Source organism: Pantoea sp. MQR6 (assembly GCF_022761075.1).
Lineage (GTDB): Bacteria > Pseudomonadota > Gammaproteobacteria > Enterobacterales > Enterobacteriaceae > Pantoea > Pantoea phytostimulans.
In genome coordinates, this window is record NZ_JAKYXB010000004.1 from 230687 (window position 1) to 344375 (window position 113689).

Annotated in this window: 112 protein-coding genes, 2 pseudogenes and 1 riboswitch (1 of these 115 only partly in view); of the genes and pseudogenes, 58 read left to right on the top strand and 56 right to left on the bottom strand. The window is 50.4% G+C overall.

Annotation, left to right across the window (positions count from 1 at the left end):
* Window positions 1-1288, bottom strand: partial view of a formate dehydrogenase subunit alpha gene (gene fdhF / locus MUG06_RS16245; protein WP_243079246.1) — the 5' end (the start) only. Its footprint begins 1685 nt before the window's first position; the window shows 1288 of its 2973 coding nt (coding positions 1-1288); the start codon lies at window positions 1286-1288; its stop codon lies off the left edge, out of view.
* 438 nt (window positions 1289-1726) lie between these two features.
* Between fdhF and MUG06_RS16250 the strand changes: the two genes are divergently transcribed.
* From MUG06_RS16250 to MUG06_RS16260, 3 genes are all read left to right on the top strand, one after another.
* Complete coding sequence (locus MUG06_RS16250) at window positions 1727-2941, top strand: zinc-dependent alcohol dehydrogenase (protein ID WP_243079247.1); 1215 nt, start codon at window positions 1727-1729, stop codon at window positions 2939-2941.
* A 308-nt stretch (window positions 2942-3249) separates the two neighbouring features.
* Window positions 3250-3423 (top strand): GhoT/OrtT family toxin, encoded by a 174-nt coding sequence (locus tag MUG06_RS16255; protein ID WP_243079431.1) that lies wholly within the window; start codon window positions 3250-3252, stop codon window positions 3421-3423.
* A 112-nt stretch (window positions 3424-3535) separates the two neighbouring features.
* The gene (locus tag MUG06_RS16260) at window positions 3536-3706 is read left to right on the top strand and encodes a hypothetical protein (protein ID WP_215848572.1); all 171 of its coding nucleotides are present in this window, start codon (window positions 3536-3538) and stop codon (window positions 3704-3706) included.
* Here MUG06_RS16260 and MUG06_RS16265 read toward each other — a convergent pair whose 3' ends face one another.
* The 3 genes from MUG06_RS16265 to MUG06_RS16275 form a co-directional block, all read right to left on the bottom strand.
* Window positions 3707-4309, bottom strand: coding sequence for a response regulator (locus MUG06_RS16265; protein ID WP_279234029.1), 603 nt, complete (start codon window positions 4307-4309; stop codon window positions 3707-3709).
* A gap of 3 nt (window positions 4310-4312) precedes the next feature.
* Complete coding sequence (locus MUG06_RS16270; protein WP_243079249.1) at window positions 4313-5608, bottom strand: ATP-binding protein; 1296 nt, start codon at window positions 5606-5608, stop codon at window positions 4313-4315.
* 84 nt (window positions 5609-5692) lie between these two features.
* On the bottom strand, window positions 5693-6178 hold the full coding sequence (locus MUG06_RS16275; protein ID WP_243079250.1) for a heme-binding protein: 486 nt from the start codon (window positions 6176-6178) through the stop codon (window positions 5693-5695).
* A 319-nt stretch (window positions 6179-6497) separates the two neighbouring features.
* Between MUG06_RS16275 and MUG06_RS16280 the strand changes: the two genes are divergently transcribed.
* Window positions 6498-7703: an MFS transporter gene (locus MUG06_RS16280; protein ID WP_243079251.1), complete on the top strand. Its 1206-nt coding sequence runs from the start codon at window positions 6498-6500 to the stop codon at window positions 7701-7703.
* Between the two features lie 25 nt (window positions 7704-7728).
* Here MUG06_RS16280 and MUG06_RS16285 read toward each other — a convergent pair whose 3' ends face one another.
* Both MUG06_RS16285 and MUG06_RS16290 read right to left on the bottom strand, forming a co-directional pair.
* Window positions 7729-8070: a cupin domain-containing protein gene (locus tag MUG06_RS16285; protein WP_243079252.1), complete on the bottom strand. Its 342-nt coding sequence runs from the start codon at window positions 8068-8070 to the stop codon at window positions 7729-7731.
* Window positions 8071-8130: 60 nt separating this feature from the next.
* Window positions 8131-9072: a D-2-hydroxyacid dehydrogenase gene (locus MUG06_RS16290; RefSeq protein WP_243079253.1), complete on the bottom strand. Its 942-nt coding sequence runs from the start codon at window positions 9070-9072 to the stop codon at window positions 8131-8133.
* Between the two features lie 244 nt (window positions 9073-9316).
* Here MUG06_RS16290 and MUG06_RS16295 point away from each other — a divergent pair, with 244 nt between their 5' ends.
* The 3 genes from MUG06_RS16295 to MUG06_RS16305 all read left to right on the top strand — a co-directional run bounded on the left by MUG06_RS16295 (window position 9317) and on the right by MUG06_RS16305 (window position 12347).
* Complete coding sequence (locus MUG06_RS16295; protein ID WP_215848567.1) at window positions 9317-9736, top strand: DUF2946 domain-containing protein; 420 nt, start codon at window positions 9317-9319, stop codon at window positions 9734-9736.
* A 66-nt stretch (window positions 9737-9802) separates the two neighbouring features.
* Window positions 9803-11533, top strand: coding sequence for a DUF2534 family protein (locus MUG06_RS16300; protein WP_243079254.1), 1731 nt, complete (start codon window positions 9803-9805; stop codon window positions 11531-11533).
* A gap of 136 nt (window positions 11534-11669) precedes the next feature.
* The gene (locus MUG06_RS16305) at window positions 11670-12347 is read left to right on the top strand and encodes a pirin family protein (protein WP_243079255.1); all 678 of its coding nucleotides are present in this window, start codon (window positions 11670-11672) and stop codon (window positions 12345-12347) included.
* Between the two features lie 11 nt (window positions 12348-12358).
* Here the strand turns inward: MUG06_RS16305 and MUG06_RS16310 are convergent, their stop codons facing one another.
* Window positions 12359-13309 carry a LysR family transcriptional regulator gene (locus MUG06_RS16310; RefSeq protein WP_243079256.1) on the bottom strand — a complete coding sequence of 317 codons (951 nt, stop codon included), beginning with the start codon at window positions 13307-13309 and terminating at the stop codon, window positions 12359-12361.
* Window positions 13310-13457: 148 nt separating this feature from the next.
* Here MUG06_RS16310 and MUG06_RS16315 point away from each other — a divergent pair, with 148 nt between their 5' ends.
* The 9 genes from MUG06_RS16315 (at window position 13458) to MUG06_RS16355 (ending at window position 22369) form a co-directional block, all read left to right on the top strand.
* Complete coding sequence (locus tag MUG06_RS16315; protein ID WP_243079257.1) at window positions 13458-14417, top strand: PDR/VanB family oxidoreductase; 960 nt, start codon at window positions 13458-13460, stop codon at window positions 14415-14417.
* On the top strand, window positions 14414-15640 hold the full coding sequence (locus MUG06_RS16320) for an amidohydrolase family protein (RefSeq protein ID WP_243079258.1): 1227 nt from the start codon (window positions 14414-14416) through the stop codon (window positions 15638-15640). Before MUG06_RS16315 ends, MUG06_RS16320 begins: the two co-directional genes overlap by 4 nt.
* The gene (locus MUG06_RS16325) at window positions 15630-16082 is read left to right on the top strand and encodes a RidA family protein (RefSeq protein ID WP_215848563.1); all 453 of its coding nucleotides are present in this window, start codon (window positions 15630-15632) and stop codon (window positions 16080-16082) included. The genes MUG06_RS16320 and MUG06_RS16325 overlap by 11 nt, the downstream gene beginning before the upstream one ends.
* A gap of 14 nt (window positions 16083-16096) precedes the next feature.
* Window positions 16097-16972, top strand: a complete 876-nt coding sequence (locus MUG06_RS16330) for a creatininase family protein (protein WP_243079259.1) — start codon at window positions 16097-16099, stop codon at window positions 16970-16972.
* A 13-nt stretch (window positions 16973-16985) separates the two neighbouring features.
* A complete protein-coding gene (locus MUG06_RS16335; RefSeq protein ID WP_243079260.1) occupies window positions 16986-17957 on the top strand; it encodes an ABC transporter substrate-binding protein in 972 nt (323 codons plus the stop codon).
* Complete coding sequence (locus MUG06_RS16340) at window positions 17954-18796, top strand: ABC transporter ATP-binding protein (protein ID WP_243079261.1); 843 nt, start codon at window positions 17954-17956, stop codon at window positions 18794-18796. The genes MUG06_RS16335 and MUG06_RS16340 overlap by 4 nt, the downstream gene beginning before the upstream one ends.
* Window positions 18793-19593: an ABC transporter permease gene (locus tag MUG06_RS16345; RefSeq protein ID WP_243079262.1), complete on the top strand. Its 801-nt coding sequence runs from the start codon at window positions 18793-18795 to the stop codon at window positions 19591-19593. Before MUG06_RS16340 ends, MUG06_RS16345 begins: the two co-directional genes overlap by 4 nt.
* A gap of 23 nt (window positions 19594-19616) precedes the next feature.
* Complete coding sequence (locus MUG06_RS16350) at window positions 19617-21011, top strand: FAD-binding oxidoreductase (protein WP_243079263.1); 1395 nt, start codon at window positions 19617-19619, stop codon at window positions 21009-21011.
* 86 nt (window positions 21012-21097) lie between these two features.
* On the top strand, window positions 21098-22369 hold the full coding sequence (locus tag MUG06_RS16355; RefSeq protein WP_243079264.1) for a TonB-dependent receptor: 1272 nt from the start codon (window positions 21098-21100) through the stop codon (window positions 22367-22369).
* Between the two features lie 39 nt (window positions 22370-22408).
* Here the strand turns inward: MUG06_RS16355 and MUG06_RS16360 are convergent, their stop codons facing one another.
* Window positions 22409-22639 carry a hypothetical protein gene (locus tag MUG06_RS16360; RefSeq protein ID WP_243079265.1) on the bottom strand — a complete coding sequence of 77 codons (231 nt, stop codon included), beginning with the start codon at window positions 22637-22639 and terminating at the stop codon, window positions 22409-22411.
* A gap of 151 nt (window positions 22640-22790) precedes the next feature.
* Here MUG06_RS16360 and MUG06_RS16365 point away from each other — a divergent pair, with 151 nt between their 5' ends.
* The 6 genes from MUG06_RS16365 to crtB all read left to right on the top strand — a co-directional run bounded on the left by MUG06_RS16365 (window position 22791) and on the right by crtB (window position 29344).
* The gene (locus tag MUG06_RS16365; RefSeq protein WP_243079266.1) at window positions 22791-23339 is read left to right on the top strand and encodes a YtfJ family protein; all 549 of its coding nucleotides are present in this window, start codon (window positions 22791-22793) and stop codon (window positions 23337-23339) included.
* Between the two features lie 279 nt (window positions 23340-23618).
* Entirely contained in the window at window positions 23619-24476 is an 858-nt protein-coding gene (locus MUG06_RS16370; protein WP_243079432.1) for a polyprenyl synthetase family protein, read from the top strand.
* A 9-nt stretch (window positions 24477-24485) separates the two neighbouring features.
* Window positions 24486-25793 carry a glycosyltransferase gene (locus tag MUG06_RS16375; RefSeq protein WP_243079267.1) on the top strand — a complete coding sequence of 436 codons (1308 nt, stop codon included), beginning with the start codon at window positions 24486-24488 and terminating at the stop codon, window positions 25791-25793.
* Window positions 25777-26943, top strand: a complete 1167-nt coding sequence (crtY, locus tag MUG06_RS16380) for a lycopene beta-cyclase CrtY (protein WP_243079268.1) — start codon at window positions 25777-25779, stop codon at window positions 26941-26943. The genes MUG06_RS16375 and crtY overlap by 17 nt, the downstream gene beginning before the upstream one ends.
* On the top strand, window positions 26940-28418 hold the full coding sequence (locus tag MUG06_RS16385) for a phytoene desaturase (RefSeq protein WP_243079269.1): 1479 nt from the start codon (window positions 26940-26942) through the stop codon (window positions 28416-28418). The genes crtY and MUG06_RS16385 overlap by 4 nt, the downstream gene beginning before the upstream one ends.
* The gene (gene crtB, locus MUG06_RS16390; protein WP_215848551.1) at window positions 28415-29344 is read left to right on the top strand and encodes a 15-cis-phytoene synthase CrtB; all 930 of its coding nucleotides are present in this window, start codon (window positions 28415-28417) and stop codon (window positions 29342-29344) included. The genes MUG06_RS16385 and crtB overlap by 4 nt, the downstream gene beginning before the upstream one ends.
* Here the strand turns inward: crtB and MUG06_RS16395 are convergent.
* The 4 genes from MUG06_RS16395 to MUG06_RS16410 all read right to left on the bottom strand — a co-directional run bounded on the left by MUG06_RS16395 (window position 29283) and on the right by MUG06_RS16410 (window position 31970).
* A complete protein-coding gene (locus MUG06_RS16395) occupies window positions 29283-29816 on the bottom strand; it encodes a sterol desaturase family protein (RefSeq protein WP_215848550.1) in 534 nt (177 codons plus the stop codon). The two genes, crtB and MUG06_RS16395, sit on opposite strands and share 62 nt — an antisense overlap.
* A 140-nt stretch (window positions 29817-29956) precedes the next feature.
* Window positions 29957-30973: an NAD(P)-dependent alcohol dehydrogenase gene (locus tag MUG06_RS16400; RefSeq protein WP_215848549.1), complete on the bottom strand. Its 1017-nt coding sequence runs from the start codon at window positions 30971-30973 to the stop codon at window positions 29957-29959.
* A gap of 13 nt (window positions 30974-30986) precedes the next feature.
* Window positions 30987-31571, bottom strand: coding sequence for a flavin reductase family protein (locus MUG06_RS16405; RefSeq protein ID WP_243079270.1), 585 nt, complete (start codon window positions 31569-31571; stop codon window positions 30987-30989).
* Window positions 31572-31700: 129 nt separating this feature from the next.
* The gene (locus MUG06_RS16410; RefSeq protein WP_215848547.1) at window positions 31701-31970 is read right to left on the bottom strand and encodes a hypothetical protein; all 270 of its coding nucleotides are present in this window, start codon (window positions 31968-31970) and stop codon (window positions 31701-31703) included.
* Window positions 31971-32294: 324 nt separating this feature from the next.
* On the opposite strand from MUG06_RS16410, the gene MUG06_RS16415 reads away from it, so the two are divergent.
* The gene (locus tag MUG06_RS16415) at window positions 32295-32849 is read left to right on the top strand and encodes a thioredoxin domain-containing protein (protein ID WP_215848546.1); all 555 of its coding nucleotides are present in this window, start codon (window positions 32295-32297) and stop codon (window positions 32847-32849) included.
* Between the two features lie 75 nt (window positions 32850-32924).
* A complete protein-coding gene (locus tag MUG06_RS16420) occupies window positions 32925-33338 on the top strand; it encodes an ASCH domain-containing protein (protein WP_215848545.1) in 414 nt (137 codons plus the stop codon).
* A gap of 419 nt (window positions 33339-33757) precedes the next feature.
* On the opposite strand, the gene MUG06_RS16425 is transcribed toward MUG06_RS16420, so the two are convergent.
* The 17 genes from MUG06_RS16425 to MUG06_RS16505 all read right to left on the bottom strand — a co-directional run bounded on the left by MUG06_RS16425 (window position 33758) and on the right by MUG06_RS16505 (window position 49580).
* A complete protein-coding gene (locus MUG06_RS16425; RefSeq protein WP_243079271.1) occupies window positions 33758-34726 on the bottom strand; it encodes a HesA/MoeB/ThiF family protein in 969 nt (322 codons plus the stop codon).
* Window positions 34727-34735: 9 nt separating this feature from the next.
* Window positions 34736-35494 (bottom strand): thiazole synthase, encoded by a 759-nt coding sequence (locus tag MUG06_RS16430; RefSeq protein ID WP_243079272.1) that lies wholly within the window; start codon window positions 35492-35494, stop codon window positions 34736-34738.
* A gap of 2 nt (window positions 35495-35496) precedes the next feature.
* Window positions 35497-35694 (bottom strand): sulfur carrier protein ThiS, encoded by a 198-nt coding sequence (thiS, locus tag MUG06_RS16435; protein ID WP_215848542.1) that lies wholly within the window; start codon window positions 35692-35694, stop codon window positions 35497-35499.
* On the bottom strand, window positions 35694-36623 hold the full coding sequence (locus MUG06_RS16440) for an FAD-dependent oxidoreductase (RefSeq protein WP_243079273.1): 930 nt from the start codon (window positions 36621-36623) through the stop codon (window positions 35694-35696). Before MUG06_RS16440 ends, thiS begins: the two co-directional genes overlap by 1 nt.
* Before the next feature lie 141 nt (window positions 36624-36764).
* A riboswitch (TPP riboswitch) is annotated at window positions 36765-36884 on the bottom strand.
* 100 nt (window positions 36885-36984) lie between these two features.
* Entirely contained in the window at window positions 36985-37764 is a 780-nt protein-coding gene (locus MUG06_RS16445; protein ID WP_243079274.1) for an ATP-binding cassette domain-containing protein, read from the bottom strand.
* Window positions 37761-38447, bottom strand: a complete 687-nt coding sequence (locus MUG06_RS16450; protein WP_243079275.1) for an ABC transporter permease subunit — start codon at window positions 38445-38447, stop codon at window positions 37761-37763. The genes MUG06_RS16445 and MUG06_RS16450 overlap by 4 nt, the downstream gene beginning before the upstream one ends.
* Window positions 38448-38456: 9 nt before the next feature.
* The gene (locus MUG06_RS16455) at window positions 38457-39182 is read right to left on the bottom strand and encodes an ABC transporter permease subunit (RefSeq protein WP_243079276.1); all 726 of its coding nucleotides are present in this window, start codon (window positions 39180-39182) and stop codon (window positions 38457-38459) included.
* A 6-nt stretch (window positions 39183-39188) separates the two neighbouring features.
* A complete protein-coding gene (locus MUG06_RS16460) occupies window positions 39189-40034 on the bottom strand; it encodes a transporter substrate-binding domain-containing protein (protein WP_332627047.1) in 846 nt (281 codons plus the stop codon).
* A 23-nt stretch (window positions 40035-40057) separates the two neighbouring features.
* Window positions 40058-41245 (bottom strand): M20 family metallopeptidase, encoded by a 1188-nt coding sequence (locus MUG06_RS16465; protein ID WP_243079278.1) that lies wholly within the window; start codon window positions 41243-41245, stop codon window positions 40058-40060.
* 340 nt (window positions 41246-41585) lie between these two features.
* Window positions 41586-42545, bottom strand: coding sequence for a fimbrial protein (locus tag MUG06_RS16470; RefSeq protein WP_243079279.1), 960 nt, complete (start codon window positions 42543-42545; stop codon window positions 41586-41588).
* Window positions 42546-42555: 10 nt separating this feature from the next.
* On the bottom strand, window positions 42556-45021 hold the full coding sequence (locus MUG06_RS16475; RefSeq protein WP_243079433.1) for a fimbria/pilus outer membrane usher protein: 2466 nt from the start codon (window positions 45019-45021) through the stop codon (window positions 42556-42558).
* A 217-nt stretch (window positions 45022-45238) separates the two neighbouring features.
* Window positions 45239-45925 carry a molecular chaperone gene (locus tag MUG06_RS16480; RefSeq protein ID WP_243079280.1) on the bottom strand — a complete coding sequence of 229 codons (687 nt, stop codon included), beginning with the start codon at window positions 45923-45925 and terminating at the stop codon, window positions 45239-45241.
* An 84-nt stretch (window positions 45926-46009) separates the two neighbouring features.
* On the bottom strand, window positions 46010-46531 hold the full coding sequence (locus MUG06_RS16485; protein WP_215848533.1) for a fimbrial protein: 522 nt from the start codon (window positions 46529-46531) through the stop codon (window positions 46010-46012).
* A 355-nt stretch (window positions 46532-46886) separates the two neighbouring features.
* Window positions 46887-47492 carry a TetR/AcrR family transcriptional regulator gene (locus MUG06_RS16490; RefSeq protein WP_243079281.1) on the bottom strand — a complete coding sequence of 202 codons (606 nt, stop codon included), beginning with the start codon at window positions 47490-47492 and terminating at the stop codon, window positions 46887-46889.
* 99 nt (window positions 47493-47591) lie between these two features.
* Window positions 47592-48500 carry an alpha/beta hydrolase gene (locus tag MUG06_RS16495; RefSeq protein WP_243079282.1) on the bottom strand — a complete coding sequence of 303 codons (909 nt, stop codon included), beginning with the start codon at window positions 48498-48500 and terminating at the stop codon, window positions 47592-47594.
* Between the two features lie 94 nt (window positions 48501-48594).
* Window positions 48595-48918, bottom strand: a complete 324-nt coding sequence (locus tag MUG06_RS16500) for an AzlD domain-containing protein (protein WP_243079283.1) — start codon at window positions 48916-48918, stop codon at window positions 48595-48597.
* The gene (locus tag MUG06_RS16505) at window positions 48915-49580 is read right to left on the bottom strand and encodes an AzlC family ABC transporter permease (protein WP_243079284.1); all 666 of its coding nucleotides are present in this window, start codon (window positions 49578-49580) and stop codon (window positions 48915-48917) included. The genes MUG06_RS16500 and MUG06_RS16505 overlap by 4 nt, the downstream gene beginning before the upstream one ends.
* Window positions 49581-49682: 102 nt before the next feature.
* On the opposite strand from MUG06_RS16505, the gene MUG06_RS16510 reads away from it, so the two are divergent.
* Both MUG06_RS16510 and MUG06_RS16515 read left to right on the top strand, forming a co-directional pair.
* Window positions 49683-50231, top strand: a complete 549-nt coding sequence (locus MUG06_RS16510; RefSeq protein ID WP_215848528.1) for an XRE family transcriptional regulator — start codon at window positions 49683-49685, stop codon at window positions 50229-50231.
* A 276-nt stretch (window positions 50232-50507) separates the two neighbouring features.
* Window positions 50508-51689 carry an FAD-binding oxidoreductase gene (locus tag MUG06_RS16515; RefSeq protein WP_243079285.1) on the top strand — a complete coding sequence of 394 codons (1182 nt, stop codon included), beginning with the start codon at window positions 50508-50510 and terminating at the stop codon, window positions 51687-51689.
* A 4-nt stretch (window positions 51690-51693) separates the two neighbouring features.
* Here MUG06_RS16515 and MUG06_RS16520 read toward each other — a convergent pair whose 3' ends face one another.
* Complete coding sequence (locus MUG06_RS16520; RefSeq protein WP_215848527.1) at window positions 51694-53064, bottom strand: aldehyde dehydrogenase family protein; 1371 nt, start codon at window positions 53062-53064, stop codon at window positions 51694-51696.
* A gap of 450 nt (window positions 53065-53514) precedes the next feature.
* Between MUG06_RS16520 and MUG06_RS16525 the strand changes: the two genes are divergently transcribed.
* From MUG06_RS16525 to MUG06_RS16540, 4 genes are all read left to right on the top strand, one after another.
* Window positions 53515-54444, top strand: coding sequence for a RepB family plasmid replication initiator protein (locus MUG06_RS16525; RefSeq protein ID WP_243079286.1), 930 nt, complete (start codon window positions 53515-53517; stop codon window positions 54442-54444).
* 1757 nt (window positions 54445-56201) lie between these two features.
* Entirely contained in the window at window positions 56202-57401 is a 1200-nt protein-coding gene (locus MUG06_RS16530) for an AAA family ATPase (RefSeq protein ID WP_215848524.1), read from the top strand.
* A 7-nt stretch (window positions 57402-57408) separates the two neighbouring features.
* Window positions 57409-58380, top strand: coding sequence for a ParB family protein (locus MUG06_RS16535; protein ID WP_243079287.1), 972 nt, complete (start codon window positions 57409-57411; stop codon window positions 58378-58380).
* A gap of 669 nt (window positions 58381-59049) precedes the next feature.
* Window positions 59050-61098, top strand: coding sequence for an FUSC family protein (locus MUG06_RS16540; protein ID WP_243079288.1), 2049 nt, complete (start codon window positions 59050-59052; stop codon window positions 61096-61098).
* A 102-nt stretch (window positions 61099-61200) separates the two neighbouring features.
* Here the strand turns inward: MUG06_RS16540 and MUG06_RS16545 are convergent, their stop codons facing one another.
* The gene (locus MUG06_RS16545; RefSeq protein WP_243079289.1) at window positions 61201-62502 is read right to left on the bottom strand and encodes an SLC13 family permease; all 1302 of its coding nucleotides are present in this window, start codon (window positions 62500-62502) and stop codon (window positions 61201-61203) included.
* Window positions 62503-62827: 325 nt separating this feature from the next.
* Between MUG06_RS16545 and MUG06_RS16550 the strand changes: the two genes are divergently transcribed.
* The 3 genes from MUG06_RS16550 (at window position 62828) to MUG06_RS16560 (ending at window position 65004) form a co-directional block, all read left to right on the top strand.
* On the top strand, window positions 62828-64279 hold the full coding sequence (locus MUG06_RS16550; RefSeq protein ID WP_215848521.1) for a sugar porter family MFS transporter: 1452 nt from the start codon (window positions 62828-62830) through the stop codon (window positions 64277-64279).
* Window positions 64280-64442: 163 nt separating this feature from the next.
* The gene (locus tag MUG06_RS16555) at window positions 64443-64610 is read left to right on the top strand and encodes a hypothetical protein (RefSeq protein WP_215848520.1); all 168 of its coding nucleotides are present in this window, start codon (window positions 64443-64445) and stop codon (window positions 64608-64610) included.
* Window positions 64611-64656: 46 nt separating this feature from the next.
* Window positions 64657-65004, top strand: coding sequence for a hypothetical protein (locus MUG06_RS16560; RefSeq protein ID WP_215848519.1), 348 nt, complete (start codon window positions 64657-64659; stop codon window positions 65002-65004).
* Between the two features lie 157 nt (window positions 65005-65161).
* Here the strand turns inward: MUG06_RS16560 and MUG06_RS16565 are convergent, their stop codons facing one another.
* Window positions 65162-66025, bottom strand: coding sequence for an oxidoreductase (locus MUG06_RS16565; RefSeq protein WP_243079290.1), 864 nt, complete (start codon window positions 66023-66025; stop codon window positions 65162-65164).
* A gap of 95 nt (window positions 66026-66120) precedes the next feature.
* Between MUG06_RS16565 and MUG06_RS16570 the strand changes: the two genes are divergently transcribed.
* Window positions 66121-67035 carry a LysR family transcriptional regulator gene (locus MUG06_RS16570; RefSeq protein ID WP_243079291.1) on the top strand — a complete coding sequence of 305 codons (915 nt, stop codon included), beginning with the start codon at window positions 66121-66123 and terminating at the stop codon, window positions 67033-67035.
* Here the strand turns inward: MUG06_RS16570 and MUG06_RS16575 are convergent.
* Window positions 67019-71644, bottom strand: a complete 4626-nt coding sequence (locus MUG06_RS16575; protein WP_243079292.1) for an ATP-dependent helicase — start codon at window positions 71642-71644, stop codon at window positions 67019-67021. The two genes, MUG06_RS16570 and MUG06_RS16575, sit on opposite strands and share 17 nt — an antisense overlap.
* Before the next feature lie 207 nt (window positions 71645-71851).
* The gene (locus tag MUG06_RS16580) at window positions 71852-72751 is read right to left on the bottom strand and encodes a LysR substrate-binding domain-containing protein (protein WP_243079293.1); all 900 of its coding nucleotides are present in this window, start codon (window positions 72749-72751) and stop codon (window positions 71852-71854) included.
* A gap of 100 nt (window positions 72752-72851) precedes the next feature.
* Between MUG06_RS16580 and MUG06_RS16585 the strand changes: the two genes are divergently transcribed.
* From MUG06_RS16585 to MUG06_RS16595, 3 genes are read left to right on the top strand one after another with little or no spacing between them, the layout of a single operon-like run.
* The gene (locus MUG06_RS16585; RefSeq protein ID WP_215848516.1) at window positions 72852-73157 is read left to right on the top strand and encodes a carboxymuconolactone decarboxylase family protein; all 306 of its coding nucleotides are present in this window, start codon (window positions 72852-72854) and stop codon (window positions 73155-73157) included.
* Window positions 73157-73546 carry a tautomerase family protein gene (locus tag MUG06_RS16590; protein WP_215848515.1) on the top strand — a complete coding sequence of 130 codons (390 nt, stop codon included), beginning with the start codon at window positions 73157-73159 and terminating at the stop codon, window positions 73544-73546. The genes MUG06_RS16585 and MUG06_RS16590 overlap by 1 nt, the downstream gene beginning before the upstream one ends.
* Window positions 73543-74058 (top strand): DUF4865 family protein, encoded by a 516-nt coding sequence (locus MUG06_RS16595; protein ID WP_243079294.1) that lies wholly within the window; start codon window positions 73543-73545, stop codon window positions 74056-74058. Before MUG06_RS16590 ends, MUG06_RS16595 begins: the two co-directional genes overlap by 4 nt.
* Window positions 74059-74127: 69 nt before the next feature.
* Here the strand turns inward: MUG06_RS16595 and MUG06_RS16600 are convergent, their stop codons facing one another.
* The 3 genes from MUG06_RS16600 to MUG06_RS16610 all read right to left on the bottom strand — a co-directional run bounded on the left by MUG06_RS16600 (window position 74128) and on the right by MUG06_RS16610 (window position 76180).
* Window positions 74128-74454, bottom strand: a complete 327-nt coding sequence (locus MUG06_RS16600) for a hypothetical protein (RefSeq protein WP_243079295.1) — start codon at window positions 74452-74454, stop codon at window positions 74128-74130.
* A 126-nt stretch (window positions 74455-74580) separates the two neighbouring features.
* The gene (locus MUG06_RS16605) at window positions 74581-75471 is read right to left on the bottom strand and encodes a dihydrodipicolinate synthase family protein (protein ID WP_243079296.1); all 891 of its coding nucleotides are present in this window, start codon (window positions 75469-75471) and stop codon (window positions 74581-74583) included.
* Between the two features lie 13 nt (window positions 75472-75484).
* On the bottom strand, window positions 75485-76180 hold the full coding sequence (locus MUG06_RS16610) for a B3/4 domain-containing protein (RefSeq protein WP_243079297.1): 696 nt from the start codon (window positions 76178-76180) through the stop codon (window positions 75485-75487).
* A gap of 43 nt (window positions 76181-76223) precedes the next feature.
* On the opposite strand from MUG06_RS16610, the gene MUG06_RS16615 reads away from it, so the two are divergent.
* The 8 genes and pseudogenes from MUG06_RS16615 to MUG06_RS16650 all read left to right on the top strand — a co-directional run bounded on the left by MUG06_RS16615 (window position 76224) and on the right by MUG06_RS16650 (window position 83508).
* Window positions 76224-76826: a helix-turn-helix transcriptional regulator gene (locus MUG06_RS16615; RefSeq protein WP_243079298.1), complete on the top strand. Its 603-nt coding sequence runs from the start codon at window positions 76224-76226 to the stop codon at window positions 76824-76826.
* 191 nt (window positions 76827-77017) lie between these two features.
* Window positions 77018-79135 carry a TonB-dependent siderophore receptor gene (locus tag MUG06_RS16620; RefSeq protein WP_243079299.1) on the top strand — a complete coding sequence of 706 codons (2118 nt, stop codon included), beginning with the start codon at window positions 77018-77020 and terminating at the stop codon, window positions 79133-79135.
* 10 nt (window positions 79136-79145) lie between these two features.
* A complete protein-coding gene (locus tag MUG06_RS16625; RefSeq protein WP_243079300.1) occupies window positions 79146-80165 on the top strand; it encodes an ABC transporter substrate-binding protein in 1020 nt (339 codons plus the stop codon).
* 34 nt (window positions 80166-80199) lie between these two features.
* Window positions 80200-80430 (top strand): annotated as a pseudogene (locus MUG06_RS16630) (aspartate/glutamate racemase family protein); the annotation flags it as partial.
* A gap of 497 nt (window positions 80431-80927) precedes the next feature.
* Window positions 80928-81401, top strand: coding sequence for a MarR family winged helix-turn-helix transcriptional regulator (locus MUG06_RS16635; protein ID WP_243079301.1), 474 nt, complete (start codon window positions 80928-80930; stop codon window positions 81399-81401).
* 369 nt (window positions 81402-81770) lie between these two features.
* Window positions 81771-82100 carry a DHCW motif cupin fold protein gene (locus MUG06_RS16640; protein WP_243079302.1) on the top strand — a complete coding sequence of 110 codons (330 nt, stop codon included), beginning with the start codon at window positions 81771-81773 and terminating at the stop codon, window positions 82098-82100.
* A 24-nt stretch (window positions 82101-82124) separates the two neighbouring features.
* Window positions 82125-82490, top strand: coding sequence for a LysR substrate-binding domain-containing protein (locus MUG06_RS16645; RefSeq protein ID WP_243079303.1), 366 nt, complete (start codon window positions 82125-82127; stop codon window positions 82488-82490).
* Window positions 82491-82776: 286 nt separating this feature from the next.
* A complete protein-coding gene (locus MUG06_RS16650; protein WP_243079434.1) occupies window positions 82777-83508 on the top strand; it encodes a YoaK family protein in 732 nt (243 codons plus the stop codon).
* A 711-nt stretch (window positions 83509-84219) separates the two neighbouring features.
* Here MUG06_RS16650 and MUG06_RS16655 read toward each other — a convergent pair.
* The 3 genes from MUG06_RS16655 to MUG06_RS16665 form a co-directional block, all read right to left on the bottom strand.
* Window positions 84220-84384 (bottom strand): general stress protein, encoded by a 165-nt coding sequence (locus tag MUG06_RS16655; protein WP_215848509.1) that lies wholly within the window; start codon window positions 84382-84384, stop codon window positions 84220-84222.
* A gap of 344 nt (window positions 84385-84728) precedes the next feature.
* The gene (locus MUG06_RS16660) at window positions 84729-85280 is read right to left on the bottom strand and encodes a GNAT family protein (protein ID WP_243079304.1); all 552 of its coding nucleotides are present in this window, start codon (window positions 85278-85280) and stop codon (window positions 84729-84731) included.
* 55 nt (window positions 85281-85335) lie between these two features.
* Window positions 85336-86127: an MBL fold metallo-hydrolase gene (locus tag MUG06_RS16665; RefSeq protein WP_243079305.1), complete on the bottom strand. Its 792-nt coding sequence runs from the start codon at window positions 86125-86127 to the stop codon at window positions 85336-85338.
* 177 nt (window positions 86128-86304) lie between these two features.
* Here MUG06_RS16665 and MUG06_RS16670 point away from each other — a divergent pair, with 177 nt between their 5' ends.
* Window positions 86305-86781, top strand: coding sequence for a GNAT family N-acetyltransferase (locus MUG06_RS16670; protein WP_215848506.1), 477 nt, complete (start codon window positions 86305-86307; stop codon window positions 86779-86781).
* A gap of 71 nt (window positions 86782-86852) precedes the next feature.
* On the opposite strand, the gene MUG06_RS16675 is transcribed toward MUG06_RS16670, so the two are convergent.
* The 4 genes and pseudogenes from MUG06_RS16675 to MUG06_RS22850 all read right to left on the bottom strand — a co-directional run.
* Complete coding sequence (locus MUG06_RS16675; RefSeq protein WP_243079306.1) at window positions 86853-87539, bottom strand: DJ-1/PfpI family protein; 687 nt, start codon at window positions 87537-87539, stop codon at window positions 86853-86855.
* Window positions 87540-87730: 191 nt separating this feature from the next.
* A complete protein-coding gene (locus tag MUG06_RS16680) occupies window positions 87731-88471 on the bottom strand; it encodes a nitroreductase family protein (RefSeq protein ID WP_243079307.1) in 741 nt (246 codons plus the stop codon).
* 112 nt (window positions 88472-88583) lie between these two features.
* The gene (locus tag MUG06_RS16685; RefSeq protein WP_347568901.1) at window positions 88584-89528 is read right to left on the bottom strand and encodes an EAL domain-containing protein; all 945 of its coding nucleotides are present in this window, start codon (window positions 89526-89528) and stop codon (window positions 88584-88586) included.
* A gap of 57 nt (window positions 89529-89585) precedes the next feature.
* Window positions 89586-89801, bottom strand: a pseudogene (locus MUG06_RS22850) (BLUF domain-containing protein); the annotation flags it as partial.
* 344 nt (window positions 89802-90145) lie between these two features.
* Between MUG06_RS22850 and MUG06_RS16690 the strand changes: the two are divergent.
* Window positions 90146-90541, top strand: coding sequence for a VOC family protein (locus MUG06_RS16690; protein ID WP_215848503.1), 396 nt, complete (start codon window positions 90146-90148; stop codon window positions 90539-90541).
* 78 nt (window positions 90542-90619) lie between these two features.
* Here MUG06_RS16690 and MUG06_RS16695 read toward each other — a convergent pair whose 3' ends face one another.
* On the bottom strand, window positions 90620-91345 hold the full coding sequence (locus tag MUG06_RS16695; RefSeq protein ID WP_215848502.1) for an SDR family oxidoreductase: 726 nt from the start codon (window positions 91343-91345) through the stop codon (window positions 90620-90622).
* A 96-nt stretch (window positions 91346-91441) separates the two neighbouring features.
* On the opposite strand from MUG06_RS16695, the gene MUG06_RS16700 reads away from it, so the two are divergent.
* Entirely contained in the window at window positions 91442-92326 is an 885-nt protein-coding gene (locus MUG06_RS16700; protein ID WP_243079309.1) for a LysR family transcriptional regulator, read from the top strand.
* A gap of 97 nt (window positions 92327-92423) precedes the next feature.
* Here MUG06_RS16700 and MUG06_RS16705 read toward each other — a convergent pair whose 3' ends face one another.
* The 5 genes from MUG06_RS16705 to MUG06_RS16725 form a co-directional block, all read right to left on the bottom strand.
* Window positions 92424-92819, bottom strand: a complete 396-nt coding sequence (locus MUG06_RS16705) for a cupin domain-containing protein (RefSeq protein ID WP_215848501.1) — start codon at window positions 92817-92819, stop codon at window positions 92424-92426.
* A 287-nt stretch (window positions 92820-93106) separates the two neighbouring features.
* The gene (locus tag MUG06_RS16710; protein WP_243079310.1) at window positions 93107-96238 is read right to left on the bottom strand and encodes an efflux RND transporter permease subunit; all 3132 of its coding nucleotides are present in this window, start codon (window positions 96236-96238) and stop codon (window positions 93107-93109) included.
* Between the two features lie 23 nt (window positions 96239-96261).
* A complete protein-coding gene (locus MUG06_RS16715) occupies window positions 96262-97422 on the bottom strand; it encodes an efflux RND transporter periplasmic adaptor subunit (protein ID WP_243079311.1) in 1161 nt (386 codons plus the stop codon).
* 34 nt (window positions 97423-97456) lie between these two features.
* Complete coding sequence (locus MUG06_RS16720; RefSeq protein ID WP_243079312.1) at window positions 97457-97813, bottom strand: helix-turn-helix domain-containing protein; 357 nt, start codon at window positions 97811-97813, stop codon at window positions 97457-97459.
* A 155-nt stretch (window positions 97814-97968) separates the two neighbouring features.
* Complete coding sequence (locus MUG06_RS16725; RefSeq protein ID WP_215848499.1) at window positions 97969-98223, bottom strand: YdgH/BhsA/McbA-like domain containing protein; 255 nt, start codon at window positions 98221-98223, stop codon at window positions 97969-97971.
* Window positions 98224-98499: 276 nt separating this feature from the next.
* On the opposite strand from MUG06_RS16725, the gene MUG06_RS16730 reads away from it, so the two are divergent.
* From MUG06_RS16730 to MUG06_RS16750, 5 genes are all read left to right on the top strand, one after another.
* Window positions 98500-99393 (top strand): LysR family transcriptional regulator, encoded by an 894-nt coding sequence (locus MUG06_RS16730; RefSeq protein ID WP_243079313.1) that lies wholly within the window; start codon window positions 98500-98502, stop codon window positions 99391-99393.
* A 266-nt stretch (window positions 99394-99659) separates the two neighbouring features.
* Entirely contained in the window at window positions 99660-100889 is a 1230-nt protein-coding gene (locus tag MUG06_RS16735; protein WP_215848498.1) for an MFS transporter, read from the top strand.
* A gap of 23 nt (window positions 100890-100912) precedes the next feature.
* The gene (locus MUG06_RS16740) at window positions 100913-101977 is read left to right on the top strand and encodes a sugar phosphate isomerase/epimerase (protein WP_243079314.1); all 1065 of its coding nucleotides are present in this window, start codon (window positions 100913-100915) and stop codon (window positions 101975-101977) included.
* 1 nt (window position 101978) lies between these two features.
* Window positions 101979-103124 carry a Gfo/Idh/MocA family oxidoreductase gene (locus tag MUG06_RS16745; RefSeq protein WP_215848496.1) on the top strand — a complete coding sequence of 382 codons (1146 nt, stop codon included), beginning with the start codon at window positions 101979-101981 and terminating at the stop codon, window positions 103122-103124.
* Window positions 103125-103214: 90 nt separating this feature from the next.
* Window positions 103215-104195, top strand: coding sequence for a LacI family DNA-binding transcriptional regulator (locus tag MUG06_RS16750; protein ID WP_215848495.1), 981 nt, complete (start codon window positions 103215-103217; stop codon window positions 104193-104195).
* 22 nt (window positions 104196-104217) lie between these two features.
* Here the strand turns inward: MUG06_RS16750 and MUG06_RS16755 are convergent, their stop codons facing one another.
* Window positions 104218-104892 carry a TetR/AcrR family transcriptional regulator gene (locus tag MUG06_RS16755; protein ID WP_215848494.1) on the bottom strand — a complete coding sequence of 225 codons (675 nt, stop codon included), beginning with the start codon at window positions 104890-104892 and terminating at the stop codon, window positions 104218-104220.
* Window positions 104893-104969: 77 nt separating this feature from the next.
* Between MUG06_RS16755 and MUG06_RS16760 the strand changes: the two genes are divergently transcribed.
* On the top strand, window positions 104970-106481 hold the full coding sequence (locus tag MUG06_RS16760; protein WP_243079315.1) for an MDR family MFS transporter: 1512 nt from the start codon (window positions 104970-104972) through the stop codon (window positions 106479-106481).
* 59 nt (window positions 106482-106540) lie between these two features.
* Here the strand turns inward: MUG06_RS16760 and MUG06_RS16765 are convergent, their stop codons facing one another.
* A complete protein-coding gene (locus MUG06_RS16765; RefSeq protein ID WP_215848492.1) occupies window positions 106541-107557 on the bottom strand; it encodes a LacI family DNA-binding transcriptional regulator in 1017 nt (338 codons plus the stop codon).
* A gap of 305 nt (window positions 107558-107862) precedes the next feature.
* Between MUG06_RS16765 and MUG06_RS16770 the strand changes: the two genes are divergently transcribed.
* The 3 genes from MUG06_RS16770 to MUG06_RS16780 all read left to right on the top strand — a co-directional run bounded on the left by MUG06_RS16770 (window position 107863) and on the right by MUG06_RS16780 (window position 110664).
* Complete coding sequence (locus MUG06_RS16770; protein WP_243079316.1) at window positions 107863-110016, top strand: glycoside hydrolase family 3 C-terminal domain-containing protein; 2154 nt, start codon at window positions 107863-107865, stop codon at window positions 110014-110016.
* A 166-nt stretch (window positions 110017-110182) separates the two neighbouring features.
* Window positions 110183-110386, top strand: coding sequence for a hypothetical protein (locus MUG06_RS16775; protein ID WP_243079317.1), 204 nt, complete (start codon window positions 110183-110185; stop codon window positions 110384-110386).
* A gap of 140 nt (window positions 110387-110526) precedes the next feature.
* Complete coding sequence (locus MUG06_RS16780) at window positions 110527-110664, top strand: hypothetical protein (RefSeq protein WP_215848488.1); 138 nt, start codon at window positions 110527-110529, stop codon at window positions 110662-110664.
* A 72-nt stretch (window positions 110665-110736) separates the two neighbouring features.
* On the opposite strand, the gene MUG06_RS16785 is transcribed toward MUG06_RS16780, so the two are convergent.
* From MUG06_RS16785 to MUG06_RS16800, 4 genes are all read right to left on the bottom strand, one after another.
* Window positions 110737-110991: a biofilm/acid-resistance regulator YmgB/AriR gene (locus MUG06_RS16785; RefSeq protein WP_215848487.1), complete on the bottom strand. Its 255-nt coding sequence runs from the start codon at window positions 110989-110991 to the stop codon at window positions 110737-110739.
* A 162-nt stretch (window positions 110992-111153) separates the two neighbouring features.
* Complete coding sequence (locus tag MUG06_RS16790; protein WP_243079318.1) at window positions 111154-111447, bottom strand: hypothetical protein; 294 nt, start codon at window positions 111445-111447, stop codon at window positions 111154-111156.
* Window positions 111448-111635: 188 nt separating this feature from the next.
* Window positions 111636-111881, bottom strand: a complete 246-nt coding sequence (gene ycgZ, locus MUG06_RS16795; protein ID WP_215848486.1) for a regulatory protein YcgZ — start codon at window positions 111879-111881, stop codon at window positions 111636-111638.
* Between the two features lie 263 nt (window positions 111882-112144).
* Window positions 112145-112453, bottom strand: coding sequence for a hypothetical protein (locus tag MUG06_RS16800; RefSeq protein ID WP_243079319.1), 309 nt, complete (start codon window positions 112451-112453; stop codon window positions 112145-112147).
* 526 nt (window positions 112454-112979) lie between these two features.
* Between MUG06_RS16800 and MUG06_RS16805 the strand changes: the two genes are divergently transcribed.
* Window positions 112980-113399: a translesion error-prone DNA polymerase V autoproteolytic subunit gene (locus MUG06_RS16805; RefSeq protein ID WP_215848484.1), complete on the top strand. Its 420-nt coding sequence runs from the start codon at window positions 112980-112982 to the stop codon at window positions 113397-113399.
* The last annotated feature ends 290 nt before the right edge of the window (window positions 113400-113689 follow it).

A 113689-nucleotide genomic window follows, 5' to 3' on the forward strand; every position in this document is an offset into this window, starting at 1 on the left:
TACTGCCAACAATCACAATCAATTCAGTAAGCTGTAAATCCTTGATACTGCCCGCATCTCCTCCGTATCCAACCGTCCGAAACAGACCTTGGGTTGCAGGGTTTTGGCAGTAACGTGAAGAGTTATCGACGTTGTTGGTGCCAAAGATCAGGCGGGCAATTTTTTGTGTCAGGTAGGCTTCTTCGTTGCTGGCCTTGCTTGAGCCGATAAACCCAATGGCATCACCGCCGTGCTGGTTGGCAACGGCACGCAATCCTTGCGCCACGCGATCCAGCGCCTCATCCCAACTGGCTGGACGGAAACGCCCTTCTTCACGTATCAGCGGCGTGGTGAGACGCTTCGGACTGTTAACAAAATCCCAGCCAAACTTGCCCTTGATGCAGGTCGAAATGCCATTCGCAGGCGCTTCAGCTACCGGCTGAATTTTTAGGATATGGCGATCGCGCGTCCACATTTCAAAGCTGCATCCAACGCCGCAATAGGTGCAAACGGTTTTGGTTTTCTTGATTTCAGCTTTGCGCAAGGCGGTATCAATCACGGAGATCGCCGTGATCGGTTCCATGCTGATGCTCTTTTCCAGCGCCTTAACGAAATCAATCATCGGGCGTTTTACCTTTTGCGGCATGGCGGTAAAAGGCCCGGCATCAGGCTGCATGGTTTTTTCCAGTAAAGCATTGCAGGGACAAACTGTTACGCAGTGTCCACAGCTAACACAGCTGGAACCCGCAATCTGCGTTCCGCCATCCCACAGCACGCGTGGATGCTCCGCAGTGTAATCGATGGATAAAGTTTCATTCACTTCTACGTTTTGGCAGGCTTCGACGCAGCGCCCACATAAAATGCATTGATCCGGGTCGTAGGTATAAAACGGATTGGAGTGATCTTTCTCGCTGGGTTTGCGTTCATAAGGGTAATACTGAATCGGAATGTGCATATCAGCGACGGCATTGTGTAAGGTGCAGTCGCCGGTGTTGTGTTCACAAACGGTACAATAAAGCTCATGACGATTAAGGATGCGATCCATCCCCTCTTCCTGCGCGGCACGCGAGGTGGCAGTTTGACTGCTGATTTGCATACCGTCTTGCGTGGTTAACGTACAACCGCGCACCTGTTCGCCATCCACGTCAACCCAGCAGACATCGCATGTTTGCAGCGGGGGAAGAGCCGGGTGATAACAAACGTGAGGTAATTTTTTCCCGTGGTCATCAAGAAAATCAATTAAAGGTCGATTCGCGGCTCCGCTTAACGCTTCGCCATTATAAATAATGGTACAAGTCTGCTCACTCATTTTCCGCCTCATTTCCGACATTGCTCCTGGCATCCTGCCAAGGTATACCCTGGGTTATTCGAGCCACAGCTAACCGCTGTATAACTTGAAGCCTGCTGGGTATATTTATTGTAAAGTTATGTCCTTGATGATAGCGGTTATTAACCATTCTGCCATATTGCCGCGCTTCGTTAATTGACCCACTCAGTGAACGGCGCGCCTAATTTCATTTCCGTCTCGCTTAAATGCTATATAATATTTAATCTTAATTTTCAAATAGTTAAATATTAGTAAGTCATAGGGTTAAGAAATTAATATTTATTAACAATAATTGCGCCATTAATAGCCTGATTTTTATTCAGATTTCTCTGCCTCGATAAATAGCATTCAGAATCAGTTCTATAATCTTTACTTGGTATTTTTAATACGTGACGATCCCTTAACGTGATTGGAGGAAATATGCGCGCATTAGTCTGGCATGCGGTAGGTGATATTCGCCTGGATACCGTTCCTGACCCTCAAATTGAGCAGCCCAGTGATGCAGTAATTAAATTAACTGCTTCAGCTATCTGTGGCACTGATTTGCATTTTATTCGTGGCACCTTCAGCAATATGCAGCAGGGAACCATTCTCGGGCATGAAGGCGTAGGTATTGTGGAAAGCGTTGGCGATGAAGTCCGCAATTTCACCCCCGGCGATCGCGTGGTGGTGTGTTCAACGGTGTCGTGTGGCGTTTGCCCGCCCTGTCGTGCTGGCCATACCGCACAGTGTGACAATGCAAATCCCAACGGGCCAGAAGCCGGAACCTGTTTCTTCGGTGGCCCGCAAGCCACAGGCCCAGTAAATGGCTTACAGGCCGAAAAAGCCCGCATTCCTTATGCAGCGAATACGTTGGTAAAAATTCCCGACGGCGTCAGTGACGAGCAAGCGATATTGATCAGTGACATCTTCCCTACTGCCTGGTTTGGTGCGGAGTTAGCAGATATCAGCCGTGGCGATATCGTTGTGGTATTTGGCTGTGGCCCGGTTGGGCAATTCACCATCGCCAGCGCCTTTTTGATGGGAGCCGCACGCGTCATCGCCGTTGATAGTCATGTTGATCGTCTGGCAATGGCGCGTCGTCAGGGGGCCTTCACCGTTAACTTTGAGCGTGAAGATCCGGTTGCCATCATTAAACAGCTGACTGGCGGAACCGGTGCAGACGCTGTTATTGATGCGGTGGGTGTTGATAGCCAACATGCTCATCATGGCCCCGCCAGCGATGAGGCCGAACAAAAAGCCGATAAATTTAAGCAAGAAGTTGAACAGGTCGCACCTGAAACCCATCCGCAGGAGGGCAACTGGGTGCCGGGTGATGCGCCGACGCAAGCGCTGGAATGGGCCATTGCCAGCGTGAAAAAAGCAGGTCGCCTCAGCATTATTGGCGTTTATCCTCCCACGGCGGAAATTTTCCCTATTGGCAAAGCGATGAACAAGAACCTGACAATGAAAATGGGGAACTGTAATCATCACACCATCATCCCACATTTACTGGAACTCACCCGCAGTGGCGTAATCGATCCCGTTGGTGTTCTGACCAATGTTGAACCGCTGAGCAATGTGATTGATGCGTATAAACACTTTGATAAGCGCGAGCCGGGATGGATTAAAACGGAGCTGATGCCTCAAGCCTAGCGAGCTGGCCTGAATGAGCGTCTTGGGGCGCTCTTTTTTTTGCTATCAATGCCCTGACGCGCGAATGTGATATGTCTCTTCGCCGTGCGATTTTTTGTCGATAGCGCTGCGTAGCGCAAGGGTTTTAAGCCGTTTTACCGGGCCGCTTTCAGGCTGAAATCGCCTGAGCGTTGAAATCACAGTTTTCACGGTTCAGGTCGGAGAGAAACAGCGTTTTATGGGGAGAAAAAGCGGCTTTTTACTTGATCTGGATCACGAAAATCAGCATCATGCGCAGCGAAAACCCTTACGATGCTGCGGAGATATTGATGACCCTTTACCAACATATGCTGGTTTTTTACGCCGTGGTGGCCTCTGTCGCAGCGCTTATCACCTTCTTTATCGCTAAAGATAAGTTCAGCATTAAGTTGTTGAGCGCATTTCTGGTCGGCGCAACCTGGCCAATGAGTTTTCCCGTCGCGTTAATGTTTGCCCTGTTTTAATTGACATTATTTGTTCACTGACCACACTTAGGCGATACGCCTCTGGTCTGCTGGACGCTTTATAGACCACCGACGTTTGTTTGCTCTCTCAAAATCCTAACAAGGAGCGGATATGCGTTTATTCACCCTGATTTTCTTCATTACCACGTTAACCGCCTGCAGTTCGCCGTGGGGCCCCGAAAAACCGGTGCCTAAAGGTGAAACGCGTCAACAAACCTGTCAGCCAAATACCAGTCCTAATCAAACCGATTGCGGTCATTTTCCTGAGCCTGAATTCCACTGATCACTGAGTTTGCAACCGCTGATAATCGCGAATTAATTGCGCCAGGCTGTTTGCACCAGACTTGGTTAAAATCGCCGCCCGGTGCGCTTCTACCGTTCGCGGCGATAGGTCCAGTTTTCTTGCGATCGCTTTACTGGTTAATCCTTCTACCAGCAAATTCAACACTTCATTTTCCCGCACGCTGAGTTGGGCATAACGCGTAATCAAGACCTGCTGCTGTTGCCAGTTCTCAGCAAGCCGTTGGCTTTCACTTAGCGCGCGGTTGATCACCTCAATCAGCGCGTCGACATCAATGGGTTTCGTGAAGAAATCAAACGCGCCGTGATGAAAAGCGCGTCGACACGTGTCGATAGTGCCATGCCCGGTCATTACGATGATGGGCAGCAGCGGGAACGGCATTTCACCCTCTTCCAGCCAGGCCAAGCCACTTTTCCCTGGCATACGCACATCAAGCAGCAAACATCCGTGTAAAGCGGTATTTTTTTGCTGCATCAAAGCATCAATACTGGCGAAACTTTGGCAAGCCCAACCCATTGATTGCATCAGGAACATCAGCGATTCACGCACCGATGCGTCATCATCAACAATGTAAATTGTTTCCATCACTCATTTCCTTGCTGCCGGTAGTCGCAACGTAACCCGTGCACCACCGGCGGGATCGTTGCTCAAGGTGATATCTCCATTCATACGTAAGATGAGCGTTTCGGTCAATGTCATGCCTAATCCAATGCCTTCCTGACGCGTGGTGAAGAACGGCATGAAAGCGTGCTGTAACGCTTCATGACTGAATCCCGGCCCGCCGTCATGCAGCACAATTTCTATCTTATTCTGGAGGCGACGACTTTCGATGCGGATCGTTCCTCGCGCGCTATTCTGTTGCGCCTGAATGGCGTTGCTCATGAGATTGTGAAAGATTTGCTCCAGCCACAGCGCATCGGCTAATACCGATGAGGCATCCTGCGCAAACTGGCTGTTGAGTGTAATGTCTGCCGCGCGCATCTCACGCTCAAGCAACGCCGCAACGCGCGCTAGCATGACACTCAGATCAACCGCTTCTAACAAAATCTCTTTTTGGGAGACATTGTCACGAAAACGTTTAAGCAGCTCACTGATACGCTGCGTCTGGCGCAATGAGGCTTCCAGCGCCTGGGGCAGCATGGCATATTCCCCGCGCGCTACCAGCCGCTGTGCACTCTGGACATAGGTTTGAATAGCGGTAAGCGGCTGATTGATCTCATGCACCATCCCAGCCGTGATTTCACCCAGCGCATTGAGGCGGGAATGTTGATAATAGAGCGCGCGCTGCTCTGCTCGCTTCTGCTGCTGACGTTGGCTGAATAAGGCCAGCGTAGCCGCCACAATGATGCCCCACAACATCGTCGCTGAAATCAGCGGCAGCCAGGAAAGCTGTTGCCAGGCTGGATTGGCATCCGCTTCCAGAACAAAGGGTTGCAGCGGATGCGCCAACGCTTGCTGCCAATGCCAAAACGCTTTCGGTTTCGCGCTGCCCTCGATAATCATTGGCTGCTGCTGCCAAAGTAAACGCAGCGAAAGAAAGTCGGTTTTATTGCGCATCAACGGTTCCAGCTCAATTAAAAAGCGGGTTTGTTGATAAGGATTATAAAGCCAGTAACGCCCTGCCTGAGCGGGCTCGACACGCTGACTGTCAAGCGCACGGCCTTGGGTCTTTTCCATCGCCAGCAGTTGAGGGAATTTGTGTTGCAGTGCCGCCAGCGATTCGTTACCGGATAGCAGTGGCAAGAAGGTTTCGTTTTGAGTGAGGATATTGCTCAGTGCACGTTGAATGCGGTAAAACTCAGCATTACGCAGATCGTATTGCTGTTGTATCTGCCACAGACCCGCCAGCCCGGCAGACAAAATGCTTAGAACGAGCCAACTCATTAAAGCGATGTTTCGCAGGCGCAATGCGTAAAATTCCTGATAGAGAAAGGGCGAATGATATCGCCCTAAACCTTAGATGACGTTTTAGGACGCATCAAAGCTTTTCAATGCTTCGAGCGCACAGGTTTCATCAAGATGGCCGCCCGGTGCACCGCCAATTCCGATAGCGCCAATCACCTGGTCGCCGCTCTTCACCGGCACGCCGCCCGCCAGTAGCAGATAACCTGGAATCGCGGTCATATTGGCTGCGCCTGGATTTTTCTGTGCGGCTTCCATTACCTTGCCGCTGCTGTTTTTACTGCTTAACGCGGTGAACGCTTTCATGCGGCTGGCTTCTACCGTATGCGGGCCTGCATTGTCCATGCGCTGTACTGCTTTAACAATACCCGCGCGATCAACAACCGTTACTGCCACGTTATATTGTTGTGCTGCACAAGAGGCGATGGCTGCGCTTGCCAGGCTATTCGCCTGATTTAACGAAATATTTTTTTCAATCAGCGTTGCGTTATTTGAAGCAGCATAGGCCGAACCAGAAGCTAAAAAGGCGAGTGTAATTAAAGCGATTTTCATGTCAGTTCCTGAGTAAAGTAAGCAGGTGATAACTCTACCCACCTTAATCAACGCTGAACATTCGGGTGATTACCCTTAATGCCTGGTAAAACTACCTGGCGGCTATTTTAGGTTGCTGTAATGATGGCTTTTTTATCAAAACAGGTTCACCACAAACGCGTAATAGTGTTAAGTCGCTTTATTCTCTCTGTTTTTTATCAACGCTTTACACCACCTACATCCATCATTAAAGTAGCGCGCAGACATCAAATATGATGCGTAAGCGTTAACGTCAACCAACGCACCACCTGCAGCTTTGCTGCACTTAGTGATGTTTATCATGACGACTGTTCAAACACCGGCTAAAGCCTCCTCCGTTATTTCGAGTTCTGGATTTTTCCTCTTTGTTTTATTGCTTACCGCGGCCAACCTGCGCGCGCCAATTACCGCCGTCGGGCCGGTGTTGGAAGATATTCGTCTGACATTTGGCCTAAGCGCCAGTGCTGCGGGCCTATTCAACTTTATTCCGCTGATCCTGTTTGCTGTGTTAGCGCCCGTAGCGGCGTTTATGAGCCAGCGAATTGGCCTGGAGCGCAGCTTATGGGGGGCGCTCTGCTTAATTACTGCGGGTTCAATCGTTCGCTGGAGCGAAAGTGAAACCGCGCTCTGGTCAGGAACCGTGTTATTAAGCGCAGGGATTGCGGCGGCCAATGTGTTGTTACCGCCCCTGATCAAGCGCGACTTCACCGAACACACCGCCAAGTATATTGGTTTATATGCGGCAACCATGTCGATTACCGCCAGCCTGGCATCGGGTGTTGCGGTGCCGCTTACCGCGCTCTCCGATCTTGGATGGCGCTTGTCGCTGGGCGTGTGGGCGGTGCCGGCAATGATTGCTCTCCTGGTCTGGTTGCCGCTGCTGCGCCATCGTCATCAACAGCCAACATCAACGGCATCCACAGAAAACCTGCCCACTCGCAATCCCTGGCGAACCCTTATCGGCTGGCAAGTCGCGCTGTTTATGGCGCTGCAATCTCTGGCTTTCTACACCTTGATCGACTGGTTTACGCCCTATGCGCAAGCCCACGGTTTTAGCCAGGCGCAAGCCGGATGGCTGCTGTTTTGGTATCAGGCTGTGGCAATTGTGGCCAATTTAGGTTGTATGGTGGCGCTGAAACGCGTGCGCGATGCCAGGTTGCTTGCGTTCATCGCTTCATCTGCGATCTTTTTTGGCATGCTGGGATTACTGCTGTATCCGCAGTTAGCGATAGTTTGGCTGACACTGGCAGGATTAGGCGCGGGCGCATCGCTGGTGCTCTCTCTTTCGCTGTTCAACTTGCGCGCCCGCCATCACCGTCAGGCTTCACAGTTGTCCGGTATGGCGCAATGCGTGGGTTATGGATTGGCGGCGCTGGGACCGCTATTTTTTGGCATACTGCATGAGCACAGCGGTAACTGGACATTGCCGTTTAGCGTGCTGGTGGCGTTGAGTTGCGTGCAAATGTTGCTCGCACCGCTGGCGGGCAGCGCGAAGCAGATTAGCTAAGGCCCAATCCCATCCGGCGGAAATTCTATTCCGCCGGAATCTCGTAATGCACCGCCAGCCACACCGTGAGTTCCTCGCTACTTGTCCAGTTAATGCGATGACGGCACTGCGCCGGAATATTCACGAAATCGCCAGCCCTTAAGACGCGTTCGTTCGGCTCATTTTCCAGTTGCAAACCGGCGGCCCCCTGAATCACCATCACCCATTCTCCTTGCTGTTGGCAATACCAAAAATCAGGCGGGCTGGCTTGCCCACTGGAAACGATACGCTCAATGCACAAGTTGGGTCGGCTGAGGATGGTTTCAAACGTCTCCTCTGCCCCCTTTTTAGCCGCTTCGGGAAACGTGTGTAAAAGATTGGTGAGCATGAGAATGACTCGTTGAAGTAAAAGGGATGAACAGGCGTGAAGCCTGCCCACGTTAACCTCTTAACTGACGACGTTGACCGGCGCGCCCTGCTGGAAACCCGCCAGATTAGCCGCAATACCTTGCAGTAAATTATGAACGCCGCTTTGACTTGCCCAGGCAATATGCGGCGTCAACAGCAGCGTCGGGAGTTCAGCTTGCAACAGCGGGTTGTCACGTCCTGGCGGCTCGCTACTCAGCACATCCAGCGCGGCACCACCAATCGTTGCGTCGCGCAAGGCAGCCGCCAGATCGGCTTCGTTGATCAATCCGCCTCGCGCGGTGTTGATCAGCAGTGCCTGCGGTTTCATTTTGCTCAGGGATTCGCGGTCAATCAGCTGGCGCGTTTGATCGCTCAGCGGGCAATGCAGCGTAATTACATCGCTGCTGGCTAACATCTCCTCGAAGCTGACATAACCTTCGCGTATCGTCTCACTGCCTTTGCGCTCGGCATACAGCACGTTCATACCTAATGCTGTCGCCATACGTCCCACTGCTTTGCCGATATCACCTTTGCCGACAATGCCCAGCGTTGCGCCAGCAATATCCAAAATTGGCTGACGGTGTACACAAAAATGGGGTGAATTGGGCCAGGCCTGATGTGTGCTGTTGACGTAATCCACCAGCTGACGGCGCAATGCGAAGATAAACGCGATGACGCCTTCTGAAACGCTGCGTGTTGAATACCCAGGCACGTTACTGACCACAATACCGCGCTCGCGACAGGCGTTGAGATCGATACAGTCATAACCGGTTGCCGCTACGCAGATGTAGCGAAGGTCGGGAAGTTGCGCCAGCGTTTCCGCTCGCATCGGGACTTTGTTGGTGATGGCGATGGTCGCGCCAGCCAGCGCTGCGACAATACTCTCAGCAGCAGTATTCGCGCGAAATTGCCAGTCGCTACACCATTCAGGTGGCGTTGGGGGAATCGGCAACGTTTCGCCATCGAGGGTAACAATTTTCATTTTTCGTCCTTTTATCGTTATTCATTAACCAACACCAAAAGCCAGCAAAATGGACCCGCATTTTCACACGACAATGTTATTAATATGTATTTCGCGAGTAACCACTAGGTTAATGGAGGCAGCCGCGAAAGTGAATATGTTCAAAAGGTGCGAATTTTTTTGGCAATAGCGCCACTTTTTTTAACCCCTTTAATGATGTCGCGTTACACTGCCGCCTCTAAATTCTGACGTAAAATGCACTCTTATGACCTTTTCTGCGCGGCTGCAACATCAACTCACTGCCTGTATTGCGATACTGGCCGTGCTGCTGTTGTTTGTTGCACCCGTGGTGTCGAAGAACCTTGCAGAACGTCATGACAAAATGGTTATGACGCACGACATGTCAGCCATGCGTGCCGATATGTCGATGATGCATCATCACACCGATATGCCCATGTCCGATCATGCAATGACGATGGATGAAAGCTTCGCCTGCGGTTACTGTGATTTGCTGGTGCATGTCCCGTTGATGTTGTGGGTGTTTGTCACGCTGATCTGGCTGATGCTGGTGATCTCCCGCGCCCCCCCGACGCCTGCCCTTGTTCAGCCGCTGTTGCGACGCGTTACTGGCATCCATCGCCCGCGCGCACCGCCACATTCTGCGTTCAACTTCACTGCTTTTTGACTTGTTCTTCTTGCGCACGTTTGCGCCGGAAGGTGTCTCCTGTCTTTTGAATAGTGTGGAATGGCTATGTCGTCATCACGGGAACTTTCCCCAGCACCCCGCGGCGCGGTGCTTAATCTTTTTCGTCGCCTGCATTTTTATATCGGCTTGTTTATCGCGCCGTTTATCTTCGTTGCGGCCTTAACCGGCACCTTATACGTGCTGACGCCCCAACTGGAAAACGCGCTCTACAGCAATACCTTAACCACTCAGCCACAAGGCATAGCCAAACCTTTGTCTGAGCAAGTTGAGGCTGCACGCCATCGTGCTGGGCAGAATGCGCGGATTTATGCGGTACGCCCGGCGCCGGGTAAAAATGACACGACGCGCGTGCAATTTACCCAAGCCAATCTTGGCCCTTCTGAATCGCGATCCCTCTTTATCGATCCTTATACGCTTAACGTAAAAGGTGACATGACGGTGTTTGGCACCAGCGGTGTATTGCCGCTGCGCACTTTGATTGATCAGATGCACAGCAGCTTGCTGTTGGGCGATTTTGGGCGTAACTACAGTGAACTTGCGGCATCCTGGTTATGGGTAGCGGCGCTTGGCGGCATTGTGTTGTGGCTAGGCACGCGGCCGCGTCGTCAGGTTAAAAAAGCTAAAAGCGGTTTTGCCCTGACGCGTCACTGGCACGTCACGCTGGGCTTGGTGTTGTCTCTTGGCCTGGTGTTTTTCTCTGTAACCGGTTTGACCTGGTCGCAGTGGGCAGGCAACAACATCAACAAAATGCGCAGCGATTTTAACTGGCTAACGCCGCAGGTTATCACCGCGCTGAACAGCAGCGAACCCGCAGCACCGGCCGATCCTCATGCTGAACATCATGGCGCGATGGAAGGCATGGATATGTCCAGCATGAAAATGCCGACAAAAGCGGCCAGCCCGCGCGTAATTAATCAACCGAATATTGACTGGGATCGGGTGCTCGATGCGGCACGTGGCGCAGGCATTAATGCGGCAAAAGTAGAATTACGTCAGCCAAAAAACGCTGAGCAAGCCTGGACAGTGACCGAAATTGATCGCAGCTGGCCAAGCCAGGTCGATTCCGTTTCCGTTAACCCCACCGATTTCAGCATCGTCGATCACGTTGAATTCGCCTCTTTCCCGCTGATTGCCAAGCTGACGCGGTGGGGCGTGGATGCGCATATGGGCGTGCTGTTTGGCTTACCGAATCAGTTGATTCTGGCGCTGTTTGGGTTGGGCCTGTGCAGCATGATTGTGTTGGGTTATCGCATGTGGTGGATACGTCGTCCGGCGGTGCCACAGCTTAATCCAGCACAAACGCTCTCCTCCGCATGGCTGGCGTTGCCGTTGTATACCCGAAGCGCCTCGCTGATTGTGGTTCTCGCATTGGGTTATGCCTTGCCGGTAATGGGCTTTAGCCTGCTGGCTTTTGTCCTGTTGGATATTCAGCGCTGGCGTAAAGCGCAACGTGCAGCACAACCTAAAATCGAAACGCCGCTGGATCAGCAGTCGCCGCTGGCGATCATTCAGTCACGCTTCGCCGTTAAGCGTAAAGAGATGCGCTATTTTTTGCGCAGCGTCACGGTGCTGGCCCTGATTGTGGGCACGGTAATGTCACGCGCCATGATCAGCGGTGTGATTGAGCAGTATCACATTCCGTTCAGCGACTGGTCGCTGACGATGTATCTCACACAGGCGATGATGATTCTGCTCTACTCCACCGTGTTTACCGGTCTGTTCTCCATTCCGCTGTGGTATTTCTTCCTGGGCGAAAGCGACGAGCAAGGTAAATAGCGAGCCTGTCGCCTGCCATATTGGCGGGCGACACCTCATTCAAAAAAGTTGACCGGGCTCAGCAAAACCAACGACTTCTCATTTTCAGCGGATCGTTTATGATCGTTGCCATCGACTCAATCTTTAAGGACAAACCATGAACATCATGCGTGCTAATCCTGAACAACTGTTTGAATACGGCCCTTTTACCGTGCGTCGTCAACGTCCGGGCGAAGCGCTTAGCCCGCTGGTGAGCGTTGATCTCATGACGCTAAAACTCGATGCCCGCATTCCGATGCAGGAACATCGCGATGAAGAGGTTTTCACCTATCTCTGGCGCGGTTCCATGCTGCATCAGGACAGTAACGGCGAGCGCACGCCACTCTCCGCAAAACGCGTGATGCTGGTGAACGCTGGCGAAGGCGTACGTTATGAAGAATCGGTGCCGCTGTTTGAGGCCGAAGTGTTGCAGGCGGTGATTAAACCCGCGCAGCCTGGCGGTGAAGCCATGACGCAGGTACTTGAGCGCGATCAGGGCGTGTTGCCAAATGGCTGGACTGAACTCGCTGGCCCCGAAGCGTCGGATGCTCCGTTGGAATTGCGTCAGAATGCTTATATTTATGATGCGTTGCTGGAGCGCGGGCAGACGCTTGAAGTGCCAAAGCAACCGGGTTTGATCGCCTATATCGTCGTGCTGGAAGGCGTGATCAACATTGGCGATCAGCGTCTGGGACGTGGTGACGCGGCCAGCGACCTTGATGAGATAAACGAGATCACTGGCGAACGCGATGCCACCTTAATCTGCTTCCTGGTGAAGCCAGATACCGCCGCGTAAATCCGGCAGCGTTACGTGATGGCGCGAGACCCTTTCTCTTGCGCCGCTATCGCCTGTTCGTTTTGCATCATGGCAAAGAACGTCTCCAGCTCACGTAACATCATTGACGCAGCAATCGAAAGTTGGCGCTGCGGTGCAACACACAGCGACAGCGTGAACGGCTTCAAAATCGGATCAATCAGCGGAATGAACTTCAGTTCACCGCGCCGATGCTCATCTACAATATCCAGCCAACACATGATGCTGATGCCTACATCATCACGCACCAGCGAACGCAGCATATGAATATTGTTGGTTCGCCCTACTTCGTTCAAGGTAATCCCCGAGGTATTCAGCAGCGCTTCCAGCGGTTCAGCCAGCATAAGCGGTGCTGATGGCACGATAAATGGCCAGGAATCGCAGTGGCTAAAGCGGATCGATTCCAACTCTGCCAACGGATGCTGGCTGTTCACCACAATGCCCAGCCGCAAATCCGCAAAAGATTTAACCAGCAACTCGCGCGAACTTTGTGGATTCAGCATGATGCCAAAGTCCGCATCACCCGCAGTTAGCGCATTGGCGATATGAATATTGCTCATGGTGGTCAGGGTAAAAGAGATGCCCGGATATTCTTGCCGGATACGCTGCAAGATGGACGAAAAAAAGCCGCGGTTAATGGCATCAATCGTCGCAATATGCACATGTCCATGCCGTAGCCCGCGCAGATCATCCAGCTGGGTGCAAACGCGCCCAAACTCTTTTTGCCAACCCTTAGCGGCATTAAGCAAAATTTCACCCGCCGCTGTCATACGTAATCCTGATGGATGACGTTCAAACAGAGGCATTTCCAATTGCTCTTCTACCCGCAAAATCTGCCGATCTATGGATGAAGCCGACACGTGCAACACCTCGGAAGCCTTGCGCAGCGAGCCTTGGCGGGCCACTTCGGTGAAATAAATCAGGAATCGGGAAAACGCGAACATAGGGGTGCTCTCTTTTTTGCAACGCTTCATGCGAATTTAACAGATGGACGCTCACACTACGGCAAAATAATAATCGCAGTCATGATAAAAACAGTGGCGCACACTGCGATATTGCAGGCCGACGCGCCCTATCGCGTACAGGTTTACCATGAAGCAGGCAGAGACTTTCGCCGTCACCGTCATCGCAAAGCAGTTCAACGGTAAAGGCAATCTGTTATTGACCCTCAAACGTGCCGATGCGCTGGCGTTACCCTCTTATACGCCGGGCGCGCACATTGATGTCGCGATCCCGCTCTGCGGCAAGCGCCAGTATTCACTCTGTTCTGCGGCTGAAGCAGAAGATGAATATCAAATATGCGTCCGCCTCGATGCTGCCAGCACCGGCGGTTCGCATTGGCTGCATCATCAGCTGAATCAAGGCGACAGCCTGACCATTTCCGCGCCGCGCAATCATTTTCCGTTACCGACTTCATCGCGCACGCTGCTGTTCGCGGCTGGCATTGGATTAACACCATTACTGGTGATGGCTGAAGCGCTGGCCGCTCGCGCGGCGGATTTCACCTTGCATCTCTACCTGAAAAATCGTGATGAGCTGGCGTTTTCTGCGCGTCTGAAATCGTTGGGCGATCGCGTGGTTTATCACTTCTCCAGTGAAAACGAAAGTTTGCGCCAGCACATCCCCGATGATCTGCTGTTTATTGAAAACAGCGTCATTGTTGCCTGCGGCCCGGAAGGTTTTATGCAAAATTTGCAGCGCCTCAGCCAGCAATATGGCTGGAACAGTGACCAGTTTTATACCGAACGCTTCAAGCCCAGCACGGTCACTCAACCGATTAACACCGACAGCTTTGATGTTGAAATTGCCTCCAGCGGCGCACGGTTCACGATCAAGCAAGAGGAAAGCATTGCCGAGGTGCTTGAGCGTGAAGGCATTGAGATCGATCTCTCCTGTGAGCAAGGCATGTGCGGTACCTGCGTAACGCGGGTAATAGCGGGTCAGCCCGATCATCGCGACGATGTCCTGAATATGAAGCAAAAAGCGGCCAACGACTGCATCGTGCTCTGCTGTTCGCGTTCACATTCTCCCCTGTTGGTGTTGGACTTATGAGCCCGTTCAACGGCGTGACCGGCGCACGTTTGCCCCGCTGGCTGTTACCTGAAAGCTGGCCGATGCAGGGCAATCAGCCGCAGCGTGCAACGCTGCACTTTCAGGATAGCGGCGTAAAAATCACGCCTGATGACACCGTTTCTCGCGACAATTACCTGGCGCTGAATGGCGCGCTGGTGCTGCCGCCGCTGATCGAACCGCACGCGCATCTGGATAAAACTTTTACCGTACAACGCAGCCCGGCGCAGCGTCCCGGCTTGCTGGCAGCGATTGAAGCGATGCACCAGGATCGCGCCAGCTGGACGTCTGAGGATATTCACCTACGAGCGAGTCAGGCGTTGCAGTGGGCAGTTGAAGCGGGTGTAGGTTTACTTCGCACACACATCGATTGGTTTACAACAGATGCTCCGCCTGCCTGGCAAGTGGTTGGCAAGTTGCTGCATCCACTTTGCACCATTGAGCGCGTAGCGTTGGTGCCTCTGCCGCTGTTTGCGCATGCCGAGGATGCCGAGGAAATTGCCCGCCAGGTTGCTGGCAGTAGCGGCGCTTTGCTGGGTGGGTTTATTCATAGTAGCAATTGGGATTCACAGGCTTTCTTGCAGTTGATGCAGGCAGCAGAACGCTGGCAACTCGACATCGATCTGCACATTGATGAGGAGCTAACAGAAGGCGCTCAGGGTTTGCGCTGGCTGGCAGCGTATCTGCAACAACATCCTTTTAGCGGACATATCACCTGTAGCCACGGTTGTGCGTTAACGCATCAGGCCGACGGCGAAGCCACGCTCGATATCCTGAAACACCATAACGTCACGTTGATCGCCCTGCCAGCCACCAATCTGCTATTGCAGGATGCGGTGCCTGACCGCACGCCGCGCCAGCGCGGTTTAACCCTGATTAAAGAGGCGATGACGCGAGACATCCCGCTGCTGCTGGGCGCTGACAATGTGCAGGACGCCTTTTGTCCATTCGGCAGTTACGACCCGCTCGACACGCTGTTCAGCGGATTATTAAGCGCACAACTCAGTGACGCCTTTGATCAGGCTTCCGCGTTGATTTGCCGCCGTACTGCGTTACACGCCAATGCGCCTGTGTTCACGCATGACTTATTGATTTTCCCCGACGCCGACCTCGCGAGCTGGCCACTACGCCAGCGCCAGCGCTACCGACTGGTTAATGGCGTCGTTCATTCCCTTTCCGCTGGAGAACCTGTTGATGGCGCTTGATGAAGGTGCGGGTAAACCGCTGGCCCACTATGCCGCGTGGCGACGCGCGGGTGATTACATCTTTCTCTCCGGCATCATTCCGGTTAATCCGCAACGCGGATTGATTGTTCGCGGCTACGACGACATTCCTGCCGCTGCGCAGCAACGTTTGGGTCGCAGCGGAGAGTTCTCTACCGATGCCAAAGAGGGGCCGATCCTGGCGCAAAGCTGGTACGTGCTGGAGAGCATCCGCACCACCATCGAAAGTGCCGGTGGCCAGATGAGCGACGTTTTCAAGCTGGTGCAATATTTCCGCAATCTCGACCACTTCCCGCATTACAGCCGGGTACGGAAACTGTTTTTTAGTGATGCACCGGTTTCTACCGTAGTGCAGGTCAGTGAAATGCTACCCAGCCCCGATGTGCTGATTGAAGTTGAAGCCACGGCGTGGTTGCCGCAATAACACGAGGATTTGAAATGCTTAATGGTTACATTCCGGCCAACCGCTTTTTGCCGTTTCTCAGCTGGACCGACATCGCAGCACTGCCGAATAAAGAAAACACCGTGATTGTGTTGCCGACCGGTGCCATTGAACAGCACGGGCCGCACCTGCCTTGCGCGGTGGACAGCGTAATTTCGTCTGGTGTGGTGGGTCACGCGTTAGCGCGCTTGCCCACATCGATACCGGCATTTGCCATTCCGCCCATTACTTACGGTAAATCTGACGAACACCTGCATTTTCCCGGCACCTTAACGTTGACCGGCGAAACGTTGCTGCACACTATTTTAGAGATCGGCGAATCGATTTATCGCGCCGGTTTCCGCAAATTTCTGATGGTCAACGGACATGGCGGCCAGCCGCAACCGCTGCAAATGGCGGCGCGCGAACTGCGACTGCGCCATGGCGATATGATCATCATCATGCAAGACACCTTCAAAGTGCCAAACTGCGCCGAAAGTTTTATGGACGATAAAGAGCGTCAAATGGCGATGCACGCCGGCCATGCTGAAACCGCATTGATGCTGGCGCTGGCACCAGAAACGGTACAGATGGAAAAAGCGGTCAGCAATTATCCCCCTGAATTCCCTTGCCCAACGCTTTCCAGCACCAAACCGATGGCGGCTTGGGTTTCTTACGATTTTGGCCCGAGTGGCGTGATTGGCGATCCGCTGCCGTCTACACCCGAACAAGGCGCAGCCATTCTCGATTCGCTGGCTGAGAGCTGGGCCAAAGTGATCACCGAAGTACATGAAATGCAGTGGATAACGCGTGAAGCGCCTGCATGGGGAAAAGCGCACTGGCACGGCAAAGTGTTAGACCATAACGATGCAGCGTCACTGTTAAAACAATAATCGGGGATTGGGTATGAAAAAAACATTGAGCCTTGTCGCAGCACTTTCCGTGGCCCTTTCCGCGCCGGGCATGGCCGCAGAAAAATTCACATTTATGACGAACTGGTATGCACAAGCTGAGCATGGCGGTTTTTATCAGGCGCAGGCGCAGAATCTTTACCGCGATGCCGGATTAGACGTCACCCTGAAAATGGGCGGGCCGCAAGTGCATACCATGCAGTTGATGGCAGCAGGCCAGGCGGACTGCATCATCAGCGATAACATGCAGGCGTTGCAATCCTGGCAATCTGGCGTTGAAGCGATGCCGGTTGCCACCACCTTTCAGCATTCGGCAATTGTATTTATTACCCATCCTGATGTGAAAAGTCAGGCCGATCTGCAAGGCAAAACCTTTTTGCTGGCTTCAGAAGCGTATACCTCTTACTGGCCTTGGGCGCAGAGTGCGCTCAACCTGAAAGCGGCCCGCGCCCGCCCTTATACCTTTAGTATTCAGCCGTTCTTAGCCGATAAAACGCTGGTGCAGCAAGGCTATCTGACCTCAGAGCCTTTTGCAGTACAAAAAGCTGGGGCACAAGCCAACGTTTATCCGATCAGCGAGTGGGGTTATCCGCCGTACGGCAACAGCATTGTTTGTATGAAATCGACAGTGGAAAAGCGTCCGCAGGTGGTAGCGGCCTTTGTTAAAGCCTCGATGCAGGGCTGGAAAAACTACCTGCAAGATCCCAGCGCGGGCAATGCGCTGATCAAGAAAGAGAACCCAAATATGGGTGATGACCAGATCGCTTTCAGTCTCGCGCAGATGAAGAAATATCAGATGCTAACCGGCGGTGATGCGCAAACTCAGGGCATCGGTATCATGACCGAATCGCGTCTGAAACAGACCTATCAGCTGCTGGTTGAGAATAAACTGATCGATCCGGCGAAAGTCCCGTTTGAGGGAAGCTACAACCTGACGTTCATCCAAGATGCCAAGGTCATGCCATGAATAAAGCCAGCCGATTGACCTTGATGAGCAGCGACAACGCGCCGGTAACACTACCCGGTGCAAGCGCGCCGCCGGCGATTGACGTGCTCTCCGCTGAGAAAATTTATCCCAACGGCACGCGTGCATTGCTGCCGGTTGATTTGACCATTCGTCAGGGGGAATTTGTCACGCTGCTCGGGCCATCCGGCTGCGGCAAAAGTACCTTACTGAAAATGATCGCCGGGTTGATTGAACCTAGCGACGGTAAGCTGATGCTTTTTCGCCGCGACCGCCGAGAAAAGCAGCGAGATTTACCGCTCTCTTTCGTGTTTCAGGAAGCGACGCTGATGCCGTGGAATAACGTGCATAAGAATGTGCGTTTGCCGCTGGATTTAGCCGGTGTGCCGCGCCCGGAAGCGGACACGCGAGTGAAAGAGATCCTTGAGTTAGTGGGATTGAGCCAGTTTGGTCACGTTTTGCCGCGTGAGCTTTCCGGCGGCATGCAGATGCGCGTCTCCATTGCGCGCGGTTTAGTGACGCGGCCCAAAGTGTTGCTGATGGATGAACCCTTTGGCGCCTTGGATGAGATCACCCGCAACAAACTTGATAGCGATCTGCTGCAACTGTGGCAAGAGCAAAACTTGACGGTGGTGTTCGTCACCCATTCGATTCAGGAAGCGGTATTTCTGTCGCAGCGAGTCATCATGATGGCAGCGCGACCTGGCCGCGTCGTTGATGACATTGCCATCGATGCGCCCTTCCCCCGTGATGATGAATTCCGGGTCAGCCAGCCATTCACGCTGTATGCCCAACAGCTTCAGCGCGGCTTGTTCAATGCCAGCCAGGAGAGCAAATCATGAAAACCCCGTTTGCTGCACGCCAGTCATTTCAAAAACTGTTTTATCCACTGTTGATGGCGGTGGCAATATTACTGCTATGGCAATGGTTGGTCACCGCTCTGCAAGTACCGGTCTTTTTGGTGCCCTCGCCGCTGGTGGTGGCGCAGAGCCTGATGCAGAATTTCCCTTCGCTGTTTATGTCGCTGCTCTACACCATGAAGATCACAGTGATTTCGTTTGCTGTGGCCATAGTCACTGGCTCGGTGATCGCCTTTTTACTGGTGCAGAACCGTTTTATCGAGACCGCGCTCTTCCCCTACATTGTTTTTTTGCAAGTGACGCCGATTGTGGCGATTGCGCCATTGATCATCATCTGGGTGAAAGACACCACCTTGTCGCTGGTGGTGTGCGCCACCTTGATGGCAGTCTTCCCTATCATCTCCAACACCACGCAAGGCTTGCGTAGCGTTTCGCCTGGGTTGCTGAGCTATTTCCAGCTTAATCACGCTTCGCGTATGCAGATTCTGCTGCGTCTGCGCATCCCTTCCGCGCTGCCCTATTTCTTCGGTGCCTTGCGTATCTCCAGCGGTTTGTCGTTGATTGGTGCGGTTGTGGCTGAATTTGTCGCGGGTACCGGCGGCACCGATACGGGTCTGGCTTATCAGATATTGCAGGCCGGTTATCAACTCAACATTCCGCTGATGTTTGCTGCGCTGTTATTGATTTCACTGGCGGGGTTTTTGTTGTTTGCCGTGATGTCATGGCTTACGCGTCGCGTACTGGCCGCCTGGCATGAGAGCGAGCTCAGCCACAGCTAATTTACTTACCACAGGAATGCATAATGTCTGATTCTATTCGTCAATCCGCGCTGTCTGCGGTGGTCGCGGCGTTACCTGCGCTCGATTGGATTAAAGAGGCCCCCAAGGTAAAACGTCTGTCGCGAGACTTTCATTGGTTCAGCCCAATTCTTAAAAATCAGTTGGACGATAAATTTGCCGAACTGGCGGTGCGTCCGCGTGATGAGGAAGAGCTGGCGGCGGTGGTTGCGGCCTGCGCTGCACAACGTTTGCCTTTAAATATTCGCGGCGGCGGCACGGGCAATTACGGTCAACTGATTCCGCTCCACGGCGGCGTGATGGTTGATATTACGAAACTGAACGCGGTGGTGGAAATGGGTAAAGGCAGCGTGCGGGCGCAAGCGGGTATTCGGCTTGGCGATCTCGAAGCCTATACGCGTCCGTTTGGTTGGGAACTGCGCTGCATGCCATCAACCTGGCGTTTAGCTACGCTTGGCGGTCTGTTTGGCGGCGGCTTTGGCGGCGTCGGCTCCATCAATTACGGTCCGCTGGCCGCACCAGGCAACGTGCTCTCGGTGCGCATTATGACCATGGAAGAGACGCCACGGATTATCACGCTGAAGGCGCCAGAAGCCATGCTGTTGCATCACGCGTACGGCAGCAACGGTATTGTGTTGGAGATTGAACTGGCGCTGGCGCCCTGCCATCACTGGATCGAACGGCTGGATAGTTTCAGCGATTTCGCCAGCGCAATGGCGTTTGCGGATGCGCTCGCCCGCTCACCGGGCTTGGTTAAACGCCAGGTTGCGGTGATGGCGGCACCCATTGCCGATTATTTTACCGATCTCGCGCCTGAGCAAATATCAGGCAAGCATGTGGTGATTTCGGTCGTTGGTAGTGAAAGTGACGCATTGTTGCCCGCTTTATTAACACAGCATGGTGGGCAGTCCGTGCTGCGTTACAGCGATGACCAGCATGAAGGCCATTCACTGATCGAATATTGCTGGAATCACACGACCTTACAGGCATTGAAGATTGATAAAACCCTGACCTATCTGCAAACCGCCTATGCACCAGACAACTATCGGCAACAGGTGCTGGATATGGAGCAGCGCTTAAATGGCGAGGTCATTTCGCATATAGAATTTTTGCGCGACATGAATGGCGCGCTAACGTGCAGCGGCTTACCGTTGGTGCGCTATAGCGATGAACATCGCCTTAACAATATAATGCAAACTTACCGCGATAACGGCGTGAAGATTAATAATCCTCACGTGCTGCATATTGAAGAGGGTAAACAAGGGATGATTCGCCCCGATGTTGTTGCAATGAAATGCGCATTCGATCCGCATAATTTACTTAATCCGGGTAAACTGCGCGGTTGGGACGTTCGTGAGACGCTGCCCGACGTTAAAATAAACGGCGTTACCGCAGTATAATTAATCATAAATAATCTACCGCTTGCTGCATTAATAAGCAGACGGGCGGGCTTTGCTCTATTTTAGACAGGAAAAGGTTCAGGAAAATGCATTTAAAAACGCTTTCATTTGCGGCATTGTTGTTTCCGTTCACCTCCATAGCGATGGCCGCTACGCAAAGTAATATTGACTCAAGTTGCCAATATGGCACCAGCGGTGTTGACAACTTTACCGACATATTTACCTGCGGCACGGTAAGCGGCAGCCTGCGCACGCTTTACTATTCAACCCACAATGCTTATTTCTCTAAAGGTTTTAATCAGGACACTGTGAGTTACGGTGGCAGTTTGAAATATGAAACCGCCCCATTTTATGGTTTCCGGGCGGGCGTTAGCGGAATATTTTTACGCGGAATTGATCATCCAGATGAAGCGCATACCATTAGTGATATTGGCGATAATCAAACCAATGTCGGTGAAGCTTATTTAAGCTGGCAGAAAGATGACTTTAAAATAACCGCGGGCGATCAGCGCATCGATATTCCTTTTGTCGGTGATTATGACTGGCGAATAACGCCGATACTTTTTCGCGGCGTTGATGCGCATTACGGCGACAAGCAAAACTTCCTGCATGCAACCAAAGTCTGGCGTTATAAACCGTGGGGAGACGACCAGTTTCTCGACAGCACCGCATACACCGATGTAGATGAACGCACCAACGGCATGTGGGGCATTGGCGGCGGACGCGCTACGCAATGGGACGATAAAACCTTAAGCGGTCAACTTTGGTATGAAGAGTACGCGGACTATTCTCGCATCGTATTCGGTGAAAGCCATTTACGCTGGCAAGAAGCGACCTTCCAGCCTGATTTTGGCCTGCAAGTTATTCGTGGCACCAGCCAAGGTAAAGCGCTGGCGGGCGAAGTCAACAGCACCTCTTACGGTGCACAGCTGGCGCTGAGCTTTACGCCATCACTGAGCTGGAAATTGGGCTATGACCACATCGCTGCCAGCGGTGACAGCTGGAATAACGGTTCGCTGGTGACACCTTACGCGCACAATACCTCGTCTGGCCCCTACTTCGCACAACCCTTCTTTACCAGTACCCAGGATTTAGGCAGTGGCAATGCGTGGTCAACGGACGTGAACTACGTCATGAATGAAAACCTGTCGATTGGCTCGCGTTATTCCTTTATGGATCTTAAACCGGCTGCGGACTCCTCCAGCATCAATCAGTCAGAATATTTGGTTTATTTCACCTGGAACTTTACCGGCGTATTAAAAGGCTTGAGCCTGACCGATTTTGCCGGAGTACAGACTTCGCCGCTGTATGACTCAGATTTCTGGCAGAATCGCTTGTCACTGCAATACGACTTCTAACACCATCACGGGAAGGCTGTATATCGCCTTCCCCTGTTTTTAGTAGATCTCCTCATCATATTGCGCCGCCTTTGCGCGCTGTAACGCATGCTTAAATTGCCGCACCTCTTCGCGGCGCCAGTGTCGCTGAGCCAAAGGGGCCGACTCCGCTGCCTGGGGTAAGGGAATGCCGGCCAGCGTTCCGCGATTACACATTGCTCTGACCAATCTCGGTGAAGAAACACCGATATAGCGCGCCATCTCATTCAACGTCATCAAGCCGCTACGCATTTTCGCCTCCTTTTTTTTTGGTAATAAGGCATTTTTGAGCTATTTCTCGGTTCATTTATTGATCTGAAACAGTGTTAAGCGACAAAGCGTCCGCCGATTCAAAAAGTTGCTACGCTGATAGCCATCAATATCCAAGAAATGAGAGGCTCACTTGCTACGTTCTGCATTGATATCACTGACACTATTTTCTTCATTAGCCAACGCACATAACGTGATGCTTGGCCAGCCGGTGCCTTCAATCTTTATCGCCGATAAAGGTGAAATGGTAATGCAGCAAGGGAAACTGAATTATCAAAAATGGCGTAGTCAGGCGCTGACCGGTAAAGTGCGTTTGATTATTCATGTCGCAGGAAGGATATCGGCAAAGGAGCAAACGGCAGGATTGATCAGCGCATTAGAACACGCCGCTTTACCGCGTAACACTTTCCAAACCACCACCATCGTCAATACCGATGATGTGCTGCCAGGCAGTGGCATATTTGTGGTGCGCAGTATTGAATCCAGTAAGAAATCGACCCCGTGGCAGCAATTTATTATTGATAACAGCGGTGTTGCGCAGCATACATGGCAGCTGAAACCGCAAGGTTCAACAGTCATTGTGGTTGATCAACATGGCATTGTGCGCTTTGCAAAAGATGGCGCATTAACTTCACAGGAAGTTATTCATGTGATGAGTGAATTGCGAACGCTGCTCGGATAATTGGCTGCATTTCATCGGCTCAGAAACGTTAAATTTTTGGTAAAGAATCGATGAATGTTTCTGAATTCCCCACCTTTTATTAATCCTCAACTAATATTGATTATGTGGTTTTTGACCACCGTGCCTTGAATACCTGCCAACCATAATGTGGCAGTAAACATACTATGAATATGGCATCGACTTTGTTTCGACTTGCTGTGCATTCATCTGCTAATAAGGACAGCCTTAATGACGGCTTGTGCAGAAAAACAGGTCAATTATCCTCACAGCGATATTTCAATGCTATTGAGCGATATTGAACTGCGTCTTGATGAACTTTTACCGGTAGACGGTGAGCGCGATTGCGTTGGTGCGGCAATGCGCGAGGGCACTTTAGCGCCCGGTAAACGTATTCGCCCCATGCTTCTGCTGTTAACTGCACGCGATTTGGGCTGTGATCTGAGTCATCGTGGACTGCTGGATCTGGCTTGCGCCATTGAAATGGTTCATGCAGCCTCGTTAATCCTCGACGACATGCCCTGCATGGATAATGCGCAAATGCGACGCGGCCAACCCACTATTCATTGCCAGTTTGGCGAACATGTGGCGATTTTGGCTGCGGTTGCGCTGCTCAGTAAAGCCTTTGGTGTGATCGCCTGCGCGGAAGGCTTACCCGCCAATGCGAAGAATCAGGCGGTGACAGAATTGTCTCACGCTGTTGGGTTGCAAGGCTTGGTGCAAGGTCAGTTTAAAGATCTCTCAGAGGGTGACAAACCGCGCAATGCGGATGCCATTTTGATGACCAATCAATTCAAAACCAGCACCCTGTTTTGCGCCTCGATGCAGATGGCATCAATCGTTGCGAATGCTTCCTCAGAAGCGCGTGAAAAGCTGCATCGCTTCTCACTCGATCTTGGGCAGGCGTTTCAGCTACTTGATGATCTTGCCGATGGCATGACGAATACCGGCAAGGATTGTAATAAAGATGCCGGGAAGTCGACGCTGGTGAATATGTTGGGCGCGAAAGCGGTGGAGAATCGTTTACGCGATCATCTGCATCGTGCCAATCAGCATCTTGAAGCGGCTTGCCAGAATGGTTATGCCACGCAACATTTTATTCAAAGCTGGTTCGAGAAAAAACTCGCTGCTGTCAGCTAAGGATGCTGCATGAGTCACTTCGCGGTCGTTTCGCCGCCTTTCTATAGCCATGTGCAAGCCTTGCAAAATGTCTCACACGCGTTGATAGCGCGAGGCCACCGCGTGACCTTTATCAATCAAATTGACGTTCAGACTTTAGTTAGCACGCCCACTATTCAGTTCCGTCCTGTTGGATTGACTAGCCATCCCGCAGGTAGCCTGGCGCACACCTTAAAACTGGCGGCGCATCCTCTTGGCCCCTCCATGCTGCGCCTGATCACTGAAATGGCCCGTACTACCGATATGTTGTGTCGGGAATTGCCTGCTGCGCTAACTGCATTAGCGGTTGATGGTGTGATCGTTGATCAGATGGAACCTGCCGGTGCTTTAGCCGCAGAAGCGCTGGGGTTGCCTTTCGTTTCGGTTGCCTGCGCATTACCGCTGAATCGTGAAGCCGATTTGCCGTTGGCCGTCATGCCGTTTGATTACAAAAATGATGACTATGCCAAAGAGCGCTATGCCACCAGCGAGAAAATATATGACTGGTTGATGCGTCGTCACGATCGCGTGATTGCTCAACATGCCAACAATTTCGGCCTGACGCCGCGAAATAAGCTGCACGAATGTTTATCCCCGCTGGCGCAAATCAGCCAGTTGATCCCAGAGCTCGATTTCCCGCGTTATGCCCTGCCCGAGACTTTCCACGCCGTCGGCCCGCTACGCTCGCTTACGCAATCCACTTCATCCGCTGAAAACTATTTTGATGATAACGACAAGCCGCGCATTTTTGCCTCGCTGGGCACGTTGCAAGGCCACCGCTATGGCTTATTTAAAACCATTGCGCGCGCCTGTCAGGAAGTGGATGCACAGCTGCTGCTGGCACATTGCGGTCGCCTTTCACCTTTTCAGGCGGAAAAGCTGGCGCATAACAGCCATACGCGCGTCGTGGATTTTGCCGATCAGTCGGCGGCTCTGGCACAAGCGCAAGTGGTGATTAGCCATGGCGGACTCAACACCGTGTTAGATGCGGTAAATCATCTCACGCCGCTGTTGGCGTTGCCGCTGGCGTTTGATCAGCCCGGTGTTGCCTCACGCATTGTTTATCACGGCATTGGACGAAGCGCTTCACGCTTCACCACCAGCCATGCAATGGCGCGCCAACTGCGTTCGCTGCTGAGTAACGATCACTATCGTCAGCGCATGCGCACGTTACAGCCCGCGCTGCGCCAGGCGGGCGGAAGTGAAACCGCGGCGGCCATTATTGAACAGGCAGTCAACACGCGCCGTCCGGTGTTGCATCCCGCATTTAAAGGAAGCCTGTATGCAACCGCATTATGACCTTATTTTTGTTGGCGCTGGATTAGCAAACGGCTTGATTGCACTGCGCTTACAGCAGACGCATCCTGAACTTTCGCTGTTGCTGATTGAAAGTGAACAGCAAGCGGGTGGCAATCATACCTGGTCCTTTCATGCCGACGATCTCACGCCGGAACAGCATCGCTGGATCGCTCCGCTGATTGCTCACTCCTGGACGCACTATCACGTGCGGTTTCCGCAACGCACTCGCCGTCTTAACAGCGGCTATTTTTGTGCTACCTCACAGCATTTTGCCCGCGTGCTGTATGAGCGATTTAGAGACAACTTGCTGACGCACACTCAGGTAACGGCAATCACGCCGGTGAGTGTGCAACTCGAAGATGGACGTATGATTACCGCCGATGCGGTGATTGACGGGCGCGGCTACCAGCCGGATGACGCCCTGCTGGTGGGTTTTCAGGCTTTTGTCGGTCAGGAATGGCAGCTTAAGCAACCGCACGGCTTAACAGCGCCAATCATCATGGACGCCACAGTTGACCAGCAGCAAGGCTATCGCTTTGTTTATACCTTGCCGCTCTCTGCAACCCGATTGCTGATTGAAGATACGCATTACATCGATAACGCGACGTTAAACGCTCCGCAGGCGCGCCAGCACATCAGCGCTTACGCAGCGCAACAGGGTTGGCAGCTTGACCGGTTAATGCGCGAGGAGCAAGGCGCGTTGCCCATTACGCTGACCGGTGATCACCAGGCATTTTGGCAGCAACGTCCGCTGGCCTGTTCAGGATTACGTGCCGGTCTTTTTCATCCCACCACCGGTTACTCCCTGCCGCTGGCTGTCGCCCTGGCCGATCGTATTGCTGCAAGCAGCCGCTTTTCCGCTTCATCGCTACAGGATCTCATCCGCCACTTTGCCCACGAAGCCTGGCAGAAACAGCGTTTCTTTCGCATGTTGAATCGCATGTTGTTTTTAGCTGGACCGGCTGATCAGCGCTGGAAAGTGATGCAGCGTTTTTACGGATTACCGGATGGCCTTATTGCCCGCTTTTATGCGGGAAAATTAACCTTGCCCGATATGGCACGCATTCTTAGTGGCAAACCGCCGGTCCCTGTCGTGGCAGCTTTGCAGGCTATTTTGACTACACCTTCCCGTCTACGAGCGATACGATGAAAAAAACTGCAGTAATTGGCGCAGGCTTTGGTGGCCTCGCATTGGCTATTCGCCTTCAGGCGGCAGGTATTCCTACCCTTTTACTTGAACAGCGCGACAAGCCTGGCGGTCGCGCTTACGTTTATCAGGATCACGGTTTTACTTTTGATGCCGGGCCAACGGTAATCACCGATCCCAGCGCGATAGAAGAGTTGTTTACGCTGGCTGGCAAACAGATGAAAGAGTATGTCGATCTGCTGCCGGTCGCGCCGTTTTACCGTTTGTGTTGGGAAAATGGCAGCATTTTTAACTACGACAACGATCAGGCGCAGCTTGAGCAGCAGATAGCGCAATTTAATCCGCGTGATGTCGAAGGTTATCGCCAGTTTTTGGATTACTCCCGCGCCGTTTTTAAAGAAGGTTATCTGAAACTCGGGACGGTGCCGTTTTTATCGTTCCGCGACATGATCCGCGCCGCGCCGCAGCTTGCGCGTTTGCAGGCCTGGCGCAGCGTTTACAGCAAAGTCGCAAGCTATATCGAAGATGAACATTTGCGGCAGGCTTTTTCCTTCCACTCATTGCTGGTAGGCGGGAATCCTTTTGCCACTTCCTCGATTTACACGTTGATTCATGCACTTGAGCGTGAATGGGGCGTCTGGTTCCCGCGCGGCGGCACCGGCGCGCTGGTCAATGGCATGGTGAAATTGTTCGAAGATTTGGGCGGTGAAGTCGCGTTGAATGCAAAAGTCAGCCGGTTAGAAACTGAAGGCGAAAACGTCAAAGCGGTACATTTGCAGGATGGTCGCGTATTCCCCACGCGTGCCGTCGCGTCGAATGCCGATGTGGTGCATACCTACAATGACTTGCTCAGCGAGCATGCGGGTTCAACTGCGCAGGCCCGTTCGCTTAAGGGCAAACGCATGAGCAACTCGCTGTTTGTCCTCTACTTCGGCTTAAATCACCATCACGATCAGTTGGCGCATCACACCGTCTGTTTCGGCCCGCGCTATCGCGAATTGATTGATGAGATATTTAATCATGACGGCTTAGCTGAGGATTTTTCGCTTTATCTTCATGCGCCTTGCGTCACCGATCCGTCGCTTGCGCCAGCGGGTTGTGGCAGTTACTACGTGTTAGCGCCGGTACCGCATCTGGGAACAGCCAATCTCGACTGGTCGGTAGAAGGCCCACGCCTGCGCGATCGCATCTTTGACTACCTTGAGCAGCACTACATGCCGGGGCTGCGCAGCCAGTTAGTGACGCATCGCATGTTCACCCCTTTCGACTTCCGCGACGAATTAAACGCTTATCAAGGTTCGGCGTTTTCAGTTGAGCCGATTCTTTCGCAAAGCGCCTGGTTCCGCCCACACAACCGCGATAAGCATTTGCATAATCTTTATTTGGTGGGTGCCGGTACACATCCAGGTGCAGGCATTCCTGGCGTCATCGGGTCGGCCAAAGCCACCGCAGGGTTAATGCTGGAGGATCTGGCATGAATAATCCGTCATTACTCGACCACGCGGTGGAAACCATGGAAGTAGGCTCGAAAAGCTTTGCAACCGCGTCAAAGCTATTTGATACCAAAACCCGTCGCAGCGTATTAATGCTCTATTCCTGGTGCCGTCATTGCGACGATGTGATTGACGATCAGCAATTGGGCTTCGCTTCAGACATCGTCTCATTGCAAACGCCAGAGCAACGTTTAGCCCAGCTTGAAGTTAAAACGCGTCAAGCCTATGCCGGATCGCAAATGCATGAGCCCGCTTTTGCGGCGTTTCAAGAAGTCGCAATGGCGCACGATATTTTACCTGCTTATGCTTTTGATCATCTCGAAGGCTTTGCCATGGATGTACGTGAAGTGCGCTATGAAACATTCGATGACACGCTGCGTTATTGCTATCACGTGGCGGGCGTTGTGGGATTGATGATGGCGCAGATTATGGGGGTACGAGACGCCGCGACGTTGGATCGCGCCTGCGATTTGGGGCTGGCGTTTCAGCTCACTAATATTGCGCGTGACATAGTTGATGATGCGCAAGTCGGCCGCTGTTATTTACCCGAACAGTGGTTGCAGCAAGTGGGTTTAAACGGCATTAACTATGCCGCTCCAGAAAATCGTCAGGCTTTAAGCCGGGTCGCAAGGCGCTTAGTCAAAGAAGCGGAACCTTATTATCATTCGGCAACCGCTGGATTAGCGGGCTTGCCACTGCGTTCAGCTTGGGCGATTGCGACAGCAAAAGGGGTTTATCGCAAAATTGGGGTCAAAGTGAATCAGGCGGGCAAAAAGGCGTGGGATCGTCGCCAGTCCACCAGCAAGCCCGAAAAGTTAGCGTTGCTGGTGTCGGCTTCAGGTCAGGCGGTTATGTCTCGGATGATGACTTCGCCGCCGCGCCCTGCTCATCTTTGGCAGCGTCCGCATTAGATTTCTTACCGTGCCGCTCTCTTAGTGTCGCCTGCAATTTAGACAGCGGCGGCGCATAGAGGAAACCAAACGAAACGCAGCCCTCTTTACCGCGCACAGCATGATGCATGCGGTGCGCCATATATAAACGTTTGAAGTAGCCACGGCGTGGAACATAGCGGAACGGCCAGCGCTGATGCACTAACCCATCGTGAACAATGAAATACATAATGCCGTACAGCGTCATTCCCGCGCCAATCCATTGCAGCGGCCACATCCCTTCACTTCCCAGATAAATCAGCAAAATTGCCAAGCCGGCAAAGGCAACTGCGTAAAGATCGTTGAGCTCAAACCAGCCTTTATGCGGCTCATGATGCGACAGATGCCAACCCCAACCCCAGCCGTGCATGATGTATTTATGCGCCAGCGCGGCAGCAATTTCCATGCCTACGACAGTAACCAATACAATCAAGGCATTCCAAATCCACAGCATAGTTTCTCCAGTAGGTGCTTCCTGCAATGGGCATGAGTGCGCAGTATCACTATTTTATCGCCGTGTTCAATTTTAACAGAGAATTGAAAAAGCAGAGGAGGAGAGAGAGGAAATTGGCGCGCCAAAAGGCGCGCCTGCCGTTAAAAATCAGCTTTGAGGACAATACGATAATTGGCCTTACCGGCACGCAGGTGATCCAGCGCGTCGTTGATTTTTGACATGGGGAAGTATTCCACTGTTGGCGCAATATTAGCGCGTCCAGCCAGTTTCAACAGCTTACGCAATTGACCCGGCGATCCGGTGGACGAACCCGTCACCGCATGGTCGCCAGTAATCAGACTAAAAGCAGGCACTTCGAATGGCTTCATTACTGCACCCACGGTGTGGAACTTGCCGTTCGGTGCCAGAGCATTGAAGTATGGCTGCCAATCAAGGTCAACTGCCACCGTACTGATAATCAGGTCAAACTGGCCTGCCAGCGCTTTTAAGGCTTCTGGATCGCGGCTGTTCACAACATGATCCGCACCCATGTCCAGAATCGCCTGCGTCTTGCTGGCTGATGAACTGAATGCAGTAACTTCGGCTCCAATCGCACGCAAAATTTTAATCGCGATATGGCCCAATCCACCAATGCCGATCACACCTACGCGGCTGGAAACAGAGACGTTATGCATCAGCAACGGTTTGAATACAGTGATGCCGCCACACAGCAGAGGTCCCGCAGTTGCGACATCCAGTTTTTCTGGCAGCGGAATAGCCCATTGCCAGTTAGCGCGCAGCGAACTGGCAAAACCACCATGATTATTGATCGTAGAGACTTTACCCTGCTGGCAATTTACCTGCTCGCCATTGATACACGCGTCGCAGTGCTGACAGCTTTTTGCGAGCCAGCCAATGCCAACACGCTGACCAAGGCTCAGTCCCTTGTTTTTTGCACTGTCACCCAGCGCAACAACACGACCAATCACTTCATGACCCGCTACCAAAGGATAAGTAGACGCGCCCCATTCGTTATCGATCATCGATAAATCGGAATGGCATACGCCGCAATACTCCACTTCAACTTCAACATCTTCTGCATCAAGTGGGCCTGCATCGTAGTCGTATCGTTCAAGTGCCTGACCGGCTTGCATCGCAGCATAGCTTTTAACTGTCATAGATTACCTCTGTTTAGAAATCGGCTTTTGCCGTAAGCATGTTCGCTACTGTCACGAACTTTCCACCACCCAAATGGTGCAATGTGTGTAAATCACGGTTGTCAGCATTGAAATGCCAGCGCCCGTCAAAGAAAACTCGACTGTCAGCCGCCGCTGCGACCACTTCGCCAAACAGAGTGTCATACGCCTGTTGCGCTTCTGTTTCTGGCAGCAGACGGCATTCAAGCCAGGCGACACAACTCTCTTCCAGTAATGGCACGCCAAGTTGCGGTCCCTTAATGGCCTGAAGAGTAAAATCGCTGAATTTATCTTTATCGCGTCCTGATACGCTGCCCACGGCATACGTGAGATCGACGAATGCGGCTGCCGGCACGCAAATGCCAAAGGCGCCACCTGATTCGATCAGCTCGCGGGACCAGGTTGCTTTGTCTACCACAATAGCGATGCGCGGCGGGGTGAACTCAACCGGCGTAGACCAGGCCGCAGCCATGACATTACGGCGCTGTGATGTGGGATCTTGACTGGTAATAAGAATCGTAGGTCCGTGATTAAGGAGACGGCTGGCGTGTTCTAACGCCACCGGGCGGAAATGCGACATGGAACATCCTTTAATGCGGAAATAGGTAAAGCATAACCTGAAGAACAGGTCATAAACTGCTGTAAATGCGTCACATTAACGGATTTTGTGCCGCATCCACTTGCCGCATCGTGCCCCATGAAAATAAGATCACAGCAGATCGTGATTCAGCGGCGTTCGAAACGCATGTCGCGCCGCGCTCATTAATTGGCTGGCTGTTACCGTGGCGGGTAATCGCATCAATATTTTGCTCGCCTGCCAGTAACACAGCACCATTGTTTCATCATCTTCGATCTCTGCCAGTTCACGCAGCCTGGCGCGCAATGACAACACGTTCAATGTTTGATGTTCATCTAGCATGTCAGCGATGGTCTGATTAATGATGTGATGGAGGGTTTTCCAGGACAGATCTGTGTGCAAAATTAACCTCTTTTAAGGCTTATTGGCTCCGGGCAAATGAACATAAAAATTCGCTGCAGAAAACCTGCAACGCAAAAGCAGAGAAGTATGGCAATAACTATAGACGCTTCTGGCTGCTGTCGCCGGGATGCAAAGGCATAAATTTAAAGCCGCTGAGTTTACCGATTTTTAACGCCTTTTGTCCTGTTTTAAACCTGACTTTTAGTCACGATAAAGCGAGCGCTAAAATTCTTGTAACAGATCTGCAGTAAACTTAACGGGCTGATACGACTAAGATTTGTTGATACGTCTGCTTTTCATCCTCCCTTAAATAAAGGAAAAATCATGAGCCAGAATGCCACACTCTCTGCCGATCCGCTGGTTTGGGGCCACGGCCCCCACATTTTTGAAGTGTTTCTGGAACCTACCTGCCCTTTCTCGGTCCGCGCTTTTAACAAATTTGACGCGCTGCTGAGCGAAGTGGGTGAGGAGAAAATGACACTGAAAATTCGCTTACAGTCACAGCCCTGGCATCTCTTTTCAGGCGTGATTGTGCGCTACATTCTGGCGGCCTCTTTTCAGGGTAAAGAAGCAGCAAAAGCAGTGATGAAAGCCGTTGCCGATCATCGGGAAGAATTTGAATTTACCGATCATTGTAGCGGTCCTAACATGGATGCTACGCCTCATCAGATTCTTGCTCGCCTGAAAGATTACAGCGGAATTGATGCGTATGAGGTATTCGCGCGCGCCGATCTGCAAACCGAGATCAAATGGCATTGCAAATATGCACGCCAGAACGGCATCCACGTTTCACCCACTTTTATGATCAACGGCTTGGTGCAGCCCGATATCGGCAGCGGTGATGATATTACTGACTGGGCTAAACGCATCCTGGCTTAATCAATGCTGCCCATTATCACCAAGATTGTTGATAATGGGCGCATAATTCAACGCCCTAAACTTAAGGATTCAGCGATGGCATTGACGCTCGAACAATTAAAAATCAAATATCCCAACGCCCTTGCCTGGCCGTTTGGCGATTCAGCCGAATTGGCTAATCAGCTTGCTACATTAGTGATCGCCGGTAAAAAGGTCGCCAGCTGCGGCTCTTTGCAATCCTGGAACGCAGATGACCACAAACCGCAGCCTGGCAGCTACAGTATTATCCTCAACGGCAATAATCAGCCGGTCTGTGTTATTCGCACTACCGGCTTGTTCCTGACACGTTTTGATCGCGTAACGCCTGAAATGGCGATGCTGGAAGGCGAAGGCGATCTCAGCCTTGATCACTGGAAGCAAGAGCATCAGCGCTTTTTCCAAAACGAAGGCAGTTTTCATCCTGAGATGGAACTGGTATTTGAGACCTTTCAATTAACTGAAGTGGTATAAATTCACCGATCAGGATTGATAAAAGTACACGATGAGGTTTAGAAAATAAGTGTGATGTTATGCAAACTTTCACGTTACGCTAAACCTCATTAATTGACCCTTTTTATGTGTGATTCTGAGGCTTAGGCTAATGCCCTCCCTGAAAGCGGGTAGCAGCGCAGATTGAGCGCCATTCCAATAACCGTTAAGCGCCATGTTGGCTTGGTGAACAGCATCAATTTCAATGCACGATCTTCATTATCTGGCAGCCCGCTATTAGAACTCATCCGCGACCAACAGAACATCGCTACTCTTCGTATTGACAATGAACGGCAACAAAGCGGAGGGAGAGCTTTCCCTATTGGGAAAATAACATTCACGGCTAAATGCGTCTCTACTGATAAATGCAGGTCTTAATGCACGCATTACTCACGCAATGTTTAACATTGATTCGCTGCAATTATTGCTAATCGGCAATGCCCACGTTGCTCCAGTGCCTGCGCAGCCTTAGCCGCACGCATTCCGCTGGCACACACCAGTACAATGCGCTGTTCTTCAGGTGCCTGCCAGGCTGCAAGCTCATCAGGCAACAGACGCAGAACATTGTCAGCGATGCTGGTTGGCGCTTCCATAACACTGCGCAGATCAATAATACAATCTTCAGGCGTAAGCAGTTGTAGGTCGATAAACGGCACGCCGGGATGCGCCGGCTCCTCCGCATCATCAAAGCGGAACTGCCTCACGTGCCACTCGACAAAATCGCACTTGATCATACAACCGAGGGGCGACGGCTTGAGTTGCAGCAAGATGCTGAGCGCCATTTGTGCCTGTAATGCACCAAGCGTTGCCACGGCTGGCCCCATTACGCCCGCGGTATTGCAGTTGGCGGATGCAGTAGGCAATTGAGGGAAAAGTGCCCGATAGCTCGGTGCATCTGCACAGAAGCTTCCGACATAACCTGTTCGGCCCAGTACCGAGGCGCAGACCAGCGGAATATGGCGCGGATAGCAGACGTCAGAGAGTTGATAGGTAATAGCGAAATTATCAGCCGCGTCGATCACAATATCGATGCCATCAAGCGCATGACTTATCATGCTGGCGCGCAGTGTGTGTGGATGTGCTTCTACAATCGATTCGGGATTGCGCTGCGCTAGCGCCCGCTGGGCGCATACTGCTTTTGAGTGACCCACATCTGCCATGCCAAACAGCGTTTGCCGGTGAAGATTATGCAGTTCAACCACGTCACCGTCGTAAAGCTTTATAAATCCTACGCCAGCGCCCACCAGCAGCGGCAGTAGCGTTGATCCCAAGCCACCCGCACCAACCACCAGCACGCGTGCGCTTGCCAGACGCTGCTGCCCGGCATCGCCTATTTCTGGCAGCATTGATTGCCGCTGATAACGACTCATCTTTTATCCTCAACTGAACTCGGCCAAACCGAAAATGGGTGTAGAAGCGGCTGCCATGTCGCGGCGTTCCATCATCCCTGCCTGCTGCGCTTCCAGGCCAGCATGGATTGCTGAGGCAAACGCACCCGCCATACGCACCGGATCGCGTGCTTTTGCCACAGCCGTATTGAGCAGGATCCCGTCAAAACCCATTTCCATCGCCTGTGCCGCCTGGCTCGGCGCGCCAATGCCGGCATCAATGATCAACGGAATGCCCTTGAACCAGGCACGCATAGAACGCAATCCTTCGATATTGCGTAATCCCTGACCGGAACCGATAGGCGCGCCCCAAGGCATCAATAATTCACAGCCCGCTTCCAGTAATTTTTCGCCAACAATAAGATCTTCCGTGGTGTAAGGGAAAACGTTGAAACCGTCGGCGCAAAGAATGCGTGCGGCTTCGACCAAAGCAAAAGGATCGGGTTGCAGCGTGTCGGCATGCCCAATGACCTCCAGTTTTATCCAGGATGTATTGAAGAGTTCGCGTGCCATTTGCGCGGTGGTTACCGCCTCTTTGACTGTGTGACAACCGGCAGTGTTAGGCAGAATTCGCGTGTTCAGCGACTTCAACAGTTCACGGAATGCACCACCTGCACTGCCCTCGCGGCGCAGGCTAACCGTAATAATTTCAGTGCCCGATGCGCTAATCGCTTGCGCCAGCACATCAGGCGACGGATAACCGGCGGTTCCCAGTAAAAACCGCGACTGGGGTTGGAAATCGTAAAACATACTTAACCTCCCTGCATCGGTGACAAAATTTCTAGCTGACAACCTGCGGTGATGTGCTGAGCGTCGTAGCGAGATCGCGGTACAAATTCACCGTCCACGGCGCTGGCGACGCAGCTGGCATCTATCTGCTGTTCTTGAAGCAGTTCTGCCAAGGTGTTGGCTTCCGTTTCGATCGGACGACCATTAAGTTGAATACGCATTACAAAACCTCCTGGGCCAGTTGCTGCATCAGTTTTTCAGCCATAATGGGTGCCAGCAAAAAACCATGCCGATACATACCGTTTAAGGAAAATATGCCGTGTTGGTAGCGAACCTCAGGCAGGTTATCGCGATAGGCGGGACGCAGACCGGTGCCGCTTTCAACAATGCGAGCTTCAGCCAGTGCCGGATGAAGGGTGTACGCCGCGCTAAGCAATTCCATCATGGCGCGCGCGCTGATTGGGCTGTCGTCATGACTTTCCACCATGGTGGCACCAAGCATAAAACGTCCTGCTGCTCGCGGCACCAGATAGCAAGGGAATCGAGGGTGTAACAGGCGAACCGGGCGCGAGAACTGAACTTCATCAGTTTGCAGGATCAGCATTTCACCGCGCACAGCGCGCAGTGCAGGCTGGTCTTCGGCAGCGTGGATGCCGCGACAATCAATGATTTTTCCGCTGGGTTCGCCGTTATGAAAAGAGACATTGGCCTGCAGCAATTTTGCGCGCAGTTGCTGCATAGCATCACGTGGATTTAGGTGCGCTTCGCCTGAAAAGAACAAGCCGCGTGCGAAGCGATTTTCCAACGCAGGTTCGATTTCGCCCGGTGCAACCCATTGATGCTCCGACGTCATTTTTGCGAAGCGCGTCAGTTCCAGGCTATCACGCGGCGGCGCAATAACTAACGTGCCGTTGTGTTCAACGCCATCAACACGTTTTGACCACCACGCAGCGGAATGCTGTCCCCAATCGATAACCGCTTGAGGTGCGCTTTCAGCTTCGCACCAAGGTGCCAGCATGCCGCCAGCCCAATGCGAAGCCGGAAGACAATCCTCTTTGCTGATCACTTCGACGGATTCACCCTGTTCGACCAGCAGCGTGGCGACACATAAACCTGACACACCGCTGCCTAAAACCGACCAGCGGCTCATGATGCGGAGGCTGCGAGTAAAGCAGTTACATTGGGAGAGTTCATCACATTGGCCTCGTCGTTTAACAGCGAAGACCCGTGATACATGAAAGGAAAAAAGGCGAGAGCAGTGCGGATCGGCCCTTGCGGCAAGGAGCTCAACGCACTGAGATCCAGGTCTTCCTACGCCAGTATCAACTGGGTCAGGTTCTAAGGGTCGCTAAGCCGCGCATTGCGCTATTAGCCTCTCAGTCTCTTCGGCGAGACTCCCCTGACGGGTTCTAGTTTTATTTTAAGGACGGGGATTCGTCAAGGGCACGTGAAGGAAATCCTGATTAAAAACGTCACTCATCCTTGAATGAACGTAATCAAATAAAAGAACGTTATCCCGCGTTGCGCTGGAAATGGCTGTTTACAAAGGCGCGACAACGTGGCGATACAGGGTCGAGGAATACCTGCTCCGGTGCGCCAGATTCCTCAACGATTCCTTGATGCAGAAACACCGCTTTGTTCGATACTTCGCGGGCGAAACCCATTTCATGGGTCACGATGATCATGGTGCGCCCCTCTTCCGCCAGGCTGCGGATTACGCGCAACACCTCTCCTACCAGTTCTGGATCGAGTGCTGAAGTCGGTTCATCAAACAGGATTGCTTTTGGTTGCTGCGCCAGCGCACGCGCAATCGCAACGCGCTGTTGTTGCCCACCCGAAAGTTGTGAAGGCCAGGCATCGCGCTTTGCATACAAGCCCACTTTGTGCAGCAACGCTTCGGCTTCTTCAATTGCCTCTTTGTGACTGCGCTTTTGCACATGCACCGGCGCTTCAATAATATTTTGCATCACGGTTTTATGCGGCCACAGATTAAAACTTTGAAACACAAAGCCAAGCTGCATACGCATCAGCTTGATGCGACGACGCTGCTCACGGCTGAGCTTTTCCTCCGTGTTATCGATAGAGACGATTTCATCGCCCACCGAAATCTCACCAGCCTGAGGCACTTCCAGGAAAGGAATGCAACGCAGCAAGGTACTTTTACCGGAGCCACTGGCGCCAATCAGCGAAATAACATCACCGTCGTGTGCCGTCAGGCTGATATCGTGCAGCACTTCATGGCCCGCGTAACTCTTTCTGAGATGACTCAGCATAATCGTGGGTTTGGTCATGACCGCGCTCCAAAATAGTAAGGTGATAAACGTCGTTCCAGCATTGAGACGCCTTTGCTAACCAGCATGGTGAGTAGCAGATAAATCACGGCGGCGCTCAGGAACACTTCCAGTGCGCGGAAAGTGGACGAAACAATGGAATCCGCAATACCGGTCATCTCCATCAGGCTGATAGTGCTGACCAGCGAAGTGGCTTTGATCATTGAGATGATCTCATTGCTGTAGGCCGGTAATGCCTGGCGAATGGCAATGGGCAGCGTGATGCGGGTGAAGATCTTATGCGACGACATGCCAGAAACTTTTGCCGCTTCCAGTGACTGAATGCTGACGGCACGCAAGCCGCCACGCAAGATTTCTGAGGTATACGCCGCATCGTTGAGGATCAGCGCCAGTAATCCGCACCAGTAAGGATCGCGCAGCAACGGCCAAAAAATACTTTCACGAATGGCGGGTAAGCTGCCCAAGCCGTAATAAACCATGAAGATTTGGATCAGTAGCGGTGTGCCGCGAAACAGCCAAACGTAGAAGCGGCAAACGTAACTGCCGATGTGCGTTTGACGCAGCAGATTAAGCAGCAGCGCCAGGATAGCGCCGCCGAGCAAGGACAGAACCGCCAAATTAATGGTCAGCGGCAATCCTTTGAGCAACGCCAGTAGCGTTTCCTGCAAGAAAGTGAAATCCACGTGGGCTCCTTAAAGATTCGCGCGCTGTTGGCCGCGCAGGGCAAATTTTTCCACGTAGCGGAAAACCAAGTCTGAACAGGTGGTGATTATCAGGTAAATCACGGCCCCTATGCTGTAGAAGAAGAAGGACATCTGCGTTGAGTTAGCGGCGGTGGAAACCTGATTCATGGTTTCGACCAAACCGGTTACCGACACCAATGCCGACTCTTTAATCACCGATTGCCACTGATTTCCCATGCCGGGAAGCGCGGTGCGCAGCGCCTGTGGCACGATCATTCTACGGAACATCATCAGACGTCCCATGCCCGTCACCGTTGCGGCTTCCAGCGTCCCTTTTGGAATAGCGTAAAAGGCACCACGAAATACGCTGCTCTGATAAGCCCCGGAAATCAGTCCAATTGCAATTGCGCCTGCGATAAAACCATTAACGTCGAACGGCCCCTGAAAACCCAGCGCGGTGCCAACAGAAGAAACCACCTGACGTCCACCAAAGTAGAACAGGTAGATCACCAGCAACTCAGGTACACCACGAAATACTGTGATGTAGCCCGCTGCCAGCCGCTGTTGCCAGCGCGAACCGGCGATCTGCATCCAGCACAGTAAACTGCCTAAAATAGCGCCCAGAAACCAGGCGCACAGAGAAACAGTGACAGTAACCGTGGCGGCGTTAAGCAACACGCCGCCCCAACCTTCATCACCGAAGCCAAGTATTTGCCAATCAATATTCATAAACATAGGCAATTAGGCTTTTGGTGCGACGTCTTCGCCAAACCATTTAATGGAGAGTTTGCTCAGCGTGCCGTCTTTAATCATGGATAACAGCGCCTCATCCAATGCCGCTTTCAGCTCGGCATTGCCTTTACGCAAACCAATTGCTGAACCCGCTCCCAGCACGCCACCCGTAAAACCGTAGCCGCTGCTGCTGATAGCGTCGGTGTGTTTTTTCACAAACGCATTAAGATTGGTACGCGAGGCCATAACCGCATCAACACGGCCATTCATCAGGTCGGCGAAAGTTTCCGGGCCAGCTTGATAGGTACGAATTGTCGCAACGTCGCCCAGATACTTTTGTAAGAAATCAGCCTGAATTGTGGCGACCTGCACGGCAATGGTTTTGCCTTTGAAGGTGGCTTTCAAATCATCAATAGACTTTTTCATGCCAGCTTCATCGTCAGCGGCAACCACAGTACCGGTGCCCGGCAACGAAGCTAAAGGTGAGGTTTTTGCTGTGACAAAGCTGGAAATGCTAACGGTATATTCGTGGGTGAAATCGATCGCTTCGGCACGTTTAGGCGTAACAGTGACCGCATCAATGACGGCATCATATTTACCGTCAATCAGGCCGGGAATCATACCTGACCATTTTTGCGCAATAATTTCATATTTGAAACCCGCACGTTTTGCCAGCTCCGCCACCATATCGGGCTCATAACCAACAATTTTGCCGCTTGGCGTAGTTTGGTTAAACGGCGGATACGCGGCTTCAGTGGCAAATTTCAACGTGCCAAAATCTTTAGCATACGTAAGCGCTGACGTACTCAGCAGAACCATTCCCAGGGAGACAGCAAACAAGCCTTTACGCATCATCATCTAAACCTCAATTTTTTATATTAGGAGAGCAAGTCAATCGCGAGGCGTGTTAACGCCTGCGTCCCGGCGGCAATACTGCGTTCGTCCGGTTGATAATCGGAGTTATGCAGATGATCGTCGCGTCCAGGCGTAGCAGAACCAATATGAATCTGGCATCCCGGAACGCGTTCAGTAAACAGTGAAAAATCTTCCGCGCCAAAGCTGGCGCTGGGTTTTGCGATGATCGGCTTATCAAATTGATGCGAGAGAATGGTTTCCAGCGTATCGATCAATGTGTCATCGTTCATTAATGGCGGAACGCCGCGCTGATAGTTGACCTCAATCCGCACGTTTTGCGCCAAAGCGACACCTTCGCACATCCGCTTGAACGATGCTTCCATATCAGCACGCACTTGTGGCGATTTGGTGCGGATGGTGCCCTGAAACAGGCAGCTGTCGGGAATAATATTATGCGTGGCGCCGCCCTGAATATGACCAATCGTCAGCACTGCGGAGTGCGCGGGGTCACGCTCGCGTGAAATGATGGTCTGCAGTTGGCTGATCAAATGCACGGTGGCGATGATGGGATCGCTGCCCATGTGTGGACGTGCCGCATGGGTGGAAACGCCATGAACCGTCACGTCAAACTCATCGCTGGATGCGGTGCTCGCACCGCGCGTTAACGCGATTTCACCGGCTGCCAGCTCTGGTTTATTGTGCAGCGTAATCGCCCAGTCAATGCCTTCGGCTGCACCATCGGCAATCATCGCTTCTGCACCGCTGTCAGGCGTCTCTTCTGCTGGCTGAAAAATCAGGCGTACCGTGCCTTTTAGCTGTTGACGATAGTGCGGCAAAATAGCGGCTACGCCGAGCAGCGTCGCGGTATGAATATCGTGACCACAGGCGTGCATTTTTCCGGGATAGGTGCTGCTGAACGGCAAACCCGTTTGTTCTTGAATCGGTAATGCGTCCATGTCGGCACGCAGCAGCACGACTTTGCCTGGCTCAGCGCCATGAATATCTACCATCACGCCGGTTCTGCCTACGCCGGTTTTGGGCTGCAAACCCAAAGCCAGTAATTGTTGCGTGACCAAATTGGCCGTGCGAACCGTATCAAAACCTAATTCGGGATGTGCATGAATATCACGACGAATCGCCACTAAATGGGATTCAAGTTCTTTTACTCTGGCGTTGATTTCCTCGGCCAGCAGCTTTTTATCTTCATTCATAGCAGGCTCGATAATAAGGTGTCAGCGTTGTTTTCCGCGGACAGGATAATATTTAAGGCGGTTATAAGCCGTTTTGTGAAATTTGCGACCGTTTATTTATTCACAGCACGTCAGATAAAGCAATGCAGAATCGAGCCGATTACAAGCTTAAAAATCAATGAGATAGGGTAAGTGAATGGGGAATCGAAGAATAATGCGGCGGATAAACAATATTATTAATAATTAATCTCGCCGCATAAATTTAACTACTTATGTTACTGAACAATTAGGCTGGTTCAGGTTGTGAAAAAGTCGCCAGCAACGGGTTTGGATACGCGAGGTGGCGATACGTTGCGTGCCGTTAATTATATGTCATGGTAAACGTGGCAGAGGCGTTTGTCTTTCCGCCAGCGATGGAAGCAGCCGTCTGATAATAACGCGCGGTTAACGGTAGCAGTAAATTCCCTGTCATTGTCGCGGTGCCAAAGTTCAGCTCGGTACCGAGATCCACCGGCGTGCCGTCTTTAAGCAGCTGAATCCCTATGCCTGACGCCTGGTCCGTACCGGCGTTGAGAGCCAGTACGCCTGTCGGACCCGCGAGTTTTCCATCCAAAGTCATTTTTACCTGCGTGCCCGAAGCGCAGTTTACCCCGACAGTAAAGTCTTTGGGTTTCGCAACCGAGCCTACGCCGCTGAAATCCGCTTCCACAGCGTTATCCAACCTAACGTTAATGACCGTGTTATTAATGGAGCAGGCAACGGGAATGATATAGGTGTCGCTCCCCAGATAGGCCGTAGCATGAAACTCCGGGTAGGAAACAATTTCGTACTTTATGAGCGTTCCCGCTATCACCCGCCCGGCCCCGACGCTACCCGGCACAGTTTTGACCAGCTGTGCCACTACACCTTCTCCATCTAAATAAAAATTCTCGTTAGGGGACATATCATCCAAAGTAGGGAATTTTGTAGAAGGCTCCCCTATACGGAGGCCCACGCCCCGGATATTCGTGTTATAGACATTATTCCCGTAAGCACTGAGTGTGGGAAAGCTTAAGAGCGTCCCCTGTATGGCGTAGGCGCTATCGCATACAAACAAAGCCTGCGACCCGTGATAACCGTCCGTTCTGGCAACGGCAAGAACGGTACCCACCGGAGCGTCCGCCCGCACCATCACGCTGCCAAAGGTGAGCGGTTTGTTCTCAGGTGCGGATATCCCGGCTCCCCAATTACAGGCTGCCATTGCCGACTCAGACAGGATAAATAATGGGGATAGGGTAAGGCTGAGCAACAATGCCTTCGTTTTTTTATCAGATGTGGTCATGGGTAACTCCTTATTCGCAGAGCGCAGTGACGATTTTCACAGCGACGGTTTGTTTTGTTTGCGCAGGCAGGGTGAAGGCGGCCTGGCACTGCTGCGTTGCGCCACTGCCCCATGACACGTTTAACCTGCCGCTTTGCGGCACGCCGCTCAGATATACCTGGCCGCCATCTCCCACGATCCCACTGTTGCCAGCGTCGCCGTCAAGGGTCGCCATGGCGCCAAACGGGACCGGTCCTGCGCTGCGGTTAAGGTTGACCAGCACGCGGCTGCCGGTGCGGGTTTTAAAATCGGCCAGCACCAGCGCGCCCTTCGTCGGCACCACCGACGACGTGGCGGTATCGATGTCCATGTCTTCGCCGTACGTACCGGTATCAAGCGCAATGCGGTTATGGCGGTAGGTTGAGGCGTAAGGCACCACACTGTAGCCACGCCAGTCGGTTTTCACTCCGGTGTGGTTTTCAACCCTGACGCCGTCTGCGCCCGGCGCGCGGACCAGCACGGCCGTCTCACCGGTGGCCTGACCAAACGTGACGCCGTACGGGTGCACCACCACCGAGCCCTGTGCACCATAGTTCACCTGGCGGGCATTGCTGGCGTAGTTATAACCGGCGCTGACTTCGCCGTAGGTACCTTTATAGGTGCCGCTCAGGTCGCCACCATAGCCCTGACCGCGACGGTCATAGCGCTGCTGAACCCTATAGTTCAAGTTGTTATCTTCAAGCGCCGTGCCACTCAAGCCGGCATTGTGCGTGGTGCCGCCGCTCTTACTGCGGGTCAGGCCATAGCGTGCCCAGCTGCCCGCCATAAACCGGTCAAGCGGGATCTGCACGCTGAACGCCAGCTGGCGGTCTTCGCTGCCCAGGCCCGGCGTCCGAGACAGGGTATAATTCAAGCCGTAGTTCACACCGCCATGGGTCAGATAATAGCCGGCTGAAATATTGCGCTCACTGCCGGTTTGCTGCCAGTAGTCCTGCTGCGAGGCCGAGATATAAACGCTGCCGTACTCTCTGAGCGACTGGTTGAGGTTGAGCATTGCCTGGCTGCGTTTGTTGTACCGTAAACGCCATACCTCATCCTGGCGGACGTCCACTTCGTTCGCTTCCTGCATGCTGAAGAACCCTGACGTGGAGTAGCGATATCCCGCCAGCGTGAAGGTGGTGCCCGTCGCGGCAATATCTTTGGCGTATTGAAAGCGGAAAGACTGGCCGCGGTGCGTGGAGTCATCGCGTAATGTGGCCTGTGCCTGCGTTGCATCCATGGAGACAGAACCCCAGTGACCAAAGCTGTGCCCCAGTCCCAGCGCCGCTGACTGATAGTTGCCAGACGCCTGCACCCCGCCGTACACCGTGCTGGACAGTGGCAGGCCATAAATTGCCGTTCCTTGAACAAAATTCGGCGTATTGCCGCTCAGGTAAGCGGTGCGGTAGCGCCCCGCCGTCGCGGCATATTTCAACTGCCCTTCGCGCTGCATGATAGGCACCGCAGAGAAGGGCTGCAGGGAGACCCGCTCTGAACCGTCAGCTTCGCGGATAACCACTTCCAGATCCCCGCTCGAAGCGGTCGGATACAGGTCAGTAATGGTGAACGCACCCGGCGCCACGTAAGTCTGGTAAATCACGTAACCGTTCTGACGCACTGTCACCTGCGCGTTAGACTGCGCAATGCCACGGATAACCGGGGCAAAACCGCGCAGGCTGTCGGGCAGCATATTGTTGTCAGACACCAGCTGCACGCCCCTAAACGGCACGCTGTCAAACACCTCGCCAGGCGTGGCGCTGTCGCCGAGGGTAAGCTGGCCTTTTAAGGGCTGTACGTCACGCTGTGCGTACGTACTGATGCTCTGCCAGCTGGCTCTCTTCTGCCCGCTGCCTGCATAGGTAGAATAGTTACGCAGACGCCAGGCACCGGCGTTAAAGCCGCTGCGCAAATTGAAGAAGTTACTGCGGCTGCGGCCCGTGCCGTAGTCAGTGTTGGCCCCGCTATAGCTGTAGTTCAGCCGGGCCGAGGTCAGCCCCTGATCCCACAACGCAGGATTAACAGCATTACGGGCCTCAATGTTCAGCGCCGCCTGCGGAATGCTCACGTCAAGGCGCTGCTGGCTGAAATCAAAGCGGCTGTCGGCGTCAGGGATAAGCTCACCCAGGTTGCTCAGCGCCTGGTCCTGACGCATCAGGTTCAGCAACGGGAAGGCTTCATTTTTCACCCCCATCGCGCTTAATTCGGCGGGCGTGAATTCGGGCAGCAGCCTGCCCCCGCCGTCGACAAATGTGACGTCGCGGGTGCCGACCTGGTTGCCGTTGAGATAAACATCGACGAGATAGACGCCGGGCAACTGCCCGCCAGCCGTGGAAAACTGTCTGAGGTCACTTTCGGCCGCGCTGCTCTCTTTTAATTCCAGCGCAGCAGGGTCGAAATAGTCGGCGGCGGCGGCGGGTGAAGCCGTCAGACAGAGACCGGATAAAATACCGGCAGCCACAAAACAGGCTACTGTCGAATAAGGCAACCCGCGGACCGCCTGAAATTCGTTCTGAAATGTATTATTAATAGGGTGACGCATTGATTTTATTATTGATTTTTTTATCGTTGAGGTCATCGTTCATATTTCCGCTTGGTGATTTTCAGGCGCAGCCGCTCAGGCCCGGCAGAAACATCAGCCGGGCGGAGTAAGGATTAGCTAAAAGGAGGGGGGTTAATTACAGCTGACGCGTCTCGGCGCCGGTCACACCACCAAAATCATTTATGGCTGTCCAGCTGACTGAACCGCCTCGGGCCTTCATTAACGGCAGCTCCAGGACGGATTTCGGGGCGATCATGCCCGGCGCTTTCAGTGGCGTGTAGCCCACGGTGATGCTGTTAAACGAGACGTAATATGGCGTGGGATTCGTGATAACCAGCTTGTCACCGCGAACGGCAAACGCCAGCTTCTTATAGGCACTGCCAGCATTCTCTTTCAACGCGGACGGACGGTAGAACAGTTTGATTTTGGTCTTAACGGAGATGAGTAAGCGGTTTGTGTCGGTGCTTTCAGACGCCGGAATAGACTTGATGTTTGCCCAGAACACTGACTCCCGGTCTTCGGGTAAGCTTCCGCCCGTGCGCACAATGCGGACAATGTTTTCTTTGCCCGCATCGAGTCGAAACAGCGGGGGCGTAATAATAAACGGGGGCTTGTCTGCCGTGGCTTCCGGATAGGTTTCCACCCATGACTGAATCAGGAAGGGTGCTGTTTTTTCAGGGTTCTTTACCGAAATGGAGGTCTCTTTTTTATCCGCATGATAAATAATGCGCGTCCCACCGATAATCACGCCCGCCTGGGCAGACTGCAGCGCGGCTAAACCAAGAAGACTCAAAAAACACAGGCCCGTTAATAAGCGAGACATCTTTTTTCCTTCACTCTTTTATCGTTAATCCGGCAAAAAAACCCGCCGCGAGCGGCAGGTTAATGACATCCGTGTTCCGGGGTATCAGTTATACAGCACGGTGAAGTCAGCAGCGGCGTTCGCCGAGCCTTCTGTCACGGTGGCAGCCGTCGACTGATACTTGGCAAAGTAGGTCAGCGTGGTGTCGGCTGCGGTGCTCAGCGGATAGGTTTTAGACTTGGACGCCAGCGGAATAGCCGTGGTGCTGTCATCTTCGAACAGAGCAATGGCCACGTTTTTAGCGGTAGAGGCCGGGCTCAGCGCCAGCAGGTTGCTGTTTACAGGATCAGCCGGGCCGCCGAAGCTTACTGCGGCGGTGGTTGCCGCGGCCGGACAGGCGCTCAGTACCACGGTGATTTTGCCGCTACCTGAGGTAGAGCCGGCCGTGCCGAAATCGCTGGTACCGACGTTACCGAGGGCAACGGTCTGGGCTTGAGACGCGGCGTCGATGGTACAGGAAGCCGACGTCACGCTGCCGGTGAAGTCGATAGTGCCGCTTGCTGCGTTTGCCGCAGAAGCGAAAGCGGCACCTGCCAGGATGGCCAGTGCGATAATGTTCTTGTTCATGGTGTTGCTCTCCATGCCCGACTGTGAGGAGTCCAGGCTGTTTAATGAGGTGTGCTAAATGAATCAATCGCCGGCAGTGAAACGTTCGTTCGCTCAGCTGCCGGGCTGAAAACATGATGCAGGGTTTACCGGGAAACATTAATCAGCCCGGTCTTCTTGTCGCGTAGGAAACGGATGATACGTGGCAGGGGTAATTTGCCGGGGGTCAGCGTGGTGGGTTCAGAAAAGGTCTCGTGAAGGGCCATAAGGCCCGTCGGGCATGGTGACTCACGTCGTCGTACTTGTGAAACATACGCTATCGATTTTCTCCTGAATCGTTTTTTAGGGAATGATCACGCCTTAATCAGCTAAAATTTTAGTTAAGGATCTTTAACGCCAACGGCACAATGCTTTCGTCAGGACGCGTTTGGGGAATTTTTCCGGCTACGCGCATGCCCAGCACAATGCACAGCATCAATGAAGCTGTGGCATCTGCATTCAACTCCGCGTTGATTGATCCATCCTGCTGACCTTGCTGAATTAAAAGCTGGATATTCTTTAAATTACGCATCAGTGCTTCGCTGACTGCGTCCGCGAGATCGTGATCAAGTGTTTGCAGTTCAACAGCACTACCTGCAACCAGACAACCGCGCTGCCCTTCTATATCTCGCACCGATTCAACATAAAAAACCAATAGCGCTTCCAGACGTGATAAACCTGTTTCGCACGTTGCCAGTCGGCTACGTAGATCGCTGTTGCGCAGCGACAGATAGCGGGAAAAGACTTGTGTAAATAGCTGATTTTTATCGCTGAAAGCTTTGTAGATGCTGCCAGTGGTAAGCTGCATCGCTTTACTGAGATCGCTCATGGATGTGGCATGAAAGCCTTTCTCACGGAACACCAGCATGGCGCTATCCAGCACCGCTTCCAACTGGAATTCACGAGGCCGTCCCCGATCTTTGAGAGTCGTTGGGTCACGCATCAATTTACCTTATTTAGGAAACAATCATTTCCCATAAGCTAATGGAAAACCATGATGATGTGAAGCCTGAGAGTAGCGACAATAAAGATCCTGCTCATCTCAATTTTGATTATTCGACATGATGCGCAGCGTATCGGTGAGGGAAGACGGTAATATTTGCCCGTGCGTTTGGCCCGGATAACGTGACAGATGCAAATCTCCACCTTTGTGTTCAAGTATCTGCATTAATTGGCCCTCTTCGTGCTTGAGATCACTCGAGTGGCCTTTACGTTGTTCGGTCACGCCATCACCTTCCATCAAATAAAGCGATTTGTGCTGCAAGCGCGCCGGATCACTCTCTTCAGCCAACGCGATAATGCGTTGGTTTGCCCAACCTAATGATGGCGCAGCAGCAAAGTAGTTGTGAAACCATGTTGTGTTGTAATAGGAATCAAGCACAAACAGGCCACCGAAGGAGTGTCCCCAAATGCCGCGTTTAAGAGGATTGCTGGGGGCTTGCTTTTCGACATACGGCACGATTTCATTTAAAAGAAGCTGACGAAACTCAGCGCTTCCGCCGCCCTTTCTGCCTCGCATCCGCTGATCTTGTTCAAGATTTTCGCCTGCCGGTGTGTAGTCAAAACTGCGCGCGGCCACGTCAAAAGGGAGATTGGTGTCGTAGCCTACCGCCACCAGCACGGGCGGCGCTTCGCTGCTCATCTGTTTTAACATCGACTCCGTTAAGCGCGCCATTGCCGCGTTGCCATCCAGCATATACAGAACCGGATAACCTGCTGCGGGAGCGGCTTTTTTAGGAATGCCAATCCAGACTTTATAGCGACGCTCGCCATCAGCAGAGGTGAAGAAATGCGTCTGAAATTGATAATAAGTTGAACCCATGTCAGCGATGTTTTCGCCCAGCGGCTTGAGTTCAGGCCGGGCTAACAAAGATGTCGAAGGAAGTAACACCACCAGCGCTAACAGCAGAGTTGAGTAGATTGAGCGCAGAGAAAAGAATGCGTTAAACATGAGATCGAATGCCTGAAATTATTAACTATTATTTAACTTTCATGCATCCTGGCATAATTTTCCCCGCGACAAAATCCCGAGTTCAGTGTGGGAATTAGGGTACGCCAAAGTAACGTAATAGAGCCGTCATCACTGCAGCGCTGATAATAATCGTAATCAGCGGGGCTTTGCGCCAGGCGAGAAAAATGGCAAACAGAACGCCAAGTACGCGCGCCATTCCGGCAAAATGTTGTCCTTCGAATAGCGTGCTGGTGGCGGCAACGGCTAACAATAATACCGTTGCAGCATCAGCCAGCAGGCTTTGAGTACGCTCGGTTATGGCTAAGCGATTGCCCAACTTCACGCCCGCAAAACGGATTAAATACGTCCCAACCGCCAGCAATGCAATTCCGGCGATGATCAAGCCGTGCTGATTCATTTGCGTGATCTCCAGGCGAGCAAGCCCAATAACGAAAACAGTACCGGCATGCCTGCGGGAACAAATGGCGTGGCGGAAAGCGATAACACTGCCCCTACTGAAGCCGGAAGCCGGGTACGGCGTTGACGCAATGCCGGAAAGATCAACGCAATCAGAATGGTGGGAAATACGGCATCCAGGCCGATGGTGGAGATGTCAGGAATGAACTGACCAATGGCGGCTCCGGTCATTACGCTGATCGGCCAGATTAACCCAATACCTATGCCGCAGATCCAAAATGCTGCTCGCCGCTGTTCAGGCTGAGGCTGAGAAATGCCAAATACTACGCTTTCATCATTCATAATATGGCAGCCGAGCAGACCACGAGAACCGCGTCCTACCAAATCTTTAACCGCGATGCCAAACGGTAAATGGCGTGCATTAACCAGAAGCCCTGCCGCTGCCGCAGTAAGAGGACTCCCGCCGCTTGCGACGATACCGATAAACAAAAACTCTGACGCTCCCGCCAGTACCAAGGTAGAGAGCGCAAGGGGAACCCAAAGCGGAAACCCATCGGCAGTTGCCAGCGAGCCGTAACTCAAGCCAACAATCCCATCAGCAATACAGACCAGGAAAATAGCTTTTACGACGCCTTTTCCCACTATCTCTTTTTGCGGCAACATAATAATTTCATCTCATAACGAACGATTTATCCATTATAATGAACCTGAGTAAATAGCATTACAAGACGAACGTTACGTTCGATTTATCAAACAGGAGTAAACGTGACGACGCCCATTAGCATCATTGCCAACGGTTTAATCCGTGAGCGTCAGCGTGCAGGCTTATCGCTGGCAGAAGTCGCTCGTCGAGCCGGAATTGCGAAATCTACACTTTCTCAACTGGAAGCAGGCAATGGTAATCCCAGCATTGAAACGTTATGGTCGCTTTGCGTAGCGTTGAATATTCCCTTCGCCCGCTTGATGGAACCTGAAGCGAATCGGATGCAGGTGATTCGCCGTGGCGAAGGGCCGACCGTGACGGCTGAACATGCAGATTATCAGGCCGTTTTATTAGCAACCTGCCCACCCGGTGCGCGACGCGATATCTATCTGCTGCATATCCAACCTGGCTCCGAACGCCAGTCTCAGCCGCATCCACCGAATACGGTTGAGCATTTGATTCTGACGCAAGGGCGAGCTTTAGTCGGCCCCATTGATTCGCCGGTTGAACTGGAAGTGGGTGATTACATCAGCTATCCGGGTGATGAGGCACATATCTTCCGCGCGCTGGAGCCCGATACCTTAGCGGTACTGGTGATGGAACACATTTAAAACACAGAGCCACCTTGCGATGGCCTTTCAAATGCCGACGTCCTGACGTTTATTCACTCTTCAAGAATGGCGACGGCCGGATCGGCTTTCCGCCTGGTTTGACAAGACCGATGCCTGAAAGATCCAAGCGTTCGTGATTGAGCTGTGTGATCTTTGTTACAGAGTTGGGTTGACGTGAATCCCGGCATCGTTGATCTTAATTTTCTCACTTCAGGGCTGCTGGCTTACATGCAGATGAGCCAGCCTTACTGTTTTCTTCTCGGGAGGTGTTCAACGATGCCACAGCGTATTGCTGTTATTGGTGCAGGCGTACTGGGATTATCCGTGGCGCGTTCACTGGCTATTCAAGGTGCTCAGGTTACGGTATTTGATAAAAGCTTACCCGGCAGTGGAACCAGCCAGATTAGCTATGCATGGGTAAACGCTAACGGCAAAAGTCCGCAAACCTATCACCATCTCAATGCTAGCGCGATTGACGAACACAAACGGCTACAACATGAAAGCGGCTTAAACGCGCCGTGGCTTCTCGAAACCGGAACCTGGGAGTGGGCAGCTGATGCTTTCACCCTTAAACAATTAGAATTGCGGGCAGAAAAGCTTGCCGCGCTGAAGTACCCTTTTCGCGTAGTGGATCGTCATAGCCTGTTGCAAGCTTTACCTGAAATACAACTCGATCCGCGCATTCAACAAGCCTGGCATTTCTCGTCTGAATGTTTGATCTATCCCAGTTTGTTCGTTGCACGGTTATTGGCTGATTTGCGCGAAAAAAACGTAGAGGTATGCGTCAACCGCGAAGTTATCACCCTGGATGAAACCGAAGAAAATGTAACGTTGACGCTGTCTGACGGCCAAGAATGGCAAGGTGATCACCTTGTTTTAGCTACCGGACGATGGTCATCGGAATTAATTGGGCAACTGGGACTTGAACTGGATATGACGGATGCGAATCGTGCGGATAAAACCGCCTGCAGCTTTCTCGCATACACTAATCCGCTCCCCATCCAACTCAATAGCAATATCATCACCCCAGAACTTAACGTGCGACCCGATGGGGGCGGCCGATTGATGCTTCAGGCGCTGGATTTGGACCACCACGCCGATCCTGCCCGGCCGGCTGATGTGAATGGCATGATTAGCGTTGAAATGTTGCGGCGTTTACGTCGTCTGTTTACCAATGCGCAAGGTGCCCGAATAGAGCGAATAGAAGTGGGTCAGCGCTCACGTCCTGCGGATGGCTTGCCTGCTCTGGGTTTTGTCACGTCAGCTCAACGTGTTTATCTGATGGCGACCCACAGCGGTATGACACTTGCACCGCTTTTAGGTCGTTTAGTGGCTGAAGAAATAATCGCCGGCGCTCGTTCAGATATGCTTACTGATTTCGCGCCGGACAGATTATTGCGTCCACGCAGTGAAAAAAAGGGATCGGCTGCGCCAGCTTATTTACCCGCAGCGCAGTAATCCGTTAGCGGCGATTTTTCCATACAGTCTGGATGTTGCAGAACTCATGCACGCCGAAATGCGACAGTTCACGACCGTATCCACTTTTCTTCACGCCACCAATTGTTACGCGAGGATCAGAGGCGCCGTTGCCATTGATAAATACCGCGCCAACTTCCAAATGCTGCGTCATGTGATCGGCAATGTCATCATTGCTGGTCCAAACTGTTGCACTCAATCCAAACTCGCTGTCGTTAGCGATTTGTAAGGCATGCTCTGGATCGCGAGCCACCGCAATCGCAGCGACTGGCCCGAATAACTCCTGCTTGAAGGCTGTCATTTCCGTGGTGACGTCAGACAAGATGGTCGGCGCGTAATAGTTTCCCTGCCCTTCCAGCTTTGATCCCCCTAACACCAGACGAGCACCCTCACGGATCGTTGCCTGCACTTGCTCATTCAGTTCGTCACGTAAATCAGCACGCGCCATAGGACCCAGGAAAGTTTTTTCATCCAAAGGGTCGCCCAACGTTAATGCTTTTACGGCAGCGGTAAACCGTGATTCAAATGCTTCAGCAATGGATGCTTCGACAATAAACCGTTTAGCCGCCATACAGACTTGCCCGGTATTCTGATATCGACCAATGACCGCCGATTTCACCGCTTCATCTAAGTCAGCATCCGCTAATACGATAAAAGGATCTGATCCACCCAGCTCAAGCACTGTTTTCTTTAATGCTGCGCCAGCTTGCGATGCAATTGCTGCACCTGCACGTACGCTGCCTGTTACAGCAACAGCGGCAATACGGTCGTCTTTAATTGCAGCCGATACGCCGTCGTTATCGACATTGATGAGATTGAAACCGCCTTTTGGAAGATCGGTCGCATCAAACAGCTCAGACATCAACGTAGCGCTTCCCATGACGTTAGGTGCATGTTTTAGCATGTAGGTATTACCCGCTAACAACATGCTCACAGCGCCGCGTAGAACCTGCCAGAATGGGAAGTTCCATGGCATGACGGCAAGGATGACGCCGATTGGGCGAAATGTCTGCCACGCATCAGGAACGTGAGTAGGTTGATCGGCCAACATTGCTGGCCCATGTTCTGCATACCAGTCGCACAAATTGGCGCACTTAAGCACTTCTGCGCGCGCTTGTGTGATGGGTTTCCCCATTTCTAACGTTACGCTGCGTGCAAGCTCATTTTCACGTTGGCGAATTTGCTGACCCAATTGACGTAACACAGCAACGCGGGTTTCCATGCTGCTGTGTCGCCATTGAGAATAAGCCTGAGCGCTGGTATTTAATGCTTGCTCTAATTCAGCCGCATTTTGCATAGGGTAACGTGCAAGGATCTCACCGGTGGTGGGATTACGAGAGATAGCAAAATCAGTCATGGTGCCTCGTTATTTGTTTAATAGTACATGACGATAACCATACGCCGCAGATGTGTTGATGAAAAATGAATAATAGTGAGCAAGTTGTTTATAAATCGTGAACCGAGCGAAATCGCTTTACGCCGATGTTGGTCTGGAAAAGATCTTTATTTATCTGAGATAAAGCGGGATGAAAGGTTAGCATTTCCAACGTTATCCACTTATACAGTGAGTAGATCCTAAATAACGATCATAAAGAGATCCTATATAGATCCTAAGAGATCCCCGATCGTCGCAGGCCGCATGGGACAAGGGCTGAGAAGGTGATCGCGTTCACTGTAATCAGTAAAGTGTTCACTATAATCAGTACTTTATTCACTGTGCACAGTAGAATGTTCACTGTAAACAGTGCTAATGTTCACTGTAATCAGAAAGCGATCCCTTTCATCCACAGAATGAAGATCTCAGGCTATGGCAGATAAAGATAGTGAAAACAAAGCGTTACTAGAACCTTTTCTGTCGGTAACCAAAAACAGTGGTGAAGTTATTCAACTTCATCCCAACAAGAATAATACCGTCCAACCCGTTGCTTTAATGCGACTTGGTTTGTTTGTTCCGACGCTGAAATCCACAGCGCGCGGCAAATCTGGTGCAATGGCCTCCACCGACGCGACTAAAGAGTTAAAAAATCTGTCATTGGTGAAAGCTGAAGGGTATGAAAAGATTACCATTACCGGCGCTCGACTGGATATGGATAACGATTTTAAAACCTGGGCCGGCATCATTCAGTCATTTTCACGTTATCCCACTAAAGGCGATACCGTAACGCTGCCATTTATTGATTTTGTTAAGATGTGTGGTATCCCCTCGGCTAACTCTTCAGCGGCTTTACGTAAGCGCCTTGATGCTTCTTTGCGTCGTATTGCGACCAATACTTTATCTTTCGAAGGTAACGGCAAGGCGTATCATACGCACCTTGTTCAATCAGCTTATTACGATCGTGAAAAAGATATCGTGAGGATTCAAGCGGATCCTAAGCTATTTGAGCTCTATAACTTCGACCACAAGGTCTTACTGCAACTTAGGGCCATCTCACGTCTTAAGCGTAAAGAGTCCGCCCAGGCGCTCTATACGTTTCTTGAGAGCTTGCCAACGAACCCGGCTCCCATTTCACTTGCACGTTTGCGTATGCGTCTTAATTTAGGCTCAAAAACCACAACGCAAAACCATGTAGTACGTCGTGCAATGGAGCAGCTCAAAGAGATTGGCTACCTCGATTATTCTGAGGTTAAGCGTGGTCGTTCTGTGTTTTTCATTATCCATAGCAGAACACCAAAGCTTGATGGCATTAGCAACTTAGAAAGCATAGATGCACTTGATGACATCGAGTTCGAAGAGTAACCCTGCCCTTCACTGTAATCAGTAAAACCCGCGTGGCACTGTCACTTTTGTGCAAAAAGTGACAGTGCATCTTTCCGGTTCGTTTACTGTAATCAGTGATTCTCAATGTTCACTGTAATCAGTTACGTTCACTGTATTCAGTATTTTCATGCTGCCTGCTTTTTTTACGTGTTCCTTCCTAAAGAATATTAACACTGTTAATTCAATGAATTACGAGTTAGCAAGTACCAGCATTGTTTATGACGAGATTCATGATGAGCACTGCAACCCGTTTACTACTGATTACAGTGAACAGCCGACGTGTTTAAAGGCACAGTCTTACTGTTTCTGATTACAGTGAATGTTTCCTTGCAGACATTGCGCTGATTATAGTGAATGTAATCTAATTAACTTATTGAATATTCACTGTATTTAATAAAAATAAAGAAGCGAATTGGTATTTTAGCTGCATTTAGCTCGAGTGTTCACTGTATTCAGTGACAAAAGTGACAGGGTGAGCCGTTAACTGCTTATAGTGAATGTTTTAAGCGTTTTTTACTGATTACAGTGAACGTTGCCCCGGTTTTTACTGATTACAGTGAATGTCTTGCCTGGTATCTGTAAGTCAGCCATTCAGCTTTAATCACTCAACGCCTCAAAATAGAGGACGACAACAGCTGATTACAGTGAATCTTTGATGTGAGGTTTGATGCAGTATGTTGGCTGCTGAAAACGTAAAAGCGGACTTATCGCGTTAACCGCCCTGTTATTCAAACCCTGTATTTTACTGAATACAGTGAATGTTAAACGGTGCCTGGTTCGAGAGCGCACGCAAAATATGAAGATCTTTCTGTCACGCTTGTATCGACGATTCTGAATACAGTGAATATGTGGCGAAGAAATATCCTTCTGATCCTGTTTGACCCTATTCTACTGATTACAGTGAATGTTGAGATCGGTAAACCCGGTTTGGATCCTACTGATTATAGTGAATGCTTCAGGCTTTTACGGGCAGTTTTGCTGATTACAGTGAACGTTCATAGCTGTCCTCCAACAAAATTTACTGATTACAGTGAATGTTTATAACAAGCATGAGCGCTGTTTTTGCTGATTACAGTGAATGTTGGGCGGATTTTTGGTGGCTGTATGAGATTGGATGTTTCAATCAAAGCGTTGCTACTGATTATAGTGAATGTTTACTTCCCTCTCTTTTCTGCTTACGCGGGGTGATTCTTTACTGACGTTACGTCGCAAGCTCATGCTGTTAGTTCGTTAGTTCGTTAGTTCGTTAGTTCGTTAGTTCGTTAGTTCGTTAGTTCGGTGGTTTACTGACTACAGTGAACGATCCAATGTCTTTGCCCTCCCCTTTTGTTTAAAAATTCCTGGCGTGCTGATTACAGTGAACGTTTTAACTGATTACAGTGAATGTTTAGCTTTTACTCATTACAGTGAACACCTCAACTATCTTGTCGCGTACTTTTACTGAATACAGTGAATCTTTGTCTGTAAATGTCATCGAAACTTGCCTGGCGACGCTTAGTAGTCACATTTCAAACGCGTTTAAACCCACTAGTTAACTTCCACTGAATACAGTGGATGAGCATAACACGCTGTTTAAAAAGCGTTCAGGCCCATACTTTGGCAGTCATCGTATGACGTAAAACCACTATTTTACGTTAAAAGTGTCACCACTTAACATTTCTTCTTTTGTGATTATTAATTGCCTCATGAGCAGGATTTCGGTATAAAGTCACAAATCCTACATGTGTGGAACAAGTATGGCTAACGATGATAAGCAGGTCATGAAGGTCGCTCAGCGTTCAGAACGGATGCTGTTAAGCCTTACGGAACAAATTCAGGCACAAAAACAAGAGTTACACGAAAATACCTATTATCAGGTTTATGCAAAAGCGGCTCTTGCCAAGCTCCCTAAATTAACGCGTGCAAGTGTGGATTACGCGGTTAACGAAATGGAAGAGAGTGGTTATCAATTCGACAAACGTGCCGCCGGCTCCTCGGTAAAATATGCGATGTCGATTCAAAATATTATCGACATTTATCACCATCGTGGCGTTGCAAAGTATCGCGATCGTCATTCTGATGCTTACACTTTGTTTGTCGGTAATCTCAAAGGTGGCGTATCAAAAACAGTTTCTACTGTCTCTTTGGCACATGCTCTGCGCGCCCATCCTCATCTTCTGTTTGAAGACTTACGTATTCTTGTCATTGACCTCGATCCACAATCCTCGGCCACTATGTTTTTGAATCATGAACGTTCAGTAGGCTTGGTAGAAGCCACTGCTGCTCAGGCTATGCTGCAAAACGTAAGTCGAGATGAACTGGTTAATGAATTTATTGTTCCTTCAATAATTCCTGGCGTGCATGTATTGCCTGCGTCGATTGATGATGCATTCATCGCTTCTCGCTGGGATGAACTGTGTTCCGAACATTTGCCGGGACAGAACATCCATTCTGTTTTATACGATAACGTTATTGCTAAATTGACCAAGGATTACGACTTCATCTTTATAGACAGTGGTCCTCATCTGGATGCATTTCTTAAAAATGCCATTGCAGCCTCTGATTTGTTGATGACGCCGGTACCTCCTGCACAAGTTGATTTTCATTCGACACTTAAATACCTCACGCGTCTGCCGGAGCTGATTGGCATTATTGAAGAATCGGGTGCGACTTGTCGTCTCCAGGGAAACATCGGTTTTATGTCCAAGCTTTCTAACAAAGCTGACCACAAGCTTTGTCACAGCCTGGCAAAAGAGATTTTCGGCGGTGATATGTTAGATGCTGCCCTTCCCCGCCTCGATGGATTTGAGCGTTGTGGAGAATCTTTTGACACTGTTATCTCTGCTAATCCTTCAACGTATGTTGGAAGCAGTGAAGCATTAAAAAATGCCCGATCTGCGGCAGAGGATTTTGCTAAAGCCGTGTTTGACCGTATTGAATTTATCCGCCTGAACTGAGGTTTCTATGAGCGCAAAAAGAATCACTATTGGCCGAACCTTCAGCCAGACTCCTTTGGAAACAGAGGACACGTCAGAGACACATGCACAAACGTTTGTTCTTTCGACAGGAAAACGTGCATTGTTTCGTTCAGAGCGTATTCCTGCTAACGAAGTTGAAGATAAAACGTTTGTGGTAATGGAAACCAATGGGCGTGATCAGGCGGGATTAACACCTGACTCTTTGCGAGACATTATTCGCACAATTAAACTTCAGCAGTTCTTTCCTGCTATTGGCGTGATGCAAGGCGGGAAGATTGAGATCCTTGATGGATCTCGCCGTCGTGCAGCTGCAATATATTGCAGAACCGGTCTTGAGGTTTTAGTTACCGATGCCGAAATCACTGCTGATGAAGCCCGTAAGCTGGCACAAGATATTCAAACGGCTCGTGAACACAATCTACGTGAAGTCGGTATGCGCTTACTGGCGTTAAAGGATGGCGGTCTTTCTCAAAAGGAAATCGCAGAAAATCAGGGTTTATCCCAGGCAAAAGTCACGCGTGCATTACAGGCTGCCAGTGTGCCCTCCGATTTAATAGCACTTTTCCCAAACCATTCAGAACTGACTTATCCCGACTACAAAGCGTTGCTTCAAGCCGCAGATAAGTTGAATGAAACGGGTCAGTCTGTTGAAACGTTAATTGATAATATCGCAATGGAGATTGATGTTGTCTGTTCTCGTGAAGGCCTGGCAGAAGATGAAGTGAAAAATAATATCTTGCGATTGATTCGGAATGCCAGCCAGACATTAGTTAAAGAACCTGAAAAAGATAAAACGACATCAACAAGCTTGTGGCCATTTGCTGACAAAGATCGGTTCGCACGAAAAAAAACGCGTGGTCGAATGTTTAGCTACGAGTTTAACCGGCAGTCAAAAGATTTGCAGGAAGAGCTGGACAAAGTTATCTCTGAAACATTGAAAAAGTATTTAGCGAATTAAAAGGTGATTTTAAGTGAAAAGGCCTGAAGGGATTTCCTTCAGGCCTTTTCTGTATTAAGCGTTTAAGTTTATTTTCTTTATATCCCATTCAAAGGCAGTCCTTCACGTTAGCCCCAATTTCATCAGGAATTTCAGGCTGAAATCGCCAGTTTTATTGTCATTATTTCACTGTTATTAATAATAAATTCAATATCTTGCATAAGTTACCACAGTGAAATTTCGTCAACATTCTTTGGGGTGGTTTTTCATTGCAAAGCATAATGTCTACTAGTGCAATGTGGTAAACACGGCATAGGTTTAATCATGACCATCCGACTATTTTTGGCGATTTCAGCCTGAAATCGCCAAAAGTTTCGATAACTGGGCTACAGAGAAAAGAATTAAATGCACGATAGAATGAACCATTGAGACATCAATCCACCCTATCGCAATGATGTTTAACTGACAGAGAAACGTTAAGGCGAGCCCGGGCACTAAATTTGACTAATACGCTAGCCAGTAGGAATAAGTCTGCATCTAACCTACGAAAAACAGGCAGCAGGCAGGATAATCAATGAATATCCAACATACTTAGCACGGTAACGATTTGTATTAATAATTGAAATGAAACCTCAAGTTGCTTCTGTCAGGATACGGCGAAAAGATGCCTTGCAGAGGTGACAATCCCTTATGAAGTGGTTTTCGAAAAGTGCGGTTTTATTCTCAAGTAAAACCTGTCTGGCCGCATTTTTAGCGTTTTATGTCGCATTGGAATTGAATCTGGACAAACCGGCCTGGTCCTTAACAACCGTCTATGTTGCCTCACAACTCTATTCAGCCTCTACCGTATCGAAATCGATTTTTCGATTTTTGGGTACGTTGCTGGGTGGTCTCTTTATTCTGCTTATCTATCCTGCAACCGTGCTGGATCCCATGTTGTTTAGCTTCTGTATTTCTTTATGGGTGGCAACCTGTTTGTATCTTTCGCTGCATGATCGTACGCCGAAAAGTTACGTTTTCATGCTGGCCGGTTATAGTGCCGCCATCATGGGCTTCCCGGATGTTACGTCACCAGATGCTATTACCTACACAGTGATATCACGCATTGAAGAAATTACTGTCGCCATTGTCTGCAGCAGTTTGGTCCATCGACTCATTTTCCCTGTTTCAATGGGTAGCGTGCTTGAGCGAAGCGTAAAGGATTGGTATCAGAACGCCAAAAAGCTTTGTATCCAGATGGTCGTTACACAGCCACAAGAAAAATCGGTTGAGCGCGAAGCGATCCTGATTCAAATGGCTAACTATCCGCTTAATGTCGAAACCTTGATCACGCACTGTGTTTATGAAGGTAACGCAGCGCGTCGTTTAATTCGTTTGGTCAGCGTACAGTATCAACATTTGACCTATATGATCCCAACGCTGACCGCCATTGAAGCTCGCCTCAGTCAGCTTTCTGAACTGAATATTGCTTTTCCTGATTATATTGCTGACGCGTTTAGCCATTTTTTGATGTGGCTAAATGAAGAAGAAAACCCTGAAAAGACACATCTTTTAAAAGATGAATTTGAAACTGTTCAACGAAAGCTGAAAAGCGATTGGCAATATCAAAAATTAAGCAGTGAGGAGAGTATCTTACTCAATGGTTTGATTGAAAGGCTGGGTAACTTTGTCCGTATCGCTAATGCTTATCAGACTGTAGACGAGCGTGTAAACGAACTCACACCCGACGCCAAAGCAGGTAAAGTTGCTCGTAAACACAAACATGTCGACAAAGGTATGTTGCTGCTCTCTTCCTTTACCGCCTTTTTAGCGACTTTCGCTTCATGCCTGTTTTGGATTGGCAGCGGTTGGGTTGATGGCGCTACCGCACCTATGATGGCAGCGGTGCTTTGTTCATTTTTTGCTGCTATGGATAGCCCAATAGCGCCAATGAGGTTGTTTTTAAAAGGCGTTGTTTTCGCAATCGTCATCAGCATCCTTTACTGTTGTGTACTGATCCCAGAAGCGCTGACCTTTGAAGCCTTAGTCATTTGTCTCGCGCCGGGGTTAATCGCGCTTGGATTAGTGATTGCTAATCCTGCTACCAATCTGATTGGCTTAATCATCGCTACGCAAATTCCTGGATTTATTGGTATGAGCCACCACTTCAAGCCGGATTTACTCCTTGTAGTGAATGCCGCGCTTTCAACACTGGTAGGAATTGCATTTGCAGTGGTGATTACAGCAATAATTCGTAACAAACGGCCTTCGTGGACAGCAAAGCGTGCGGTGAGAAAAGGGGTGCTTGAGCTTTTACAATTTATATCGGCCATGAAGTTAGGTCACGCAACGATGCTAATGCGTCAGCAATTTGTAGCGCGCATGCTGGATAAGGTAAATATTATTCTGCCGCGTAAACGCCTTGATCCCGATCCACTATTAACTTCAGGCAGCAATTTGATCACTGAGGCTTGGCTCGGCGCTAACTGCTATGACTTCTTTGTAAAATATCGGGAAGTGATAAATGAGCAGAACATCACCCTTGACCCTTTTTTCCATGAACTTAGTCTGTTCCTAAAGCAGCGACTCAAATCTCTACAAATCCAACCACACGGTGAATTACTGCAAGAACTCAACCGTATGTTGCTAACATTAGAGAGGGCGTCGCACGCTGCGCCTCAGCTTTATCAACCCTTGTTTCATTTATTCAATGTACGACTGGCATTGTTTCCACAAGAACGGTGGCCAGTAGCGGCTTAGGTCACAACGGATAAAAATCAGTAATAAAAGAGCCCATCACGCGCGTAATGGGCTCTTTTTTGATGTCCGCCTTTAGCCGGGCAACAATATACGCTTCAGAAACTAGACGTAGCCCAGTAATAAAAACCACAGATAATTCAGTGGTAATAAAATTAGCGCACTGACGATTGCCACTAGCAGACATAACTTCACACCCTCACGTACGGGCACTTTTCCCAAAGCAATCGCGACAACAATCGGTGATGCCTGATAAGGCAATAATGGCGTGGCATAAGCAAAGACCTGGATCATGACCACTGTAGTCAGCGAAAAGCCGGAAGCATCAGCGAATTGCTGCGCCATCGGGGTAAACATCGCCGGAACACCATTGGCCGTGACGACAAAGTTCAGTGCGCTAGTCAGCGCATTCAACGATATAAAGCTGATAAAAGGTGAATCCGGTGCCAAGGGGGTAATAGCAAGTAAACCATTGGCAATGGCCTCACCTAAACCAGAGTCGACCACAACAGTGGTAACACCGAGAATGGCGGCGACATAAAGGCAGGTGCGAAAATTAACGCCGTTGGCAAACTCATTGCCATCAATGAAGCCTACTTTCGGCAGCAGACATATACAGGCAGCCGCTAAGCCAATCCAGGCTGGCGAAATACCATGCCAGCCATCGGTGATCCAGAGTAATAAAGTCAGAGCGGTGATAAACATTAAGCGCCATTCAGCTGCCGTAAATGCAGACGTATCGGGGCGAGTGATCCGGTGAACAGGCTTCGCGGGAAACAGGTAAATAATAGTTATTATCAGCAATATGCCTTTTGCAATCCCAAGTACAGGTGTATGCAATAACCACCACGGCATCCAGTTAAAATGAAGATGGAAGGCGTTATCGGCGGCACCGATTAAAACCAAATTAGGAACGTTTGCCGGCAAAATGCTGGAAGAGAGTTGAAAGGTTCCTAAACCCACCGCGAGAGCCAAACCAATCCAACCTCGGGTGCCTTCTTTAATCCCAACCTGATTAGCCATTGCCGCTACCACAGGCATAAGCAAAGCAATCCTGCCCATATTAGACGGCATGATAAAAGCCAGTAGATAACTCAGCGTGATCACGCCACTGACCATGCGCGGCCAGGATTGACTCAACGCCACCGAAAGAAAACTTGCCCAGCGATCGGCAAGGCCAACTTTGCGCATTGCTAAGCCAAGAATAAACCCGCTGAGAACCAGCCAGAAAGCCGGGGAGGAAAAGCCGCTAAAAACGCTTTCTGCTGGTGCGATGTGAAGAAGCATGGCGGCTGCAAAAAACAGCAGGGCAGTTATAAACTCAGGTAAACGCGCGGTCGCCCACAATATGATAGTGACTGCGACAACGAAGGTCGTAAGCCATAGATCTGAAGACACGTGCATCATTCCCATTCCTTGAAAAGTAAGCCACAGATTAAGTGATAATGATTATCACTAACAAGTTAAGTGAGTAAGTGTTTTATCTTCTGCTATTTGCAATAACTTAAATGACTCAACGTAGTGATGAATAAACCGCTGACTCTGACGCATTTTCAATAACTCTTATCTCTGTTTAGCTGGGAAAAAATAAACTTTCAGCAGACGTTCTGTCGAGCCACCGATTCGTTAAATACCGTCTACACTCTTTGACCTTAATGGTAAAAATGTTCCATTTTCATTCCGTATGAAATTTAACCATATGGATATTTAACTTTTTGATTACAGGGATTATATGAGTACGAAAACGCCGGTTTCTTCCGAAACGGATGAAACTACAACTGCTGATACCGTCCGTCAGCGCATTTTCTTAGTGGTACTTGTTGCCACTATGGGCGCGCTGGCTTTTGGCTATGACACGGGAATTATTTCAGGCGCACTGCCTTACATGACTTCACCTCCCGATCAAGGAGGATTAGGTCTCAACTCGTTCACTGAAGGTTTAGTGGCTTCGTCGCTGGTATTTGGCGCAGCCATTGGTTCTTTTCTGAGTGGTTTTTTCTCCGACCGCTTCGGGCGTCGTATTACGCTGCGCAGCCTCGCTGTTTTGTTCGTGCTGGGTTCACTGGGCACCGCGTTGGCTCCTAGCGTTCCAGTCATGGTCGCGATGCGATTCTTGCTGGGTATTGCAGTCGGCGGTGGTTCATCAACGGTGCCGGTGTTTATTGCTGAGATTGCAGGGCCGAGATTACGCGCACCGCTGGTGAGTCGTAATGAGTTGATGATCGTGACGGGTCAGCTTATTGCTTACGTTGCCAGTACATTGCTCAGCTATTTACTGCACGATGAACACCTTTGGCGCTACATGCTAGCCATTGCGATGGTGCCAGGATTGCTGCTGTTTATCGGGACCTTCTTTGTTCCCGCTTCGCCACACTGGTTGGTAGCAGAAGGACGGCTGAAAGAAGCGAAAAAGATATTGAAGTATCTGCGTGAAACGCCGCGTGAAGTTCGCCACGAAATGGCGGAGATGAAGAGGCAAGCCAAAGCTGCGGAACATGGCCCAAGTGCGATGACACTCATTCGTGAGAAGTGGGTGATCAGATTAATGATTATTGGCGCGGGGCTAGGTTTCGTCATTCAGTTTACTGGCGTTAACGGCTTCATGTATTACACACCGATTATTTTGAAATCAACCGGCATGGGCACCAGTGCCTCTATTGCAGCCACTATCGGTAATGGTGTGGTCTCAGTGATAGCGTCGATTGCGGGTATCTGGGCAGTCAGCCGTTTTGCTCGTCGTAAAATGCTGATTACCGGCCTGAGTTTTGTTATTACTGCTCAGATCTTGTTAGGCGCTGTGTTGACTTTTTTACCGTCGAATCTCACGCAAAGCTATCTCGCATTAGCCTGCATTTTAATGTTTCTATTTTTTATGCAGATGTTCGTTGCGCCGGTTTATTGGCTGCTCATGTCGGAATTATTCCCGATGCAGCTTCGCGGCGTATTAACAGGTGCAGCCGTATCACTTCAGTGGATCTTTAATGCTGTGGTTGCGTTTGGTTTCCCACCCGTAATGGAATACGCGGGCAGCACGACCTTCTTTATTTTTGCCGTGATCAATGTCGGCTCACTCTTCTTTGTCGTGTCGATGCTGCCAGAGACGCGCGGTAAAAGTCTGGAAGAGATCGAGGCACACATGAAAGAGAAGTTTGGCGAAAACAGTCAAACTGCTGACGCAAACTAACCCCCCTCAGGCAGGCTGTAATTCACGCAGCCTGCCTGCTCTTATCAAATAAAGTCCTGCAAATTTAAAGCGTAACGGAAGCCATCGATTATCCATCTACGCATGCGAGAGTTCAAAATGCTGTCTATGCTGATAAGCGTTAAGGATTTTTCAGGAGAAATCGATGAAGTTTTTCTATTTTATTTCGCTTATCGCTTCTGCCGGTTATCTATTGGCTTTCCTGCCTAAGTTAAGAACACAGCGTGAACCCGTAGCGTATTGGGGATGCTGGACATATCTTGCCGCAAACGCCATTTTTTGGGCGATATATGGCATACGCTACTATTTATAAGGTGAGGTTGAGCAAATGCCTCGCCAGACCCCACTGGAGATAAAATATGTCAGAGAACAAACGCGATCTAATGCCCTATATGCTGATCTATTGCGAGCCGCGTCTGCTCATGCAGAATATTGATGGGCACGTAATAGATATCGGCAGTGCAAGCAAAGAGACGGGGGTGTTTCACTGGCAGCTTGATGGTAATGATGAAAAGGGTGATCAAGCTGAATCAGTTGAAGCGATGCTAAAAGATATTGAGCAGCATCTAAGCTTCTTGTTCGTTGATGGACAGTTTACAAGCTTACCGGATGTGAGTGCTGATTACAGTGAACAGCTTGAATCCGCGCCTTCGCGCCAAATACAGCTTCACGAGCTAAACGATAGCGATGAAGATTCAGTGCGTTAAAGCCGAACTCAATACAGCTTCAAGCCCAGCGCATACTGATAACCTCTTCATCACGCGTTTATCGCTCGGAAAGAGGTTCACCACAGAGAAAGAGCACTCGTCAGTCGTCCATACCCGTTCTACCGAAGCCCGCAACCTGCGGGTTTCGCTGTTTTGGTCAACCTTTCCCCATTTCGTTTAGCTTTTCCATCGCCTCTGCGGGGAGTTCAAGGTGTCTGCTCGCCAGATTTTCCTGCAAATGCTGTGGCGATGACGTACCCGGTATCAATAAAATATTGGGCGATCGACGCAGCAACCACGCCAGCGCGATCTGCATCGTGGTGGCATTTAAATAGGCAGCAACCTGTTCCAGCTGTGATGATTGCAATGGTGAGAAGCCGCCTAATGGGAAAAACGGAACATAGGCGATACCTTGCTCAGCCAGACTATCGATCAGCGCATCGTCCTGACGATTCGCCAGGTTATACATATTTTGTACGCAGACAATCGGCGTCATTTTTTGCGCATCGGCAACCTGTTTTGCTGTGACGTTGCTCAGACCAATATGACGAATAAGCCCACGCGATTTCAGCGCCATCAACGCCTCCAGCTGGGGTTCAAGCGATCCCTCTTTAGGCTGGTGAACATCCAGCATACTTCGCAGATTAACCACCTCCATCATCTCTAAGCCAAGGTGACGTAAGTTATCTTCCACTGCACGCGTTAAAGCATCAGGTGTGAATGCCGGCAGCCAACCGCCTTTGTTATCGCGTAGCGCGCCAACTTTAGTAACGATGCAAAGATCGTCAGGATAAGGATATAACGCCTTTTTGATCAGCTTATTGGTTTCATGCGGGCCGTAAAAATCGCTGGTATCGATATGGTTCACACCGGCTGCAATTGCGTTTTGCAGCACTTCCGTGGCGCGCGCTTCATCTTTAACCGGGCCAAACACGCCGGGGCCAGCTAATTGCATTGCGCCATAACCTAAGCGATTAACGTCGCGGTCGCCGAGGCGATAAGTCAGTTTGGGTTGGGACATGGAAACCTCCTGATGGAATGTCGTTTAATTGTATCGGGAGAATGGCTGTGCAACTATTCGGGTAAATCAAGACATACTGTACGGAGTTACGCACAATGCCACTCGATATTGCACTGCTTCACGCTGTAGTTGAAGTCGCTAAGGCTGGTGGTTTTCGGGAAGCAGCACGTGTTACGGGCAGTAATGCGTCAAGACTTAGCGATGCAGTAAGACGTGCCGAACAGCAACTTGGCATTCGTTTGTTTCACCGCACAACACGCACAGTGGTGTTAACGGAAGCGGGCAGGGCGTTGATGGTGCGTTTATTGCCAGCAATGAGTGAAGTCGACGCGGCGCTTGATGCGCTCAATGATTACCGTAATACACCGGGCGGCACGCTACGGCTCAATGTCCCGGTAAGCGCTTCGCGTTTAGTTTTACCGGCTCTTGTGCCGGAATTCCTGCAACGCTTCCCGGATATCCAGCTTGAAATCATCGCTGAAAGTAACGTTCAGGATGTTTTCCGTGATGGTTGTGATGCCGGTATTCGTTATGAAGAACGGCTGGAACAGGATGTGGTGATAGTACCGATTGGCGCACGTCGACAACGTTTTGCCGCCGCGGCTTCACCTGATTATCTGAATCGGCATGGGCGACCTCAGCATCCACGAGATTTAATACAGCATCGCTGCCTGCGCGGACGTTACGCCAGCGGTGTTATGCCAGACTGGGAATTTGAGCGTGATGGCGAAAGCCTTCGCGTTAAGGTCAGTGGCCCGCTGGTAGTCAGCGTGGGGGGTGCGGTGGATTTAGCGGTTGAAACAGCGATAGCAGGCGGTGGCATTCTCTATCTGTTTGAAGACTGGCTTAAGCCCGCATTGGAAAGCAATCAGCTGGAAGCCATTTTACAACCCTGGTGGTTGGAATTTTCAGGCCCTTATCTTTACTACAATGACCGTCGATTGATCCCGGCGCCACTGCAAGCTTTTATCAATTTTGTGCGCGAGAAAAACCTTAACCTTCCCAGCTGAACCCGTTTGGTACGCGGGAAAATCCTGCCGCACGCAATGCGGCTAATTGCGGGGAAAGGCCCGCGGGTTCGCCATCGACAGTTTCCAGCGTAAAACGAAGCTGTTTATCGCGTTTTAATGCGGTTCCTAGCGCACTGATCGCGAGCGAAAGAGGCTGACTCTCTGTTGCAAAAGTTAACAGATCTTTCCCACCTTGCGGCAGGTAAAGCTGCAGTTCGCCACCCGCAATAACCACAAATGCACCGTTGCGCCGGGTGGGGCGTGTTCCGCTAGCGTGCATTGGCCAATTAAGCGTTGCGCCAAAAGGATTCGCGGGATCCATTGCTGCCAGCGCGGCAGTAGCACGCTCGTTAGACGGCGTTTTCGCTAGCTCACGTAATCGCTCAATCGTGAGGTTGTCAGCAAATTGCGCGCCGCCTAAGCCCTCTACAAAGCGCCCCCGCAACAGTCGTCCGGCATCTTCAAACCCGCGTAAAACAGGCTGTAAGGCCGGGAATCCGCCGGGAATCTGTTCCGAAATCGCGCTACCACGTGTAATGACGCCATAGCGATCAAGCATATTTTCAACTAATGCCAGCGCCAGTGTCGTGGGTTGCAGCGTTTCTCTTTTTATCAATGACCAGCGCCCTGCGATTGTATTCGCGGGAGGGCTTCTTCGTTCTGGCGATTTCAGGCTGAAATTGTGCGTACGCCGACTACGTAATGCGCGCGCAGGACGTGAACGCGACACAGAAGGTGAGCTGATAAGCGCGCGTACGGGAATCCAGGTATCGGTAGTGATATAGCCCATCCATGCCAGTTCCCACAGCGCTGCGTAAATCTGCTCTGGACCGACATGTTCATTCGTTTCCATCCGCAACAATATTTCGCGGCCAAACCATGCTCCCCCTTCAGACAGCATATGAACAATACTTTGTTGTAGCGGCGCGAGTTCTGACTGCTGAACGGAAGCAGGCAGTGTTTCGGCAGCATACTCAGCCAGGTGCAGGGAAATCAGGCCATCGTTGTAACTCAGCGATTTATGACCACACCAAATGACTTCCCCGTTAGCGAGCAGCTCGTCGAGCATTGCAGGCTGATAATCGCGAACGCGTGCACGCAGGATTTGCGATTCCCATAATGAAGCGGGTAGCGCAACGCCCGCAAGTTGCTCAATCACACGCGCGACACCGTTAACCCCCTCGTAAGCACCGTGAGAAAAAGCAGCGTGATCGGCACCAAACTGGGCGGCTGCTTGATTGATCAGTCCATGACGTTCAAGCAGCATTGTGACCCAAGCTGAATGCGCGACCGGTTGCGTCGCTTCTCGGGCCGATCGCAACGATCGCAGACGCAGCCGTTTAAAAATCTCTTCTGCGACCCATTGCTGTGAGTCATCACGCTGCAGGCCAAAGTCACCTTTCCGTACTTTCGCCTGTTCAGACAAGCGCTCCAGTTCCTCGTCTACTACCGCAACACCCAAGCCAAAACGTTCTGCAATTTCGCGGGTGGTAAAGAGGGCGTGCGTTCGCGCATAGCGATTAATCAGATCGCGAAGTGGCTTTCGGAGCGGCTGGAGAAAAGCCACAGGAATGCCCGCAGGTAATGCCGTGCCGATTGCATCACGTAAGCGAGCGGCATCTTCTATCGCTGCCCAACGTGATCGATCAGCGATTATTACGTTGATAACACGCTGCGCCTCTTCGAGACTTTTAATGGAGGCAGCGGCTTCATCAATATCTTCAGAGGCGAAGCGCGCCTCAATTTCAGCCAGTGATAACGGCCCTAATTCGCGTAACAGATCGGCGATACCTTCTTTGCCGCTGACTTTATACGCCTTAGCGGTACGTTGTAGTTCCTGTTCAACGCGTTCAATAACCGAAGAGGCAAGCAGTTCGCGCATATCTGCCTTGCCTAATAATTCTCCGAGCAAGTTACTGTCAAGCGAGAGTAATGAAGCATGACGTTCAGCTAAAGGCGCATCGCCTGCATACATGAACTCTGCAACATAACCAAACAGCAGCGGTGCGGCAAAAGGTGAGGGCGTGTCAGTGGTTACATCGACAAACCTGATCTTCCCGCGCTGCACTTTTTCCATGAGCTGATGCAGTGCGGCAAGATCATAAACGTCTTGTAAGCATTCCCGCGCAGTCTCGATAAGAATGGGAAAGTCATCGTGTTCACGTGCCACCTGCAGCAATTGACCTGCGCGCAGCCGTTGCTGCCAGAGTGGAGAACGTTTACCAGGATTACGTCTGGGCAATAGCAACGCGCGGGAAGCACATTCGCGAAAACGTGCTGTAAACAGTGCCGAACTGCCGACGCTTGTTGTGACTATGCGCTGCAAGAGGTCAGGTTCAAATACGAACAGCTCGACGCCAGGTACACGACCTTCGCTGTCCGGGAAGCAGGCAATGATGCCGTCATCACTGGCAACCACAGAAGGATCAATGCCCATTTGACGCCGAATCCGTTCTGCAATCGCCAGTGCCCAAGGCGCATGTACGCGTTGTCCCCATGGCGAATGTAAAATAACGCGCCAGTCACCGCTTTCATCGCGGCAACGTTCAATAATTAATGTTTGATCAGTAGGCAATACGCCAGTGCTCTCGCGCTGTTCAGCGAGTAATGAAAGCGTATTGCGCACCGCATTTTCATTTAAACCTACAGCGCTGAGCGCCTTTTCAGCCTCCGCTGGGTGATGTAAAAGGGCGTTTTCCATCTGGCGTAAAAAAGTGCCAATCCTTTCCCCTAATACGGCGGAACGCCTCAAACCTTCCCCATGCCAGAACGGCAACCGTGCAGAGCGGCCCGGCGCGGGAACCACGATGACCTGATCGTGGGTGATCTGTTGAATACGCCACGACGTTGCCCCTAACGTGATGATGTCGTTAACCCGCGACTCGTAAACCATCTCTTCATCCAACTCACCCACGCGGCGTGATCCTGACTGCTCTTCGCCTTCGGGTAACACCACGCTGAACATACCGCGATCGGGAATGGTGCCGCCACTGGTGACCGCTAAGTGTTGCGCACCGGGTCGAGGAGATAATATGCCGCTTTCACGATCCCACACTAAGCGTGGGCGGAACTGCGCAAATTCGTCAGAAGGATATTTACCGGCCAACATATCAAGCGTGGCATCAAACACATTGCGTGGCAGAGTACGAAAAGGATCGGCTCTGCGCACCAAAGCAAACCACGCATCTATGTGAAGTGAATCCATTGCCACAGCTGCCAGCGTTTGTTGCGCCAGAATATCCAAAGGATTATTGGGCGGTTCGATAGGATCCAGCTGGCCTTCAAGCATCGCTTTTACGGTAACGGCGGCATCCACTACATCACGTCGGGTACGCGGAAAGATAATGCCAGAAGAGATTCCTCCAACCTGATGTCCGGCACGGCCAACGCGTTGTAGCGCACTAGCCACCGAGAAAGGCGCACCGACCTGAATCACTAAATCAACCGGTCCCATATCGATGCCAAGCTCAAGACTTGATGTTGCTACTACGCAGCGCAATTCTCCGGCCTTTAGCGCAGCTTCAATTTCGCTGCGCTGTTCTTTGGAAACTGAACCATGATGCGAACGGGCGATTAATGCCGTTGCGCCATCAGCACGCTTTTCTGTTCCACCCGCAAAGGAGTCGTAATGCTGAGGCGCTTGCAAAGGCGGCGGACTGTTAAGCTGAGAGGCATAGCGTTCATTCAGTCGTGCCGTTAACTTTTCAGCCAGACCGCGTGAATTAGCGAAAATCAGCGTCGACCGGTGAGACATTACCTGTTCTAAAATTTGTGTTTCGATGTGTGGCCAAATGGATCGTGACGTTGACGTGGTTTCTGAAGGTTGCTCGGATCTGCCAGCGATATCTGTCATATCTTCAACGGGTACGACAATTTTCATCTCTAAGGTGCGTTCGGAAGCAGGATTAACGATGAGTGTCTCTTGTGCGCCACCAAGAAAGTGGGCTACGCGATCCTCCGGCTTAACCGTTGCTGACAATCCGATGCGTTGTGCCGGTGAGGGCAGCAATTGATCGAGGCGTTCCAGACTCAGCGCTAGCTGAGAACCGCGTTTCGAACCGGCCACCGCGTGCACTTCATCAATGATGACTGTGGTTACGCCGCGCAACGTGTTTCTGGCTTGCGAAGTCAGCATTAAAAACAGCGATTCCGGTGTCGTGATCAAAATGTCGGGCGGGCGACGCAGCAACTTTGCGCGATCGCCCGCTGGCGTATCGCCGGAACGCATACCGACATTAAGCAAGGTTTCGGGATCACCTAAAGCGCGACGTTCCGCATAAACGCCCTCCAGCGGCAAGCTTAAATTACGTCGTACATCTGCCGCCAACGCTTTAACGGGAGAAATGTACAAAATGCGCGTCGTTGTTTCCCGCACGCGCTTATCTTGCCCGGCACGCTCTTGAAACAATAGATCAATCGCTTTCATGAACGCTGCAAGTGTCTTGCCAGAACCGGTGGGCGCAATCACCAGACAATGTTTACTGGTTGCGATCGCCTTCCATGCTGCCTGTTGTACGGGCGTGGGTGCGGTAAAAGCGGCGGCGAACCATCTTTGTGTGGCGGGTGTAAAAGCATGAAGCGCATCGCTGGAAATGACAGATTTTGGCATGACATACACACATTTAGCGGCTGGTGGCTTTGAACCCCGAGTGCTTAATGAAAGTATCGAGGTCGGGTTAAGACGTTTAATTGTATGCATAAATGAGAAAAATGGAGCGGGATCGCGGCTGCGGCTTAATTCTTACGTGGCTCCGATTTTATTGTGCGTCAACGTCGTTGCGCTTCGCCCGACCAGATTTGCATTCGGGCGAACGGATTACGCGAAAGTTCGTCCAACGTGGGTAAACCGTTGTGCGGCATCCACCATCAGCTGTTGAAGCAACGTGAGCGCTTCATCATGGCGGTTTTCTGCGCGTAAAACCGTTATGCCCAATGAACCCGGCGCAGGCAAAAGGTCAGTACCGATTGCTAAATTGGCCGGCAAACCGGCACGAGTACGCACTGTGATGCCTAAGCCCGCCTGCACAGCAGCCCAAATTCCACTCAGACTGTGGCTGGTAAAAACGATACGCCACGGAATACCCGCCCGATCAAGGCAGGAAGTGGCTCGCGAACGCATAACGCAGGGTGATTCAAATGCCACCAGCGGCAAAGGTTCGCCCCTTTTGAGCCACCCGGCAACATCTGCATCGGGATGGTGGATCCATTCGAGCGGACATTGCCCAATCAGCATGTTGTCATTTGTGAGTTCAGGCGGATGCCAAATAAGTGCCATATCCAGACTTTTAGCGGTGAACGCATTGATTAGCATTTGATTTCTGTCGATTCGCGCCGTGATTTTCACGCCTGAATGCTGGCGACTGAAATGGCCCAATACACCAGGCATCACCGATTCACCAAAATCCTCCTGCATGCCAATGCGAATTTCGCCCTGCAGCAATTCACCTTTGACCGCACGAAGCGCTTCATCATTGAGCGTTAAAAGGCGGCGTGCATAGCCCAACAGTATTTCCCCGCTGGCGGTTAATTCGAGATGGCGACCTTTCTTTATTGTTAATGCGGTTCCGCATTGTTGCTCTAGCTTCTTTAATTGCGCGCTGACTGCTGAAGTTGAACGGCACAAGCGTTGAGCGGCAAGCGCAAAACTTCCTGCGTCGATGCCCGCAACAAAACTGCGCAGCGCCTCGGTATCAAGGCTGGAGGGAACTTTTTCCACAATTGTCCTTATAAGCGGGATCGTATGTGCTGATTAATTTGATATTCAGGATTATAGCCTTTCTCCACACTGGTTCCATCAATCATAAGGAGAAGAAAGAATGGCAATCTCATTAACCCGCGAAACGCTGGCGCAGGCGGCACCGAAACTCGCTGAACTGACTCAACACATACTGTTTGAGGATATCTGGACGCGCCCTGAACTTTCACCCCGTGAGCGTAGCTTGATTACCCTGGCGGCGCTGACCGTGCAGGGCCGAGATAAGCAGCTGAGTTGGCATATCGACTTTGCACGTCAAAACGGGTTATCAGAAGAAGAGATAACCGAGGTGTTTACCCATCTGGCTTTTTACGCGGGCTGGCCCGCAGCGGTTTCTGCCTTAAACACTTTTATGGAGAAAAGCTAATGCCTTTTACCCGTATTACCGTGCGTGAAGGCATGAGTGAAGCCACTTTACAGCAGATATCAGACATTCTTCACCGCGCATTAACGCAGGAATTTTCGGTACCCGAGAAGGATCGATTTCAGGTGATTGAAGTGTTGGCGGCGCAACGGCGAATCTACGATGCGCATTATCTCAGCGGAACGCGAAATGATGATTTTATTCTTTTTCACATCGTCGCGGGTAAACCGCGCACCCGCGAACAAAAGCAGCGTTTTTATGCATTACTCAGCGAGCAGCTGAAAGTCAGCCTTAAGATTCATCCTGACAACGTGATGGTGATTATCCAGTTTAATCGCGCCGAAGAGTGGAGTTTCAGCGGTGGCAAAATGTATTGCCCGGAGGCGTTATGATCATCATGCACTATTGCTTCAGCTTACCCGCTGATTATGACATGACAATCATTGAGCAACGTATTGCGCTAAATGGCGCTCGGCTAATGGGCTTTCGTGGGCTTATTTTCAAAGCCTATTTGTTTGCGCGAAAACAAGACGCTGAGTTAGCCGTCTCTGAAAATCGTTACGCACCGCTTTACCTCTGGCAAGATGCCGAATCGATGCATCGCTTTATACAAAGTCCCGGATTTGCTGCGTTGGCCCGCGATTTTGGTTGGCCAAAGATTGAGACCTGGACAGCGCTGGAGGCACCGAAAGATCTCGCACTCATCAGCGCTTCGTCATTCGTCGCGATAAGCAAACAGGCCGTGCTTCCTCACAGCGATCTTTCGGTCATTAAACCGGCGGGAACAGTTTCAGGCTGGGATGTGAGCCGCTGGCAATTACTGAACGTTGATTTTTCATCCACTGCACCGTTAGCGGGGGAGGACAACTTTCGCATCGGTTATGTGGCGGGTGAAAATATTTAAACACCACTGTCGCTGCGATAACCGATCCGATACAGCGTCTAGGGGTATGGCCCGTTTCTCAGGGGCAAATTACTCATTGAGCAGGCGCTGGCAGGTGATGTTGTCCTGTGCCGCGCGGGCTTGGTCTTGCGGAGATAAGGTCTGCCAGATTTTCACCACTTTTTTGCCTAAATCAGCATTGAAATGGATTTTTTGCAGTGCGTAATCTGAATTACTGCCTTCAATCACGCCAGACATATCGCTGAGGAACACTGTTTCATCCTCATGATTAATCGCGCAAAAAACAGAGACGTAATAGGCTTTATCTTCTGCGCTGTAATGCGGCATGAACCACCAGCCGATAAGCGCAATAACCAGCAAAGCGGGAACGATAATTTTTAATTTTGAGACGACCATGTATAACTGCACTCTCTAACGCGCATCCACTTGGAAAGGAGCAGGATGCTTCAAAAAGAGGGCATATCCTGCCACAAGCAACTCTGTTGGATAAGCCTTTTTTCGTTACGTTAGGGCGTCATTTAATTAAGACAACTGCACACTTTCAATCACATTGCTGATTTCCTTGCAGACATCGCCATGCAGTGTTTTGAGTGGTAAAGGTAAGCAGCCGTTTTCGGCAAGACCCAACATAGCCGCAGCGGAAGCCACAACGCGTAAACTGCCGTATTGGCGAAACAGCGCCCAAAGTGGCGCAAGTTTCGCACTTTGCTGCGCGGCTTCATCACCCTTACCTGTTATCGCCAAATGGGCAATTTTCATCGCAACGCGTGGAAAAAGCCCGCCAATAACCGAATACCAGATCTGGCACCCTGCGCTGAGGCTTGGGGCGGCAAAAACATCACCGCTGATGCCGAGAGAAACATGCGTGGGTAACGCGTTTTTTAAATTCGTAATGCGATTGAGGTAATTTTCACTTTCGGGATAACCGCCCAATAATTTAATGGAAGCCACATTGGGAAGCCGTGCAAGATTGAGCAGGAGAGAGGGGCTGAAATCAAAATGGGTGGTGCCGGGACTTTCATAAATACACAACGGCACTGAAATCTCTCCTGCAACCGTTTCGTACAGGGAAAAGACTTCATCCAGCGTGAGTTTTTGGTAAGAAACAGGCGCTAAAAGCAGCGCAGAAGCCCCCATTTTTTGCGCATTTTCTGCAGCGATTAAAACGTCGCGCGTGCGCAACGCGCCAATGCTGGTCATTACCGGTATCCCGTTAGCCTCCTCAACGGCAAGCCTGAGCAAATGTGCTCGCTCTTTCAGCGTAAGATAGGCATAACTTCCCGTCGATCCTTGCACGCAAATAGAATCAACTTTTGCATCGACTAAACGCGTAATTATTTTAAGGTAAGCATGCTCATCAATCTTTGATTCATTGAGAGGCGTGAGAGGAAACGCGCTCATACCGGTAAACATAGGTTGCTCCTGATTAGACGATATCGAATCCAATCAACTGTTTATTGATCTGCACACCGGGCATCATCTGTTCCAGTCCATGGATCAATTCATCGCCTGCGCGATGCAGGGCTTCAAGCGGCATGGCAGGCAAACTTTCTAAAATAAACCACATCTGCTGCGCATGTGCATCAAGCCGGGTTCTCACACCCTGACGCCAGTTCCAACGGCGACACGTTACACCTTTATCATCACACCAGATAACTTCACCCGCTTCAGGAGATTCAAATATGATCTCTCCTTCCTTTACGGTATCAAAACGTTCTGTTCCATCAGCTACCTTTAAGCGCGGTTGGCTCGTATAAGCAGTGAAATTTTCGCCGCCGACCGGTAGCGCGTATTTAATGCTGATCGCGTTGTAGAGATCCACAACCGGATCGAGAGCTGGCAGATTCCCATCGCGTGATACGCGTTTACGTAGCGCTTCGGCAGAGCAAGGTGTGCGCTTGGGTTTTGCACCAAACCGTTTAAACGCGTCTGCCCAGGCGGAAAGGTGGGCGTCTGCCCAAGGGAAATCATCGTTATTGGCTGCAAGACAAGCCTGCCGCAGCGCTTTTTCCGCCACCTCGGGATGGATGAGTGGGGCCGCTTGCAGCACCACACTAAGCGCCCTAAAACCGGGTGCGATCTCAGAAATAGCCGGGTCGATTGACGGGGAAACGCTAAACATTGGATAATCTCTCAGTGACTAATTTATCTCATAGTAGTGACCAATGACCAAAAAAGTCAATATAACGACCGATGCGGGTTCGGATATGAACAGCGTTAATCAGGCTGTCTCCCTCAGCATCAAGAACTTTCGTAAAGGCCAAAAACTCTCGCTGGATGAGCTGTCGCGCCGTGCAGGCGTCAGCAAAGGTATGTTAGTTGAAATAGAAAAAGGCGCGGCAAATCCCAGTATCGCGATTCTCTGCAAAGTTGCGGCTGCCTTGGGTTTATCAGTGGCAGATCTGGTCAATGTAACGCATGCGCCCAATGCCTATTTAATTGAGAAAGAAGATATTCCAACATTGTGGTCTGGTGAAAAAGGTGGCTCCGCGCAGTTGCTGGCAGGCACAAGCGGGCCCGATATGATTGAGTTGTGGCGCTGGGAAATGTTCCCCGGCGAACGGTTTAGTTCAGCCGGTCATCCACCTGGCACGCTCGAATTGCTGCACGTTAAAGCGGGCATTTTACAGCTTGATTTAGGTGATGATGTGCTGAACATTCAGCATGGATGTTCTGCTGTTGCAAAAACAGACCAACCCCACGCCTATTCAAGTGCGAACCAGCAGCCGGTAACATTTTTTATGACAGTGGCTGAACTGCATAAGTAACGTCATCTCTCCTGCTATTCCGCATTTGAATGTATAGCGCGCTCACTAAGGCGCATTATTCGTTATGTATTTTTAAATATAGCGGTGCATGAAACCCTTTTAGCGTTATATAATAAATTTAATAACGAAATTAGTTACTTACCGTAATTACTTGATCGCTCTTTTTTTATCACCATTTGCATAAATACATAATGAAACCGCTAACTTTTTATACTTTGAGCACGCTCAGCCTGACAATATTCACCGCTCTGCATCATGCGCACGCCGAACAATCCGCTCCCGATGAGACGCTTGTTGTGAGCGCCGCCGCAGACAACACGCATTCCCCGATCAATAAAAAGGCGACATTAGGCAATCTTGGTCAACAAGAGGTACGTAATACGCCTTGGTCGGTTCAAACCGTGGCACCTGCATTAATGAAGCAACAACAGCTCAAAAGTGTCAGCGATCTCTATCGCTATATGCCATCCGTTCAGGGTGACGGCGCACGACCGCAAACTCGGGGTATGCAGGGAAGTGTGGTGCAAAATAGTATGATCGATGGGCTGAATGTGGTTTCCACCACTGATTACGCCGCAGAGCAATTTGATCATCTTGAAGTGTTGAATGGGTTGGCCGGATCGCTTTATGGCCCGTCAAATCCTGCGGGATTATTTAATTTTGTTGCGAAACGCGGCACACATTTACCGCAACATTCGGTCACTGTTGGCGCAGGAACCGGCACCAGTCGGCTGCTTTCAGGGGATTTTAGCGGACCGTTGGATGATAACGATCGTCTGCGGTATCGTCTTAATATGCTGGATGATGAAGGCAACGGCTATGTAAGCGGAAGCAAAAAGCGGCGTCAGCTTTTTAGCCTGGCTGTTGACGCTAATCTTTCCGATCAAACCGTCTTAGAAACTAACTTCAGCTATTACCATTTTTATGACAAAGGCTTACCGGGAAAATTTGCTTTGGGTAACGGACTTTCGTTTCCTGCTGCGCCGGATCCAAAGCGCGCCGGTCTTGGGCAATACTATGCTGGCGATAATAATCATACGCTGACTGCCAGCGCACATCTGAAGCATGATTTTGATGGTAACTGGCAGGGCGAAATTGGCGTATTACGTCAAATCGCCGATCGCGAATCTACTGGGGTAACAAACACCTTTACCGATAACGCAGGTCATTACACCACCACAACCTCGTCGGCGACCGCCAGTCGTTTCACCATTAATAGCTATATGGCTAACCTTAATGGCGAAGTTGATACCGGCTGGCTGCACCATCAAATCTCAACAGGATTACGGGGATTCGTCTGGAAAAATATGAATCCCCTGAATGGCGCAACGCAGACGTTGGGAAGTGCTTCACTGGCTAATCCTGCCACCTTTGGCGAACCAGATTATCCCGACTTTACTCAGCGCTATCACTCTGCGACGGCAACGCAGCATGCTTTTTTGCTCAGTGATAACCTCGCTTTTAATCCTCAATGGAGTCTGTTGCTGGCGGGAAGTGAAAGCCTGTTGAGTTCTGCTAACTACGCTAAAACGGGTGCTCGCACCAGCGAGTCATCTGATAACGGATTCAGCGGTTCCGCCAGTGTGATGTTTAAACCTGTCGATCCGCTCACCTTGTATGTTTCTTATGCAGATAGCCTGCAGCAGGGCGATACCGCACCAAGTGGTGCCAACAATGCCGGTAACATTCTTGCGCCTTATCGCAGCAAGCAAATCGAAGCAGGCAGCAAATTGGCGCTGGGTGACGTGCTGTTAACGGCGGCGGTATTCCAAATCAAACGGCCTTTTGCTTATACCGGGCAAGACGGCAATTACGCTCAGGCGGGTGAACAGCGCAACCGCGGCATTGAGCTCATGGCCGATGGCGATGTGACGCAGAATGTTCATCTTTATGGCGGCATGACCTGGCTGGATCCTCGTTTGCTCAGTACTGCCAGCGAGGCGACGCAAAACAAGCAGATTGTCGGGCTGCCAAGGTATGCCGCAAGCGTGTTTGCAGCGTGGGATCTGCCGGTGCTTGTGGGTTCAGATATTCATGGCGGCATTCACTACGTAGGGCGACGCGCTACAGATAACGCGAATGAGAGTTGGGTGGGCAGTTACACCACGCTCGATGCAGGTGCGGCCTACCACACTCAACTCTTTAATACGGCCACCACTTTCCGTTTTGACATCACCAACCTGACCAATCGGCATTACTGGACCAATATTGTCCCAGGCGGTTTAAACGGTTATAGCGGAGCAGGTTACGCAAGTGCCCAGCTTGGAGAACCGCGCATGATGCAGGTTTCAATGCAGTTGGATTTTTGACAGGAAAATTATGTTTCACAAGACGTTGTTAACACTTGGCCTCACGCTATCAATGACGTTAGTAAGCACTAACGTTTTGAGTAAAACATTGAGCGATGATGCTGGAAATAAAGTTGAAGTAATGAAACCGGCCCAACGGATCGCCGATGCCTGGTATGCGCATCATTCACTGTTGATGACATTAGGTGCAGGCGATCGCATTGTCGCGACCGTGAATCATCCCAACGATCGTCCCTGGATGTTTACTGTTCAACCTTCGCTCAACCAGGCTCTTCAGGTGCATGGCAAAGATTTCTCTAGCGAAGCGCTGGTAGCCCGTCAAGTTGATGCGATTTTTGTTCCTGCTAATGATCCGCAGGCGGAGGGGTATCGGCAGGCTGGCATTGCCACGCTGATGATGAATTTCGATGATTTTGCGAGCATGAAGCGTTCTTTACTGACCACTGCTGAAGTGGTGGGCACTCAGCAAGCTATGCAGCGTGCGCAAGATTACAATCGTTATCTGGACCAGCAAATTGCGTTCATTAGTAAAAAGACGGCGGGGCTTAATGCTCATCAACGCCCGCGCGTGCTGCATATCCAATCCTTACATCCGTTAAAAGTGGATGGCCGTGATACGTTGATCGACACCTGGATAACACTCGCGGGTGGACAAAATGTCGCAGAGCAGATTAAAGGAAACATGAAAGAGGTGTCGCCAGAGGAGGTCATTCACTGGGATCCTGATGTGATCATCATTGGTCAGGGCGCAGGAAATTGGGCGAAGTCCGACTACGCATCGCTGTTTGCGAGTTTAAAAGCCGTGAAACAGCATCAGGTCTTGCAAAATCCAGCCGGTGTTTTTCCGTGGGATCGTTATGGCACCGAAGCGGCGCTGCAAATTCAGTGGGCAGCGAAGATACTGCATCCTGAGCTCTTTTCTGGCCTCAATCTTGTTCAAGCCACACAAACTTTCTATCAGCGATTCTATGATTACCCGCTGGATGAAAAAGGCGCCAAAAGGATCCTTGCTGCGCTGCCGCCAGAATAAGAACCGGCGCGGATTTCATTGTGCTAGTGCCGCTGACCGCACTTTGCTGCATGAGGTAATTTATCAGGAACTGTTCCTGGGCGTGATTGAACTTGGATCGCGCAGCCGACATCGCCAGATCATGCAACAGCTGGTGGAGCAGGGCGCATAAGCGATCATCCTGGTATGTACTGAAATCACCTTGTTGGTGGATGCAACCGACGCCAGCGTGCCGCTTTTTGATACCACGCGTGTTCATGCGCAGGATGCGGTGATTCAGGCTTTGATCTCAGCGGCCAAAAGCCACCCTATCCGGGCGGGCATTTCATTGCTTACTCATCCGTTTGTAACCGCTTCAGCTCTTGATGAGCCGGTGCAGCGCGAGCAACTGTTTTGCGGTTGTGGTCGCCCCCCACATACGATATCCCGCACGTTTTGAAACGGCTCACGTATCGCGCTGCGTTCATCGACGCAGGCAATGCTGCCTGGATCACATATGGAATTTACATGCGTGCCGCCGCAGGCATTCTTAGAGGCGAGGGCGGCAACGTCTTGTACACTTTAGGGTGTTTCCCTATAAATCGTTGCGTGTGCCCATTTTGAGATGATCAGATGCATTTGAACATCCACATGTTTCAGCGCGAAGCGAACCTGAACGCCAATTGCAGCGCCTGAGATGCTTATCCATGCGCATTATTTTGGAAACACGCTCCACCCTATAGTTTCGGTAAAAACTGTATCAGTTCGAACTGTAATTTACTGCTTTTGGAGTCACGTTAGTCAATGCCTAATAATCCTGACTTAATCCTCGCTGCTCCGCGGTGGCCACACGGCGATACCTCATTAATGCATCTGGTGCGTCGCGCGGGGCAACACTCTTCGACGTGCTGGAACCAAAGCGTCGATACCGGCTTGTCAGCCTTGCAGTACGCTATCCTGGTTGTGCTGGCAGAAGAGACAACCTGCGATCAGCAGACGTTGGGACACCGCGCCGGTTTCGGTAAAGCGACCGGGACATACGTGATTGAACGCATGTCTAAAGGTGGGCTATTGAGCGTGGTGATTGATCCTGCTAATCGTCGTCGAAAGCTGGTTACAATGACTGAAGAGGGCAAAATGATGATGGAGCGGATGATCGAGCAGGCAAAAAATGCCGAGAAGTTGATGACCGCAGGGCTGGACGTGCAGGATATTGCTGACTTAAAACGCCTGCTGATTAAGTTAGGCGGGTTACAGGAGCCTGCTGAAAAGCAATAAAGGTACCAAGGCCAGGTTAGTAAACGTCAGATTGACGTGGGATGTGTTCATTATTCATTGCAAGTAAGTACGCTATCATCCTCATTCGCCGGGCAGTTGCTCGCTTTTTAGAATGCAAAAAAAGAGATTTAGAAGGTGCATATTGCTGGCACATTATTAGTCTGACCCTTCTCCAGCTGGTGATATCGATTTCAAACTGCTGCTTAACGCGCGCCTTGGTTAGGGAAAATTTAAGGGGCTTTTCTGTAAAGTCGATTCAGAACCTTTTTCTTAATAACTCGTGTAGTCTGAGGTGCTGATCGGATGAACGTTCATGCACGCCGTTCAAAAATCGATAAGCAGGTGCAGCTAACCAAATAAGGAACACGGATGAAAATTGAGAACCTGCCGTTTGGGACCACAAACTGGAATGAAATTGAAGCTGAGGTGCATCCGGGTGAAAAGGGCAGCGCCTTATGGCGAACCCAACGTTTTAATGATATTCGCGTGCGCATCGTGGAGTATTCGCCGGGTTATCTGGCCGATCACTGGTGTGTAAAAGGTCATATTCTTTTTTGCCTTGAGGGCGAACTACACACTGAACTGGAAGATGGCCGCACGTTTGTATTGACGCCAGGAACCAGTTATCAGGTTGCTGATAATGCTGAGGCGCACCGTTCATCTACGTCTGTTGGTGCCAGGCTGTTTATCGTGGATTAGCCGGTAAGTCGCGTACAGAAAAATTTGAGGGCACGTACAGCGCCTCTTTCACTGCAAGCCTTTACTGACCATGAACACCTGTGGGTTTCGTATCGTGGCGCAAGCCACAGCGCCATTGATCAACAACTGGCGCTGAAAGGCTTACAGCGGCGGGTGCGTTATGTCTCATCACACTTTTCTGCGCTACCGTTAATTCTTACACAGATGCCTGCCTTGGCCACCGTTCCTGATGGATTAGCGGCGGAATGGATACCCTTCGGTTTAGTGGGCAGTGACGTCGCGGTACAAAGCCCAGATATTCCGCTTTCTTTGCTATGGCACAAACGGCGCGACAACGATCCTGCCCTTCAGTGGCTTCTTGCACGACTCAGAGAGTTGATGGTGAATTAATGGCTAAGTGGGAAGCTGTTATTTGACACTTTATTTAGTTTCTAAACTTAGCCGCTACTTAAATAACTTTCTACACATAAACGCACGCGGATGAGAAAAGGGCGTAGAATATTTACACTTCTACAAGTAAGCTGAATGAAATTTAAAATAACTACTAAATCAAATAGTTAAAGAGTAAGAGTATTCTGTAATAGCAAGCACATTGCGCATAAGGTTGTATTCTTTATTATGCTTACAACACATTAGTTGTTTCCTTTTCATCGCAAAAATCTTATCGGGGAATAATGTGCTAATAAAAAAGAAGCGCGTAAGATCGCACACTGAAGATCGCTATTTGGCTTTGGTGCTGGCGACGGCGGCGGGAATATTAAATGCAATGGCGCTCGGTGCCTTTGGTTTTTTTCCTTCACACATGACGGGGAACGCTTCACAAATTTCGTCTGAGGTCTCTACTTCAGATCTTCATAGCCTGCTTTTTTTAGCGGTACTGATAACTGCGTTTGTCATTGGTTGTACAACGGCACGCTTCGCTGTGTTTGCTGGGCAGCAGCGAAAAATGCGGACCATTTATTGCCTGATTATTCTTTTTGAAGGAATGGCATTAACTGCTGCCTCGGTTTTTGAAACCGTATTCTACTCGCCGAGTTATAACGGCGAAGTACTGGTGCTATTGGGGTTCTTGATGGGGGTGCACAACTCAACCTCAACCCAACTTTCAAATGGCCGTGTACGTTCAACGCACGTTACCGGAACCTTAACCGATGCCGGGATTGCTTTTGGTTCCTATTTGACTTCATTTATTTCGCGAGAAGATGCCAGCAATCGTCGTTTTTATCAGAAGCAATTGCACACGCATTTGACGACGATATTTTCATTTTTGTCAGGTTGTATTGTCGGGCTGCTTTTATTCAAGTCGTTTGGCTTCAATGCCATGATTGTATTGGGTGTTTCTCTGATGATCATTGCTTCCAGCGCTATCGCAATAACGTTGCAAACGGCCGGCAAAAAGTTGTATTGATGTTGTATTGATAAAAAGGCTTTCTGACTATTTCAGAAAGCCTTTTTTGTTGAATGACTCAACGTAGATCAGGATCGCTTGCCAGCTCGAATTTGTTCCATCCAGAGTAATCCACGTTCAGTACCTCAAAATTAATCACTGTTTGCCAAAAAGGCGTCACCCACGCTCAGCTTCCATTGATTGGGTTAATATCAACACGGAGCATATCTTTTTTAATTAATAACGAAATGTAGCTGTCCGGTTTTCCTGCCTCAGAACTCTGGTTGCCGCCAAAGTGTGATCGATAAATATAACTTCGCCATGACAGGGTGTAACTGCTCTTTAAACCATCTTTATTGAGTGCTGCTAAAATTAATCGGAAATAAAGGAGAGGGAAATATTTTCTGCCGGAGGAGTAGCATGCAGGGAAGAGAGATTGACAGACCAGAAGAGCCGTTTTTAATAGAGAAATATTTAAGATCGTTGTGTAACGGGAGGTAATTGCAGATGATCAGAATGCGTGAATTTCTTTCAATAATGAATCATTCGTAGACAGGTTAGGCGCTGTACTCTCGTGAGAGGCGGCGACATTGATTATGTAAGTAGTCATGAGTATTCAATCAGTTAGCGGAGGGATTTATCTATTCAATAAAAAGTCATCTATTCAGTAAAACAAGCAAAGAGTGAGGCAATCCTTTGCCTCTAATAATAAGCGAGATGATTCATGGCTTATTAACTGCGGCGGCTGGTTTGCCCGCCTTTCTTCCCTGCGTCGGACGCTTTTTCACGGTCATTTTTAAAATTGCCGCCGCTATGCTGTCCGCCTTTCTTACCGGCTGAGCTTGCTTTTTCACGGTCGTCTGCAAAGTTACCTGATCCGCCTCTGTGCTGAGTCATATTATGTTCTCCTCAAGAGTTTATATTGCATAACCGTATTAACTCGGTCATGCGCGTCGTACAGACTTAATAATAGACAAGCTTTAAAAGCCTGCAAGCGTAGCGCGAAAATTAATTTAAACCCTGCGTAACGATCGCATTTTTATACAGCGAGTTATTTTCATTGTGTTATTACTTTTTGTTTCTTTAAATGAAATTTTATATATTTCGTGAATGTTATCGTTTATTCCGTTCTACATTATTCAGCGTCTGCCTCACTGTTTTTCTTCAAAACAGTGAGGTGATGGTGTTGGTTGATGCATATGCAATAAATGTTTTTAAATCAACAGCGTACACGCTTCAGATTACTTTTCGTGTTCAGCCAAATACTCTTCCCTTAGCAGCCCAAATATCCAGTCATCCTGCCACTTTCCGTCAAGATAATAGTTGCGCCGCAAAGTGCCTTCTTGGAGAAATCCTGCCTTTATTAAGGTTCTTTTTGATGCTTCATTGCCTGCCGTTACGGTGGCAACCAGCTTTCTGAAGTCATGCTGCTTGAAAGAAAATTCAATCAGGGCCTGTAGAGATTCAATGCCATAGCCTTTTCCCTGAAACGCGGCGGAAAGGACAAAACCGACTTCAGCAATGCCTTCACCACGATCAATAAAACCTGTTGCGCCAACGGGCAAACCTGACGGTTTTTCATGCATCAACAGGCAAAGCCAATGATCACACCCTTTTTGCCACTCCGCTATTCGGCAATCAAAGGCATGTTCTCTAATCTCATCTTCACTGCGCGGGTCTGAAATATATTTCATCACCGACCTGTCCTGATTCAGCGCTAAAAAGAACGGCCAGTCATCAAGAGTAAGGCGGCGATAGAGCAATCTGTTTGAGCTTATGTCATCAAGGTGCATGCATTTTCCTTATGCCAGATATTTCGTGCTGCGTTAACGCTATCTTAAAGGCAGGTTACTGAAGACAGGCAATATATTTTTCACCTGAGCGCAGCACAATATCGTGTGCACTGTCGTGAATGTCTTGCCCTTCAAATGCTCCATAAAGTTGGTTGAAGTGGATGCCAGAAAGGCGGCGTGTCATTTCACTCACCACTGCTGCGGGCAGCGGAAGCATATTGGGGTAGCTCCACATAAACGAGACGGCATCCGCGCCGGGCGTGACCTGAACAATGTCGCCCGCAAGCAGAATACCATCGCCGCTGTTCCAGTGAAGCACGCAGCCGCCGGCAAAGTGTCCTCCCAGACGTAGGAGTTTTACAGAGGGCATCAGTTCCAGTTCATTGCCTTGCCAAAGACGTATGAAAGCACTGTTACGCATGATCCATTCACTGTCATTGGCGTGGAGGTAGATGGGGGCGTTAAACGCCTCTGCCCACTCTTGCATGGTGGTGTAGTAATGAGGATGGGAAATGGCAATGGCGCTGATTCCGCCCAGCGAATCCACCAGCGCTTTAGTGGCCTGATCAAGGTTCGCGATGCAATCCCACAACACATTTCCCTCTGGTGCTCTCAGTAAAAAAGCTCGCTGATTAATAGCGAAATTGGGCACAGTTTTAATACTCAATAAATTCTCTGCATGTGACTGCCATTTATTCGAATGACTCTCTTGCAGGGCTGATAACGGTACCCATTTTTGTCCGGTAGCGGGCACATACTGACGCTCATCATCACATATTTTGCAGCGTTCTATTTTCACTGCTTGCTCTTCATAAGATGTACCGCATGTCGCGCATACTTTGATCATTGAGACGCCCTCATCTATTTGCTGAGATTGATTATAGAAGTCAGAAACAGGTTGAGTGAATGTCGGAGAAAGAGGCGGTAATCCAGCGGCTCTTTCTCTGCGGTGGCATTTTGATTCGCTTTAATGGTTTACTGAGCCAACAGAATTCATGCGTATACATCTTGAAAGGAAAGTGCTGTGAAAGTGAGGCGGGCATCCCCTAATGAAGCAGAAATTCTCTGGAAGATCAGAAATCTGGCCATTCGCCGTGGCTGCGCAGAAGTTTATGACGCTGCCATTGTAACGGCCTGGACGCCAGACGCTATGCCTGCCAGCTTCAGATCGGTGATTTCAGCCAATCCGTTTTTTGTGATAGATGGCGTCGAAGGTTCACCTGTGGCTACGGGTTTTCTTGACCTTGCGAGCAATAGCGTTGAGGCAATATTCACGCTTCCGCACTACGCCGGCAAAGGTCTGGCTAGCCTGATCATCAATGCGATCAAAGTTGAGGCGAGGAAGCGTCAAATATCGCATCTCACTCTTTCATCCACCCCCAATGCGGTCTCTTTTTATGAGCAGCACGGATTCGTTGCTGTGCAGGAAGGCCATTATTATTCCAGGCTGGCGCAAGCCCACTTAAAATGCACTGACATGGTCATCAATTTGTCGCGATGAAAAGCGCTGTTCTTTAAGATAACAACGCTTTAGCCGGGGGCTCCACAGCGGCAGCGCCTTAACCCTTTCGCTTAGCGGCCTAATAAGCGATCGCGCAGCGCTGCAGGTAATCGGGGATCGGAACAGCGCTCAAGGTTCGATTCTGTCATCCGTTGTTGCATAGAAGCCGCAACTTCAGCAGGCGCTGTTTCTGGTCGTCCCGCATTAAAGGGCGGTGCTGGCGCATATTCCAGACCCAACTGAATACGTTGTGCCGTTTCCTCACCATAAATCTCAGCGATAACCACCAGCGCAAAATCAATTCCCGCTGTTACGCCGCCGCCAGTAATAACATTGCCATCCTTAACCACCCGCGCATCATCAGGAATTGCACCAAAACAGGCTAACTTTTCACGCCAGGCCCAATGGGTGGCAGCCCGCTTATTTTCCAGCAAACCCGCCGCGCCGAGAATCAATGCGCCGGTGCAGACCGAGGTAATATAGCGAGCCTGTTGAGCGAGACGCTGTATATGCGACATATAGTCGCTGTTCGATATCGCCAGCAAACAGCCGCCGCCGCCGGGTACACACAGCAAATCGCAGGATTCAATCTGGCTCAGATCCTGCAGTTCACTGAACACCAGGTTATCAGCCTTAATCGGCTCGCCTCCCAGCGAGGCAGTAATGACTTCTGTCTCGGGTAGACGGCTAAAAAATTGATGAGGTCCGGTAAAGTCGAGTTGCGTGACGCCTTGATAGAGTGGAATAACAATTTTCATTATTTATGATCCCTTAATGGCTGAGTCGGCAGTAAAGCGCAATCCTGAATGCCATTAATACAACAATGTCGCTCAGCTGATAAAGGGGTGGCGTGATGCAAATTCGTGTTATGGCGTTGAAAGAGGCAGCAAACGAGAGGGGGAAGGGCAATTCCCACCACGACAAAGTCGCGTAGTGGGAAAAGTGACGATTATTTATCGTTGCCAAAACCTTGTTTCAGCAGCGCGGATAAGACTTTCGGGAAGTAAATGTTCTGGTAGTAACCGCTGACGCTTTCGCTCCAGCTTTCGCCGTCGTTGCGTCCAATGTTCTGCCAGTGTGCAACCATTTCCTGATTGTAGTCTGAGATGTGCTGTTCTAAATCAGCAGATTGGTAAGTTTCTTCATGACGGAAAGTGGCAACAGGCAGGCGCGGTTTCTGATGCGCTGGAACATCAACATGCCCAATCACGACACCCACCACCGGGAAAGTATGAGCCGGGAGTTTAAGCAGATCGATCATCGCTTCTGGATCACGGCGAATGCCGCCGATGGGCACAATGCCTAATCCTTCCGCGCGAGCCGCTGCCATAACCGCCCCTAACGCGATGCCGACGTCAGTGGCGCCTGAAACGATGCTTTCGATACTTTGCTGAGCAATTTGCTGTTTATCGATGGCGGCCATCGCCTGGCCAGACTTGTGCATATCCAACACAAAAGTAATAAAGACCGGCGCCTTGGCAATCCAGGGTTGACCGCCTGCGATAGCGGCGATTTTTTCACGGGATTCCGCCTTGCGAGAGATAACCAGTGAAACCTGCTGTGAATTGACGGAAGTTGGCGCACGATAGGCAGATGCGACGATACGGCCCAGTGCAGCTTCATCAATGGATTGTTCGGTGAAGCTGCGTTCACTTTTATGGCTGGTAAAAATATCAAAAACGGGATTCATTTTTTTCTCCGGTTATAAACGCCGACAACTATACAATGTTGAAAGTTTGGCGTTTAACACCTTTTGCTTGATGTGCGTGTCCACTTATCACATGGCAGGGTAAACAGGTTGTTTATTCATCTTTGATTATCGGCCAGTTCACCGGCGAAACGCCATTAAGCTGTGGGCGAGCAAATAAAAAACCTTGGTAATAACGAATACCCGCTGCTTCAAGCCATAACCACTCTTCTAATTTCTCAATACCTTCCGCAATAACCGTAATTTCCAGTAACGTACAGCAGGTTATTATTGCCTGAACAATCGCTTGTTTCGGCCCGCTTTTATGAACATCATAGATAATATTGCGATCGATCTTAACTTTTTCAGGTTGAAATTTCGCCAGCAATGAAAGGCCGGCAAAACCCGCGCCGAAGTCATCAATGGCTAAACCAATGCCAGCCGATCGTAATTGTTTGATAGCAAAATCAAATTCGTCAAAACGAGAGATGACCTCATCCTCCGTCACCTCTACTACGACTTGCTCAGGAACCAGTCCGCTGGCCTTGATCTCGCTGAGTAAAATATCTACCGCATTTTTTGTTGTCACTAAAGACATCGGTAAGAGATTCACTGAAATTGTCTGATCAACCATGCCCATTTTATTTGCCAGCGCAAAAGCAAAGCGTTTTGAGTCGAGATCAGCTTTATAAAGCGCATCTTTAGACAGTGTAGAAAAATACTCAACCGGTGAACCGCCATCTGGACTGCGAATAAGCGCTTCGAAAGAGATAACTTTTTTATTAGCGACATCAACAATGGGTTGTAAGGCAAACTGGCAGTTCTGACCCGGCTGGAAATTGTCATATTCTCTGCGTGGCGTGACCGGAAGCTGAATAAGATCCCAGTTTTCTAGATGAGCCGTATTTATAAAGGGTTTTTTATTATCATCTTCAACAAAAGTGCGAATGAATTTCAGCACTCTGTCATCATAAGTCAAATTAAAGCGGGACGTTCCTTTAGCGAGCACGGCTTGCAGTACCCGTTTTTTTTCATAATGGCGCAGGTCAAAAAGCTCCATGCCGAGGTGGCCAAAACGCCGGGCGGGTGCGTAGTCGCGCATCAACTCAACCAAATTGTTGTGCCGCTTGTCATGGCAGATACGTTCATAAACAGCGCTTACACTCGCATCAGGCCCTTCCAAAACCTGAAAAAAATGCGCGCCGTCAAACAGCAAAATGCCGGTAACGTGGATCTTCTCATTGTTGATTCTGGACTTTTCTATGGTGTGCGCTAACGCACCCAACGATACGCCTGCAGACAGATGGCTTCTGTAGATAAGTGTCGACAGCATAGTCGTTCTCGAGATCTCTATTTTTAGCTGGCATGAATAAGCAGGTGCACTTTAGAACGTGTCTGACGCATTTTCCATCCGGCGGTTTACTCTTTTTAAGCCAGGGTCATCTTTATTCCGTTTCGTTTAAAGCCTGCCTACGCAATACCCGCAGGATAAAAGCAAATTTTAAAGAAAGCGTAGCGTTAAAACCTGTTAGTAATTATTGGGTTAATTTTATACCGATCCAAAATGGCAACTCGACGAACGTTGGACCAGGATTTTAATTATCGACACAATTTTTTTAACCTTGATGGTTTATTGCGTAAAAATGATTTTCTAAACGGTGAAAAACAGGAGCCACAATGCTTAGCTATCTTTTTATCGGTGCCAATGATGTTGAACTTTCCGGGCAATTTTACGCCGCTGTTTTACTGCCACTGGGTTATGAAAAAGAGGTAGATGGTGAGCAGCTCATCTTTTCGCTGCCCGATATACCGGATCGACACAATGGTCCCGGCGCGGTGTTTATCAGCAAACCCTACAACGGCGGCAAAGCAGAACCCGGCAACGGCATGATGCCCGGGTTTCGTGTTAAAACGCGTCAGTTAGTTGATGAGATCTATGCAGCGGGTTTAATGGCAGGCGGAACGGATGAGGGTGATCCGGGCATTCGTGAGCGCTATAGCAGCAATTTCTATGTTGCCTATTTGCGCGATCCCGCCGGAAATAAACTGGCGATGTTCTGTAACGCCGAATAATGCGGGTAAAATCTTGGTGTATTTCTGCAGGCGTCAGGAAGAGAGCCACGCCCCGATGCCGCAACATCGGGGCGTGGATTAGTGTGGCGCGCGAGTAGGGCGAACGACGATCTCATTCACATCAACATCATCCGGTTGTTCAATCGCGTAACGCACCGCACGACCAATCGCATCGGGCTGCAGTGCTATTGCGCGGTAGCTTTTCATCACATCGGCGGCTGACGGGTCGGTGATGGTATTCGCCAATTCACTTTCTACCACGCCCGGATGAACGCAGGTCACACGTAGCTGGCTGTTTTCCTGGCGTAATCCATCGGAGAGGGCGCGCACTGCAAACTTTGTCGCACAATAGACGGCCGCCGTGGGCGACACCGCTAATGCGCCAATGGAGGCAATATTAACGATATGCCCGCGTTGGTGCGTCAGCATTGTTGGCAATACCGCAGCGATTCCGTGTAGCACACCTTTGATGTTCACATCGATCATCTGGTCCCACTCGTCGACGTGAAGTGATGCCATCGGCGACAACGGCATGATGCCTGCGTTATTGATCATCACATCAATGCGTCCCCATTTTTCCAGCGCGACTTGAGCAAATTGTTGTACAGATTCACGTTGCGTGACGTCAAGCGACTGAACGGCAACGTCTGCGCCATTAAAGCGCAGTTCTTCGGCCAATGTTTGCAGACGATCTACACGACGCGCGCCCAATAAGAGCGTTGCGCCAGCAGCAGCCAGTTCGCGGGCAATGCCTGCACCAATTCCACTTGATGCACCAGTTATTAAGATCACTTTGTTCATCATTCATCTCCTGTTTAGATATCGCTAGTGATCGTAAAGGCTCTCAGCTATAAAGATAAGCCACCTATTCCTTCATAGACTGGTAACAGGAACTAACCAATGCAGTTAGATAAAAATGCGCTGGATGTGTTTGTTACGGTAGCCGAAACGCGCAATTTCCGCGTTGCTGCTGAGCGGCTTGGCGTAACGCGCCCGGCAATCAGTCAGGCATTACGTCGACTGGAAGATCGGCTAAACGTCTCATTGATGCGACGTACAACGCGCAGTATTAGCCTCACAGAAGCAGGCGAACGACTCTATGCCGACGTTGCACCCGCCATGCTGCAACTGAATCGCGCCGTTTCTGACATTACCGAGCTGGCGGGTGAACCGCGTGGACAGCTGCGTCTGGCGATCTCTTCCATTGCTGAGCGGATAATAGGCGGAGAATTACTGGCATCGTTTATTGAACGTTATCCGCAGGTTGAACTGGATATCACTGTCACTGACGACGAATTCGACATTGTGGCGCAAGGCTATGACGCTGGCGTGCGGCTGGGGGAAATCATTGCGCAGGATATGATCGCCGTGCCGGTTTCTTCCCGGCAACGGCAGGTTACTGTCGCGGCACCCTGTTATCTGGCGCGCTATGGCACGCCACAACATCCTAATGAATTGATTCAACATCGCTGTATTGGCTGGCGTAAAGGGCCGGGATTATCGCCTTATCGCTGGGAATTTGCTGAGAACGGGCGTGAATTTGACGTGGCGGTTAATCCGCAGCTCACCACCAATGATATGGGCGTCATGATTCGCACCGCCTGCGCGGGCGGCGGTATCACGTTTGGTATGGAAGAGACGTTCAGGTCTTATATCGATCGGGGCGAGCTGGTAACGTTACTGGATGCCTGGTTACCCACCTTTGCTGGTTTTTATCTTTATTTTCCCAGCAGAAAGAATCTGGCAGCCAAACTTCGCGCACTCATTGATCACGTGAAGATGTGAATGAGCGAAGGGGGCAAAGGTTTGATGAAAGTAAGTACACGCTAACTAAAAAGCCTGCATTACACAGGCTTTTTTATTGCTGTCTAACAACAGCCGCTTATTTACGGTATTGCTCGTCGCTGACTTTTTCCATCCAGTCAACCGGGCTGCCGTTTACTGACTCAGCGATGGCAATGTGCGTCATTGCGGTTTCCGGCGTCGCACCGTGCCAGTGCTTAACATCTTCTGGAATCCAGACAATGTCGCCCTGATTCATGACGCGAATCTCTTCGCCTTCACATTGAATCCAGCCTTGGCCATGGATCACAATCAACGTTTGTCCAAGTGGATGTGTATGCCATGCAGTGCGCGCACCCGGCTCGAAAGTCACGGTAGCGCCGCCGACACGTGCGGGTTCGGTAGCCTGAAAAGGCGAATCAATGCGCACGGTGCCGGTAAAATAGTCTTCAGGGCCTTTGCGTGATGGTTGAGATCCGTTGGCGATAATTTTCATCTGTTTCTCCTTAAAGCGGGAAATGTGGCGATGACGTTAACTCTAGCAAAATCGTTTTATGAAGATTAGAGGAGAAAACGAGAATGCATCTATGACTTATTTTCATTAATTTTCTAAGCGTATTGAGAATGAAAAGAGAGTTAAGAGCATTTTACAGAAGCCTCAGAAGAGTTAAGCAGAATAATCTCTATGGGAACACCTGCGCTTTAACGCGGGCTCATAAACATCAAGCCGAAAAATAAGCCAGCCATCATCATGACTGGCTTTGATTATGCAAAACTCAGCGCTTATTCATCATCTTCGTCGTCATGTTGATTGCTGCCGAAGCGATTACGTACGACCACAAAGAATACCGGCACGAAATAGATCGCCAGCAGCGTAGCGGCTACCATGCCGCCAATTACGCCGGTGCCCACCGCATTTTGCGCACCCGATCCTGCACCTGAACTCAAGGCCAGCGGCAGCACCCCAAGAATAAAGGCCAGCGAGGTCATCAGAATGGGGCGTAAACGCATCCGCACCGCATCCAGCGTGGCTTCAATAATCGCTTTTCCCTCTTTCTCCATCTGATCTTTAGCAAATTCCACAATCAGAATGGCATTCTTGGCAGAAAGCCCAATGGTTGTCAGCAAGCCAACCACGAAATAAACATCGTTGCTTAAGCCGCGCAGTAGCGTGGCGACTAAAGCACCCAAAACGCCCAATGGCACCACCAGCATCACCGAGAAAGGTATCGACCAACTTTCATAAAGCGCAGCAAGACAAAGGAAAACCACGATCAACGATAGCGCGTAGAGTGCGGGCGCTTGCTGACCGCTCATCCTTTCCTGATACGACATCCCGGTCCAGTCGTAACCGATGCCGGTTGGCAGTTGTTGCGCCAGCTGTTCCATCAGCGCCATCGCTTCACCAGAACTTTTGCCTGGCGCAGGTTGGCCTAGAATTTCCACAGCAGGCAAGCCGTTAAAGCGTTCCAGGCGCGGTGAGCCGTAGACCCAATTTGCCGTCGAGAAGCTGGCAAACGGGACCATCTTGCCGTTGCTGGCACGCACATACCAGTCGTTGAGGTCTTTTGGCATCATGCGATAAGGCGCGTCACTCATGACATAGACTTTTTTCACGCGTCCATTATCGACAAAGTCGTTAACGTAGCTGCCGCCCCATGCGCTGCTCAATGTCGTGTTGATGTCGGAAAGCGAAACGCCCAGCGCGGCGGCTTTTTCCTGATCAATGTCGATCTTATACTGCGGGTTGTCTTCCATACCGTTTGGGCGAACCGCGGTCAAGAGGTCAGGATGCTGACGCGTCAGCTCCAGCAACTTATTACGCGCTTCAGTGAGTTTTGCATGACCCAATCCCGCCTGATCGATCAGTTCGAAATCAAAGCCGGTGGCGTTACCCAACGCGATAATAGGCGGCAGATTAAACGCAACCACCTGACCATCAATGATTTTGCTGAATGCCTGTGCCGCACGGCTGACAATGCCATCAACTTTGTTTTCATCGCCGGGACGATCGGCCCAATCTTTTAAGCCGATAAAGGCAATACCGACGTTTTGCCCACGACCGGCAAAGCCAAAACCGTTCACAGTTAACACATTTTCGACATTGTTCTTTTCATTGTTGAGGTAGTAATCATTGACTTGATCCAGCACCGCCTGAGTTCGCTCCTGCGTCGCGCCAGCAGGCAAAATGGCCTGAGTCGCCAACACACCTTGGTCTTCAGAAGGTAAAAACGAAGTAGGTAAACGCATAAACAACATCGCCATACCCACCACTAACACGCCATAAATCAGTAAGTATCGACCTGTTCCCTGCAACATCCGGGCGACAGAATGAGTGTAATGATGTGCACTTTGATCGAACGTGTGGTTAAACCAACCGAAGAAGCCGCCATGCTGCCCGTGTGTTCCCGCTTTGATCGGTTTCAATAGGGTGACGCACAGCGCTGGCGTCAGGATCAGGGCAACCAGCACCGATAAAACCATGGCAGAAACGATGGTGATGGAGAACTGGCGATAAATCACGCCGGTGCTGCCGCCAAAGAAAGCCATCGGCACAAATACGGCGGAAAGCACCATGGCAATGCCCACCAGTGCACCCTGAATTTGCCCCATCGATTTACGCGTGGCCGCTTTGGGTTTTAACCCTTCCTCGGCCATGACGCGTTCGACGTTCTCAACCACCACAATGGCATCGTCTACCAGTAAGCCGATAGCCAGCACCATGCCGAACATGGTTAAGGTATTAATCGAATAGCCAAAGGCGTTAAGGATGGCGAAAGTGCCCAGCAGCACCACCGGCACCGCAATGGTAGGAATCAGCGTGGCGCGGAAGTTTTGTAAAAACAGGTACATCACCAAAAACACCAGCACAATGGCTTCAATCAGGGTTTTCACCACTTCATGAATGGAAATGCTAATAAATGGCGTGGTGTCGTAGGGATAAACCACTTTCAAACCTTGCGGGAAGAAGGGTTTCAGCTCTTCAATTTTGGCGCGTATCGCATTAGCAGTATCCAGCGCATTAGCACCGCTGGCCAGCTGTATTCCCAATGCAGACGCGGGCTTGCCGTTGATTTTAACCACAAACTGGTAGTTTTCGCCGCCACGTTCAATACGCGCCACATCATGCAAACGCACCTGCGAACCATCGCTGTTCACTTTCAATAAAATATTGCCGAACTCTTCCGGTGACGTCAGACGCGTCTGCGCAATGATCGAGGCATTAAGCTGCTGGCCTTTTACGGGTGGCGCGCCGCCTAACTGGCCAGCTGCAACCTGCGCGTTTTGTGTCTCGATCATGTTAATGACATCAACCGGCGTCAGCTGGAAGTTGTTCAGCTTGTTGGGATCGAGCCAGATGCGCATCGCATATTGCGAACCGAACAGCGTGGTATCACCTACGCCGTTAATACGACTGAGCGGATCCTTTAAATTAGCCGCGACGTAGTCAGCAATATCTTCCATGCTCATGCGGCCGCTTTCATCGACAAATCCCGGCACAAGGAAGAATACGCTGGATGATTTACGCACCGTTATCCCTTGTTGCTGTACTTCCTGCGGCAACAGCGGCGTAGCGAGCTGTAATTTGTTCTGAACCTGCACCTGGGCAATATCCGCATCAGTGCCATTTTCAAAAGAGAGCGTCAATTGCAACGTCCCGGATGAATCGCTGGTGGAGGACATATACATCAAGCCATCCAGCCCGCTCATGTTTTGCTCTATCACCTGCGTCACGCTGTTTTGCAACGTGGTGGCATCTGCGCCAGGATAGGTGGCACGGATCTGCACCGCCGTTGGCGCAACATCAGGATATTGCTCAATCGGTAGCTTGAGGATCGAAATTGCCCCGGCCAGCATGACGATAATTGCCAGTACCCAGGCAAATATTGGCCGGTTAATAAAGAAATTAGACATCAATCAATGTTCTCAGTAGGCGTTTAAGAAGCAGGTTGTGAAGAGGGCGCCGTATCAACAGGTTTTACCTGCATGCCGGGTTGGGCACGCTGTACACCAGAAGTAATTACACGTTCGCCGGGCGCTATTCCTCCGGCAACCAACCAGTTATCACCCACCGTTTGCGACAGGTTCAATGTACGAACTTCCACTTTGTTATCAGACGTCACCACCATCGCTGTGGGATCACCATGTGGCGTGCGCGTCACGGCGCGCTGAGGGATCAATAACGCGTGTGGATTCACGCCTTCCTCCAGTCGCACACGCACAAACATGCCGGGAAGCAAATTGTGATGAGGGTTAGGCACAATCGCGCGCAGGGTAATGGAACCGGTGGTTTGATCGACCGTGACATCCGAGAAGGCCAGCGTGCCCGATTCAGGGTAGGTGCTGCCATCGGCCAGCAAGACGGTAACTCTGGCTTTGCCTGCTTGCTGTTGAAGCCTGCCGGAGGCCAACTCTTGTTGCAGCCGCAAAAAATCCTGGCTTGATTGCGTGACATCGACATAAAGCGGATCCAGTTGCTGCACGGTGGCGAGCGCATCGGCTTGACTTGCCTGCACTAACGCGCCTTCGGTTACTGACGAACGTCCTACGCGGCCGCTGATTGGCGAAGTGAGTGTGCTCCACGATAAGTTTATGCGGGCACTTTCAAGTGCAGCCTGCGCTGCTTCTACCGCGGCGCGGGTTTGCGCTGCCGTTGCCGCGGCCTGGTCGTAATCCTGGCGGCTGATATAGTGCGTTCCCAATAAAGGGCGATACCGATCCAGCGTCGCTTGCGCAATGCGGGCATTGGCTTTTGCTTCCGCTACCGCGGCTTTAGCATTGTTAAACGTGGCTTTGAAGGGGGCCGGATCAATTTGATACAGCACATCACCGGCATTAACGTCGCTGCCTTCAACAAAGGTGCGTTTGAGAATAATCCCAGCAACCTGCGGGCGCACTTCAGAGACGCGATACGCTGAGGTTCTGCCCGGTAAATCGGTGCTCATGGGTAAAGATTGAGGTTGTAACGTCATCACCTGAACTTCTGGAGCCTCAGACGATGAAGCCTTATTGTTCGCTGAATCATCACACCCTGTTAAATTTAAAATAAAAAGCGCACATAAAATCGCCAGAGGCTTTAACGCCACTTTATCAGGCATTTATTATCTCCCGGAGAGAGGATTGGTTTGATTATTAAACCCACACGTTCGCGTCAAAGTTGTGGGCGTTTAAACGGCGGAAGGTTGCAGGTGGGACATGATATTTTTTGGCAAACGTCCGCGTGAAAGATTGTTGTGAGTCGTAGCCATATTTGACTGATATATCGATAACGCTTTCGGAACCATCAATGAGATCATGAGCAGCCAGTTCCATTTTTTTATCGCGAATATAATGTCCGAGACTTTTATGGGTAATACGATGAAACATTCGCTGTAGATGCCATTTTGAATAACCTGCTCGTGCAGCCACGTCATCAATTTTCAAAGGCTGTTTTATGTTGTCATCAATCCATGTCACCAGGTCTTGAATGATAATGTCATGTCTGTCCATTTTCTTACTCTCAAGGAATTTTAAAGAAGCAGGGAAAAGGGCGAAATGGCGCAACAAGCCGATGACAACGTGCCATAAACAAGGGAAGTTAATAAATCAGACAATATTGTTATTTGAAGCGCTGGCTTGTTTTGACGTACTTTCGTCCTTGCGGATTAACGGTATATTTCAGCAACGCCATAAAGTTTATTTTCACCGCCTGCGGAGATGATCTTCATTGAAGAAGCCCCTTCAGCGGCGGCTTTATCGGAGAGTTTTTCAGTTAAGCGGTCGAGAGAATAAGCGCCTTGCGCGGAGACCACGCCAATTTTCTCTTTACCCGTAACGTCGTTGGTCACATTTACCGCCAGGGCGCTGTTGATTGTTAGCAGCGTGGCAAGCAAAAGCAACGTAGTTTTAATGGTGTTCATAATGACCTCGATGTATCAGGATGAATGAAAAGATATCGATAAAGCCAACTTCAACGAAATCGTATCATTAACAATCACACTAAATTAGAGCACTAAACACGATAGGCGTTATGAATGATGATCATCAATACTGCTCCAAAAAGTGAAGCGCCAAGGCGTCAAGCCCGCTATAACTCTGTCTACATCACATTGTGGCAAAGCAAAATTTAAAAATTATTGAGATTTGCGCATATATTCAGCTTATTCAGTGCATTTCCCCACCGACGAGAACCGACCATGTTAAAAGAAAATTTCAATGACCTTATTTACCTGGTCATGGTGGCGAAAGAGCGCAGTTTTACCCGCGCAGCAGCAAAGTTAGGGGTGTCGCAATCGGCGCTTAGCCACGCCATTCGCGCGTTAGAAGAGAGATTGAATACGCGGTTATTGACGCGCACTACACGCAGCGTTGCGCCGACTGAAGCGGGAGAACGGTTAATCGAAAACGTTGCTCCGCTGTTTGCCGACATCGAAAAAGAGCTGGTGAGTTTGTCGGATAATTTAGGCAAAACCTCCGGTAATATCCGTATTACGGCGGGCGAACATGCATTATCGTCCACCTTGTGGCCGTTGCTTAAACCGTTTTTACAAACCTATCCTGACGTGAATATTGAATTTTCTGTAGATAATACCTTGACTGATATTGTCAGCGGACGATTCGATGCGGGCGTGAGATTAGGCGAGCAAGTTGAAAAAGATATGGTAGCGGTACGTATTGGTCCCGACTGGCGTATGTCGGTGGTGGCATCGCCCGCTTATTTTGCGCAATTTGGTAAACCCGAAACGCCTTATGAATTGCAAAATCACAACTGTATTAATATGCGTCTACCAACGCGCGGTGGAATTTACAGTTGGGAATTTAATAAGCAGGGCAAAGAAATTCGCGTAAAAGTAGAAGGTCAGCTCATTTTTAATAATCTGGCTTCCCGGATTGATGCCGCATTATCAGGAATGGGTGTGGCCTATGTGCCGGAAGACACTATTACCCATTTAGTCGATCGAGGGGATTTAGTGCGTGTGTTAGATGACTGGTGCGACCCTTTTACAGGTTATTACCTTTATTACCCCAGCCGGAAACAACATACCGCCGCGTTTGCCAAATTGATTGAAGCGGTACGTTATCAGGGATAACTGCCTCAGCATGTAAATACGTTTTGGCGTAATCCCAATGGATGACAGCGTGATGAGATTGCGCCAGGTTTACGCTGAACTGAACCCGCTGCGCATGTCTCTTTTCCTGCGGTTTTTTCGCTCTCTTCAGTAAGCGATAGCCGCCAACCAGAGCGAGAATTTCTGTGTGTATAAAATGTGATCAGCTCGTGAGAACCTTATTTTGTAATCGATTACTTTTTACGGGTCAGGAATGTAATCGATTACTTTAACCGCCGAGGTTCATCATGATCTCCACCACGCAAAACACTGAAAACATAGCTGTGCACCAGCGGATGCTGATTCCGCGTCTGTCGCTAATGATGTTTATGCAATTTTTTATCTGGGGAAGCTGGTCCGTTACGCTCGGGTTGGTGATGACGCAGCACAACATGTCATTGCTGATTGGAGATGCATTTTCGGCCGGGCCAATTGCGTCGATTCTGTCGCCGTTCGTGCTGGGCATGTTAGTTGATCGCTTCTTTCCGTCGCAAAAGGTGCTCGCCGTTATGCATCTGGCAGGTGCGGTGATCTTATGGTTTGTGCCTCAAGCGCTGATTGCTGAAAACGGCTCACTGCTGATCGCCTTACTCTTTGGTTATACGCTGTGCTACATGCCCACACTGGCATTGACCAACAACATTGCGTTTCACAGCCTGGCAAACAGCGATAAAAGTTTTCCGGTTGTACGCGTTTTTGGCACCATTGGCTGGATCGTGGCGGGCATTTTTATCGGTGTCACGGGCATTTCAGCCAGCGTATCCATCTTCTCGGTGGCTGCGATTTGCTCGGTGATTCTGGCGGTTTACAGCCTGACATTGCCGCACACACCCGCGCCCGCCAAAGGCTTGCCGCTTAAGGTGCGCGACCTGTTTTGCGCCGATGCCTTCGCGCTGTTGAAAACCCGCCACTTCTTTGTATTTGCGCTGTGCGCCACCTTGATCTCAATTCCTCTCGGCACCTATTACGCCTTTACCGCTTCATGGCTGGCGGATGCAGGTGTTGAAAACGTCAGCACCCTGATGTCGTTTGGTCAGATGTCTGAAATCTTCTTTATGCTGGTGATCCCGCTGCTGTTCCGCCGCCTTGGCGTCAAATACATGTTGCTGATTGGGATGTTTGCCTGGTTCGTGCGTTATGCGCTGTTTGCCATGGGCATGGGCGAAGAAGGACGTCTGCTGATTTATCTTGGCATCCTGCTGCATGGCGTCTGCTACGACTTCTTCTTTGTGGTGGGCTTCATTTATACCGACCGCATCGCGGGTGACAAAGTGAAAGGTCAGGCTCAAAGCATGGTGGTGATGTTCACCTACGGTATTGGTATGTTGCTCGGTTCACAAATTTCCGGCGCGCTCTATAACAATTTGGTTGCGGGGCAAGTCTCTGCGCAAAATTGGGCACTGTTTTGGTGGATCCCTGCCGTTGCGGCAGCGGTAATCACCGTTATTTTCTTCTTCTCTTTTAAATATCGGGATTAAGAATTTTCAAACTGGAGGTGTACGTGAAAACGTTAAAAGGACCCGCTATTTTCTTATCACAATTTATTGGCCAGCAGGCGCCTTACAATTCACTGGACGGGTTGGCGCAGTGGGCTGCAGCGCTGGGTTATAAGGCGCTGCAAATTCCCTGCAATCACCCCTCTATTTTTGACCTGGAAAAAGCGGCGTCGAGCCAAACCTATTGTGATGAAGTCAGCGGATTGCTGGCACAGCACGGTTTGGTGATCAGCGAATTATCCACGCATCTGGAAGGGCAGTTGATTGCGGTTCATCCGGCTCACGATATTGCGTTTGACGGGTTCGCCCCGGCGGAAGTGCGCGGCAACAATACGCGGCGCACCGAATGGGCAATTAAAACGGTAAAGCTGGCGGCAGCAGCGTCAGCTAATTTGGGCTTGCAGTCGCATGCGACCTTTTCGGGATCGCTGGCGTGGCCCTATTTATATCCCTGGCCGCCGCATAATCCACAGTTACTCAGTGAAGCTTTCGCAGAGCTGGCGCGCCGCTGGGGACCGGTTTTAGACGAGTACGATCGTCACGGCGTAGATGTTTGTTATGAAATTCATCCCGGCGAAGATTTACATGACGGCGTGACCTTTGAACGCTTTCTGGCGCTGCTGAAGAATCATCCGCGCTGTAATATCCTGTTTGATCCCAGCCATTTGCATCTTCAACATATTGATTATTTACAGTTTATTGATATTTATCATTCACGTATTAAAGCTTTTCACGTGAAGGACGCTGAATATGTAACTAATGGGCGCAGCGGTGTATATGGCGGTTATCAGCGCTGGATTGATCGTGCAGGGCGCTTTCGTTCACCGGGCGACGGACAGATTAATTTCAACGCCATTTTTAGCAAATTGGCGCAATACGATTACGACGGTTGGGCCGTGCTTGAATGGGAATGCTGCCTGAAAGATGCCGACACTGGCGCACGTGAAGGCGCTGAGTTTATCCGAAAACACATTATTCCCGTTGCCGGGCGCGCCTTTGATGATTTTGCCGCACAGGGCGATCAGCGCGAGAGTGTGCGTGCGCAACTGGGTTTGGATAAAGGGGCCTGAAATGATCAAAGTAGGCATTATTGGCACCGGTTTTATTGGCCCGGCGCACATTGAAGCGTTACGTCGCTTAGGAAACGTCGAGGTTGTGGCGATTTGTGATTCCAGCCAGCCTGCTGCGCTGAAGCACGCAGAGCAATTGAATGTGCCGCATGCGTACAGCGAGGTAAGCGCATTTCTCAATCATGCGGGATTAGAGGCGGTGCATAACTGCACGCCGAATCATTTGCATGCTGCAATTAATCGCCAGGTATTACGCGCCGGTAAGCATCTCTTCTCCGAAAAACCGTTGTGCATGACGGTGGATGAAGCGCATGAGCTGATTGACCTTGCAGAGCAAGCGGGCGTGGTGCATGGCGTCAGTTTTGTGTATCGCCAGTTTGCGCTGGTGCAACAGGCTGCCAGCATGATGCGCCACGGTGAGCTGGGCCGGCTATTTTCAGCGCAAGGCAGCTACTTGCAAGATTGGATGCTGGAGGAAACGGACTTCAACTGGCGTGTTGATGCAGCAAAGGGCGGCGCGTCACGTGCCGTAGCAGATATCGGTTCACACTGGTGCGACACGGTTCAGTTTGTCACGGGCAAAAAAATTGTCGAAGTGATGGCCGATCTCGCTATTGTCTGGCCGAAGCGCAAGGCCAGCGTCAATAGCGCATCAACCTTCAGCGGCAAGCAGGACGATGTGCAGTATCACACTCACGACGTCACCACCGAAGATATGGGGTTTGTGCTGTTTCGCTTTGAAGATGGCAGCAAAGGCAGCTTTAACGTGTCGCAGGTTTCGGCGGGACGAAAAAATCGTCTCAGTTTTGAGGTAAACGGCAGCGCGGCATCGCTGGCGTGGGACCAAGAAACGCCTCAGCAATTGTGGATCGGTCATCGTCATCAGGCTAATCAGCTTTTATCTGACGATCCTTCACTACTGAACGCTGATATTGCTGCACGTGCGCGTTTCCCCGGCGGGCACATTGAAGGTTGGCCTGATGCCTTCCGCAATATGATGCAGCAGTTTTATCTGGCCGTGGCGCAGAGCGCACCACCCACGCGTGACAAGGCGACGTTCGCGACTTTTTATGATGGCGCGCAGGTGATGTCCGTGGTTGACGCCATTGTCAAAAGTCATCAACAGCAGCGCTGGGTTAAGGTTTAAGCCTTCAGGCATGGCGGTGCTAACTTATTGCTTAGCGGTAATTTATGGTAGCCTGCATGCCATCAATGTTGTTGCGGGATCTGTTGCTTCATGTCGATTCAAAAAATCGCCCAGCTGGCGGGCGTGTCAGTTGCCACCGTCTCTCGGGTGCTTAATAACAGTGATAGCGTGAAGGAAGCAAACCGCGCCAAAGTTTTACGGGCCATTAAAGAAAGCAACTACCAGCCTAATCTGCTGGCACGCCAACTGCGCACCGCGCGTAGCTCAATGATTTTGGTGATGGTATCTGATATTTCTAATCCATTTTGCGCTGAAGTGGTGAAAGGGATCGAAGCCCAGGCCGAGAAAAAGGGTTATCGCATTCTGCTGTGTAATTCCGGCTCGGATATCGAACGTTCGCGATCCAGTTTGCAACTGCTGGCCGGCAAAATCGTTGATGGCATTATCACCATGGATGCGTTTAGCAAATTGCCGGAATTAGCGCATCTGATCGGCACTACACCCTGGGTTCAGTGCGCTGAATATGCTGACGCGGGCGCTATCTCCTGTGTCGGTATCAATGACAGAGAAGCGTCACAACAGGTTGTACGCTACCTGGCTCAGAACCGTCGTCAGCGCATCGCATTGATCAATCACGATCTCAGCTATAAATATGCTCAGCTGCGTCAGCAGGGTTATCAAACTGAACTCCAGCAGCATCAGCTCGAATGGCAGGCGATTGCCTATGCCAGCGCGTTGAGTTTTAGCGCCGGTAAACACGCCATGGAAACATTACTGGCGGCTGAGAAGCGGCCCGATGCGGTATTTGCGGTGTCGGATACGCTCGCGGCGGGTGCGATATCCGCCATTCAACAGGCCGGTTTACGCGTGCCGCAAGACATTGCCGTCGCCGGATTTGACGGCACCGAATTGGCAGAAATGGTTTCGCCACCGCTAACCACCATCGCACAACCTTCGCGTGATATTGGCCGTAAAGCGTTTTCACTGTTACTGCAAAAAATCGACGATCCTGAATCGCCCGCCGAGCGAGTGTTGATGGATTGGCAATTGATCGTGCGTGCCAGTACCTGATGCACGGCCTGATTTAAGCCGTTTATCGACCATTCAGAAAACCGTTTGAGATCATTGCGGTGGCATGTCGCAAAACATCTGCGCCGCTAAAACCGGGATGTGCGCCGGTTGTTCTGAGTTGCACCAACGGTACCAAAATCAGGCTTATCAGCGAACTCATTAACAGCGCCGGTTCAAGATCGGCATTGAGTTTGCCCTCTTGTTGCCATTTCTGAATGATAGCGACCGCTTTTTGCCGTTCGTTATCGCCATGTTTCGCCTTTAGTCGCTGACGAAAAACCGATTCTCCCGAGGCCATTTCTTGCATCCACAACGGTGCGAACCAGACATGCTTCTCTGCAGTTTCAATCATCTTCTCTAAGATCAACGTCAGGGCGGTGCGAGGATCGTCGGCATGTTGATCGAATATGGCAGCAATATCATGGCGAAGCGGCAAAAAGCGCTCGGCAATAATGATATCCAGCAACGATTCTCGTGACTGAAAGTAGTAAGTCAGCATCGCGGCGCTGACTTCTGCTTTACGGGCAATGGCATTCAACGACGTCTCGGCAATGCCTTTTTCTGCAAATAACGTCAGCGCGATAGTCAGTAAATGTTCGCGCTGCTCGGCATTGATGGCGCCACCGCGCGGACGTCCGGGACGACGCTCTTTCGCTTGCGCTGCCGTAGAGAGTGAACCTGTGTTTTTTGCGGACATTATTCGTGAACCATTGACGGGAGAAACATTATGGTCGATATTAAACGTGCATTTAATTAATTACAAGCGGTGAAGTTATGGAGTCAAAAACGCTGATTCATCAATCGGTTAAGCAACAACCTCAAACACAGTCGGTCGGCTTGCTGATTGCGGCCCTGATGCTGGTGATGTTGCTGTCGGCGCTGGATCAAACCATTGTTTCAACAGCATTGCCCACCATTGTGGGTGAATTTGGCGGCCTCGATAAGCTGACATGGATCGTGACGGCTTATACGTTATCTTCAACCATTGCGGTGCCGCTTTACGGCAAGTTCGGCGATCTGTTTGGTCGCAAAAAGATGCTGCAAATCTCAATCGTGCTGTTTTTGATTGGCTCAATGTTGTGTGGGTTAGCGCAAAATATGACGCAGCTGATCTGGACGCGTGCATTACAAGGTTTGGGTGGTGGCGGATTAATGGTTGTCACTATGGCCGCAGTTGCCGACATCATTTCGCCCGCCGAGCGCGGACGTTATCAAGGCCTGTTTGGTGGTGTGTTCGGGTTAGCCACCATTTTGGGGCCGCTGATCGGCGGTTTTATGGTTGAGCATATGTCGTGGCGCTGGATTTTTTATATCAATCTCCCGCTCGGCCTGCTCTCTTTGATCATTATTGGCGTGGTGTTTAAATCGGCTAATAAACGCAATGAACATGAAATCGACATTCTCGGCGCGGTGTACCTGACCATGGCGCTGGTGGGCATTACGCTGTTTACCAGTGAGGGCGGCAGCGTTCATGCGTGGTCCGATCCTCAACTCTGGTGCATCCTGGCTTTTGGTCTCGTGGGCTTGATTGGCTTTATTTATGAAGAAAGGTTAGCCATTGAACCGATCTTGCCTCTCTCGCTGTTCCGCAACCGCAGCTTTTCACTGTGCAGCTTAATGGGATTTATCGTTGGCATGTCGCTGTTTGGCAGCGTCACCTTTTTGCCGCTCTATTTGCAAGTGGTGAAGGAGGCAACACCGACGCAGGCAGGATTGCAGTTGATTCCGTTGATGGGCGGATTATTGCTGACCTCAATTTTCAGCGGTCGTGTTATCAGTAAAACCGGGCGCTATCGCCTTTTCCCCATCATGGGCACCTTGTTGGCTTCCATCGGTTTAGGGCTGTTAACCACGATTACGCTGACCTCGCCGATTTGGCATCTCTATCTTTTCACTGGGCTGCTGGGAATGGGATTGGGAATGGTGATGCAGGTTTTGGTGCTGGTCGTGCAGAACACCGTGGAAGTCCGCATGTTGGGCGTGGCCACATCGGCGATAACGCTGTTTAGATCGATTGGTGGCTCGATTGGCGTGGCGCTATTTGGCGCAATCTTTACCCAGGTTTTGCAGTCGTCATTGATGCAACGCATCGCTGAAGGAACCGAACTGCCGCATGGGATGAACCCGGTTGCGATACATCATTTGCCTTCGGAAATTAAAGAAGCCTATCTGCAATCTTTTGGTCAAGGCATTCATGCTGCGTTCCTGTTGGGCGGTTGCATGATGTTATCCGCTTTTGCGTTATCGTGGTTTTTGAAAGAAGTACCGCTGAAAAAATCCGTCTAAACATTCTCCTTTTCTTACCGCACGACATCAGGCCACTAAGCCTGATGTCGTCTTCGCGATCAGGTCGTCATGTTGTAGCGCGTAATAATATTAATTTTAGAGTAGGGTGCTGCGCTTTCCGTTTTGGGGATAAAGCCATGAAATTCCAGTAATGCCTTGAAAGCGTGTTGAGCATCCAGCTGCAAATTATGTTCAATCAACGCATCTATTTTGCCCGCCTGCATTAAGGCACGGTTTTCACGATCGAGGTCGTGACCAATAAAGGTGTTAATTAAAATCCGTTGCTCGTCAAACGCGCGCAGAATACCCGCATTGCCGCCGCCAACGGTATAAACTGCATCGGTTTCAGGATGAGATGTAAGAAAATCGGTTACTGATTGATAAGTTAAATGATCAAGCCCAAAACCGCCGGCGACAACGCTGACACGATGTTGTGGGGCAAATTGCTGCATGGCGGCAACAAATCCTTCTATACGCTCTTGTTCGCCAATAAATTCCTTACTGCCAGTGATCGCCATAATGTGTGACTTCTCAACCCGCAGCCATTTTGCCATCAGGAACGCAGCGGCCTTGCCCGCATCCACATTTTCCATGCCGATGTAGCGCAATCGTGCGCTGGACGGAATATCGGACATCACTGTTACCAGCGGGACTCGCTGTTTCATCAGGGCATCAATAGTTGGAATGAGCTGTTCTGAATTGGTGGCTTTTAAAATTACGCCGTGGCTGTGGACCGCGCATTTCTTCAATACTGTGTTGATCTCATCAATCGTCATGTTTTCGCTGCAATGAAAGCGCAGCTGAATTTTGAAAGATGAAAAACCGGCAATTTGGCTGCTAAAGGCTTCTCGCACCAGTTCGCGAAAGCGATCAGGCGTATGCATGATCACATCAAAATAAAGTGTTCTGCCTTTCGCGAGTCCCGCTTTTTGCAGCAGTTCTAAATCAGCAATAGCTTGCTGGATGCGATGTTGAGTTTGTGGATGCACTTTGCCGCGATTATGCAATGCGCGATCAATGGTGGCGAGACTCAGACCCGACTGCGCGGCGATCTGTTTCAGGGTAAATTTAGGCATAAATTGCAGGGCTTTTTTGAGGTTTATTTGAGGTTAGAGAATCGCAATGTAGCCTGTGCTTTCGTCAGGTGCAATCACTGTTCACGTCGCACAATTTATCTTGATCGATCCCAAAGCGGCATGTGACTTTAACGCTGCGTATTAACGCGTTTGTCTCCTTTTTCAACGAATTTTGACGCTGCGTACGTTGACCATTAATGCGCATCTGTTTGATTAAATTCCCTTTTTGAACCATGTTTTTAGGCAGCTGCCCATTTTTTACGGGTGATTTCTTATCGCTCAGGGAATCGCAGCAAGGAGAGACAATGAGATTCGATTGGCAAGAAGCTGGACTGACGGCGGACGAAAAAGCTGACAAAGTACTGAAAGCCATGACGGAAGAGGAGAAGTTCGCTTGGCTTTCGGGACCTATGGCGATCCCCTTAGATGATGAGACGCTACCAGACGGTGCGATTGGTTCAGCGGCTTACTATCCCGGCATTCCCCGCTTGGGCATTCCGGCCATGCAGCAAAGTGACGCCAGCCTTGGCATCACGGCGTTAGGCGACGTGCGACCTGGTGATAACGCGACCGCGCTGGCGTCGGGCTTGTTGCTCGCCGCTACGTTTAACCCTGAAATGGCGGAACGCACTGGCGAAATGGTGGGGCGTGAAGCTTTTGCTAAGGGTTTCAATGTGCAGTTGGCGGGTGGCGCCAATCTAATTCGCGAGCCGCGCGGCGGGCGCAACTTCGAATATCTTTCTGAAGATCCCGTGCTTACCGGTGTCATGGCTGGTCATTCGGTGCGCGGCATTCAGTCGCAGCATGTGGTTTCTACCGTCAAACATTTTGCTGTTAATCCTCAGGAAACCGGGCGCGTGGTGGTCAGCTCTAATCTGAGTGAATCCGCAATGCGTGAATCAGATTTGCTGGCTTTCGAGATTGCCAATGAGATCGGTCAACCCGGATCGGTGATGCCAGGTTACAACCTGGTGAATGGCGAATGGGCCACAGAGAACACCTTTTTGCTGAATGACGTGCTGAAAGGGGATTGGCATTATCCCGGCTGGGTGATGTCAGATTGGGGCGCCACGCATTCAGCCGCTAAAGCTGCGCTTGCTGGGCTGGATGTACAATCGGGGGCCAATCTCGATCAGCAGGTTTGGTTTGATCAGCCGCTTAAGGATGCTGTGACGGCAGGTGAGGTACCACAAAGCCGTATTGATGACATGGTGCGGCGCATCTTACGCAGCTTGTTTACCGTGGGTGCCATCGAACATCCGGCACAACCGCACGGCGATATTGATTATATGGCCCATCGTCTTCTCGCCCAGCGCGAAGCTGAGCAGGGCATTGTGCTATTAAAAAATAGTCATCAAACGCTGCCGTTAAAACGGGGCGCGGCCAAACTGTTGGTGGTGGGGGCCCATGCCGATCATGGCGTATTGTCCGGAGGCGGTTCTTCTGCGGTCACGCCGGTGGGCAGCTTGCGCTTGCCGGGTGTGGATTTTATGGGCATCGAGACCGAGAAAGTGTTTCACCCCTCTTCGCCGTTTTGGGGGATTCGTGCAGAATCAGGCGCGGCAGAAGTCACTTATCTCAGCGGTGAAAATATTGCAGAAGCCACTGAACAGGCGCGCACAGCTGACGCAGTGATTGTCTTTGCGGAAGAGTGGCGATCGGAAGCGCTGGATGCGCAGGGCCTTTCGCTTAGCGATGAGCAGAACCTGTTGATTCAGGCGATTGCGGCGCAAAACCAGCAAACCATCGTGGTGCTGGAAACGGGCGGTCCAGTGACGATGCCGTGGTTAGATGCGGTAGCGGCGGTCGTTGCAGCCTGGTATCCCGGCTCGGGCGGGGGCGAAGCTATCGCCGGCGTTCTGTTTGGGCGGGTTAATCCATCAGGACGTTTACCGATTACGTTCCCAGCCTCAGAAGCACAACTGCCACATCCTGAGCAAATTGATCCTGAAAGCACCACTTCGCTGCCGGGGATGCCCGTTAAAGGCGGAATTATCCCTGTGGATTACGATGTAGAAGGTTCAGACGTTGGCTATCGTTGGTTTATGCGCACACAGCAAACGCCGCTGTTCCCCTTTGGTTACGGCCTTTCTTATACGTCCTTTGATTATTCTGATCTCAACGTCACGGCAGAAGGCTCAGACATCAACGTGACGCTGACTGTAACCAATAGCGGCCAGCGAACGGGTGCTGACGTGCTGCAAATCTATCTTCATCCAGTAGATCAACGTTATGTATCACGCCTGGCGGCCTTCCGGCGTGTGGAGCTACAGCCTGCGGAAAGCCGTCAGGTTCGCTTAACGCTTGAGCCGCGGGTGATCGCTTGCTGGGATGAAGATCAATCGCAATGGCTGATTGAGCAAGGACGTTATCAGATTTTATTGGCCAAAAACGCCTCCGAAACAGTTTTGAGCACGCATGTCGATTTGCCGGGCCGCACATTCGGTTATCAGGTGTAAAGGCTAGCAAGGCGGGTGGGAAATCAACCTCATAGCATAGTGAGTAGGCAGACAGCGATAATTTACGATGCGACGTAAGCACTGCTCATCTGATCAGTGCTTGCCGATTTTGTTTTTCTCGCGCCAAATTGTTAGGCTGTATATGCATACATCGGTTGGAGGTTGTGTGAACAACGATGAAGAGTATATTTCTGTAGATATACGCGCCATTGTGGGCGCGGCGGTGACTAAATTGATTGAAACGGGCCGACCTGTCCATTTCCACGAAATCACAGATGCCCTGTTTCGCATGAGCGAAGAGAGCGGCGATTCCAAAGTACAGGAACTCTGTAAGCAAGCGATTGGTTTTTTCGCTCGTAAAATGCACTGATCCTCGAACGTTTCTGTTTAAGAAATTTCCTGAAAACCATTCAAATATCCCTCTGGCTTCTCGCCTGAGGCGATTATCTGCCAGGCTAATCTTTGTATGCTGTTGTGAACGCAAAAGCGGGCTTTAAAGGGAGAAAGGCGATGAAATTACAGATAACGCTGGCAGTACTTGCGGCGCTGTCCTGTTCAGTGGTGGCAGCAAAAGGTGGGTTCGAAACAGCAAGCCATCAAGGTGTAAAACCTGATACTCATGGTGCTATCGAAACGGTAGAAAAATAGGCGAACTGTTACTGAAGGGATTCAAAAAAGTGCAGCCTGCGTTATCAGCCAAACCTTAACGCAGGCGTGTTATCAGATACCGGCGTCGTCTGGCGTGCGGCCAACAACGATTTCCAGCGTCTTACGCAATACATCCAGTTTAACCACGTCTGAGGTGCTTTCCAGTTCGGCAATAAGATACAGGATGATGGCTTTGTTAGTCACATACCCCTGATCGGTGACGATGTTTTTGATCACCGTACCCAACAGCTCAGTTTCTGAAGCCAACTGATCGCCTGCGCTACGAAAATACTCGATAATTGCTGAGTTTGAAGTGTCTTGTTGCATGGTCATATTTCTCTGAGGAAAATTTAAATAAACGCATTCCGGTGTAAACAGAAAGGAGTGTAGTACATGTTTGTCTTTTGCCCGGAGTCAGCTACAAACATTTCTTAATCTCCTGCCGCACCTGATTTTTTTCCAGCTTTACCATGATGGCGTCACAAGGGTTCAGTGCTTTTTTGAACCTTCTGGTGGGCCTTCACTGTTAAATCGATGCGTTATATTTTCTCGATCAGGGAAATCGAGTTTGCTTCGCTTGCTGGCAGCAGCCATTCCTTTACGCACTTCAGTTACCGCGCCTTTGATAGCACGCACCATTTTTGCGTCTTCTGCAGCCGCAGCCATGACTTCAAGCTGCGCGATAAGCGCAGTACTCGAAACAGGGCTGTCTGACTTTAGCAATGTCAGCACTGCTTCGCCGATCACCACATCCGTCAGTTTTTCTTCATCACTTCTGTACATACTGGCTTCTCTGATTACGATTTTATGACCACTTTCAGGGCGTGATTGCGTCAACAGATGCCATGCGCCTGACATCTGTTGACCTTATCGGGTAAAGCGGCCCTCAGTCTTCCGGATAAAGTCCGATCAGAATTTTGCTAAAATAAAGCAAGTTAACTCTTTGAAACCCGGATATTGCTGCAGAACGATTATCCTTCACGTCCGAATAGCATGCCGATCAGTTCCTGGTAATGGTTCTCTTCTTCAGTGCTGGTAGCTTGATCAAGACGACGAAGCAGCTTGCCGCAAATCGCTTTACGGCTAAGCGTGTTACCGGCACGAAGGATTTCAACCACGATTGCGCCTAACGTCTCTTGCTGCGAAGGCAAGTTGGCTTGGTTGAAGTAACGGGCAATGTCGCTGGTTGTATCAGGTGCATGACCGTTCTGGCGCATGTTCAAGTCCTCAGTGGTTAAAAATATACCCTGTTTATTGAGCGGAAGTTATACATCTTTCAAAAACTTGTACAGGATTTTGGTTTTTTACTGGCGGGATTTTTGTGCAAAAAATGCTAAGCGTTATAAAACAGAGGGTTAGAGAGAGGTCTAAAAGCGGTTTTTACTCACCTGTTGCGCTGATTCTTGTCCAGGATTTTGTATAAGGGAAGAATAGCGTCTTTACGAAGGTGCCACAAGACGGTGGCACGTTCACGATAAACTTAGGCATCTTTATCGTTCTTATTCAGTTGAATGTCATTGGACGAATGATCGGCTGACTCTTCAACATTACGTTGCCCTACAAGCCATTCAATTTGCGCGGGCTTACGATTGCTCACACTCCTGAAATCCGTTAGCCAGACCTTTGCCTTTTCTATTTTTAACAAGCGCGATTCGTCGGCTTCCGTTCCTGCCATAACTTTTAATTGCTGAATCAACGATTCAACACTGACTTCCTGGCGGGCAAGGATGAGAGCAAATGCAGCTTCGCCAATAATGACATTCGCTTTTTCTTTATCAGAAAAAAACATAATTACCTCCGAAGCTATTTATTATTCTTTACCGTAACATTTCATTTTAGCAGAGTACAAATGCATTTTTGTTAATCTGTTTTCAGGCGTGATTATTTAATTAATAGGTATTATTAATCAACGTTACCGGTAGTCTCATGCTATGCGTTTGCATGGGGTTAATACGATGAAGGGAATGGTAGCGCTATTATTATTCATAAAATGCCTTTTAATCACTCAACATTTTTTACTGCTTCAGATTAAAAAATCTGCTTGATCGCAAAAAAAAGCATCAGCACTTCACGCTTAATAATTCACTTAACTCAAATTGAATTCTGTCTAAAAAATCTGTGCGATTACCTGCTGATATTTCATCCTTTTTGCTGCGTAAATGACCGCGTTTCAATCTTCACGGACTGCGCCAAAAAATTAAATTCCTTTCTCTGTCAGTCCCTTTACAAAAAAGCCCATGACTTAACTTGCCTGAATCCCCCGTTACCCATTACTGTAAATATATACAGTTATTTGATTTGAGGAGGAAAATGTTATGGAGTTCATTAAACCTGCGGAGATCCGCGCCGTTATGCAATTGCCGCTTTATATTGAGCGTGTACCTTGTGGCTTTCCCTCGCCCGCTCAGGATTATGTCGAGCAGCGACTGGATCTTAATGAGCTGCTGGTTCAGCGGCCCAGCGCCACCTATTTTATTCGCGTGAGCGGTGACTCCATGATTGAAGCCGGTATCAGTGACGGCGATATGTTGGTCGTCGACAGCGCCATGAAAGCCGAGCACGGAAATATTGTCGTCGCTGCAATAGAAGGCGAATTCACCGTAAAACGCCTCCAGCTGCGCCCCTTTATTCAACTTATCCCCATGAACAGTGCTTACTCACCCATTAATATCAACAGCGAAGAAGGGCTGGAGATTTTTGGTGTAGTAACGTTTGTGATTAAATCGACACACTAAATTAAAAGATAACAGATGATCGAATTGAAGAGGTTTTACCGCGTAGAACGGCTTTATTCCTCTTTATCTGTTATTTGAGTTCAATCAGATATACCGCATGGGAAAAAACAAAGCGCGCGGCATAACCACCCGTTACGCTTTGTTTTTCTGCGCTTTTCCTACCTTTCTAAAGCCCTCTCGCTGGCGATAAGTGAAATATTTTCCTATCTTTTATAATCCATGAAATAAATATTTCGCTCAGCGCATTACTCCGCAGCCTTATTTCTGACGCGGTATACATCGTGCTATGC

What these genes read in the sequence shown, in the direction of transcription:
- MUG06_RS16250 (WP_243079247.1), top strand. Translation starts at nt 1,727, where the DNA reads ATGCGCGCATTAGTCTGGCATGCGGTAGGTGATATTCGCCTGGATACC.
- MUG06_RS16255 (WP_243079431.1), top strand. Translation starts at nt 3,250, where the DNA reads ATGACCCTTTACCAACATATGCTGGTTTTTTACGCCGTGGTGGCCTCT.
- MUG06_RS16260 (WP_215848572.1), top strand. Translation starts at nt 3,536, where the DNA reads ATGCGTTTATTCACCCTGATTTTCTTCATTACCACGTTAACCGCCTGC.
- MUG06_RS16265 (WP_279234029.1), bottom strand. Translation starts at nt 4,309, where the DNA reads ATGGAAACAATTTACATTGTTGATGATGACGCATCGGTGCGTGAATCG.
- MUG06_RS16270 (WP_243079249.1), bottom strand. Translation starts at nt 5,608, where the DNA reads ATGAGTTGGCTCGTTCTAAGCATTTTGTCTGCCGGGCTGGCGGGTCTG.
- MUG06_RS16275 (WP_243079250.1), bottom strand. Translation starts at nt 6,178, where the DNA reads ATGAAAATCGCTTTAATTACACTCGCCTTTTTAGCTTCTGGTTCGGCC.
- MUG06_RS16280 (WP_243079251.1), top strand. Translation starts at nt 6,498, where the DNA reads ATGACGACTGTTCAAACACCGGCTAAAGCCTCCTCCGTTATTTCGAGT.
- MUG06_RS16285 (WP_243079252.1), bottom strand. Translation starts at nt 8,070, where the DNA reads ATGCTCACCAATCTTTTACACACGTTTCCCGAAGCGGCTAAAAAGGGG.
- MUG06_RS16290 (WP_243079253.1), bottom strand. Translation starts at nt 9,072, where the DNA reads ATGAAAATTGTTACCCTCGATGGCGAAACGTTGCCGATTCCCCCAACG.
- MUG06_RS16295 (WP_215848567.1), top strand. Translation starts at nt 9,317, where the DNA reads ATGACCTTTTCTGCGCGGCTGCAACATCAACTCACTGCCTGTATTGCG.
- MUG06_RS16300 (WP_243079254.1), top strand. Translation starts at nt 9,803, where the DNA reads ATGTCGTCATCACGGGAACTTTCCCCAGCACCCCGCGGCGCGGTGCTT.
- MUG06_RS16305 (WP_243079255.1), top strand. Translation starts at nt 11,670, where the DNA reads ATGAACATCATGCGTGCTAATCCTGAACAACTGTTTGAATACGGCCCT.
- MUG06_RS16310 (WP_243079256.1), bottom strand. Translation starts at nt 13,309, where the DNA reads ATGTTCGCGTTTTCCCGATTCCTGATTTATTTCACCGAAGTGGCCCGC.
- MUG06_RS16315 (WP_243079257.1), top strand. Translation starts at nt 13,458, where the DNA reads ATGAAGCAGGCAGAGACTTTCGCCGTCACCGTCATCGCAAAGCAGTTC.
- MUG06_RS16320 (WP_243079258.1), top strand. Translation starts at nt 14,414, where the DNA reads ATGAGCCCGTTCAACGGCGTGACCGGCGCACGTTTGCCCCGCTGGCTG.
- MUG06_RS16325 (WP_215848563.1), top strand. Translation starts at nt 15,630, where the DNA reads ATGGCGCTTGATGAAGGTGCGGGTAAACCGCTGGCCCACTATGCCGCG.
- MUG06_RS16330 (WP_243079259.1), top strand. Translation starts at nt 16,097, where the DNA reads ATGCTTAATGGTTACATTCCGGCCAACCGCTTTTTGCCGTTTCTCAGC.
- MUG06_RS16335 (WP_243079260.1), top strand. Translation starts at nt 16,986, where the DNA reads ATGAAAAAAACATTGAGCCTTGTCGCAGCACTTTCCGTGGCCCTTTCC.
- MUG06_RS16340 (WP_243079261.1), top strand. Translation starts at nt 17,954, where the DNA reads ATGAATAAAGCCAGCCGATTGACCTTGATGAGCAGCGACAACGCGCCG.
- MUG06_RS16345 (WP_243079262.1), top strand. Translation starts at nt 18,793, where the DNA reads ATGAAAACCCCGTTTGCTGCACGCCAGTCATTTCAAAAACTGTTTTAT.
- MUG06_RS16350 (WP_243079263.1), top strand. Translation starts at nt 19,617, where the DNA reads ATGTCTGATTCTATTCGTCAATCCGCGCTGTCTGCGGTGGTCGCGGCG.
- MUG06_RS16355 (WP_243079264.1), top strand. Translation starts at nt 21,098, where the DNA reads ATGCATTTAAAAACGCTTTCATTTGCGGCATTGTTGTTTCCGTTCACC.
- MUG06_RS16360 (WP_243079265.1), bottom strand. Translation starts at nt 22,639, where the DNA reads ATGCGTAGCGGCTTGATGACGTTGAATGAGATGGCGCGCTATATCGGT.
- MUG06_RS16370 (WP_243079432.1), top strand. Translation starts at nt 23,619, where the DNA reads ATGCTATTGAGCGATATTGAACTGCGTCTTGATGAACTTTTACCGGTA.
- MUG06_RS16375 (WP_243079267.1), top strand. Translation starts at nt 24,486, where the DNA reads ATGAGTCACTTCGCGGTCGTTTCGCCGCCTTTCTATAGCCATGTGCAA.
- crtY (WP_243079268.1), top strand. Translation starts at nt 25,777, where the DNA reads ATGCAACCGCATTATGACCTTATTTTTGTTGGCGCTGGATTAGCAAAC.
- MUG06_RS16385 (WP_243079269.1), top strand. Translation starts at nt 26,940, where the DNA reads ATGAAAAAAACTGCAGTAATTGGCGCAGGCTTTGGTGGCCTCGCATTG.
- crtB (WP_215848551.1), top strand. Translation starts at nt 28,415, where the DNA reads ATGAATAATCCGTCATTACTCGACCACGCGGTGGAAACCATGGAAGTA.
- MUG06_RS16395 (WP_215848550.1), bottom strand. Translation starts at nt 29,816, where the DNA reads ATGCTGTGGATTTGGAATGCCTTGATTGTATTGGTTACTGTCGTAGGC.
- MUG06_RS16400 (WP_215848549.1), bottom strand. Translation starts at nt 30,973, where the DNA reads ATGACAGTTAAAAGCTATGCTGCGATGCAAGCCGGTCAGGCACTTGAA.
- MUG06_RS16405 (WP_243079270.1), bottom strand. Translation starts at nt 31,571, where the DNA reads ATGTCGCATTTCCGCCCGGTGGCGTTAGAACACGCCAGCCGTCTCCTT.
- MUG06_RS16415 (WP_215848546.1), top strand. Translation starts at nt 32,295, where the DNA reads ATGAGCCAGAATGCCACACTCTCTGCCGATCCGCTGGTTTGGGGCCAC.
- MUG06_RS16420 (WP_215848545.1), top strand. Translation starts at nt 32,925, where the DNA reads ATGGCATTGACGCTCGAACAATTAAAAATCAAATATCCCAACGCCCTT.
- MUG06_RS16425 (WP_243079271.1), bottom strand. Translation starts at nt 34,726, where the DNA reads ATGAGTCGTTATCAGCGGCAATCAATGCTGCCAGAAATAGGCGATGCC.
- MUG06_RS16430 (WP_243079272.1), bottom strand. Translation starts at nt 35,494, where the DNA reads ATGTTTTACGATTTCCAACCCCAGTCGCGGTTTTTACTGGGAACCGCC.
- thiS (WP_215848542.1), bottom strand. Translation starts at nt 35,694, where the DNA reads ATGCGTATTCAACTTAATGGTCGTCCGATCGAAACGGAAGCCAACACC.
- MUG06_RS16440 (WP_243079273.1), bottom strand. Translation starts at nt 36,623, where the DNA reads ATGAGCCGCTGGTCGGTTTTAGGCAGCGGTGTGTCAGGTTTATGTGTC.
- MUG06_RS16445 (WP_243079274.1), bottom strand. Translation starts at nt 37,764, where the DNA reads ATGACCAAACCCACGATTATGCTGAGTCATCTCAGAAAGAGTTACGCG.
- MUG06_RS16455 (WP_243079276.1), bottom strand. Translation starts at nt 39,182, where the DNA reads ATGTTTATGAATATTGATTGGCAAATACTTGGCTTCGGTGATGAAGGT.
- MUG06_RS16460 (WP_332627047.1), bottom strand. Translation starts at nt 40,034, where the DNA reads ATGATGCGTAAAGGCTTGTTTGCTGTCTCCCTGGGAATGGTTCTGCTG.
- MUG06_RS16465 (WP_243079278.1), bottom strand. Translation starts at nt 41,245, where the DNA reads ATGAATGAAGATAAAAAGCTGCTGGCCGAGGAAATCAACGCCAGAGTA.
- MUG06_RS16470 (WP_243079279.1), bottom strand. Translation starts at nt 42,545, where the DNA reads ATGACCACATCTGATAAAAAAACGAAGGCATTGTTGCTCAGCCTTACC.
- MUG06_RS16480 (WP_243079280.1), bottom strand. Translation starts at nt 45,925, where the DNA reads ATGTCTCGCTTATTAACGGGCCTGTGTTTTTTGAGTCTTCTTGGTTTA.
- MUG06_RS16485 (WP_215848533.1), bottom strand. Translation starts at nt 46,531, where the DNA reads ATGAACAAGAACATTATCGCACTGGCCATCCTGGCAGGTGCCGCTTTC.
- MUG06_RS16490 (WP_243079281.1), bottom strand. Translation starts at nt 47,492, where the DNA reads ATGCGTGACCCAACGACTCTCAAAGATCGGGGACGGCCTCGTGAATTC.
- MUG06_RS16495 (WP_243079282.1), bottom strand. Translation starts at nt 48,500, where the DNA reads ATGTTTAACGCATTCTTTTCTCTGCGCTCAATCTACTCAACTCTGCTG.
- MUG06_RS16500 (WP_243079283.1), bottom strand. Translation starts at nt 48,918, where the DNA reads ATGAATCAGCACGGCTTGATCATCGCCGGAATTGCATTGCTGGCGGTT.
- MUG06_RS16505 (WP_243079284.1), bottom strand. Translation starts at nt 49,580, where the DNA reads ATGTTGCCGCAAAAAGAGATAGTGGGAAAAGGCGTCGTAAAAGCTATT.
- MUG06_RS16515 (WP_243079285.1), top strand. Translation starts at nt 50,508, where the DNA reads ATGCCACAGCGTATTGCTGTTATTGGTGCAGGCGTACTGGGATTATCC.
- MUG06_RS16520 (WP_215848527.1), bottom strand. Translation starts at nt 53,064, where the DNA reads ATGACTGATTTTGCTATCTCTCGTAATCCCACCACCGGTGAGATCCTT.
- MUG06_RS16525 (WP_243079286.1), top strand. Translation starts at nt 53,515, where the DNA reads ATGGCAGATAAAGATAGTGAAAACAAAGCGTTACTAGAACCTTTTCTG.
- MUG06_RS16530 (WP_215848524.1), top strand. Translation starts at nt 56,202, where the DNA reads ATGGCTAACGATGATAAGCAGGTCATGAAGGTCGCTCAGCGTTCAGAA.
- MUG06_RS16535 (WP_243079287.1), top strand. Translation starts at nt 57,409, where the DNA reads ATGAGCGCAAAAAGAATCACTATTGGCCGAACCTTCAGCCAGACTCCT.
- MUG06_RS16540 (WP_243079288.1), top strand. Translation starts at nt 59,050, where the DNA reads ATGAAGTGGTTTTCGAAAAGTGCGGTTTTATTCTCAAGTAAAACCTGT.
- MUG06_RS16545 (WP_243079289.1), bottom strand. Translation starts at nt 62,502, where the DNA reads ATGATGCACGTGTCTTCAGATCTATGGCTTACGACCTTCGTTGTCGCA.
- MUG06_RS16550 (WP_215848521.1), top strand. Translation starts at nt 62,828, where the DNA reads ATGAGTACGAAAACGCCGGTTTCTTCCGAAACGGATGAAACTACAACT.
- MUG06_RS16555 (WP_215848520.1), top strand. Translation starts at nt 64,443, where the DNA reads ATGAAGTTTTTCTATTTTATTTCGCTTATCGCTTCTGCCGGTTATCTA.
- MUG06_RS16560 (WP_215848519.1), top strand. Translation starts at nt 64,657, where the DNA reads ATGTCAGAGAACAAACGCGATCTAATGCCCTATATGCTGATCTATTGC.
- MUG06_RS16565 (WP_243079290.1), bottom strand. Translation starts at nt 66,025, where the DNA reads ATGTCCCAACCCAAACTGACTTATCGCCTCGGCGACCGCGACGTTAAT.
- MUG06_RS16570 (WP_243079291.1), top strand. Translation starts at nt 66,121, where the DNA reads ATGCCACTCGATATTGCACTGCTTCACGCTGTAGTTGAAGTCGCTAAG.
- MUG06_RS16575 (WP_243079292.1), bottom strand. Translation starts at nt 71,644, where the DNA reads ATGCCAAAATCTGTCATTTCCAGCGATGCGCTTCATGCTTTTACACCC.
- MUG06_RS16585 (WP_215848516.1), top strand. Translation starts at nt 72,852, where the DNA reads ATGGCAATCTCATTAACCCGCGAAACGCTGGCGCAGGCGGCACCGAAA.
- MUG06_RS16590 (WP_215848515.1), top strand. Translation starts at nt 73,157, where the DNA reads ATGCCTTTTACCCGTATTACCGTGCGTGAAGGCATGAGTGAAGCCACT.
- MUG06_RS16595 (WP_243079294.1), top strand. Translation starts at nt 73,543, where the DNA reads ATGATCATCATGCACTATTGCTTCAGCTTACCCGCTGATTATGACATG.
- MUG06_RS16600 (WP_243079295.1), bottom strand. Translation starts at nt 74,454, where the DNA reads ATGGTCGTCTCAAAATTAAAAATTATCGTTCCCGCTTTGCTGGTTATT.
- MUG06_RS16605 (WP_243079296.1), bottom strand. Translation starts at nt 75,471, where the DNA reads ATGTTTACCGGTATGAGCGCGTTTCCTCTCACGCCTCTCAATGAATCA.
- MUG06_RS16610 (WP_243079297.1), bottom strand. Translation starts at nt 76,180, where the DNA reads ATGTTTAGCGTTTCCCCGTCAATCGACCCGGCTATTTCTGAGATCGCA.
- MUG06_RS16615 (WP_243079298.1), top strand. Translation starts at nt 76,224, where the DNA reads ATGACCAAAAAAGTCAATATAACGACCGATGCGGGTTCGGATATGAAC.
- MUG06_RS16620 (WP_243079299.1), top strand. Translation starts at nt 77,018, where the DNA reads ATGAAACCGCTAACTTTTTATACTTTGAGCACGCTCAGCCTGACAATA.
- MUG06_RS16625 (WP_243079300.1), top strand. Translation starts at nt 79,146, where the DNA reads ATGTTTCACAAGACGTTGTTAACACTTGGCCTCACGCTATCAATGACG.
- MUG06_RS16635 (WP_243079301.1), top strand. Translation starts at nt 80,928, where the DNA reads ATGCCTAATAATCCTGACTTAATCCTCGCTGCTCCGCGGTGGCCACAC.
- MUG06_RS16640 (WP_243079302.1), top strand. Translation starts at nt 81,771, where the DNA reads ATGAAAATTGAGAACCTGCCGTTTGGGACCACAAACTGGAATGAAATT.
- MUG06_RS16655 (WP_215848509.1), bottom strand. Translation starts at nt 84,384, where the DNA reads ATGACTCAGCACAGAGGCGGATCAGGTAACTTTGCAGACGACCGTGAA.
- MUG06_RS16660 (WP_243079304.1), bottom strand. Translation starts at nt 85,280, where the DNA reads ATGCACCTTGATGACATAAGCTCAAACAGATTGCTCTATCGCCGCCTT.
- MUG06_RS16665 (WP_243079305.1), bottom strand. Translation starts at nt 86,127, where the DNA reads ATGATCAAAGTATGCGCGACATGCGGTACATCTTATGAAGAGCAAGCA.
- MUG06_RS16675 (WP_243079306.1), bottom strand. Translation starts at nt 87,539, where the DNA reads ATGAAAATTGTTATTCCACTCTATCAAGGCGTCACGCAACTCGACTTT.
- MUG06_RS16680 (WP_243079307.1), bottom strand. Translation starts at nt 88,471, where the DNA reads ATGAATCCCGTTTTTGATATTTTTACCAGCCATAAAAGTGAACGCAGC.
- MUG06_RS16685 (WP_347568901.1), bottom strand. Translation starts at nt 89,528, where the DNA reads ATGGAGCTTTTTGACCTGCGCCATTATGAAAAAAAACGGGTACTGCAA.
- MUG06_RS16690 (WP_215848503.1), top strand. Translation starts at nt 90,146, where the DNA reads ATGCTTAGCTATCTTTTTATCGGTGCCAATGATGTTGAACTTTCCGGG.
- MUG06_RS16695 (WP_215848502.1), bottom strand. Translation starts at nt 91,345, where the DNA reads ATGATGAACAAAGTGATCTTAATAACTGGTGCATCAAGTGGAATTGGT.
- MUG06_RS16700 (WP_243079309.1), top strand. Translation starts at nt 91,442, where the DNA reads ATGCAGTTAGATAAAAATGCGCTGGATGTGTTTGTTACGGTAGCCGAA.
- MUG06_RS16705 (WP_215848501.1), bottom strand. Translation starts at nt 92,819, where the DNA reads ATGAAAATTATCGCCAACGGATCTCAACCATCACGCAAAGGCCCTGAA.
- MUG06_RS16710 (WP_243079310.1), bottom strand. Translation starts at nt 96,238, where the DNA reads ATGTCTAATTTCTTTATTAACCGGCCAATATTTGCCTGGGTACTGGCA.
- MUG06_RS16715 (WP_243079311.1), bottom strand. Translation starts at nt 97,422, where the DNA reads ATGCCTGATAAAGTGGCGTTAAAGCCTCTGGCGATTTTATGTGCGCTT.
- MUG06_RS16720 (WP_243079312.1), bottom strand. Translation starts at nt 97,813, where the DNA reads ATGGACAGACATGACATTATCATTCAAGACCTGGTGACATGGATTGAT.
- MUG06_RS16725 (WP_215848499.1), bottom strand. Translation starts at nt 98,223, where the DNA reads ATGAACACCATTAAAACTACGTTGCTTTTGCTTGCCACGCTGCTAACA.
- MUG06_RS16730 (WP_243079313.1), top strand. Translation starts at nt 98,500, where the DNA reads ATGTTAAAAGAAAATTTCAATGACCTTATTTACCTGGTCATGGTGGCG.
- MUG06_RS16735 (WP_215848498.1), top strand. Translation starts at nt 99,660, where the DNA reads ATGATCTCCACCACGCAAAACACTGAAAACATAGCTGTGCACCAGCGG.
- MUG06_RS16745 (WP_215848496.1), top strand. Translation starts at nt 101,979, where the DNA reads ATGATCAAAGTAGGCATTATTGGCACCGGTTTTATTGGCCCGGCGCAC.
- MUG06_RS16750 (WP_215848495.1), top strand. Translation starts at nt 103,215, where the DNA reads ATGTCGATTCAAAAAATCGCCCAGCTGGCGGGCGTGTCAGTTGCCACC.
- MUG06_RS16755 (WP_215848494.1), bottom strand. Translation starts at nt 104,892, where the DNA reads ATGTCCGCAAAAAACACAGGTTCACTCTCTACGGCAGCGCAAGCGAAA.
- MUG06_RS16760 (WP_243079315.1), top strand. Translation starts at nt 104,970, where the DNA reads ATGGAGTCAAAAACGCTGATTCATCAATCGGTTAAGCAACAACCTCAA.
- MUG06_RS16765 (WP_215848492.1), bottom strand. Translation starts at nt 107,557, where the DNA reads ATGCCTAAATTTACCCTGAAACAGATCGCCGCGCAGTCGGGTCTGAGT.
- MUG06_RS16770 (WP_243079316.1), top strand. Translation starts at nt 107,863, where the DNA reads ATGAGATTCGATTGGCAAGAAGCTGGACTGACGGCGGACGAAAAAGCT.
- MUG06_RS16780 (WP_215848488.1), top strand. Translation starts at nt 110,527, where the DNA reads ATGAAATTACAGATAACGCTGGCAGTACTTGCGGCGCTGTCCTGTTCA.
- MUG06_RS16785 (WP_215848487.1), bottom strand. Translation starts at nt 110,991, where the DNA reads ATGCAACAAGACACTTCAAACTCAGCAATTATCGAGTATTTTCGTAGC.
- MUG06_RS16790 (WP_243079318.1), bottom strand. Translation starts at nt 111,447, where the DNA reads ATGTACAGAAGTGATGAAGAAAAACTGACGGATGTGGTGATCGGCGAA.
- ycgZ (WP_215848486.1), bottom strand. Translation starts at nt 111,881, where the DNA reads ATGCGCCAGAACGGTCATGCACCTGATACAACCAGCGACATTGCCCGT.
- MUG06_RS16800 (WP_243079319.1), bottom strand. Translation starts at nt 112,453, where the DNA reads ATGTTTTTTTCTGATAAAGAAAAAGCGAATGTCATTATTGGCGAAGCT.
- MUG06_RS16805 (WP_215848484.1), top strand. Translation starts at nt 112,980, where the DNA reads ATGGAGTTCATTAAACCTGCGGAGATCCGCGCCGTTATGCAATTGCCG.